Raw genomic sequence first — 115,343 nt, 5'->3', positions numbered from 1 at the left:
AAAATGGATAAATATCCAGTGATTTTTTGCGAGTCGCTTCGCAAAGAGCAACATTGTCGATAGCATATTAGTCAACTAAACGCTAGGGTAGATATCAATCATTAATCAAGAATGCGATACAAATGAAAACACGTATGAATTCGCGGTGCAGTGCGGGCGAAGTGCTGATAAAGTATCGTAATATATCCCAATAACACAAGGAACGTACAAATGAGCCTTCATGTTTCATTTCGCCATACTGACATTGATATCCCAGAATTAATCCTGAATGGCAGTGCACTCAGCGATGCTGGATTTACCGCGAATGAGTTATTTCATATCTCCCAATTTTCCAATGGAATCATCATCTCTCTTATTGATCCCAATGCAGATCTGGCGAGTTTGATCAACGAAGTGGAAACTAATCCATATGAAGGGATCGACAATATCCGCGAAAATGGTGAACTTTATATTGCAGGAGATTGGCTGACAATCAGTAACTTAGTAGAACAACCCATTAATATTGAGATGGAACCCGGCAAAATTATTCTTAAACCTAAGTTGATGGAAATGCTGGCTTAAAACCATTGTCATTAAAAAATTACCTTCTATCAATTAGCCGGAAATATTAAGAAGAATTCCGGCTTTTAATATTTCTACACGAATATTTCAGGCCATCTTACCCAGAACCTCATTTCAAATTCCATCAGCCTATTTGCCACCTGCTAAGTCAATGAAATTGCCTGTAACATACGATGATTCATCAGACAGCAGCCACGCAATGGCCTGAGCAATTTCTTCCGGCCGCCCACCCCGTTTCATGGGCAAAGAATCTTTGATTCGATCAACCCTTTCAGGTTCTCCACCATCTGCATGTATTTCGGTATAAATGAACCCAGGACGCACGGCATTTACCCTAATCCCTTGTGCAGCCACTTCTTGCGCCAAGCCAATTGTCATCGTATCAACGGCACCTTTCGATGCTGCATAATCAACATATTCATGAGGAGAACCCAGTCTGGCAGCAGCGGATGAAACATTAACAATCACCCCGCCTTTCCCACCATGACGAAAAGCCATTCTCTTGACCGCTTCACGGGCACAGAGAAAAGCCCCTGTGACATTAATTGCGAAGATTTCACTTAGCCGTTCTGCCGTCAACTGTTCGATGGTGGCCTGAGGTTTTAAAATTCCGGCATTGTTCACTAATCCAGAAATATAACCTAGCTCTTTTTCTGTCCGCTGGAACAAGGCCACCACTTGTTTTTCATCCGCTATATCCACCTGAACCGCAATTGCTGACTGCCCCAGGGAACGGATCATCTCCACGACCTCATAGGCTTCATCTTCACGGCTACGATAGCCAACGCAGATATGGTGCCCTAGTTTTGCCAGACAACATGCCGTGGCTTTACCAATACCACGGGATCCTCCTGTAATGATCGTCACCTTTTGCTCAATGCCATTCACCGCCATTCTCCCCATTTTTCGTGTTATTTTTTCACATCAAAACCTTGAATGTATACTAATTGAGTCGTACCAACCTGACGTTCAAACGATGGGATAGGCATTTGATTCCGTATTCATCAGGCAGTTTTAATATTAATTTGTTTTGTTTATATTTTTCAAATAGGTAAATTACCAGTCAAAAACCTTGCAGACTAAATACATTAATTACCTATAAAAGAGATTAACTAATTAAAAATAAACATATAAACCTAATATCACACATATATAATTATTTGTTCTTAAAAGAAAACATAAACCGCCCGTATATAAAAATATAAATATTCCCTATGTCAAATTTGCAATCATAACATTCAAAACTATACTCCAAACTGCAAGAGTATATTTCGGGTTGTAAGGACTCTAATCAGAGGACATATATGATGAAAAGCTTGAAGTTATCAGTTGCAGCATTACTGGTGTTGTTTTCAAGTGCCGCACTTGCAGCGCCTGCGGTATCAACCTCAGCCGAAACTGCGTCAAAAACAGCAACGGCAGTAGAACATAATGTGAAAGCAGCTAAAAATAAAGTTAACTCACCAGAAAAGAAAGTCACCAAAAAAGCAAAAAGCCAAAAAGCTGCTAAGAAGAAAAATAAATCTGTGAAAAAAGGTGCCAATACGGCTCTTTGTAAAGACGGAACTTATAGCAAGAGTAAATCTCGTAAAGGAGCATGCTCTCGTCACGGCGGAGTTTCTAAGTGGCTGTAATATTTCGTTGATTTTCCATCATGCACAATTAGGGAGCCGAAGCTCCCTAATTCTTTTCTGATAATCATCGCGTTTTTTAACCAGATATAATGGTATGTTTTAGATATTCTCATTTACTCCATTTTTAGTCATAAAAGCGGAGTAACGAACCATTTATAATATGACGCTATTATTCAGATATAAAATTGGGTATTTCACTTGATTTCAGCGAATAAGTAATTGGTTTATCCGCATCAAGATCAAAGTCATTAAAAGAAATACAACTTAATACCGGATAGGTATAAGAACTCACCCATAATTATAGATAAACATTAAATAACCAATACTATCCACCAGATAAAATCATAATAATCATTACACTTATTTACCATACAACGTAAAAAATATAGATATTTGTCAGTAGGGTGCTAATATTCGTTACAGAAACGAAACTTATGAATGACGAATAACAGTAGCCAGATATTGTTTGCTCTGCTAATATTCGTTTGTTTTTTATCCAGAGTAATAAAACGAGGAGAAGCAAATGCCCTCTCGAACGATGAGGACAACTGCGGTCTTCGCTTTCTTTATCTCATTAGTCTTTACCGGTCTGAGCTATGCCTCGACCAGTACCTCAAAAAAGGAAGAGTATTCTCACAATGGCATTCAGACAAACTTGCCTGATTTGCGAAAATACCCTTCAGGTACACCCCGGAAGAAAGCGTTTTTAAATGTTGTTGTCCCTGTAATTGACAAGCATAATCAAAAGATTATGCAGGATCGTAAATGGCTCCTGTCATATCAGAAAACACGTAACTGGTCTGTACAGGATATCAATCGATTAAAAAAGATCTGCATGGATTACAAAATGACCTGCAACTCACCAAGACAGGTCAGTTGGAATCAACTACTCAGCCGGGTTGATATTATACCGACCCATTTTGTCGCCACTCAGGCAGCAGCGGAATCCGGCTGGGGAACGTCAGAGCTTGCCCAGAAAAACAATAACTTGTTTGGTATGCGCTGTAGCTCTTGTGGTAAAACGAAAGGAAAAGTCAAAGGTTATTCTGTTTACCATACCATTGATGATTCTGTCGTTGCCTATATGAAAAACCTGAACACGCACCGTGCCTATGAGTCACTGCGTTCTTCGCGTGCAAACCAAAGGACAGCGCAGAAGCCACTGAATACCAGCAAACTTATCGATAACCTTAATGGTTATTCCGAACTGGGTGCTGGCTACAATCGCTATCTGCATCAGGTATTTAATGTCAATAAGCAGTTGATTTCACAGGTACAGGAATTCTCTATCCAATAATCATACGGATAAATAAACAAAAAGGCCAGGGAATAGCCAGTACAATAATCTCTCAATAATCCATTTTGTATTAATTGCAAAGTGGATTCTTTTTTTATCAGCCTCTCCTATATTACCTATTGTAAACATAGATAAATTCCATACTATAATGTGCCCCACAATTATATACCTTCTCCCAACGATAAATGGTTAGCCAGAGCCTAATATGAATTTTTTTTCTTTTGAGTTTCTTGGATCGTTTGTTATTCTGCTTGTTGTCTATTGGCTTTTGCAGAAGGCCCCCAAGCTACAGAATGGCTTATTAATTTTAGTTAGTTATTTATTTGTATTCTCTTTTTCAGCAAACTTCGCCTACATTTTATTCACCTATACCCTATTTATTTATCTCTTGGCGAATATTCTCAGTCGTTATTTATCCAACAAAGTCATATTCACTCTGCTGACATTCGGTATTCTCGGCTGTTTTATTGCCTTCAAATATTACTCTTTCTTCCAAGAAGCTATTCAGCAATCATTAGCCAATATTGGCATTACCGTAGATCTGCCTGTACTGGAATTACTGATGCCATTAGGGCTGTCATTCTATGCTTTCCATTCGGTCAGTTATGTTGTATCCGTATGCAAGAAGGAACTGCCTCCCGCTCCACTGCCCGATGTCATTTTGTATCTTTGCTTTTTTCCCAGTATCGTCGCCGGGCCAATTAATCGGGCCAAAGATTTTCTGCCACAAATTCAGGCAGTATCCAGAGTGATGCTGGAGCCTTTAAGAGCACTGCTATTGATCGCACTCGCTATCGCAAAACTCTTTTTACTCAGTGCAACGCTCTCTGAGAACTTTGTTAATTCCGTTTTTGAAGATCCAACCAGCTATCATGCCGGGCAAATTCTCGTGGCAATTTATGCTTACGCCTGGAATATCTATTTTAACTTTTCCGGTTATACCGATCTTGTCACTGGTATCGCCCTGCTATTAGGTTTCAACGTCCCACGCAATTTCGATGCCCCTTATCTTGCCGAGAATTTACAGGTGTTTTGGCGACGCTGGCATATCAGCCTGTCAACGTTCATCCGTGATTATGTCTACATTCCACTGGGTGGTAACAAAAAAGGCACATTCCACAAGAATCTGAATATGTTCACAGCCATGGTGATTTCGGGTCTATGGCACGGTGCCGGTCTCAGTTTTATTCTCTGGGGAGCGATTCATGGCTTAGGATTAATTCTGCAAAATATTAAAAATGCCCTGTTCCCCACGGCGAAAAAAAATAACGAATTACAAGCAAGGAATCCGATTTCATTATTTTTATCCCGCGTGGTGACATTCCATTTTGTCTGCTTTGCGTGGGTCTTTTTCCGTAGCCCAACGTTTAATGATGCGTTAGCTGTGTTAAATCAATTGTTCTCCGGGGATATCTTCACAGCACTGTTATCCAGCAGCACGCTATTAATGGCTTTTTGGGGATTCTTTATTATCTATCCGTGGTTGGTGAATCTCAGAAATAAAATTGAAAAAAATCATAACCTGATTTCCTGGGTTTATTATCCGATTCCCTTAGCCTTGATCCTTACTTTGGTATTTATATTGTCACCTTCTGGAATGCCAGGATTTATCTATGCCAATTTCTGAATTTATATCTAATCTTAAAAAAGTCGGACAAGTGATTTGTGTCGTTTCCGTAACCAGTCTGTTGCTCATCTGGCTGAATCAAAGTTCGTTGGAAAACTTCTGGCAGCAGAAATATCACCGCAATAGCCCTTGGGCATCTCTCAAGGGTGAGCCATTGTGGGATTTAGGTAATAATATTCAGCAAGGCTCACTTGCTGCTAGTGAGACATTCATGGCATATGCAGCAGGTAAATATCAAGATAATCACACACAAGCCATGAATAGTGACGGCACCCGAGCCGTATTTCCTCCCGATTTTCAAGTCGGCCTGCGCTTTCTTGAAGGTTATGTACATCCTATCGAGAATCTCTCTTTCGCATTTCCGGCATTACTGCAAAAGGATATTAAACTCGTTCAGACACCCTGGCTCCAAAATAGCCGGGGACAAAACCCTGTCATTGAAATTGTCCAGAAGACTCACGTTAATCTCGGCGTAAAAGATAAGGTGCTCTTTGCCGGTGATTCAATGATGCAGGGCGTTGCTCCGCATTTGAAACGTCGTCTTTATCAGGAATATGGTATTTCCAGCATTAACTTGAGCAAGCAAAGTACCGGATTATCTTATCCCGGGTTCTTTGACTGGCCGAAAACCATTAGCAATGCCCTGAGGGATAACCCTGATATTAAATTGGTCGTCATGTTTTTAGGCCCTAATGACCCTTGGGATATGCCAACAAAACGTGGAGGCCCTTATTTGAAATTCGCCAGTGAAGATTGGGAAAACCTTTATCGTCAACGAATTGAAGCTATCTTGCATGATGCCCGCCAGCATCAGGTAAATATCATCTGGGTTGGCCCACCTAATATGCGCCAGAAAAAACTCTCCAACAGCATGATTTACCTTAATAAATTGTATCAGACTGAGGTAACGAAAATGGGGGAAATCTATATTGCCGCTAATGATATGTTCAAATATAAGTCAGATAATTATTCAGATTATATTGGTGATGGCAGCAGTACGATAAAACTTCGGAGTGGCGATGGTATTCATTTCAGTTTGAATGGGCAACAAACCATCTCTAACTATCTATTTTCATTGATTACATTTAGTCAGGAGCCAGTTAAAGAAGATGCAACCATTTAGAATATTCCGTGGGTTTTATCGGATAATGGGGGCAGGGCTGGTTATTGCGCTCGCTACGAGCCTGTCATCATGCCACGATAAAAAACCCAAGCCCTCACCGGAAAACCAAATCACGCAGACGTACCGCCAACAACAACTGACGGATTTTGGTGATCCCAATTTCACACGACTGGCGAATAAACTGCGTTACAGCGATACTCGCCAACTTCATTTTGTACAATTGGGAGACTCACACACTGCCGCCGACTTTTTTACGGGCAAGCTGCGCAATTTATTACAGAATCGCTATGGCGATGCCGGACCGGGTTTTGTTCCTCCAATGAGCATTCCCGGACAGCGTAACGCCATAGTAAAATTTACTGAGGATAAAACGGGCTGGTGGCTTTCAAGCAGCCGTAAGGATAATCGGGCAGATTATCCACTGGGTGGGTTTATCGCCATCCCGGAAAGTCCCAACAGCACAATACGGCTAGATTTATCCCCTGCCAGACGTGATCAATATTGGATAAGCGCCCTCTATCAATCTCATGAAGCGGCTCAAATCAAGGCCAAACTTGCTTCAATGCGAGCATGGGATTTACCTGCAACAAACAGCGAATGGCGTTTCTCACCAGAAAAGAGCGTCACGTTTCCAATCTCGCTCTACCCGCAGGATACACAATTGAAAATCGGCGGCTGGCTGATAAAACGCCAAAGCCCCGGCATCATGTTATCGGCATTAGGCATTAATGGTGCCACCATTAATATGTTGGATAGATGGCAACCTCAATGGATCAATACATTGGCTCAAATGAAGCCGGATTTGGTACTTCTCTCTTACGGCACCAATGAAGCCTTTAATGATTCTCTGGATCTGGTTGCTTATCAGAACGAGCTGACATCCAAAATCAAAGAGATCCGCAAAACAATACCGCAGGCCGTTATCCTGCTGATTGGACCAAATGATTCATTGAAAAATAAAACTGCGGCAAGCTGTAGTGAACAGCAACCTGCGCTACTCAACGGCGTTATTCAAGTTCAGCAAGCCGTTGCCAAAAAACAGCACACCCTGTTCTGGGATTGGCGGGAATATATGGGCGGGCCATGTTCGATTATAGGCTGGGAACAGCAAAATCTTGCACGCCCTGATTATGTTCACCTTTCCGCTGCCGGTTATGAACGCAGCGCTGAGGCGCTTTATAAGCAGTTTATTGGTTTGGTTGAAAGATAAAACGTTCCCTATGGTTTACGTACAAGTCGAAAGAGTCTTTAAACGATACTTTTAAAGGTGCTATACTGAATAAAATTTCAACAAGGAGAGCTATATGTCATATCAAATTCTGACAACAACAGCAGCCAGTATTACCGATTTGAAACGCAATCCAATGGGAACAGTGGCTGATGGTGAAGGTGGTGCTGTTGCCATCCTAAACCGCAATGAACCTGCATTCTATTGTGTTCCTCCGGAGCTTTACGCGTATTATCTGGAACTTGCGGAAGATGCCGAATTAAATCATATTGCAGACGAACGCATGAAAGCCCCTGAATTCGTAAGCGTCAATCTCGATGACTTATAGTCTCAAATTTGAAAAACGGGCGCTAAAAGAATGGGGAAAACTGGGGCATCCCATTCGTGAACAGTTCAAAAAGAAATTGGCCGAACGTTTAGAAAATCCCCATGTTCCTGCGGCCAGATTGAGTGGTCGCAGCAATCGCTACAAAATCAAATTACGTTCTTCTGGCTATCGATTAGTATACGAAGTCAATGACAACGTGATTGTTTTATTAGTGATTGCTATTGGTAAACGAACAGGGAATGAGGTTTATTTAGCGGCTGACAAACGCGGATAACACTGGAACAGAGTAAAAACGGCACCTTAATCCATCATAAGGTGCCGTCAGAAATAGCTAAAAAAAACGTCAACGCATTACAGCATGACGAAATAGATCATGCCAACAACTGCGCCGGTTGTGCCGAGAATAGTTTCCATCATCGTCCACGTTTTCAAGGTCTGAGATTCTGTCGCGCCGGTAAATTTACCGAATAGCCAGAAGCCGGAATCATTCACATGGCTAAAAATCAAAGAACCACCAGCAATACATACTGACAACGCCGCCATTTGTGCACCGGAATACCCCAATTCACCAATCACTGGCATCACTAATCCTACTGTAGTCAAACACGCCACAGTGGCCGAACCCTGGATCACACGCACCGCACCCGCCAGAATAAAACACGCTAACGCGATTGGCAGACCCGCACCAATCAACGCATTCCCCAATGCAGGCCCAACGCCGGAATCCACCAGAATTTGTTTGAACACACCACCCGCACCTGTCACCAGCAAGATAATCCCCGCAGGTTGAATCGCAGCGGAACAGACATCCATCACTTTGTCTTTACTCATGCCCCGACGAATTGCCAGACCATAAATCGCCACCAAACAGGCAATCAAAATAGCGGTAAAAGGATGCCCTATGAATTCCAGCCATTGGTATAGCGTAGATTGCTGATCAACAAAACGCGCACCGATGGTTTTCAAACCCACCAATATCAGAGGGAACAACACCAGCGCCAGACTGAAACCAAAGGAAGGCATTTGGCTTTTGCCAATGCTCGGCGTGCTCAGATCTTTGGGTAAATCCAGTGTGACATATTTGCTGATAAAATTACCGTATATCGGGCCAGCCAGTAACATACCGGGGATCGCAGCGCTCAGGCCAATCAGGATCATCCAACCAAAATCTGCTCCCATTTGGGAAGCCAGCAGCATAGGCGTTGGGCCCGGCACCAAAAACGCAGCAGCGGCGGCTACACCAGCAAACAGAGGAAGCGCCAGTCTCACCACATTACCATTAGTACGACGGGCAACAGCAAACACCACACCAATCAACAGAACGACCGCCACATCAAAAAACAGCGGCAATGCACAGATAAGCCCGGCAATACCCAATGCGTAATTTGCCCGCTTTTCACCAAAACTACCTAGCAGTTTTACCGCTATCTGGTCGAGCGCTCCTGTTTCATGCAGGATCTTGCCAAACATCGCGCCCAATGCCACAACAACAGCGAGGAACCCCAACGTGCCCGCCATGCCGTTTTGCATGGTCTGGGTGATTTTTTCCAATGGCATCCCGGAAAAAATTCCCGCTCCCATTGAAACCAGCATCAGGGCAATAAAAGCGTGCATTCTGGCTTTCATCACCAGAAATAATAATAGAAGAACAGAGCCGACGGCCGTCATGACCAGAGTTAATGTACTCATGAATGTCCCTTGCTAATACGGTCAGTAGTTTTTATTGTGCGCTCGATAGATTGCATGGTGTTTTTGATCACGTCATCAAGAGCAGGTTTGATATCAATATGATGGACATCTGTCTCATCTCTGGTCGGCTCTTCCAGGGTTTCAAATTGTGAAATTAACATTTGTGGCTTGAAGAAATGTCCTTTGCGTGCTTTCAGGCGGCTTTCGATTAAATCAAAATCCCCTTTCATATAGAGGAATGACAGATTTTTGTTGCCATCACGCAGCATATCCCGATAGCTTTTTTTCAAGGCAGAGCACACAAGCAAGGAGACATGATTAGTACGCTGCATAGCAAAAATAGCGTCGTTGAGTGCCTTCAACCACGGCTGACGATCATCATCATTCAGGGCATGGCCTTGTGCCATTTTCATAATATTGGCGCGAGGGTGAAGAAAATCCCCATCCAGAAACGCAGCACCCAGTTCACGGGCAATACCGTTGGCAACCGCAGACTTACCGCTGCCGGATACCCCCATCAAGACAAAAACATGGTTTCGCTGTTGGGTATCGCTCATATCAAACTCCTTTATGCAGATCTTACTGCCTGGATCTCTGTGACTTACCTGCAAAATGTTACCGGTAACTATTACCGATAACATTAACAGTAGCTCAGGATGGGGAGCAATCAATCAGGATCGTCAAAAAAGGAAAATGTGAGGCTTATCGCAATTGAAGATGGAAAAACAACGTCTTAAGCTACAAAAATTAAACACTTTCACCCAATGAAAGCGTAAATCCAACATCAATCAGCGTTTGTTCCGGCTGCTTCCCCTTCAAACGAACGAGCAGGGCTTCTGCCGCCTTGCGTCCCATCAAATCACGGGGAGTCAGGACACTGGCAAGTTTTGGTGTCATTACCTGACCAATATCATGACCATGAAAACCGGCTACAGCAATTTCTTCCGGTACTTTGATTCCCTGACGCTGGCACTCGAAAATCGCCCCAATAGCAATATCATCATTCGTACAAAACAAACCATCAACTTCAGGGTATTTCTGGCAGGTTTCCTGCAAAAGCTCCGCCCCCAAAGAATAGGATGAACTGACTGGCGTCATGACTTTTCTTGGCTGAAGCCCTGCACTTCGCATCGCCGCTTCAAACCCCTGCAAACGGATCAGCGTCCGCTCATCCTGCCGGGCACCGAGGTAAACCACGTTCTGGCAACCACGTTCAAGCATTGCCAGCGTCATCTGACTCGCCGCTTCAAAATTGTCGATTCCCACCGCAATATCAAGGCAAGGCGATACGCTGTCCATTAATTCCACCACGGGAATACCCGCTGTTTGCAGCACTTTCAACGTCTTGGGAGTATGCGTGCGTTCTGCCAGAATCAGGCCATCAATATTATAAGAAAGCAGGGAAAGTAAACGCTCTTCTTCTTTCTGGGCAGAGTACCCATAGTGGGCAAGCATGGCCTGATATCCATTGCGGTCTGTCACATGCTCGATCCCACGGATAACTTCGGCAAAAACTTGATTAGTCAATGAAGGAAGCAAAACGCCTATCGCACGGCTGGTGGAATTGGAAAGGATATCCGGCACACGATTGGGAATGTAACCCAGTTGATCCACTGCTTTGGCGATTCGTTTTCCCAATGCTTCAGAAACCTGATCCGGATTACGTAAAAAGCGGCTAACCGTCATTTTGGTGACCCCAACGAGGTCTGCAACATCTTGTAAAACTGGGCGTTTTTTCTTCATTTTCAATGTAATGCAATCAGTTATTGATACGTACAGATGGATAGGTACAGATGAATAGTTCGCGGTTTTAACACATTTATATACCATTACAATACGCTTTTTAGCGAAAAATGCTGGTGCACTCTCACTCATTTATCAATGGCTTCTCAAACTGTGATGCTTTACATGCGCTTGAGTGAATCCCGATAAATAATCTGAGGCGAAAATATGGGATGTTGCGTGTCAGGTTCAAGCAATAGGCGCGTGGCAAAACGCGCCATATCAGTGATAGGAAAATGGACACTGGTTAACGCAGGGTGAATAAATGCCGCCCGTTCACCGCTGTCATAACAAATGATGGAAATATCCTCAGGAACACTCAAACCTTGCTCCGTAATCGCCAACAATCCGCCAAGGGCCATTTCTTCACTACAGAAAAACAGAGCATCAGGCCGTGATGTTGCCAAAATCGCGCGGATTTGCCGATAACCACTTTGCAAATCATACTCTCCTTCCAGACACGCGATCGGTTGTAATCCTGCGTCCTGTATAGCATCCAAAAACCCCTGACGACGCTGTAGGCTTGGATAACGCATCAAAGGGCCACTGACACAAGCTATGCGGGTATGCCCGTATTCAAGTAACGTTTGGGTTGCAAGGTAACCGGCCCTATGATGATCAAAGGCAACACAGCGCTGCTCCAATCCGGATACCAACCGATCCAACAACACAAACGCATGTCCGCCGTGTGCAAGCCGCCGCAATTTATCATCGCTGATAGCACGTACATGCAGGATTAATCCATTACAACGCAGGCTATGCAGATAGGTGATGGCCTGCCATTCATTCTCTGCACTATTTCTTCCCTGCGTAACCAAAAGCTGCTTACCGTGTAATTCGGCTTCCGTCTGGATGCTATCCATCAAAGCGCCGAAAAAGCCGCCACGATAGGAAGTGGTCACTAACCCCAACGTATTACTCTGACTGGATGCCAATTCACGCGCTGCCAGATTGGGACTGTAACCCAACGCCACAATGGCATTTTCTACTTTGGCGCGCGTTGTCGCCCTCACATTTTTATCACCATTGACAACCCGTGATACCGTGGCGCGGGAAACGCCTGAGTAAGCGGCCACATCTTCCAGTGTTACCATGCTTTTTCCTTGTGATCCCAATGAATTAATGCCTGTTCTATTGGAACTGTGGCAAATACATGCGATTGATATCCAATACTTCATTCAATAATGACGAATCCAATGCAACATCTGCAATCAATGGATGCGTCACCAACGCCAACAGAGCGGCTTTGCGATCGCCATGAACCGCGGCTTCAATCGCCAAACGCTCAAAGGTTTTTACTTGCTGTGTCAGCGCCAGCATACTATCCGGCAACTGACCAAATACCAGAGGGTGTGCTCCTTGGGCATCAACAACACAGTTGGTTTCAATCACCGCATCATCCGGCAGGCCATTAATGGCACCACGATTCATCGTATTCACAACCAACTGTGTCCCGAGATTATTGTGGATTGCAGAGATCAATTCCAATGCAACTTCAGAATAGAAAGATCCCCCGCGGAAACTTAATTGCTCCGGTTTGTGATCCAGCGTTGGATCAGCATATAACCCGAATAACTCCCGCTCTACCTGCATGACTTGCTCCGCCCGTGTGCCCTTGCTGGCTGCCGCTTCCTTCTCTTCCTGCAACATTTTGCCAGTCTGATAAAAATAACGGTGATAAGGACACGGGATCGCCCCCAACGCCCGTAAAAACTCCGGCGGCCAAGGTTCTTCCCTGATATTGTTCATCGTCAATTCTGCACCGCTACACAGCAACTCCAGTACCCGCTCTGTTTCATCTTTCCCCTTCACCAATACCTGATGCACCCAGACCATATGGTTAAGGCCTGCGAAACGCAACTGCACATCCTGATAAGGATGCTGCAACATATTGGCGATCATATGGTGCATGGAGATCGGCACATTACACAACCCGATGATCCTGGCTCTGCTATAGCGGGACACCGCTTCTGTCACTATTCCCGCCGGATTGGTAAAATTGATGATCCACGCATCCGGTGCAAGATGTTCGACTTTACGTGCAATCTCCAACAAAACAGGAATGGTGCGCAATGCCTTGGCAAATCCACCAACACCCGTTGTTTCTTGCCCAAGCAGGCCATATTTCAACCCCAGACGCTCATCAGCAGCACGGGCAGAAAGCTGACCAACCCGCAGTTGAGTGAGAACAAAACTGGCCCCGCTGATCGCCTCATCCAGCGAATAATGCACACTCACTGCAACGTGCTGCAAACCATGCCGATCCAGCATACGGCGTGTCAATCCTGCAATGATCTCCACCTTCTGCCGTCCTGCTTCCACATCCACCAATGCCAGTTCAAACAGTGGGATCATTTGCCTGCGTTGAATAATCCCTTCCACCAATTCTGGTGTGTAACTACTGCCACCGCCAATCACTGCAATTTTGATCGGTTTCATATAAACCTCTTTTTATACCGTCTGACGATCGGGAACTGGCAAGCGCTGATAAAGATCGATCATGTTGTCAGCAAGATCTTGAATCACCATCGCGTTCATCAAATGATCCTGAGCATGAACCGTGATCAAATTGATGGGTAATTTTCCGCACCCTTCATCCAGTCCAATCAGTTTTGTCTGGATAAGATGAGCTGCGCGAGTCTCCTGCCGGGACTCCTTCATCAACACCTCGGCTTGTTGAAAGTTGCCTTCCTTCGCCTGCTGCAACGCCATTAATGCACTACTGCGTGCACTGCCTGCATGAACCAATAACCCGATAATTTGCTGCTCAAAATCCTGCTGTTCCAAATCAATAGACACGCGTCGCTCCTCCTGAAGTTATGGTGTTGCCTCAGCTAAATCTTTTGCTTGCTGCTCTTGTGCCAAAAGCTGTTTTTCATACACCTTGAAGAAGGGATACCAAATCAGCAAATCGATCACCATCAACACCCCGACCAGCACAATCGCGCGATAATCCCAGGCAGCAGAAATCAGCGCACCAATCGGGGCTGGCGCAGTCCACGGAGCAATGGCAATCATCTTTTGCACTAAATCCAGTTGCAGTGCGCCATAGGCCAGCACCGCATTCACCAGCGGCACAATCAGCAGTGGGATCAATAAAGTGGGATTCATCACAACCGGAGAACCAAATAGCAGCGGCTCATTAATATTGAACATGGCTGGCACAACGCTCAGTTTGCCAATAGTTTTCAGATGAATTGAGCGGCTGCGCAGATAAAGAAACGCCAATACCAAAGTTGAACCTGAACCGCCGATACAGACATAAAAAGACCAATAAGGCGCGGTTAAAATCTGCGTGGTTGCCATTCCCTGAGTCATCAACGCGGCATTAGCAGCAATATTGGTCATAAAGATCGGATTAAGCAGCCCGGTGACAATATTGTCGCCATGAATGCCCGCGAACCATAGCAAATTAGCAACCAACACTAACAACATCACCGCGGGCAACGTATCCCCGACAGCAATCAGTGGCTGGAATACCTGCATGACTGCCGCGGGCAACAACAGATCAAACTCACTTTGCAACAACAAACTGATGGGATAAACCGTCAACAGAATACCAATAACGGGATACAACAGTTCAAAAGATCGGGCAATGGCAGGTGGAACCTGAGAAGGCATACGGATGGTGATATTGTATTTCTTAAGTAATCGAATCAACTCTACCGACCAAATTGCACAGATCAGCGCAGTGAATACCCCTGCCCCGCCCAGAAAATCGAGCGGCATTTTATTTTCAACCTGTGGCGCCGCTGCCAACAAAAACGCCATCAAAGACAGCAAAGCAGAAGTCAATCCATCCAACCCATAAGACTTTGCCAGACTATAGGCCGTGCCAATGGAGACAAAAATACTCATCAATCCCATTGTCATAAAGAAAGGCATTGTAATGGTTGCCCAATGGGTTTTGGCGAACGCTAACCAAGCCTGACCAAAAGAAGATGAAGTTTGCGCATCAAAAGGCGGATTTGCCACAATCAACATAATACTGCCGATAATCAGGAAAGGCATTGCTGAGATAAAACCATCACGTATCGCAATAATATGCCGCTGGCTACCGATTTTGCCTGCAATGGGCGCGATATGGCTTTCTACAATGCGTGTCATTGAAGCATAAATATTCATGGAGCCGCTCCATTTGATGAAAGTTTATTCCAGCAGGCTTAAGGCATGATCCAACACCTTATCACCCCGAAGCGCGCCATAGTCCAACATATCAATCAAACTGATGGGTTTACCGGCTGGCTCAGCCAGTGCAGTAAAACGGGCAAGCTCATACCGAATTTGCGGCCCAAGTAAAATCACATCGGCTTCATGAATGCACGCTTCCAGCTCCAGCGCTGGCACGGCCTTGATAGCCACATCCAACTGCCGTTTTTCAGCTTCCGACTGCATACGCTGCACCAACATGCTGGTAGACATCCCCGCTGCACAACACAATAGAATGGTTTTCATGATCTTGTTCTCTTTATTATTATCTCGTTATTATTTGCCCACATTGGTAATGAGAGCGCTCTCATTTAAGTTAAGGCTAACAGGTTATTTTGCGATTACTGCGATAAAAGTCTCATAATTTGATAAGAAACCATTAAGAGTGTGGATAAAATGCGAGCTGCATTACAAATGGTAAATAAGGAAAAAAGATAAGGGAGAATTGGACTGATTTATAGGCTGAAAAAGTGGTAGAATTTTTCCACTCTAAAAAATACTTATAAAACATATGGGCATAATTAGGGGTGTTCCCCGTGGGTACGGGGATAAACCGACGTTAATGCCATTGGCTGACCGCTCACCCCTGTGTTCCCCGTGGGTACGGGGATAAACCGTCCGATAGACCGACTGTGAAAACTCAATCTGAGTGTTCCCCGTGGGTACGGGGATAAACCGCACGTTCTCTGAGGTCTTGTCTGTCTTTACCTGTGTTCCCCGTGGGTACGGGGATAAACCGCCAGACTGGAAAATCTGGCTGAAAATTTGGTGGTGTTCCCCGTGGGTACGGGGATAAACCGGCAGGAAAAGAATTTAACAAAAAGCTAGATGAGTGTTCCCCGTGGGTACGGGGATAAACCTGCAAAGGCATCACGCGCTTCTTGCCAACTGACGTGTTCCCCGTGGGTACGGGGATAAACCGTCAATCTGTCTGATGCTGCTAATTGTACCAAAGTGTTCCTCGTGGGTACGGGGATAAACCGGCAATGGAGGAACTGAGTCGTGATGGAGATGCGTGTTCCTCGTGGGTACGGGGATAAACCGGTCGATTTAGGTATCATTGACGATCCGATTAAGTGTTCCCCGTGGGTACGGGGATAAACCGAAAACACAGCAGGAACTGGGCGGATTACCGTCGTGTTCCCCGTAGGTACGGGGATAAACCGTAGAAGAAATAAGATTAAGCGAAGAATTTACTGTGTTCCCCGTAGGTACGGGGATAAACCGTGGCGGAACTGATGCCGGAAACCATAGCCCCTGTGTTCCCCGTAGGTACGGGGATAAACCGAGCGTGGAGCATGTATTAATTACAAATGTGAAGTGTTCCCCGTAGGTACGGGGATAAACCGACCGGGGTTTATTTTTTATTAATTAATGATGTGTGTTCCCCGTGGGTACGGGGATAAACCGCATTGCCAATAATAGCACCTATACTTTTTTAGGTGTTCCCCGTGGGTACGGGGATAAACCGTTGTTATTTTCATTTTTATTATTTTTTCGTTCCCCGTAAATACGGGGATAAATACTGATGTTAAATAACAAACCCATACACTATATAGAGATAAATAATTAATAGTTCTCATATTTGTCTCTACTAGGAAATATTTTTTGGATGTTGTTTTTTTATTTTTTTTAATTTTAAAAATTTGAATCATCAAAAATACCAGCTAACATTAGAGTAACTAGAAAATTTTTTCATACGAGGTTAACAATGAAACGCTATTCAAGTAAACAAAAACGCACTATTCAGGAAAAAATGCTATTACTGAACATCAGCATTTCTTCCCTGGCTGAATCAGAAGGGATTTCTAGGAATACTCTGAATCGATGGCTAGAAGACGCATTATTTTCAATAATAAAAAAATACCCACAAAAAATTAGAAAACTAGAGCAAGCTTTAGCTTATAAAGAAAAAACCCTATCAGATAAAAACATTCAGGGCTTATTACAAGTGACCATGACTATAAATAGAGACACCGAAACCTAAATAGTCTAACTATAGGATTCTCATCATTATCTGTCCATATACGATTCTGTGATCAATATTCCACATAGTAAAAAATCCTAGTGCCAGAACGATAGAATATGAGGTAACCTATCAAAATCAGTCATTAACTCAAAATATTTAACTACCTTTTTAATTAGAACGCTATTTTTAACATAGGAAAACCCTTTGAGCACTAACACCACAACAGAAACAATATACTGGAATCGCATGGTACCAGAACTGACTGTGACTGATTTTCCTGTTTCACTTGATTTCTATCAGAGAATATTGGGCTTCGAAATATTAATTCAGCGAGAAGATCCCGATTTTGTTTATTTAGGCTTAGACAAGGCACAATTAATGCTGGAGGCATTTCATAACAGTGGCTGGAATACGGGAGAACTCAGCAAGCCTTTAGGGCGTGGTATTAATTTGCAAATTGAAGTCGACGATATCACACCAATTTTGATAAGTCTGGAAACTAACGGAATCACGCTTTTTCGCCCACTGAAAGATAACTATTACTATATAGGCGATACGCAAGTCTGTCAGAGAGAGTTTCTTGTTCAAGATCCAGATGGTTATTTACTTCGTTTCAGTCAATATATCGGAAACAAAGAAGATCAATAACAATTCATTAACGGAGCACGGTTATTATTTTATTTCACCGTGAAAAAAAATGCCCGAATTAATCACTATTTTTGGCTACCTCACGCGATATTGGGGCAAAGCCAAAAAGAATCCCTATTCTGACGAAGGCTACCACCTTCTGGCTTATCACTGTCTGGATGTTGCCGCAGTAGGCCAGTTATTATTGGCACCACAAAAAAAGCTCACGCAAGATCTCGCAGAGTTTTTGGAATTATCAGCAGAATCATTACAGAATCTATTTTCGTTTTTTCTGGTACTACACGATATCGGTAAGTTTGCCTCTGCATTCCAGCAATTATATTCTCAGGAAGGTACTGACCTCATTAAGCCTGATCAGTATAAACCTTACGATTCCCGATATTTCAGGCATGATCAACTAGGATTATTTTTCTGGAAAAAAATTCAGGATGAAGTTCTGTTTGCTTTGGTGGGAAATGACAACCTGCAACCCAGAGAAAAAGACCGTGCCCAAGATACGTTGATGGTTTTAATGCAGTGTATGCTCGGCCATCATGGTAAACCCATTGATGATGGTAATTGTAAAGGTATTATCGATTTTACTGAACATCAAAATATTGTCGATGCAACAGCATTTGCCCATGATCTGCTTAAACTTTTTCAACCTCGTGTGCCACTGGAAAAACTGCTGTCAAAAGAGTGGCAACAAAAACTGAAACAAGTAAGCTGGCAACTTGCCGGTATTGTCGTGTTGGCAGACTGGATAGGCTCCGATTGTTATCATTTTCGTTATCAAACCAAAGCCTTTCCACTGGCAGAATATTGGCAAATGACCCAAAAACAGGCTCAAATTGTCCTGGATGATATTGATATCCTGAATACCCCGCTGATATCTCCGTATACCTCTATCCAAGATTATTATCAATTCCCTCCCACCCCATTACAAAAATGGGCTGAGGAAGTCCCGCTTGATGATTCCCCACAACTTTTTATTCTGGAAGATGTAACGGGAGCAGGAAAAACAGAAGCCGCCCTTGCCCTGACTCATCGTCTAATGCAGACCGGGGCGGCAGACGGTTTCTATTTTGGCCTGCCGACAATGGCAACCTCCAATGCCATGTTTAGCCGAATCGCCAAACATTACCCCCGTATGTTCAACGCCAAAAATGGCAAACTACCCAGCCTCGTGCTTGCTCACGGCGCAAGCGGGATGAATGATAATTTCCGTGACATCATCCTGACTTCTGAACACAACGACAGTGATTACACCAGAGACGATATCACCGCGACAGCGCAGTGCCATCAATGGCTGGCAGACTCTAACAAAAGGGCATTAATGGCATCGGTAGGTGTAGGCACTATCGATCAGGCATTGCTTGCTATTTTGCCGAGAAAATATCAGTCACTTCGGTTAATTGGACTAAACCGTAAGGTATTGATCTTCGATGAGGTACATGCCGCGGATGATTATATGTTTGCGTTGCTGGGAAATCTGCTGAGCCTGCATCTGCATCAAGGGGGTTCTGTGATATTGCTGACCGCCACTCTCTCCTTAAAACAGCGCCAACGGTTGGTGGATATCTGGTTATCTGCCAGCGGAATGCCTTCACAAAAGTTGCAGGAAACCGCTTTTCCACTGGCAACACAAGTCACGTTAGATCCAGAAAATCCCATTATTGAAACGCCATTGCGCAGTCGGCCGGATGTCTGCCGTACTGTCATGGTAAAAACAGTGAACCATCTGGATGAATGCGTAAAAATCGCCCTGAATGCCGCTAAAAATGGGCAATGTGTGGTTTGGGTTCGTAACTCTGTGGACGATGCACTCCATGCTTTCCAACTCATCACATCGCAAATGGAGACGCCGGAAAATTGTTCGCTATTTCACAGCCGATTTATTTTGTATGACCGGAAAATCATAGAAAACCGTGTACTGGGAACATTTGGTCAAAAAAGCACACAAAAGGATCGACAAGGGAAAATTCTGATTACAACGCAGGTTTTTCAGGAAAGTCTTGATGCCGATACGGATGTGATGATCTCAGATATCTGTCCAATCGACGACCTGATTCAACGAGTCGGCCGCCTGCATCGCCATACCCGCAATGCACATGGTGAATACCAGAAAGGTATTACCGACAGTCGCACTGCCCCTGAATTATACCTCCACTCACCAGAATGGGACGATCACCCCGAAGCCGATTGGCTGAGCAAAGATTTCCGCAATACCCAATATGTTTATCGTTCAGCCGGACGTTTATGGCTTGGCTTGCGTGAACTACTGCGCTTAGGAGCTATTCGTATGCCTGCCGAGGCACGAACGTTGATTGAATCGGTTTACGGTGAAGACGCTGATGAGCAAATCCCAGAAGCACTCAAATACAAGGATGATGAAGCAATCGCTGAAGGACGGAGCAAAGACGCCATCGCACGATCACAAGCCCTGCAATGGCAACACTATGAATACAGTAAACGCAGTGCAGGCGGCTGGTATGACGATGACAGAGATATCAATACCCGATTTAGCGACGTCGAAACGGTGAACGTGCTGCTCGTTAAACTGACCGAAGCAGGAGAATTAATACCGTGGATAGAAGATGAAAAGTTCCCCGTTCAACTCAGCACGATCAAACTCCCCAAAAACAAATCTGCCGATAAGTTGCAACCCATACCAGAATCGCTTTCTCAGGCGGTGGAGCAGTTACAGAACAGATTCAAGTCCGCCAAATACCTGCAAATCTGGCTGCCGGAGAGTGATCCTCATTTTACTTACGATCCCAACATGGGTTTTTATGAACCCCTTAAGCAGGAGGCGTAATGAACCTCGTTAAAGATACATGGCTGACTTTTAGAATGAGAAATGGCAGAGAGGAAAAACTGCCACTGGCGGCAATCTGCGATCCCGCCGTTGTCGATTTCGCCCTGCCGCGGGCAGATTTTCAGGGAGCCGCTTATCAACTGGCGATAGGCTTGCTGCAAACGGTTTTTGCTCCCGAAGATAAATACGAATGGCATGATTTTTATGAAAAAGCCCCGACACAGGCAGATTTGCAAACCGCTTTTAATCGGGTGGAACATGCCTTCAATCTGACAGGCAATGGCCCGCTGTTTATGCAGGATTTTGATTCTCTGGATGGCGCAAAATCAACGGAAATTTCAGGATTACTGATCGAAGCACCGGGGGCAAATACACTCAGGCTCAATACTGACCATTTTATTAAACGCGGCCAATGTGAAGTGATTTCCCCTGAAATAGCGGCCATTGCCCTATTCACTTTACAGATTAATGCCCCTGCCGGCGGTGTCGGGTATCGCGTCGGGTTACGGGGTGGTGGCCCACTGACGACTTTGATTCAACCGCAGGAATTGGATGCTCCACTATGGCAAAAGCTCTGGCTCAATGTCATTAATCGGGATCATTGGCGCTACCCTGACCCTGATCTCAATAGTTCAGATGTTTTTCCGTGGCTAGGTAAAACCCATACCAGCCAAAAAACAGGTACAGAAATTTATGCGCATAATGTGCATGCACTGCATATGTATTGGGCAATGCCACGGCGGATCCGTCTGGAAGTAGAGGAAAAACCCGTCATTTGCCAATTAACGGGGCTGGCAACCGAGCAATCCGTTTCGGGTTATCGCACTCAAAACTATGGGAACAATTATGCCGGCACATGGAACCACCCCTTAACGCCCTATCGATGGAACCCGAAAAAACCGAACGAAGATCGTCTTTCTATCAAAGGGCAACCCGGTGGTATCACCTATAAGATCTGGGATAGCCTGACTTTTTCCGATGATGGAAATGGGCAACAGGCCGCTCAGGTTGTCGACCATTTTAACCAGCTCAATGATTATTTTGCGGATGAACAGAGTTCCACCCCACGATTATGGGTTTTTGGCTATGACATGGACAATATGAAGGCCCGCGGTTGGTATTCCACCACGTTGCCTTTGTTTTCCATGCCGATTGAAAAGAAAGACGCTATTTTCCGGCGAATTAAAACACTACAAAATCTCTCAATCTATGCGCTGACTCAGTGCCGTACCCAAATCAAAAGTGCGTGGTTCAATCGCCCGAATGAAATAAAAGGCGATATGTCGTTTATTGATGCCATTTTCTATCAACGCACCCAAGCTACCTTCTTTAAAGCTGCGCAACAAATTATCAGAAGCCGGCACAAAGCGTCTGCTTTATCCACCAAAGAGGCCAAAATCTGGCTCCATCAGCTCAAAAATACCTGCTTTGATCTCTTTGATGAATTCGTGCTGTCAGAAGATATTTCCCCCAAAAACCTGCCTAAGAAAATCGAGGCGCGGCAAATTCTGACCAAGTGGCTAATGGGTTCCAAAGATATCAAATCATTTATGGCAGAACACGATATAGAAACCCAATCATCCAAGAATAAGAAAAAGGAGGTTATCAATGAATAATCTAAGCAAAAGCCGCTTAATGCGTTGGTGGGAAAGCATGTTCTTATCAGCCTCAGAATTGCAAGAAAAAAAGATCCCCCCTGCGCCTACACTCTACAAAGCACAACTCAAGCGTTGTCAGGATATTGATGATGTAACGTTAACTGAGGGTTTTCGGGCACTCTGGTTCAGTTTGCTTGAAAAGGATTCCGAAGGAAGCAATAGCGAAGAAAATGAACAAAAAAACATAACAATATGGGCAATGATTGCCGTCACTCTGGTGTATGTAAAAGTGAATACCACCACCAATCTGGCCACTGCCGCAGGCACAAAAACAGAAAATGACAAATCCGTTGTCAGTGCACTCCGTTTTGCTCAATTGCAGGCCACCAAAACCCCCGATGAATTCATTATGCGTTTGCGGCGCATTCTGCAACAACTCAACGGCCAGGTTTCCGTGCTATCCCTCGCCAATGATATTGAACAGTGGATGGAGGAACACCACCAGTCAAGACCGCATCGGGCCAACAAACGCCTCAGTGTGCGATGGGCTATGGATTACTACAAGGCCGCGAAATAAAAAGCCGCTAAATCACCCAAATGACTTTTCATCCAGAATCTCTTTTCATCTATAAGGAATTTTAAATGAGCCAGTTTATTCAACTACATCTGTTAACTTCCTACCCGCCTGCCAACCTGAACCGCGACGATCTTGGACGCCCTAAAACTGCCAGAATGGGGGGAGCGGAGAGATTAAGAATTAGTTCCCAGAGTTTGAAGCGTCACTGGCGAGTCTCTGATCTGTTTCAGGCTGCCCTCGCAGACCATCTTGGTTTTCGCACCAAACGTTTTGGATACCAGGTGTATCAACGCTTGCTTAATGGGGGCGTTAAAGAGAAGCAAGCGGCTGAATGGGCTACCGCTATCGCTGAGGTTTTCGGCAAAAATAAAAAAGATGAACCTCTGGAAATCGAACAACTGGCTCATATCAGCCCGACAGAAAAAGAAGCGACTTTTGCACTGGCCGATAAACTTATCACCGAAAATCGCGCGCCAACCAAAGAAGAGTTGATGCTACTGAGCAAAGAAAAAATAGCTGTGGATATTGCCATGTTTGGCCGCATGCTGGCGTCCAGCCCTGCCTACAGTGTGGAAGCCGCCTGTCAGGTTGCCCATGCTATCAGCGTTCATAGTGTCACCGTAGAAGATGACTATTTTACTGCTGTCGATGATCTCAATGGTGGTAAAAGTAATTCCGGTTCAGCGCATATTGGCGAAGCGGGCTTTGGGGCTGCCCTGTTCTACAGCTATATCTGCATCAACAAATCTTTATTAATAGAAAATCTGGCAGGCAATGAAGCGCTGGCGAATAAAGCGATTGCCGCCCTGACAGAAGCCGCTGTTAAAGTTGCGCCATCCGGCAAACAAAACAGTTTCGGCTCCCGCGCTTATGCCAGTTATGTGTTGGCGGAAAAGGGAGAGTATCAGCCTCGTTCCCTTTCTGTTGCGTTTTTAAAGCCTATTTATGGTGAAGATCAGGCAACCGATGCCATCACGGCATTGGAAGAACAGAAGGATAACTTCGATAACGTTTATGGCGCTTGCGCTGACACCCGCTATAGCATCAATGCCATCACGGGTGAAGGTCGTTTTACTGAGCTGGTTCGGTTCGTCACTGAGTAAGAAAGGGGCCAATATGAAGAATTATCTGGTCTTTCGCTTATACGGTGTACTTTCCAGTTGGGGCGTGGAAGCGGTCGGTGAAAGCCGGCCAACAGGCATTTATCCCACCCGTTCGGCTATTTTAGGGCTATTAGGTGCTGCACTGGGTATCCGGCGGGATGATGAATCCCGGCTTGCAGCATTGCAACAAAGTGTCAGAATCGCCATCAAACAGAGCGTTTCCGGTTCATTAATGCGGGATTACCATACAGCCCAGGTTCCCTCTCAAGAGAAAAAACAGACGCACCTGACCCGCAAAAGTGAGTTGAATGATAAATCTAAATTAAACACGGTACTGTCTTCACGAGATTATCGCACCGACGGTATGTGGGTTATCGCCATTTCATTGACTGAACAGGCCACTCTCACACTTTCCAACTTGCAAGATGCGCTGAAGAAACCCGTCTTTACGCTCAGTCTTGGGCGAAAATCCTGCCCGCTGGCTCTTCCAATGATGCCGCTACTGGCAGAATATCCGTCATTAAAATCCGCGCTTGATACCCCCTTTCCTCCCTTGACCCAATCAGAGAAAGCCGACCGCTATTGGCTGGGTTATCACGATGTGGTGAGCTACTTCTGGGAGGGAGATAAAAACGAGATCGAAATTCCTGATACCACAATACTGACTCATCAGCTCTGGGATGAGCCGCTATCACGCAGTCGCTGGCAATTTACACAGCGCACAATACATCAGGTATCAGTAATGGAGGGGACAAAAATGGGAGAAACAAATGTATCTGTCTAAAGTCACTTTGCGACCTTCTGTTTCTCATATACAACCACCGTCGCGACGGACAAAAAATGATGTCTATGCTTCCCACCAACTGTTGTGGCAACTGTTTACAGAGCAGAAAGAGCGCAATTTCCTTTTCAGGGAAGAGACGAATTTGAGCGGCAGGCCGGAGTTTTTGGTGTTATCCACGACCACACCGATAACCCATTCACCGCGCTTCCAGATTCAGACCAAGCCTTTTATGCCTAAGTTACATAACGGGCAAAAACTGGCGTTCAAACTCCGAGTTAATCCCACGGTCTGCCTCACAAATAAAGATTCAGGCAGACAGCGCCGTCATGATGTTTTGATGCACGCCAAACGCCAGGCAAAGGAAGCCGGTATCGGCGCTGATGAGATAGAATCCTTAATGACACAAGCCGCCCAAAACTGGATACAGGATGAGAAACGGCTTACCCAATGGGGTATCCGGTTTGATTTCCCGCCAGATATTGAGCGCTATACCCAACATCGCAGCTTTAAAGCGTCAGGCCAGAAAATGGAATTTTCCAGCGTGGATTTTCAGGGCGTACTCACCTTGTCAGATAGCGCGCTTTTTCTAGAGCAATACCGGAAAGGGTTTGGTAGGGCAAAATCATTTGGGTGTGGGTTAATGCTGATAAGGGCACTGTAACGTAAAGGTATAGTCATGGCATTCATTCCATTAAAACCCATTCCCATCAAAGACAGAAACTCAATGATCTTTATCGGAATGGGGCGTATTGACGTCAAAGATAATGCGTTCGTTGTGATCGATGAAGTCAACGGTGAACGCATGCACATTCCCGTCGGCTCCATCGCCTGCATTATGTTGGAGCCGGGCACTCGTATCAGCCATGCCGCAGTGAAACTGGCCTCAACAACCGGGACATTACTCATTTGGGTAGGAGAGGCGGGTGTCAGGCTCTATTCCGTCGGACAGCCGGGCGGTGCCCGTTCAGACCGATTACTTTATCAGGCAAAGCTGGCGCTGGATGAAGAGTTACGGCTAAAAGTTGTCCGCAAAATGTTTGAATTGCGCTTCGGTGAACCGGCTCCCCAAAAGCGGAATGTTGAACAGCTCAGAGGAATTGAGGGAGCCAGAGTCAGGAAGATCTATCAAATATTGGCAAAACAATATGGTGTAAAGTGGAACGGGCGCAACTACGATCATACGGATTGGGATAAAGGCGACCTCATCAATCGCTGTATCAGCGCAGCCACTTCTTGTCTGTATGGCGTAACCGAAGCCGCAATTCTGGCGGCTGGCTATGCTCCCGCCATTGGTTTTTTACATACAGGCAAACCCTTATCCTTTGTTTATGATATTGCGGATATTTTGAAGTTTGACACTGTCGTTCCCATTGCTTTTAAAGTTGCTGCGACGAATAGCATCGCGCCTGACAGGCAAGTCAGAATTGCCTGCCGCGAGAAATTCAGAACAGACAGAATCCTGAAACGTCTTATTCCATTAATTGAAGAAGTCCTTGCCGCGGGCGAAATATCGCCACCACCCCCTCCTGCTGATGCACAACCTCCCGCTATTCCCGAACCGATATCCATTGGTGATATTGGGCACAGGAGCCAATAACTATGAGTATGACGGTTGTTGTAACGGAGGCCGTTCCCCCACGATTACGAGGGCGTTTAGCCATTTGGTTACTGGAGATACGAGCCGGAGTTTATGTCGGGGATATCTCTCATAAGATTAGGGAGATGATTTGGGAACAAATCACTGAACTCACCGAAGATGGCAATGCCGTTATGGCTTGGCAAACGAATACTGAATCTGGATTTGATTTTCAGACAATAGGGGAAAACAGAAGGGAACCGATAGATTTTGATGGCCTGCGTTTAGTGAAATTTAAACCGCTTTCTGAGGATTAATTTAGAGGGATTAAAAGGCTATACAAAATGGTAGAATTTCCGTTTCTGATAAAGTTGTTCAAAAATATATTGTTATATTTAGGTGTTCCCCGTAAGTGCGGGGATAAACCGAGGTTCATGCCTCACGACTCATCCGCATCTGTGTGTTCCCCGTAAGTGCGGGGATAAACCGAATCTTGGATGTTTACGCCACTGAGTGATTAAGTGTTCCCCGTAAGTGCGGGGATAAACCGTTCATTTTCGATTTCCTAATTATTTTGCGTTTGTGTTCCCCGTAAGTGCGGGGATAAACCGCCAGAAAACGATTTGATGATAGGCTACATCATGTGTTCCCCGTAAGTGCGGGGATAAACCGGAGCACAACGATGATCAAACTCAGCAAAGAACGTGTTCCCCGTAAGTGCGGGGATAATCCGGGTATCTGAGGGCCTGTATTGAGTGCGCTGGTGTGTTCCCCGTAAATACGGGGATAAACTACTTACCAAAAAATCACACAACCGGAAACAGAATATAATGCGTTGAAAAACAAACTTAATCAGATTGTTGGTAATTCCGAAAAAATATGAGACAAAATTTTTTTAGGCAATGGGATTACTATGGACCTATAGGAAAATATAAAAATAAAACTTAATTTATCAATTAACCAACAATTGCCGTTTATCTTCACGCAGGGCATTCTCCGCCAGCATTTTAAACTCTTTCACTGTCCAATATTGTTTTGGGACAGGCAGGTTTTTCATCTCATTGGTTGACCATAACTGAAATTCAGCCAGTTTATCCAACGAAAAATGCTGATAGTGCTCAGGTAAAGAGAGACGTAACGCAAAGTTTTCTTTACCTGAAGGCATGAGTGGATAACGATTATCGTGGGTATCATAATTGCGGTGCAGCACTAAAAATTTTTCAGGAACGCGTTGATAACTGTTCCACCATAAGCCATCTACGCTATCAAACATCTCTTTTGTGCCTGACTTGGGATAAGCGCCCAGTTCATACAGAGTCGTCGGCAAGATACTTGCCATTGAGGTTGAAAACTGAGCCACAGAGGAAGCATGGCCTTCCAGAATCAGCGTTAGTGCCAGCCGTGCGCCTAACAGATTCGAATAGAGATCTTCCGGGGAAAAAGCCGAAATACTTTCTGAAAATCCCGGAACGGATTGATAGCCATACCATTGCGCGATTTCATGCCAGACTGCGAGTTGAAAAGCAAGTTTGGCCGCTAAATAGACGCTCAGGGTATAACGTTCAGCGGGATCTTCTGGCGGCGTAAAAGCAAAAAAGTGGATTTTACGCGCCGCAAGTTCATTATCCAGAGTTAATTCCCGTTCTTGTCCAAGATGGGCATAAATCTGGCTGAACAAATAGAGAGTATAGTCTGCGGTATCCCTGACATGGGAAATATCAATAAATCCGCCCTTATGTGTATAGAGCAGGCCAACCTTTTCATTGCTTACGCCTAACAACGCAGCACTGGCACCGATAACACTGTCATTGTAGTGATGCTCACCCAATTTTTCAGCTTCAACTATATTGTCGATGTCGTAAAAAGGAATGGGAATATTCCACAATTGGGCTTTAAGGTTATAACCAAAAACACAGCAGGCTCTCAAGCCTTCCGGCGGTTTAATCGGCGCTAATGCCGGCCAATCTTCCTGTGATTGTTCATCGGTATCGCTGGTAAGAACAGGTTTTACAGGCTCAACAGGTTGAGGGTTACTTTGGCATGCTATCAGCAGAAAACTGAGGCACAGTGTCATTAACAATCTCAAAACGCTTCCCCAACCTGAAAGTAGAACCCTGTACTGTCCTTACCGACACCAAAATCTAATCTGACATTCATACGTGGCTTAAACTCGAAACGATAACCAATACCCACGGAAGGCAGCCAGTGTTTGGTTCCTAATTTGGAAGGCGTATCTCCTAATGTCCCGGTTCCTATCCAGCCGACCACACCATGACGCCAGTCAAGCTTGTGCCTTAACTCCAGTTGTGTCGCAAAGATATTATTGTCACGATAACGGCCTTCATAATATCCACGCATTCGCTGACCATTGCCGAGCAGCGACAACTGGTTCCACGGCACATCACCTGCGCTGAAACGGGCATAATTATCAAAAGCCAGCACTGTCTTTTCAGATAACTGGTGATAGGTCGAGAACTGAAACTGTGTGGTATGGAAACGGTGATCGCCTCCCAACTCCGGGGAAAAATAGGTATAAATGATCTCAAACGCCTGCCCGTGCTGAGCATTGGGCAAAAAATCCCGCGTATCATAACTGAAGTAGGCACTTACACCAGAACTCATCACAGAACGGCCACCAACGGACTGATCAAAATACCGTTTTGCACCGCTATCTGGATTACTGGCATTGACGGATGAGAAATGCCAGCCTAATCCCATATAAGTGGCGTCAGTGACGCGATAGAGGAAGCGGGGACGAATATCAAATTCCTGAGAATGGTATTTCTCTTTATTACCGTTACTCTTACCGGCGCTATAGCCTTTGCCCCAATAGTAAGTCGGGGTGTTATTCAGCGTACCGGAAACAAATAACCGCCATTGATCGCTGGCAAGAAAATTGTAATTGGTAAAGTTCAGGCCAAATGCGCCGGTAGAGGAACCAAAACCGCTAAGCCCCAGAGAGGAAATCTGGCTGATATCGTCTGAGCTATCAGGGCGATACAAACCGACTACGGCAACACCAATTCCCATCCCCATTTCAGGGGTATAAAAAGGGCCGGGCAATACGCCCCAGTCGATTTTTTTGCGGGCATCAAAATGGTTGCTGCCCCCTAATTCGTTTAACCAACCATCAATTTTCTGCCGATCAGGCAAGATATCAGCGTGTGCTGATGAAACAGTAAAAGTAAGCAGGCTGGAAACAACCAGCCTTTTGAGTGTTACGAGGCCAAACATTAAAAGCGGAACTCACCAGAAATAAAGAAGCTGTTTCGGTTGCCGAAACCGACTTCTGACAGGATATTGAAATTACGGGTGATTTCGACGCGTGCACCAACAGTATTGTTCCATTTATGGGCAAGATGTTGTTCGACGTCGAATTTGATGTCTGTCATAGGCTTAATATGCTCAAATAATGCAAGCTCTGGTGGTAAATTAAGTCCACTCACATCGCCTTTAAAGCGTTGGGTAATATCCTGATACATAGCCCCGATCCAGACTTGAACCTTGGTATTTCCTTGTCCAGCTATTAAAGGTGAGAAAACAAATTCATAACCAACCCTTGGAGTAATAACTAGCGCACTAATATCTCCATCCAAAATATCCAGATTGGTACGGGTATAGTTAGCGTCTAATGTGGCAAAAAATTGGTTATAACCACCAGCAAGGGTTGCACCACCACCAAACGTTTTTCCTTTGAAACTCAGTTCAAAAGGTAGATTTTCCCACGCAGGTTCCCCCGGTAAAGACATTGGTAAATAAATGCTGTCCAGATTAGTTTTTGAAGTACCTTTGGTTTTACCATAAACACCATAGATGTTTAAGAAAGGTAACACCCAAGAATCCAATTTCAGCATATGAGTTTCGCTTCTTTCTCGGGTATCACCAGCATTAACAATAGTCTGGCTTTCCCAAGTCTTAAATAGTGGATTAGTAAATTGAAATTTAATACTATCCACCACAATATTTTGCCGCATATTCATATAACTGTAACTAGCACCAAACGGCTCAGGCAAATCATAGCCTTTTGCTCGTGCAGCATCGCCCCAAATTGGCAGAATACGAGATTCAGATTTGGCAGAGTGGGATAAGCTACCATCACTATTCGTTTTCGCAACGCCAGATTCTGACATGGTTAATGAGAAAAGTGGGCGATCACTATCAGCATAGCTGTATGAGGTTGCAAGACACAGAGTAGCGGCTAACAATTTTCTGGTGTTAGTTAAGTTCATAAGTAAACACGCGTCCTATTTTTGATAGTTAATTGTCTACAAAACAAACAATTAAGGATGGAAAGCCGCGTAGGTTATCATAAGTGTTTTTGACAAGCATTAACGAATTATGCTTGTCGATGGTATATCGCAAAATTCAGAATATTCGTTCGTTTTACCACCAAATTAAATGCGTTTTCTCCTCCTTATATCTTAATAAAACTAATCATTTAATATGAAGATAATTCCAAATATTAATTTTTTATTTTCGGTATATTTCAGTTGATTAAAATAATATGGACTACAGAAAATTTTTTATTCCTATTTATATACTGACTAAAGCAAAATAAATCACTATGACGATATTACTGATAAAACTTCTCTGGTATGTAGTGATTTTGTTTAATGAATAGTTATTTTTATGTGTTCTTATGTATAAGAAGTTAGCGTTATCCCTGTAATTATGGGGAGCACTTATTAGATGAGATCACAAAGACTCAATGAATGAGTGTGTAAAAAATTGGGATAAAATTCGTTCAAGTTTATAGAGGATTGGCAGGAAAAAATAGAAGGATAAATTTGTCTATTTTATAAGCTAGAAAAATGGTAGAATTTTCCATCTCTAAAAAGTATTTATAAAACAGATGGCTATATTTAGAGTGTTCCCCGTGGATACGGGGATAAACCGCCGTTATTCAAAACAATAGAAACAGTAAGGGTGTGTTCCCCGTGGATACGGGGATAAACCGGTAATAAAACGCCTCGAATGTAGATACCGCTGGTGTTCCCCGTGGATACGGGGATAAACCGAATGCCTGACGAGTTAAAGGAAGCTCTGACCGGTGTTCCCCGTGGATACGGGGATAAACCGTGGTGATGCGTCAGGAATGCGATGTGATCGCACGTGTTCCCCGTGGATACGGGGATAAACCGTTGTACTGGCAGGCACAACACACGGGCGGAGCGTGTTCCCCGTGGATACGGGGATAAACCGCTGACTGGACTATCTCAGAAATGGCTGGTGCAGTGTTCCCCGTGGATACGGGGATAAACCGTAAAAACACGCTTAGGGTATCGGTATAACGTGGTGTTCCCCGTGGATACGGGGATAAACCGCGACTACAGCAACGTGTTACCGCGATTATGCGGTGTTCCCCGTGGATACGGGGATAAACCGACGGCGCCACGTATTGCCGCAGCAACCTGATCGTGTTCCCCGTGGATACGGGGATAAACCGCCTTATTCACAAACTTCTTAAACAGCTTAATGGTGTTCCCCGTGGATACGGGGATAAACCGCCTGTTTTGTATCATACGCTGAATACAAATCAGTGTTCCCCGTGGATACGGGGATAAACCGCCTGTTTTGTATCATACGCTGAATACAAATCAGTGTTCCCCGTGGATACGGGGATAAACCGCCTGTTTTGTATCATACGCTGAATACAAATCAGTGTTCCCCGTGGATACGGGGATAAACCGCCTGTTTTGTATCATACGCTGAATACAAATCAGTGTTCCCCGTGGATACGGGGATAAACCGCCTGTTTTGTATCATACGCTGAATACAAATCAGTGTTCCCCGTGGATACGGGGATAAACCGCCTGTTTTGTATCATACGCTGAATACAAATCAGTGTTCCCCGTGGATACGGGGATAAACCACGCGCAACAAAGCCCTGCATCCACTCTGGGGCGTGTTCCCCGTGGATACGGGGATAAACCGTATAATTCTCGTTGGTCAGTCTGACATGTTTCGTGTTCCCCGTGGATACGGGGATAAACCGATCGTCAGAAAGATCCATTTCCACATATTTTGGTGTTCCCCGTGGATACGGGGATAAACCGCGAAATTGTAGTTCGCATACACTGCCATAAAAGTGTTCCCCGTGGATACGGGGATAAACCCATTACCACACCACAATCTTATTGTATGTGGCCGTGTTCCCCGTGGATACGGGGATAAACCTGCATACCCGACAACCCCGGCAGGCACGTGTTCCCCGTGGATACGGGGATAAACCGGCTGATGTGAGTTTAGTGACGTGCATAATTACGTGTTCCCCGTGGATACGGGGATAAACCGAAATGCGGATTGAGGTTACCGAACTGGCTCAGGTGTTCCCCGTGGATACGGGGATAAACCGTGATTGGGCATTACCGGCAATCGCTGGCATTAGTGTTCCCCGTGGATACGGGGATAAACCGCATTACCCAGATATCACGAATGACATGTTTGTGTGTTCCCCGTGGATACGGGGATAAACCGATACTTTTATAGTATCAAATATCACCATTATAGTGTTCCCCGTGGATACGGGGATAAACCGTGACAGTGCAGTTTGAGTTAAGTCGGATTGAAGTGTTCCCCGTGGATACGGGGATAAACCGTCCTCATTGGAGAGGTCATAGTAGATACCGGGGTGTTCCCCGTGGATACGGGGATAAACCGTAATATTTGCTGCTGCTGAACAGCGCCTAGCTGTGTTCCCCGTGGGTACGGGGATAAACCGCCCTGCAACCGCTCACACTCAACGGGCGTTAAGTGTTCCCCGTAGGTACGGGGATAAACCGTGAAATGGATATATTATCGTCTATCATTTTCTGTGTTCCCAGTGGGTACGGGGATAAACCGCCCCTCTGCCTACGGATGGGGCGCATTTACTGCGTGTTCCCCGTAGGTACGGGGATAAACCGATATCCGTTCCCAATCTGGCTGGATAATCACGGAGTTCCCCCGTAAATACGGGGATAACCCACTGTCGGGACTGGTTACTTACCTAATTCTCCCAATGCCCTACGTATTGGCGTATGCCGCTTAATCAGCTCTTGCAATACCTCTTTCAATAACTGACTCTTGCCATTGCCCAATGGCTCCAGCACACTTTTTTCATGGGATTCTGCTTCAGACAATAAGCTTTCTACCACTTGCAGACCTGCCTCTGTCAAATGTACCAAAGTGACGCGACGATCACCGCCACCGTTGGAAAAACGTGCTACGTACCCCTGCAATTCCAAACGCTGTAAAACGCGGGTAATGGTCGGTTGTTTACTGACCGTTTTTTGGGCCAAAAGGCTGATGCCGACCGGGCCACTTCCCGCCAACGTCGATAACACCCGCCATTCCAACACTGACAATCCCTGCGCTTCAACGGTATCATGAAATTCAGAGGAAACTAGCATCCATGCCTGCCCAAGCAAGGCAGGCAAGTAATTGTCAACAAACACTTTTGCATCTGGCATAAGTTGAACAACCCTTTTTATCTCAGGAGGTTTTTTGTTTTCCGATTCTAAAAGGTTCATCCATGAAAAACACGCCCACGACCGTGATTCAATCAATATTTTCCTGATAACAGTGAGCCAAATCTCGGAACGTATGTATCCAACCCAAGCTGTTTCAATATCATGTAGGTTGTCGCCACAGATGAGGAAATAACAGGCAATCCAATACGATCTTCGATCAGTGGCACCGAGGCTAGGGAAGGCATTTGTACGCAGGCAGAGGCCACCATCACATCTACATTGCTGTTGAGCCGTTTGGTAATTTCCAACGGTGCAAGGGGATCTTGTCGTCCGACATCAAGGTTATCGGGGATCTCCAATGAGATGCTATCAATAACTTCAATTCCCTCGCTCTCAATGTAATCAATAACCAGTTGAGTCAATGGCTTCATGTAAGGCGTCAATATTGAGATCCGTTTCGCTCCCAAAGCATGTAATCCATCCACCAGCGCCCCTGCACTGGTCACAACCGGAGCCGGATAACCGTTCTCTAATGTCCGCAAGTGAAGGCGTTTTTCAGAGATTCGGTGATATCCTTTACCCATGCTCATAATCGCCACCAAACAGGCATACCCTAGCACATCCACCGCAGCATCCGATAATTCAAGCGCACAGCGATCGCTATCCGCATCCATTGCCGCCAGCTCTTCTTTTGTGACGTTTTTCATTCTCATCCGACTGGCATGAAAGGTAAAACGCTCAGGGTTAACCGCTTCACGAGAACGCAGAATGGCCGGAATTTCCGTTTCCATTGTCGTATTTGAAGAAGGCACAATCTGCCCAACCCGAAAATAACGCTTCTCGTTCATGGCAGGTTCTCCTGTGAAGGATCCACCCAATCGGCATAGGTATTCAGATCAGTCTGCTCCAAAGGTAGATCTGTAAACTGGATCGGATTCATCGGGCGGCGGTTTACTTTGAGATCAAAAATATCAAACCGGTTGTAATGCCCCGTTATATCATGCATCTGACGAGGCTGGATGCAGCGATTCAGATCGATATCGGCATAGACAATCCCTTCTTCATCAATCAGGGAATCCCCCATCACACGGCCATCAGGCCCGATAATTCCCGTAAACGCACTATTAGGGCGTGCCAACAGTTCTTCGGCTTCAGGATGAGTGGCTGTCATCGCTTTTACGATTTCTTGTGAGATAGTGGAACAAGAAACGATGGTAAAAACTTTCCCTTCAAAGCAATGGGCTGCCGCCCGTAAGCGGATCGCCTCAGCCATATCATAATCCGGAGGTGCAACAGGCAAGGCAATATAGCTGGCAACGTGTACTAACTCTCCCTGAGACAATAAAGCAAAACGCGCCAATGTGTTGGTATTCTCTCCGCAAGCCAGCGTACCTAATGGGCCAATGCGGGTATCATGTACTTTTAGCGAAGAGGCGTCTCCGTTCGCCCACGTTAGTTTCTCTGCCCATGTCGGCACCAGTTTTCGATGGCGTCCCAAAATGTGGCCTTCATCAGAAATAGTCACCAATGTGTTATAGAGCGTCGCGATACCATTAGGGCTACGCTCATTCACGCCGACCACAACATTGATGTGATGGCGTGCCGCAGCCAGTGCGATTTTATGGATCTCCGGCCCCGGTACTTCAATGGCAGATTTGCACAGCTTTTCAAACCACGGGCTGCCCTGAACAGGGTTCATGACCCAGTTCCAATAAGGATAACCAGAAACAAATACCTCAGGAAAAGCCACCAGAGCAGCGCCATTGTCGGCGGCTTCACGGATCAGCCGACAAACAAGCTCAACCGTCGCTTCCGTATCCAGAAAGATGGGTGCAGCTTGTACCGCAGCCGCCTTGAATTTAGGGAGATTCAGCATATCAGGCTCCTGTATTTCCGTTCTTACACGGCGATAACGGAATGACGCAAATCACCAATCTTTTCAAGATGTGCTTCAACAACATCCCCCGGCCATAGCCACTCTTGTGGGTTGCGCCCTGCCCCGACACCTTCCGGGGTTCCTGTCGCGATAATATCCCCCGGTTCCAATGTGATGCCCTTGCTGATATCTGCAATCAGGGTGTTGACCTTGAATAACATATGGCGCGTATTGGAATCCTGTTTGGTGACTCCGTTAACTTTTAGGTTAAGCGCGAGATTTTGGGGATCGGGGATTTCATCCGCGGTAACAATGCAAGGGCCAAAAGGTGCATAAGTATCTTGCCCCTTGGAATAAATCCATTGTCCGGCGCGGCGACAATCACGGGCACTCATATCGATGATCAAGCTATAGCCGAATACATATTTCAGCGCTTCCGCTTCCGATACTCCCTTGGCGTGCGTTCCGATAATCACTGCCAGTTCCACTTCCCAATCCAATTGTTGGGTGATTTCACTGTTGTGTTCAATTGCATCACCCGGGCCAATTACCGTGGTTGGCGGCTTCGAAAAAATGACGGGTTCTTTTGGCAGATCTTTTGCCGTATCCAGAGTCCGGCTGGATTCAGCCACATGTTCAACATAATTCAGGCCAATACCAAAGATGTTTTTCCGTGGACGAGGAATCGGTGCCAGTATTTTCACATTCTGCAATGGCAGGGCCACGCCCACTGGCCATAAGCCTTTAAATGAGTCCAGCAACGCCGTTGCACTGCTCACGGCCAATGGGCCTAAATCGATAAAATCCAGCATGTTATCCGGCAATACGTTACCCACACAGGCTGCTAACTTTGCTAAATCCACCACATGGTTATCCGCAATTGCCCCTAATCGTGTGGCAGCCGTCACTTCAGTACGGTAAGTGATTAAACGCATCTTGATTTATCCTCCCACTCGTTGGTGCCCATCGTTATCAATCAGGGCTTCTTCATAATACAAGTGCAATACTTGTATGACCGGCAGGTCACTAAAACAGAACAAGCAAGCATCTTCTGTTTGTGAACTATTCACATGTTCGTGGAATGCCCATGAAGGAACGCAGAAAATATCCCGCTCCTGCCAATCGAACCGTTGGCCATCAATCACGGAATAACCCTGTCCTTTCGCTACCTGATAGATGAAACTGCCGGTATGCCGATGTGCTTTGCCAACGAAGCCCGGCCTTAACAACTGCATACTGGCACCGAGAGTCGGCATGACATGACCCCCTGTCAGCGGATTGGTGTAGTACATCAGAATGTCATCAAAAGGGGAACCTTCTGCAACACGGGCATAACGTTGCAAGGCCTCATAAGTTGCTCCCCATTGATATCTGAACAGCGGAGAATATGGCTTATTCCAACCGACATTTTGGGGACGCAAGGCTGGTGCTCCCCAAAGCCCAATAGAGGAATCCAGCGGTTCAGTCACAGCCTGACGTAAGTCAGGGTGTACCTTATAAAAACCTGCTTCCAGCACATTGACCAGCGGCATATCCAGACCGTCCTGCCAGATACACTGTGAACCATCAGAATCAACGCCGTGTTCGTGCCATGTCCCAGTGGGGGTTAAGACGAAATCATTCGCTTCCAGCAACATTTTCTGCCCATCGACAATAGTATAAGCGCCGTGTCCTTCCATGATGAAACGCAGGGCGGAAGAAGAGTGGGCATGGGCCGATGCGGCTTCGCCCGGTCGCATTGTCTGAAGACCGGAATAGAGCAACCCCACAGCGGAAGATAAACCTGATTTTTCAGAATTGTTCAGATAAACCACACGACGTCCCGCTTTTTCCGGTGTGACCAAATCAGCGGATTTAAGGACGAGTTCACGCAGGTCACAATAGCGCCACAGTACCGGAACCGACGCTGATTTCGGTTGCCACGGTTCAATTTTATTGGCGATTGTCCAGAGTGCCCCTGTCTTGTAAGTTTCCAACTCCTTGTAATACGCCAACAGTTCAGGACTATCAGCGACATTAGCACGGCCAGCAATATCTTCCCGGTATTGATCATGGGATTGAATATTTTCTTTTTGAGACATGGGATATCTCCTGTACGGATAAAGTCGAAAGTGACGGCAATTTGAAATTTATCGGGTATATCTCTGAGTTAACTAATGCTCCAATTGCCTTTTTCTATAATTTACTCTTCGCTATAAATTGCTCTTTGCCGTAAAGATAGGGTTTCGGCCAATCAATATTCCAGCCGTATCTGGCGCATTCATGTAGCAGCCAGGCAGCATTGGATAAGAATGGGCGTGATAAGGCACAGAGATCGGCGCGACCAGAAGCAATAATGCCGTTGATTTGATCTGCATCTGTAATCGCACCGACAGCAATAACCGGCACTTTGCCCTCATTACGAAGGCGATCAGCCATTGGGGTCTGGTACATTCTCCCGTAAATGGGCCGCTGTTCAGCGGAAACCTCACCTGTGGAGCAATCCACCATATCCACCCCCGCTTCACGAAAATATTGAGCAATCACGACCGCTTCATCAACGCTCGTTCCTCCCTCAACCCAATCGGTGGCAGAGATACGCACAGATATTGGTAATTCAGCAGGCCAGATCTCACGCACCGCCTTAAAAACAGCCAACGGGAAACGCAGCCGATTTTCCAGTGAACCCCCATATTCATCATCACGCTGATTAGTGAGCGGTGAAATAAAGCTGGAGAGTAAATAGCCATGGGCAGCCTGAATTTCCAGCCAGTCAAAACCCGCGTCAATAGCACGGCGCGTCGCCGCGACAAACTGTTCAATGATTTCACTCATCTGTGCTTTAGTGATAGCGGCAGGCACTTGTGAAACACCGGGAAGATAAGGGATGGCTGATGCCGAAACCAAGGGCCAGTTACCCTCAGACAAAGGATGATCGGATTGTTCCCATCCCAGTTGCGTTGATCCCCGGCGTCCTGCATGTCCCAGTTGGATCCCTATCAGGGCATCTGTGTTCTGATGAACAAAATCAGTGATCGTCTTCCATGCCTGTGCCTGTTGTTCATTCCACAACCCTGTGCAAGCGGGTGTTACGCGCGCCTGTGGTGAAATTGCTGTCATTTCAGCGATCACCAAACCCGCTCCCCCTAATGCCCGGCTACCCAGGTGAATCTGATGGAATTGCCCCGGCACACCATCCACTGCGTTATACAACAACGTAGGAGAAACGACGACGCGATTTTTCAGGATCACACCTCGTACTTTATAAGGTGTCAGCAACGGCGGGACTAAGGGAAATTCGTGATTAAGCTGTTGGGTAAACCAACGTTCATAATTTTCTAACCATGCTTTATCCCTTAATCGCAGGTTTTCATGGGAAATACGTTGTGAGCGGGTCAATAATGAATAAGCAAATTGTTCGGGTGGCAGACTTTTATAACGCGCCACATTTTCGAACCATTCCGTTGAGTTGCGCGCTGCGTTCTGGATCTTCAGCACTTCCACACTGCGTACTTTCTGATAATGTGACAAACCCGCAGGTAAATTCCCTTGATGGGCTTTCAGGCTGTTCGCCAGTTCAATCGCATCTTCCAGTGCCAGTTTCGTACCGGAACCAATGGAGAAATGGGCGGTATGGGCCGCATCCCCCATTAACACGATCGGGACATGTTTGCCGCTGTTCTCCTCCGGTTTGATCCAATGCACCCAATGAGTGCAAATAACCCGGGGAAAGCGTATCCAAATGGCCGCCCCACGCAAATGTGCCGCATTAGAAATTAATTCATGCCCATCCAACCACTGCGCGAATATCTTTTCACAGTATGCGATGCCCTCTTCCTGTGACATTTTGTCGATACCCGCAGCCAGCCACGCCTCTTCCGTCGTCTCAACAATAAAAGTCGATAGTCCTTCCTGAAATTGATAAGCGTGAACCTGAAACCAACCATGTTCTGTTTCGACAAACAGAAACGTAAAAGCATCAAATATCTTTCGGGTTCCTAGCCAGACAAAACGGCAATGGCGTTGGTCGATATCCGGCACAAACACTTCCGCGTAACGGGTACGGATCTGACTATTGATCCCATCAGAAGCAATCAGTAAATCTGCATGATATTGGCGGGCGATTTCCTGTTCATCTTCAACCTGAGTTTCGAATACTAATTCAACACCTAATTCCTGACAGCGATCTTGCAGAATATTCAGTAACCTTTTACGACCAATGCCAATAAATCCATGGCCGCCACTGCGGTTTAGTGTTCCTCTGAAGTAGATATCAATATCGTCCCAACGGCAGAATTCCCCGCCAATTGTTCTGGCTGAAACGGGATCGGCCATATTCAGGTTTTCCAGCGTTGCATCCGAAAACACAACACCCCAACCAAAAGTGTCATACGGGCGATTGCGCTCGATCACCACGACACGATTATCAGGATTTTGCAGCTTCATCAGCAGGCCGAAATATAATCCTGCCGGGCCACCGCCAATGCAGACTATATTTATGCTTTTGTTATTTATACTTTCGTTATTTATACCTTCGTTTATAGCTTTTATGCTCATGCTTCCTCTCCTGTCACACGATGCCCGTCACACAATGCCTGTCACGATACGATTACCCACGCGATTGGCCCGGTTAGGATATAAATTGGTTAAGGCATCTGTTCAGTTAACGCATAGTAAATCTCATCAGGTATGGGGATGGCCTGATGGGTATCCAGTGAAGTCGTGACGTAAGTCTGAGTAACACTCATCCGCAATTCTCCGCTTTTACTGATACAACGTTGCCGCAATTTCAATGATCTTTTGCCGATTTTCTCAACATTTAATTCCAGCCAGACCTGATCCCCTATTCTGCTGACAGCTTTAAATTCCGCCTCTAAATGAACCGTTGGCAGGCCAAAGCGATATTTAGCAATGTAATTGGCATACCCCATTGGTGTTAATTCATCGAACCAATCTTCCAGCAAGTTGTTGAACATCACGAAATACTGAGGATAAAAAACGATTCCCGCAGGATCACATTCAGCAAACCGGATTTTATGCGGTTGTATAAACCTGAGCAGGCTCATTGCAAATTCCTCCTTAATACCGTTATTTCAATAAACTGTGTTGTTTCAATATCGTATTGCTTCAATATAAAGAGAGTCGTTGTTGGCATTCGCGTAATCGGTTGCCATGTTCATCCGCCAACGCAGCTTCACGCAGTTGCCGCAAACTGGCAGGAGACAGGTGATTCAGATGCTGATCAACAATGTCCATCAGGGTTTGGAAATTGCGCAGTCCGCGGATGTAGGTATCACCATATCCTTTAATTAATCGCTGACATTGTGCAATTTCCAAAGCCAGCCCCGGATCGCGTTTTGCGGTTACCACTATTCGCTGTAACCAGCTTTCAATGCGTTTTGTTTCATGCTGAAAACGCAGGGTATGACGGCGCATTCGACGCCAACTCGCCAACGTATAAAACAGCAGGTATCCCCAAATTGAACTCGTAGTAATCACACGGCCACGACTGAGTAATTTCGCCAGCATTCGCTTAACGAAATGGGAACGAGACAACCAGCGACCAACACTGGCAGGTAAGGTATCGCATACTTCTTCCACTCTGGGATGCAGAAATTCATTGATCTCAACCAGTTGATCGTCACGTGCCTTTACGTCCTTACGAACCCGCTCGAACCGACTGGCACGGATCTTCAGATCTGCCACCCGAATGGTATCTTCATAAGCCATCCACAGCGCCAGATGACGGGCGGTTTCGTGCAATAATTGTTCATCATGCCTGATTGCCTGATTGATCAAATGTCGCAACCGATCGAGATACAAACTGGCATAAGCCGGATCTTGATAATCCATCAATCGTCTGATCCCTTCGATAGCAATATCTTGGATACAAGAAGGCAATTCTTGCCGGATACGCAGCAAAAGGTTATTCACGCTATTATTCTGTTGTACAGCAACCTGTTGATCAGACAGGTTACGTTTGAAAACGCGCTGACAGGAAGAATGTATTTTTTTGCGCATACTGGGCTTTGATGCGGTTTTTTTTCCTGTATTCAGCTCCGCAAACCTTTCCTCTGACTGTACCCGACTCATTCCCAGTCTAAAGGCTTGTAGACTCGGTTTTATTCCTACGCCCCCCTTGATGATCGCCTTCTCAAACTGGACGCGATTAAACGGCAGGATTTCCGTACCACAGAGTGCGCCAAATAACACTGCACTGATTACGCTGCCGCTCTTCTCAGCCATCAGCGCCATATCAAAATGAATAAAACGCAAAGCTGCCTGACGGGATTGCTGGATCAACACTCCGCTATCCACACGTCCATCCCCCATCGCTGATTTTTCCTCTATTGAGTACACCCGATGGCTCGAAGCAATCAACGTCGTGCGATCCGGCGTCACAAAACCGCGTTGAACCGCACGTGCGGCTTCCATCAATTCAGAAGCCAGCACGATATCCACATCACCCGCCGTTGGCATCAGCGCCAATACGGGAGCCGATATGTCAGGATCATCCGCGCCGGGAAACAGCTCGACATAGTAGATCGTTGCCCCGGTTCGCTGTGCTACGCCGGGTACTGAAGTTGTCTGAGCAAAATAGCCATTTTCTTCGCCCAAATTGACGATCCAATCAGCCAGTACGCCTCCCCCTTCTCCTCCCATCGCCAGGATCGCAATTTTGATCGGTTGAGCAAGCGGTACTTGATTAGATGAACCAGTGGATAATTTCATCAACATAATCCCCCTAAAAATCATATTGCTTACGACGTTTCACATCACGACGTTGCAAATAACCGATGATCCCTTTGCGAATACGATAAATCAGCCGCTCCCGGCGATCGGGATTGATAATGATCCGAGCCTTGAAGAAGGAGGGACATAACACCGCGGCATGGGAAACCTCACCGCACAACCCGCAACCCACACAACTGTTCAAAACCGTCGCCACCGGATCGGTGCGCAGCGGATCTGGGTTCGGTTTAATCGATAAAGAAGGACAGCCAGATAAGCGAATACAGGAGTGATCTCCGGTACAGGTATCAGGATCAATACCAAAACGTTCCCGGACGATCCTTTTTCCCACAGCAAGCGCATTCTTGACCTTTTTCTTCTCGCGGCGCTGCTTATTTAACATGCACTCACTCTGCGCAATCACGACTTTTGGCCCTTTTTCGCCCGTTGTCAGGGCATCACGCAAGGTATGAGTCATGGTTTTAAGATCATAAGTACGCTTGATCGTGCGCACCCATTTCACACCAACACCTTTGACGGCATTTTCAATTTCATGGCCTGTACTGCGAATGGAATTCAATGCAGTTGAGGATAAAATATCCTGTCCGCCTGTCGCGGAGGTGTAGCTGTTATCGACAATAATGGTGAGATTGTCACTGCGATTAAAAACACTATTGGCAATGCCGCTCGTCAGGCCATTGTGCCAAAACCCACCATCCCCCATCACCGAAACCACCCGTTTATGCTTTACCGGCGTATTCAGCGCTGCTGCGCTTGCTGTCCCTAATCCATAGCCCATCGTGGTATTGCCCAGATTAAAGGGAGGCAGAATGGCAAACAGATGACAACCAATATCAGCACTGACATGATGTGGCCCCAATTCCCGCTCTATCAGCTTCATCGCCGTAAAGATCGGGCGTTCCGGACAGCCCGTGCAAAATCCGGGGGGACGGGCATGGACGGCATTTTCCAGTGAATCTTCCGATACCGCATCTGTGCCATAAAGCTCATCATCAACCGATAAATTAACAGCAGGAATACGTACCTGACAGGCCGCCACCGGAACTTCGGTTTCAATCTTGCCGTAACGTTCAAGGAAAGCACGCAGCCCCGCCAACACCGTCGCCGTGTTATACTCTCCCGCCATTGGCAACAAATCCTTGCCATGCAGCCGGGTAGTCATGTCATGCTGACACAAAATATTAGCAACATTCTGCTCAACAAAATTGGGCTGACCTTCTTCCAGCACCAAAATCGCCTGCTTACCCTGACAAAAGCGCTCAAACTCTTCATCGATCAGCGGATAAGCCACATTCATCACATACAGCGGAATTTGGCTCTTTCCGAAAACATCTGCCAGCCCAAGTAAGTTCAGGGCGCGGATCACGGTGTTATAGCACCCACCTTGCAGAACAAGGCCAATATCCTGAGCATCTTCGGCAAAAAACTCATTCAATCCGTGCTGTTGAATAAAACGCACCGCAGCAGGCCAGCGATCCTGTACTTTCTCTTTCTCATGCAAAAAACTGGCGGGAGGCAGAACAATGCGGCTGAGGTCACGCGTCGGGTTTTCCAGTGCATCTTTGATCATAAAAGCTGGCGTGCGATTGTCTTCACAGACAAACCGGCCGTGCATATGACAAGCACGAATGCGCATCTGCAACATCACTGGTGTATGGCTGGCTTCCGACAATGCAAACCCCATCTTCACAGCCTGCACAATTGAAGGGAGATTAGGGCGTGGATCGAGCAACCAGAGTTGAGATTTCATCGCAAAAGCATGGCTGCGCTCCTGCATGATAGAGGAACCCTCGCCATAATCTTCCCCGACAATAATCAACGCACCGCCAAGAACACCGCCCGATGCCAAATTCGCCAGTGCATCCGAGGCAACATTCGTACCAACAGTGGCCTTAAACGTAACAGCCCCCCGCATTGGATAGTTAACGGAGGCCGCGAGGGTCGCAGCCGCAGTAGCTTCACTGGCACTGTTTTCAAAACGAATGCCATACTCAGACAAAATATCCTGCGCATCTGCCAGCACATCCATCAGATGGGAAATCGGCGCTCCCTGATAGCCCGCCACATAGGCAACACCCGATTCCAGTAGTGCTTTTGTCACGGCAAGTATGCCTTCGCCGCTGAAAACTTCGCCCTGTCCCAGACGTAATTTTTTCACTTCTTCGACAAATGATCGCTCAGCCATACTCACCTCACATATTCACCTCATCGTGTTTTTCTTCCTTACGTCTTTTCGCTATGTCTTCTATGTAATTCGGATGTCAGTTAATGGTCAATACATGATTTGTCATGTATTTGTGATTTATGCAGTGATTGGATAAAGCTCGCAGTAAAACGGAAAAGTTATCAATAAACACAGGCAAAAGCGGGATGATCAGGGGCAATGACCGTCGTTAACAATAAATTACAGTCGATAACAATAAATAGTGCCATCCATAAATATATTCATAATCATATATATTTCATTTAAGTAAAATGTGGATACTGTGAGTGGAAACAACCAGTTTGTTATTTATTTTATTACTTGTAACCATTCGATAAATATCCCGAATCATCGCAATCGAAACATCACAACAGAGAATAAACACATTATTGGCGGGATATCTCACACAATCATAATAATCATGTTATTGACTGGAGGTATCTGAAATGACGAGCAGCTCGTGGCCTCACGGTTATTCTGAATCTAAAAGCGCTGAATCAAGATATACAGATTCAAAATGCTCAGATCCCAAATATGCTGTGTCAAAAATTGAGTCACACCTCAATTCCCCAAAACATTTGCTTTTTTCATCTAATGATCTTGATGAAGTCAAATCTATGGTTGGAAGAGTCATGCAGCCCCATCAGTTGAAGATACTGGGTCACAGCCAAAAACTGAATGCCAGAATGCACTACATTCCACTCGGGGATCTTTCTATAAGCCGGCTGTGTTACAGTGCCAACGTTGAAATCAATCCGGGAGAACTGGATAGCTTCTTTCTTGTCCAGATGCCGCTGACGGGTTGTGCCTGCATTGAGAGTGGCGAACAACACTTGGATTCAACACCGAATATTGCTTCTGTTCTTAGCCCCAACCAACAGACGTCCATGCGCTGGAGTACTGACAACGACCAGTTTATGGTCAGGATTTCCCGCTCTCTGCTGGAAAGAACCCTTGTCGGGCAATTGGGGCATCCGCTGGAGCAACCGCTGATATTTGAACTGGGTTTTGAGTGGCAACGCTGTCAGGCATGGCGCTGTCTGATGCCTTATCTTCTGGAATGTACCACCCAAGTGCCCGATATTTTGCAACACAAACTGATTACCAGCCAAATCGAGCAATTGCTTTCCGTGACATTGCTATCCACACATCAACATAACTACAGTGAATCTTCGGCGAATCGTCGGTGTACCATTCGTCCACGACATGTACGTAAGGTACAGGAATATTTACAGGCTCATGCTCACGAACCCATTACGGTAGAACAGCTCGCCCAAATAGCCGGGGTCAGCCTGCGCAGCCTCTATTCCGGCTTCAAAGAATTTCTGGACATCAGCCCGATGCAATATTTACGCAACTTACGCATGGAGCATGTCCGCACAGAACTGCTGGCAGGAGAAGCCGCCAGCGTTACGGGAATTGCTCTGCGTTGGGGATTCGCCCATATGGGACGCTTTAGTGCGGAATATAAAGCCCGCTATGGAGAAACACCGAGTGAGAGCCTGAAACGTGAGTGAAGGTAGTGACGGAAAAAACAAATGGATAGATGAAATAAGATTTGATATTAAACACAAAGGAGAAAATAAATATGAAACGTTGGTTCCCGGAATAATTCTTGAGTTAAATACCTTAATGGTGAAATGGAATAGAATACAAACTCAGCCGATGACTATAAAATTCAAGGAAGCATTGTTCCCAATAAATAATAATGGGGAATTTATAGTTTTTTCTGACAATATCAGGAACCGAGATAAAAATATCAAGATTCCCTTTAAGGAATACAACCATAGCAGCAACACAAGATGTTTTCTGTTATCATTCATAAGAAAACTTTATCATGAAACAAAAACCATTAACGTGATAAAGAACACCCGCCAGAAATATTGACTACATATTTAAAAAGGATATCAGGTATGAATCTTCAGGCAGGACAAAATATCGTTTTATCTCAAACCTCTCTTCGACTCACTCTCTCTTACCCAACAACGCCTTCTTTTCGTAGTGAAGTAGATGCCTCTGCTTTTCTATTGAATGCCAATGGAAAAGTCAGGGGAGATAGTGATTTCTATTTTTACAATAATCGTGCAGCCGCAGATAACAGCCTGGTTTTAGAGACCTCTCACCAAAACAGTATTATCGCCGTAGACCTGACAAAAATAGCGGCTGATGTGAATAAAATCGCTATCACATTGGTGATCGACGGCCCGGATTCTGTCGCCAATCTTCAACAGTTGAAATTTGAAGCAAAAAATATTGCAGACTTCACCATGTCAACTGCGGGCAGAACGGAAAAGGCCATGATTATTGCAGAGATTTATCGGCATTCCGGCAACTGGAAGCTCCGGGCTCTTGGGCAAGGTTTCAATGGCGGGCTGGAGCCTCTGGCGGTGAATTTTGGTGTGGATATAGAGCAACCCGCTTCTTCAAATCCACCTCCCGTCTCAACTATCAGCCTTGAGAAAAAGCTACAGGATAAAGCACCGCGCCTTGTAAACCTTGCCAAGAATGCCACTGTCAGTCTGAATAAGCACAAGCTGCAATCGGTCAAGGCGCGTGTTGCTTTTGTTCTTGACGCATCAGGATCAATGCACTCTGAATTCAAAAAGGGGCATGTGCAGGCGGTTCTGGATCGTATTGCGGTACTGGCGGTGCAGTTTGATGATGACGGCTCGATGGATGTCTGGGGATTTGCTTCGAAACACAAGAAATACCGGGACGTCACCCTTGATAACCTTGATGGCTATATTCATACCATACAGACCGCTATAAAAGGCTCCAGATGGGAAATCCTTCCCGGCCTCGGCGGTACAAACAATGAACCGCCAGTGATGGAAGAGGTTATCGACTTTTTTAAAGACAGTGACCTGCCTGTCTATACTCAACAAACTTGAAGATGCATGATTAAAAATTCATATGATACTGATTTTATAGAATAAACAATCATAACAAGCCTTCATTTTGAAGTTAAATTGGTATATGTTGTGTTTATTACGGATGGTGGGATTAGTAAAACCCGCCAAATTAAGGATGCCATCCGACGTTCAGCGAATTATCCTATTTTTTGGAAGTTTGTTGGTCTGGGTGGTTCAAGTTACGGGATATTGAAAGATCTCGATAATTTTACCGATCGTCGTCTGGATAACACCCATTTCTTCGAGATAGACAATTTTGCAACGGTAAAAGAAGATGTGCTGTACGATCTGTTGTTGGAAGAGTTTAGAGACTGGTACGACGCCGCTATTGCTGAACGTATTCTGTAGTTATAAATAGGTAGTTATGAATAATATGAGTGCCCCAAATAAGGGGCACATAGTTTATAGGTATTTATCCGCGTGAATTTATCCCAAAATGTCATAAAGCCTCTTAATTTCCTTTTTCCATATATCCTGACTTTTCGGCTTCTGATGCTTCGGTCTCCGCGCCAAATCCTCTGCCAGATTTTTCTCTAATATCACAATGCGTTGAAGAATGTCCTCTTCATTTGCTAATACCTCTGGCTCATTATGAGTGATTTCCTTAGCCTTAATCTCTTCTTTTAGAGAGGGGATCACTTTTTCATTCAGGAACTGATAATATCCATCACTGGACGTCACTTCTTCCAGTTTGCCATTTTTTATCAGCAAAAAGCGGTTGGCGATGTTGTCGATAAATGCCCGATCGTGCGAGGTAATTAATATTGTCATCTCGTTATTAATTAACTCACTTTCCAATTCCATTTTGCCGAAAATATCCAAGTGGTTAGTGGGTTCGTCGAGAATCAAGAAATTATGTTTATTTAATTTCAATATTAAAAACATCAGCCTTGAACGTTCACCACCGCTCAATCTTCCTACTAGTTTAGTAAAATCCGCATATTCAAACCCTGCCGAAATTAATTGTTGTTTACAGGTGATATCATCAATTTTTGGTGCATTATTTCTTACCGCATCAAATATCGATTCAGTCAGTGGGATTTTTTCCAATTCCTGATCGAGATAGCCCAGATTACATTGCGGTGAGAAGGTAATATTTTCGGTATCATAGGCTGAATTATCCAACCCGCCATCATGTGCACTTCTCGCCTTTTTATAAGCTTCAACCAGAGAATGAATCAGGGTGGATTTCCCCACTCCGTTATCACCTAACAGAGCGATTCTGTCTCCCGGACGAATATACAAGCCATTGATGGAAAATAACGGGTTAAACGCTTCATTTTTTCGATAGCCAATCCACTTTTCCCCAATTTGCAGCATATGTTTGGATTTGATCATATCGGCATCCAGCGACAACCGATAAGTTTCCCCTTCGGTTATTTTCGTTTTGCCTTGCTCAAGTTTTTCAACCCGTTTCTCCATCGATTTGGCTTTTCTGGTGAGTTTGGGGTTATCGTAAATTTTTCCCCACTGTGCCAAACGCTTTGCACTTTCCTGTATGCGACGAATATTCTTTTCTTCTGCTTTTAAGCGCAAAGCATCCGCTTCATCTCTTTCCTGTAAAGCAGAAAATGCCTGACTAAACGGCAGGGAAAAAGCAGTGAGTTGTTGATCACGCAAAAAAATCGTCTGGTTGGTGACATTATCCAAAAAGTTTCGGTCATGGGAAACAATAATAAAGGCGCTTTTCAGGCTGTTATTAAAGAAGTCCTCAAAGAATTTCAAGGTATTTGAGTCCAGGTGGTTACTGGGTTCGTCAAATAAAATAATATCCGGTTCCACCACCGCACTCATGGCAAACATCAGTTTCGTCTTTTGTCCACCACTGAGATCAACCACTTTAGTCGTAAAATCAGCATCCTGAAAACCAAAACCATACAGCATGGATATTGCTTTATAGTCACCATATTCATCAACTTGCCTGACTTTTTGAGAAATAGACTCAAGTAAGGTCATTTCAAGTAATGCCTCGTCAATAAACTGAGAAACCATTTCCAGCCTCAAACCATTGGCGTATTCAATGAGTCCATCATCCGGTTTTTCAATGCCCGCCAATAGCTTAAGTAAATGCGTTTTTCCCGTACCGTTATAGCCAACTAATGCAATCCTGTCGTTTTCTTTGATGGTTATGGAGAGATTATTAAATAATGGCTTTGCATTAATGCTAAATTTGACCTTATTACAATGAATCAGTGTTGACATTTATTATGTCCCCATCGTAAAAATCTTCATTAATCTTAGGGTGATGCTTTTTCAAACAAAACTTATATATTTAAAGGGAAATCAGGTCAAGTTATTAACTGATAATAGAGAAAATAGTAACAATACATTAAGTACCTAAGTATGATTATTAGCATTGTTAACTAACTGATAAAAATAAACGCTACTCAGATTAATGAGTAGCGTTCTTATTTCTTTCCATATTATTTGGTCATCCTATATGAATTGGTATTTTGAGTCCCTTAACTTTAATCCGTAAAAAATGCTATATCACGATAAAAATAAACGCATATTAAAATGGAATCGCCGCTTTTAAGAAAAATTGCGAACCCGCCGGGCGGTTATTCACTGCAAGGTCTTTTTGCCATTTCAGCGCGACCAGCCAACCTTTCCCATTGGCATAACGGATAGAAGGACCAAAACCAAACGCGCTTGCTTTACCTTGTGCTGAATTTGGTCCGCTGTCGTTGGTGATTTGCTGGAAAACATAACCTCCCACCCCTGCCACCAGCCCATTGCCAAATCCCCAACCCAACGCATAATCCGCATGGATCGCCTGACCAGAAGTAGTTTTGGTCTCTTTATTGCTGGAGTTGACGTCATACATCACTTTCAAATCGGCATTGATGCCATTAGCAGGAAAATAACTCACCGCCCAGACAGGCCGAATCGTCCAGTAATTTTTTCCCAAGCTGGAAGGATCATTGCGATCATAGTGACCTGTTGGGATGTTGACGTCCAACCCAATGACATAGCCTAAATCAGGAGCGGGATGATAACCCAAGGCAGGACCAAAGGTGATATCTCCTATTCCTTTGCTGTTGTTGTGCCTGCCGGCAGCGTCAGTGGTCACATCCAGTAACGGTACGATGGTATGGTAGGCCAGTTGACCACCCAAAACCTGTCTTCCCGTCACCCAAACCAATCTGGGTGCCAGAAGATTCACATTCACTTTGAAACCCGGTACAGGGATCAAACTACCGTTATTTCCCCTAAGCTTGTTGTAGTGAATATTGCCACCATAAAACAGCGCATGAATACCCGGAGGCGGTAAAGCACCAGCCAAATAATTATCCAAGCCATCAGGATAAGTGCCCACACCGCCACCTTCTGCCGCCATTACCGAAGTGCTTATCAGTGATAAAGATAAAGTCAGTGATAAAGCCGCGGCACAAACAAGATCTCTAAGTTTTATCGCCATACAACTCTCCTCTCTGTAAGAGATGAATCAATAATGAGTAAATTGAGTGGCTAATTTGCTCAGCGCCGCGCAAGCCGGCGGGCAACAAGATAGCCGGAAATCCCGCTTAATCCGGGGCCGGGATGAGTTGAAGCCCCGATGTGAAAAACATTACTGACAGGAGTTTGATGCGCCTTTGCGCCTTGTGAAGCAGCAAACGGACGCAGACAGAAAAATTGGTCGGGTGAGCAAATACCTGAATAGGGATCGCCGCCTACCAAGTTACAGTTCAATGCCTGCAAATCCATTGGAGAGTAGGATTTACGCCCCACAATGGAGGATGAAAAACCGGGCATCACCGTTTCCAAACGAGCCTGTACGCGATCCGCAACCGCTTCGCGAACGGCTTCATTCCATCTGCCATCAGCGGGAATTGGAATCTCACCCAAAACATCGCCTTTCAAGTGTGTCGGCAATTCCTGCATTTGAATCCACAAAATCCAACCGCCGTTTGGCGCACGAGAAGGATCAAGGACCGTTGGCTGCCCTATGCTCAATGTAGGATGCCCCGGCAGATAACCGTTATTCGCCTGTGCCACGGACAGACAGACCTGTTCCATGCTCTCCGTCAGATGGATAAGCGGCACATGGCGCAATTCCGGCTCACACCACGGCGGCGGCGCGTTCAAGGCAAAGTGAATCTGCATTCCACCCCGCCCATAACGATAGTTCCGCGCCCGTTGCAGAACATTTTCAGGCATGTTATCCAACAGATGACCATAAAGCTGTTGAGGGGTTACATTACAAACTACCGCTTCACTTGCGTGATAAACGTTTCCCATGACTATCACGCCAGAGGCATAACACTTTTTCCCTCTTCTGTGGGTGATGATGCGATCAACGTGAGCATGGGTAATCAGTTGACCGCCATGCTGCTCAATGATCGCCTTAAGTGCTTCCACAATGCGAATACTGCCACCTTTCACCACAGGCATGCCTCCCGCAACCACCGCAGCGAAAGTAAGCTTGCCAATCAGGGCTGAGCTGGCATCATCCGGCCCCAATCCCGTATGCAGTACCCACGGTGCAATCAAAGCACGGCTGAAATCGGACTGTAATTCACGCTCAGCCCAACGCCGGAAAGTTTCCAGCGAGTTGCCGGCAAACTCTGCCAGCCCATCAATGCCACGTTTCCGCCACTCAGAGAACAGCAATTTCAGCATTCCTAAACCATAAGGATTCTGCCCCAACAGGCCAAAGACCAGCGCGGCATCATCATGGAGGATTTGCTGTGCCATGCGATTTAATGCCGCGCCATCTCCCATCGAAATTTCATCAAGCCGCAAGGCAGCAGCCAGGACATCCCGTTTCAAGGCAATTCCCTTGCCATTCGGTTGTACCAATCCGGTTGAATAATCACTTTGTATAAATTCCAGCCCCGCCTTTTCCAAAGCGGGTTTGAGCACTTGATAAGCAGGACTGCTCAAAAACAACGGATACCAGCAAGAGAGCACATCATGGATATAACCGGGAAAAAGTTCTTCCGTGCGAATGCAACCCCCCAGTACCGCATTCCGTTCCAGTACCAGGACGGATTTACCCCAGAGTGCCAACAAGGCCGCACAGACCAGAGAATTTATCCCACTGCCAACGATAATCACTTGTGGCTTTGATACTGTCATGACTCTCCTCCGTAAAGGGATTCGACCAGAGCCAGAACACGCAGCGGGCTTCCCGAACCACCTTCAATTTTGAGAGGAGCGGCAATAATGACTGCGCCCGTTGGTGGCAGCAAATCGAGATTTTTCAGGCACTGCAAGCCGTATTTATTCGCCCCGTGCATCAAGGTATGGCAAGGATAAGCCACCGGCCATGCGTAGGATTGTCCGGCATCTGTATTGATGGTTTCGACCCCGAATCCCCTGATATCACGCACATGGATCAACCACTCTACAGCCTCTCGGCTCGGCCCCGGCGTGTGAGCCCCGTCATCGTGCATATTGAGGAAACGAATTGGATCATCTGCCCGCTTAGACCAATCCGTTCTGAACAGTAACCATGCACCCGCAGGAATACGCCCGTACCGCCCTTCCCAGGACTGTAAGAACTCAACCGTCAGCAGCCAGTCGGGGTTTTGTGCCACTTGCCTGCTGGCATCTACTACCACCGCTGGTGCGACAAAGTTATGCAAAGGAATGGTATCAACCGTGTTATCGGGATGATCTTTACCGCTGATCCAATGTATCGGGGCATCAAAATGCGTTCCGGTATGTTCACCACAACTGAAATTGTTCCAATACCAAGCCGGGCCATTCTCGTCATAGTGAGAAATACGCTCTGACTTGAATGACCAGACTTGCCCGAACTGTTCAGGTAACTGCAAGGCCGGAAAATGAGGAGTCAATGTTTGAGTGAGGTCGATAATCTTCACATTCCCCTGATTTAATGCCGTGACAAACACACGTAATGGACTTTTCATTAATAATGTTCTCCTGAATGTTTTCCCAACAAAAGAATGTACTGACAAAAAACAACAGAATGATTTTTTTCATATTTCCCGAACATCATGCAGTACAGTAAACATACCGCTATGAAAAACCAGTGGCTTACCTTCAATGCTGGCAATACGCTTCACATGACCAATCATCAGCAAATGATCCCCCAGATGCGTTTGTTGATGATTGGCACAAACCAAGGTCGCTATCGCCCCTCCAATCGAGGGAACTCCTTCCGGTGTTTCCTGTACGGGAATATCCCGGAATTTGTTTTCAACCCTCGGATTGGCAAAACGCAAAGCCAGCTCTTGATGCTCACATCCAAGAATGCTGATCGTGAAATATTCACAATCACGGAAGACGGGCAGATTGGGGGAGTGATTGACCAGACTCCAGAGTACCAGCGGCGGCTCTAATGAAAGTGAAGCAAATGAGTTGATGGTCAATCCCACATTGCGCCCGTCAGCAGTACGTGTCGCAACAATGGCAACGCCTGTCGGATAATGCCCCAAAAGTGTGCGCAACGCCCTTGCTTCAAATTCAGTTGCCCCCCATTCGGCATCAGGCAACGGTATCTGACTGCTCAAGATATTCAAAGTCATGACAAGTTCCCCGCTCAAGCTCTGGTTTTTTCAACCATCTGTGAATGAATGTATTCTTCACAGGCGTGATTGTCTTTCCACCACGGAAACAACACGGGAGGATGATCGAAAGCATTGGCAAGCGTGCTGGCAAGTGCCGGCAATTGTTGGGCGGCTGCCAATAAATGTAAAATATGTGGCTCTGGCGGAATAAGCAGGCTATTGGTCCATTCCACAACATGATGACCATATTTCCAGAACTGTTCGAAGGTGTCGTTCATCCATTCTGCCGTAAAGGGTTTGTCACCATGAGCAAGAATGGCCTCGTAATATACCTTGCAGGCTTTGGTCGCATTATTGGAGCCTTGTCCGGTCAGCGGATCGTTTGTGACGACCGCATCCCCCAAGCCAAAAACCTGACGACCAGAAGGCAGTGTTAATACCGGCTTGCGCACCACTGGCGCAAAGCACCCCGCCAGAGTACCATTTTCATCGGTAAGCTCCACCTGCTGACAACGCTCAGCTTCCCACGGCATAAAAGTCTTGAGGATTTGCTTGCTGTAGGCCAGATGCTCTTGTGGCGTTCTGACCTCTCGCCAGCCATCCATTACCCCTCCGGGAATGCCTTCAAAAACCATGATGTCACAGGGACCATTCAGCGTCAGGGCAGGAAAAACAAAATACTCTCCCACCCCCGGAATCAGGTTAAAAGAAACACGGGAATATTCAGGCGTTGGCAGCATGCCATTGACATAAGTCAATGCCAGTGCGCGTTGGGGGGCATCAAAAGGAGAACGTGAAGCGTCACGCTCCAGTAATTTCACAATATCTCCCTTTCCTCCCGCCAGAATAACCAGCTCATGACGGGCAGCCAATTGTTCCAGTTCAATGATCCCCACATCGTTGATTTCCAGATTACCGCCACGGGCAGCGAACTGTTCCATCCAGAATGGCATCTTGATACGTTGATCGACCGCTTGCGCGTATTTGTCCAGCCGGGCACTCCATGCAATCGCCTTCTCATTAGGAATTTCAGGATGGGGAACGGTAAAACCGATGCCTTCAACGGGCGGGCACTGTTTTTCCCACTGATTCAATCCTAAATCACGTTCAAATTGTAAAGAGGAATCGAACATACATTGACTCGACATGACCCGACCATTGCGAACATCATCGGGAGTGTGATTGGTAACAACAGTCACCTGATAGCCCTTGTTCAGCAGACCAAGGGCCAAAGGCAGTCCAGCTTGACCACCTCCTACGATAGCTATACGGCGCATAATATTTTCCTCTTTCATTTTTTTTTTCGGATTTCGGAACTCAAGTGATTTCGTCCCGCTATGCCAATTGTCTGGGATGCTTATTCCGCCCAACTATTCCGCCAAACGTGGAATGGCGGGTTTTGCCTGCTCCGGCCCCATTGCTGAATAGCCGCCATCAACAGCGTAATCCGCCCCTGTCACAAAACTGGCTGAATCAGACAGGAGGAAGGCCACGACTTGAGCGATTTCTTCGGGATCGCCCACACGACCAAGCAAGTGATAATCGGCGGCAACAGCATCGGTTTTCTGGCGATTGCCCTGAGTCAGCTCATCCATGACGCGTGACCACGTCCAACCCGGTGAAACGGAATTAACACGGATGCGATCGGCGGCATAATCCATTGCCATATTGCGGGTGACTTGTAATAAAGTGGCTTTTGAGGCGGGGTATAACCAACGACCAGTCTGGGCAATAGAGGAGGAGATACTGGTGAAATTAACAATGGCTCCACCGCCTGCGGCAATAAGATAAGGACGCACAAACTGAGCCGCCCTGACAGCACTGACCACATTAGTATTCAAGGCTGTCAGCCATGTTTCACGGTCGGCATTGGCGCCGCCATCCAGATAAGTTGCTGCAAGATTGACGAGATAATCCAGACGGTCGTAATAAGCAACGACTTCATGTACTCCCTGAGAGAGTTGTTTGTCGTCAGTAATATCAACATGCCAGAAACGGATGGATTCGGGTTGGAGGCTGGCGGCATTTTTCCCGCCTTCCTGATCAATATCAAAAATCGCGACCTTAATCCCATATTCACTCAATACTCTGGCAACGGCTGTACCTATTTTGGTGGCTCCACCAGTGACAATAGCGACTTTATCGTTTAAGCCCTTCATGAGTGCTCCCCTTTTGCCGTATATGCCCACCATGACTTTTGCCCATAATCAATCATTGCTCTGGGCTTAATGGCAGACGAATACGTAATGCGATATGTAATTAGGGAGTCATCATTACGTGAAATATAAAGGTTCAAGTAGCCGCTATATGCAGAAAAGATCCATTCAGTGCAGGTATGTCATAAATATTTTAAAAAGGAGAAAATTCAGAAAAAGAGTGAATTTATTATTCGGTAATAGCCAAAAATGGTTTAACACTCCTTCAAATCAGATAGGTTTTTACTCTAAAAAAACGCATAGAACATATTAATCCACCCCATAAAAATAAGGCGCATTCAGTAATATTGAAAAGCGCCTTGCTTTTGTGTGTGCCTGAATTATTTTTTAGCCAAGATTGTTACTTAAAACCGATATCCTACACCGATATTAAACCCATTGATGTTATGACGTTCATCATAATCTTTTATTGATGATCCTTCGTAGCCAGCATAAAGGCTGAGGTTTTGTATTGGGTTAACCTCTACGCCGGCACCATAAGCCAGATTGGTCGATTTTCTATTCAACTTTCCGCTATGACGATAATCTTGTTTGATTCCTTTCTCAACGAAATTAAAAGTTGCATCAACTTTTGAATGTGAAAAGCCCAATAAACCATATACACTCACATAATCATTAATACGATAAGCAGGCCCTGCCATAAATGAATAATATTTCATATCAATATTATCTTTCCCAGAATAATTCACGCCATTGTAATGACCACCTTTATCACCTTTCATATAAGTAAATGAACCAACAATACTGACAGGAGAATCCATCTCGTAACGATAGTGAAGGTTTACCCCACGAATATTCTTAAAATTTTGAACCTTACTTTGTGCGTAACCTACAGCAACAGTATTAGAATCCGCATAAGTCAATGAACCATACATAAAACCGGATACGGCTAAAGTCGCAAGAAACGCTTTTTTCATCATCATAATTAATAATTACCCTTTATGTTTATTAACTATTTAAAGTATAGATAGTTTTTGCGGGATGCTTAGGTAAAATGCAATGAATTTGAAAAGATAGAATTATTGACGATGGAGAGTAATCATTACTTATAGAAATTACACCTTCAAAAAACAAGTGAACCTTTATTTCAAATGGGTATCAAATTGATATCTAAACATTTATTTTTGATATTGATCCATTACATTATCTTTTTGTAAATTAGACACAATTTTTCTTCCGGCTCAATAAGTTAACAATAATATTTAACATTATCATTCTGTTTATATTTTCAAAATAAAATCACTTTCTTACTACCTGTAATATCAAAACAATTTCATCCTGCAATTCACTAAAGGAAATGACAATGAAATTAGAAACTCTATCCATCCATGCCGGCTACTCACCTGATCCCACCACCAAATCCGTTGCGGTTCCAATTTATCAAACAACTTCTTATGCCTTTGATGATTCCCAACACGGTGCTGACCTGTTTGATTTGAAAATTGAAGGCAACATTTACACCCGCATCATGAATCCGACCAATGATGTACTGGAAAAACGTGTCGCCGCTTTAGAAGGAGGAGTTGGTGCGCTTGCAGTTGCTTCTGGCATGGCGGCAATCACTTACGCTATCCAAACGATTGCCAGTCTGGGAGATAACATTGTCTCCGTAGCGAAATTGTATGGTGGAACTTATAACCTGATGGCGCACAATTTCCCAAGGATTGGGATCGAAACACGTTTCGTTGATCATAACGATCTCACAACCATTGAAGCGATGATTGACGAAAAAACCAAGGCGGTCTTTTGCGAAGCCATCACCAACCCAAGCGGGAATATCGTTGACATCCAGGCATTGGCAGATATTGCCCATCGGCATGGAGTTCCTCTTATTGTCGATAATACTGTCGCAACACCTTATTTATGCCGCCCGTTTGAACATGGCGCAGATATCATTATCCACTCCCTGACCAAATATATCGGAGGCCACGGAACCTCTATCGGCGGAATGATTGTCGATTCAGGCAAGTTCCCTTGGACGGAACATCAGGATCGCTTTGCGATTTTGAATACTCCGGATCCGTCATACCACGGAATAAACTATACCGAACATTTTGGTGCCGCAGCTTTTATCGCTCGCTGTCGTGTCGGGCAACTGCGTAGCACTGGCGCAGCATTATCTCCTTTTAATGCTTTCTTGATTTTACAGGGCCTTGAAACATTGGCTCTTCGTATGGAACGCCATACTGAAAATGCCCTGACAATTGCGCAGTACCTGGAACAACATCCTCAAGTTTCTTGGGTTAAATATGCGGGCTTGCCGTCACATCCTGAGCATGATTTGGCTATCCGTTATATGAATGGGAAGCCTGCTGCCATTCTATCCTTCGGCATCAAAGGCGGGGAAAAAGCAGGTGTACGCTTTATTGATGCCCTGCAACTGATTGTACGTTTGGTCAATATTGGTGATGCCAAATCACTGGCTTGTCATCCAGCATCCACAACTCACCGTCAATTGAATGATGAAGAAATGGAAAAAGCAGGCGTGTCTCGCGATCTGATTCGCCTATCCATCGGTATCGAACACAGCGATGACATTATTGCCGATCTTGCACAAGCTCTGGATGCAGCAAAATAATTTTCAACATTATTTATTGATTCAATAATAAATCATCGATATCAATATTTATTGATATCGATGAGATGACACTCAACAAGAGAATGAGTTACTTTCAGACAAGCTATTCCATTCAATAAAACATCAGGCCTTAAACGTGATCCACGGCCGAACTCTTGCCACAGACTGAATTAACCCTGCTTGTTCCTGAATTTCAATTATTGGTGTAATTGGCTTATAAGCTTCGGGAGCCTCTTCACGCAGACGTTCACTCTTCAATGTAATGCACTGCCACGGCAATCGGCTATTCTTTTGGATATCAGGCAATTTACCGCGCATTTCCTGACGTCGTACCGAACGCCCTGCGCCATGTGAACACGACCATAACCAGTCTGAATTACCTTTTCCCATCACCAGATAGGAATAATCCCCCATCGAACCGGGAATTAACGCCAATTCACCTGCCCGCGCTGGTGTTGCTCCTTTTCGGTGAAGATTCATTCCCTGCTCAGGAAAAATAATATTATGCGAAAGATCCACTATCAGCCGGCTTTTATCCTGCGTAAATACCTTCCGCCACGCCGAACGAACCAGCTCAGTCAGAACAATACGGTTTGCCCATGCGTAACGCGCTGCGACTCCCATCGCTAATAAATATTCCTGAGCATGCTCTGCCGTCAAACCAAACAGACCAGAGGCCGGATACTTTTCCGTAGCGGGCCAAAGCCCCCTCGCCTTATCTGCCCAACGCTGACCAACGTAAAAACCCACATCACGTGAACCAGTGTGAATCATCATCAATACATCATCTTTACGCAGGCCTGCCGCATAAGCGGCGTGCCTATCCAGGATAGTATCGACAATTTGCAATTCAACGAAGTGGTTGCCTGAACCAACAGTGCCTAAACTGGCCGGGCGAATAATTTCCCGTTGCTCAAAAAAAGCTTCTGGAGCATACCGGCTATGCGCCTTTACCGCTTGTGTACTCAATATGGCACTTAATTCGGTATACATTCGGTTGAAATCGGCTTGCTGCCAAATTCCCTGTTGAGGCAGTTCCTGTAACCATGTTTCCAGACCTTCATCAAACAAGGCACTGAATGATTTTGGTGTCACAGGTACGTCACGTTGATCCAGTAATAAGGTGTTTTTTAGCTGCTGAATCAATGCTGATTTTTGGCTATTCGCTTCTTCATAGTTCATCCCCGTTGTCAGCAGACGCATACCACAATTGATATCAGTGCCAATCGCGGCAGGGATCACCAGATTTTCCGTCGCGGCCACAATACTGCCAACTGGTGCTGTCGAACCCGGATGAAAATCCGGCGTCGCTCTGGCCCGACAAACCTTAGCGTCACTGCCGGGCACGCGCACCGCAGCCAGATCCAACAATTGCTGTACGGCCTTTTCTTCCAATGGCAAAGATTCGGGTAACAGAACTTCGGCTTCAATTTGGTTTCTATGGAAACGATAAATATTATTTTCGTAATGAGATTCGATTCCCTGACGGGACAGACGTTTTTGTAAACGATTAAATGCAGACATGTTAGCTACCTAGAAAAACAAAAAATCGCTTCTTCCTTTTTGATGGGGAAGAAGTGTTGTTTTTCCTGCAGCAGCACAAATTCAGGAAGGTTTAGGGGCGCCATTCTAGCCATGAAGATTGGGGTTGTAAAGGAAACAATTTGTTCGAATATTACACTTACGTACTTATTATGGTATATGTACCATAATAAGTACGTAAGCATTATGAGGTAATGACCATGAATGTTATGAGCTATTCAGCATTTCGAACTCATTTAGACAGTACCCTAGATAAAGTGAACGATGATCATCAGCCAATCATGATCACTCCTCAGAGTGGTAAACCAACGGTTGTACTCAGTTTGGAAGATTTTCGAGCTTATGAAGAGACTGCCTATTTGATGGCAAGCCTTAAAAATGCAGCTCGCTTAAACCAAGCTATTACAGAAGTGGAAAGCGCTAAAACCCTCGAAAAAGGCTTATAAAAACGCGCAATCGACTACCTCCGGTACGATTGCGCTGTGACAGGTAAGCAGTCTATTAGCCCCCAACTATCCCTTTTTCCTGATAATCCGCCGGCGTTTATTAAACAGATCCGGCGATATTGCCTGTGACACACACAGCCATTCAATTTTATTAACATCGGCTCCCTGTTTGGCGAAATAGTCCGTCAAGGCGGACCGGCATTGTTGAAGGATCGCCATATCACAGTCTCCTTCCAAGCGCAGTAATAAATCCGTCTGTGTCAGCCGATAATCACTCGTCAACGGTAAGGTATTGGCAATCATCCGCGAACAAGGATCGGCAAAAATACTCACAGTTCCGCCATCATGTGCTGGCAAAATCAACTGATCATCGCTGCGACCTTCAATACGCTCTATCGCTAATGCCGGATTGCCACAAGGGCACGGGGTTTTCTTCGCCACCAAAATATCATCAAGCTGATAGCGCACAATAGGTTGAGTTTCCCGCGTAAAATCCGTGATGATCGGGTTAAAACGTGATTCATCGATCCATTTCGGCTCAATATGAAGAAATTCTTCATTAAGATGCAGCGTTCCCTGTGAGCAGGTACACGCCAGAAAACCTTCCGTTGCCTGATAAACTTCGCCCACTTCCCGAAATACATTCTCTAATAATTGGCGATCTTGTGGTTCCAGCACTTCTGCCGCCGAAATCACTTTCGTTGGCGATAATGACACCTCTCCTTGCTGGATCTTCAATGCCAGCGCCCGCAAAACCTGAGCTGGTGCAACAACGATAGTAGGCTGGTATTCCACCAGCGCCTGCACCTGCTGATTAAAGTCAGCGAACAAATCAAAAAAACGGAAAGATATCCAACGATTCTGTACACTATCGTAAAGGTTATTTCCCGCCCGTAAAAACAGTGCGACGCGTTCGCCGTGAAATAAACCGTTTGGCAGCATTTTGGCAAGCATCGTCCCCGCCCAAATGCTCCGTTCTTTAGGACTGATAACAAAAATACCCCGCTGTCCTGACGTCCCCGACGACATCCCGACACTGAATTTACCGACTGTCGGCTTGAAGTCACGTGATTGTTCACTCAACCGTGCGCACTCCAACAGTTCATCACGCTTGAGACCCGCCGTATTCATCTGGTCAAAGTTCTCCATCATGATGGCTTTATTCATCAACGGATATTCCGCCAACGGTAAATCGCCATACGAGGCAAAATAGGGGCTTTTCGTCAGTACATTGCGCCGAAATGCCGCTAATTCTCTCGATTGATGCTGTTCAAGCTGCTGGCGGCTGGAAAATTTCCACTGTTTTCTGGCACGCCAATAGTACCAAAGCGTTTTGAGTATCATTCCAAATCTCCCTCATGACATAGCTGGATAGGAACCTGCTTTTGGTCAATCTGGTGCAGCTTATTTAACGTCTCATAATAGGCGCGGCTATCATCCATAATGATATTCGCCAACCGTGCCGGCCCACGCAATTCACGATAGTTACTCGGTGACCATGCCGCATCGCCCGCCAACACGATCCAGCCTTGTTCAGTCAATACACAGAGGCCAAGATGCCCCGCCGCATGACCGGGCAGCGGTACAATAAACATCTGTTTTTGACTATCCGGCACAGCATACCCTTCACCCAATACCGCCAATTCTTCTGGCAACGGACAAGCTTCAAACCCTTCATAAAAACTGACTCTGGATTCAAAATCCTCAGGAATTAATCCCCGTACAAACGCCCTTTTCAGCGCAGCGATACCCCGTAAATTGCGTGTCTGCTGCCAGCCTTCTCCCGAACAGATAAATTTGGACTGAGGAAAATCCCGCAATCCAGCAATATGGTCACCATGAAAATGAGAAATGATGATGCCATCAATATCATGGGGTTGAATGCCTTCCTCTTTCAGTTGCATCACCAACGAATCTCTGGTGTCAAAATAGACTGGCGTGACAGTGCGATAAAACCGAATAATCCCACTGCGGGTATGATCGTAAAAATGGCTGGCATATCCGGTATCAAGCAGCCAGCGCTTGTCATTGCACTCCAACAACCACGCGTGGGCAGGAAACTTACATACTCGAAGACTTGCACCTTTTAGCGCCACACAGCCGGGATGGGTACAATATCCCACTTCAAAAACACGCATCTTAACCATTTTAACCCGCCTGCTTGTCTATCTGTTTCAACCAATTGGCTGTTAAATGAATGCCTTCCTCCATGGTATAAACCGGTTCATAGCCCAGTTCTTCCCGTGCTTTTGAATTATCCAGCGTCATAGAGTAATAAGCCGCGCCAATACCGTAACGCGTCAATAACGGCTCTTTCCGGGTGAGCATCGCAATACCTTCCAACACCGCCGCAAACCCATACAAAAGTGAATAAGGCAATGATTTAATCCGATAACCAAACTTCATCTCGTCAAATAACTGCCCTAATGTTTTTGCCAATGGCTGTGGCTGTTGATTGGTAATGTTATATATCGCCCCACTTTGCAATCCTTCCCGATGCGTCGCCAATGACATCGCATGGACGACATTCATGACATAAGTGAGATCCAGGGCATTCTTCCCGCCCGCAGGCAAGACCATGACTCCCTTGCTGGCCTTAACTTGTGCCATCAAGCGTGGCAACAATACTCTGTCATGTGGGCCAAATAACCCACGAGGACGCAGAATAATATACGTCGTCTCAGGATAACGGCGCATCAGTTGGAGTACGCATTCCTCAGCCAAGAATTTCGTTCGGGCATAATCATTTGCGAAACGCTGGCTACGTTGATTTTCAGTTATGTGCTGTTGGTGCGAGAAATTGAAATAGACGGCAGGGGTGGAAATATGAACAAACCGCCGGATACCACATATTCCCGCCGCTTGTGCCAACATAGATGTTGCGGTCAAATTGATGCGTTCAAATTCATCAGGATCGCCCCAGGGAGAGGATTTCGCGGCACAATGCCAGACCGCATCACAATCTGCCATCAACTCAATGGCCTCATCCACGGTTAAGGTTTCCAATTCGGCACAGCGAAACTCCGCGCCCAACTGGGTTAATACCTCTCCCGCCCGCTGATCACGTCCGGTTGCCACAACTGACTCCCCATGTGCTAACAGGTAATCAACGGCATTACGTCCTAAGCCACTTGTTGCACCAGTTACAAGAATTTTCATGGTTTCAGAATCATCTCACTGAGTGAAAGCCCGGCCGCCGTACCAAGCAACATCACATAATCACGACCATAATAACGATCCGTCATAATAGCTTCATGTAACGCAGTGGGAATCGATGCCGCGACCTGATTGCCACGATAACGATAGATATTCACAAATCTCTCATCTTTGATATTCAGCCGCTTACGGATATGTTCCAATCCCAAATGACTGGCTTGATGGGGGATCACGGTATCAATATCGGACATCTTAAGGTCAGCCCTCGCCAATACGCGCTCTGTAAAACCTTCAATTAATGAAACGGTCAGTTTAAACAGTGGCCGACCCTGCATCTGGAACAGAAAATCCTTATCTTCCATGCCCGTACGGAGATTTTTACGGGTTCCTCCAGCGCGGATTTCACATAATTCAAGGCCTTCTGGATAAGTTTCATGTTTATAAGTAACAATCCCGCTTTTTCCATCCCCTCTTTCAACGATCATACAAGCCGCGCCATCACCAAAAATCAATGAAGATTCTTGATGTGACCAATCAATACCACGGGAAGCCATCTCCGCAGAAACAATTGCAATACGTTGATACTGTTTAGTTGCCAATAACCCTGCTGCAATATCCAAAGCGGAAACAAAACTAACGCAGCTTGCATTAATATCAAAACAGGCGGTTCCTGCCTTTAATTGACTCTCTTTCAAAATATGCGCGGCAGAATAAGGCAAAGCCTGAATAGGTATTGCGGAAGCCGAAATCAATAAATCGATCGAATCCGGCGAAATTTGGTGTGTTTGTAAAGTATTATGCAATGCCTCTACCGCCAATTTAGCCGGAGAGGCTTCATAATCAGCATGATAACGATATTCAATTCCCGAATGCTTTTGTACAAACCCGGTCGGTTTATTTAATTTCAGATCTAAATCGGATGAATACACCTTATGCTCAGGCAAAGCAGTTCCAGAGGCAATGATCTTTAATGGGATCAATTCGTTTGAGTTTTTCATTTTTTTATTACTTCCGAATGTTAATTTTTTGTTTGAATATATTGTCAGAATATGAAATGAATTCTGCGTATAGGGATTAAATCAATTTAGTATTTATCAGATAGCGGATTAAACAGGAAGTAGATATTTATGATACATCATATTACTAAATTGAAATATCGATTACAGGTACATGAAAAATAAAAAGTTTTATCAATTAACCATTTCAATGCCATAAAATTTTTTTAATAAAGAAGACATATCATGAGGTTTGATCATGGAATTTGTTGTATCTATGTAACGTAAAAATTAACGTTATCTTACAAGTAAACTTAATTGATTTAATCATTAAAAATAGTCATTTTTTGTTTTTATTTCATAAATAAATTACTTATATATAGGCATGATATAAATACTGTACAAGTATTAATCCAATGTTTTTACTTGTTCTTAAACAAAAGAAAATAATCAATTCACCAGCACATATATCTTTTGAAAATAAAAATACCCAGTTTAATCCTCTGAATTAATAGCAGACTATTTAGAGGAATAATCCACTAAATAAAATGCTATTTTGTTTTTATTTCATTTTTCCAGACTCTGCTTTCATAAAACCAGAGCTCATTTGTTATCAACTACCTGCCCAATTTAGGGAATAAGACACTATGAAGTTCTCCATTTGCTGGCTCACTTACAATCAGAACGAACTACGACCGAACGCAAGATAAGCTGGCACAAAATACCAACAATCACTGCCGTTAATACTCCCGCCATCAGGTCGATAAATAGATGTCGCCGTAATTGAATGATAGAAAAAACGATCAACACGCCCCACATTAACCATAACAACCGCCTGACCTTTTGCTCCTTTTGCCAAAGAACATATACAGATAATACAGTCAGTGAAGCATGTAGCGAAGGCAAACAATTTTGTGCTGAATCTATCGTGATCAAGTAAGCCAGCACACGATCTGCGATTTTGTCACCCACAATAAGCGGATAATCGAGAGTCGTGGGATAAAGCAAATAGATCAAGCCAGAAAACAGAGCACATCCCTGCATAGCGAACATCAACCAACGCACACGGGATAGCGGACAAAACAGGTAAGCCAAGGGTATCAACAAGAAAAAAGAGAGATAGAGCCAGACGCCATTAGAAGAAAACGCGATCCACTGATCAATAACAGAAAGCGGTAATATTGTTGCTTGATCGTAACCTTTCATCTGATAACTCGCTGTCAATTGGTAAACACCCCCAACCATCCCCCATCCCAATAAACAGCACAATAGGCGGTATCCTAACCGTTCAATGCGCCAGTTCATCCTGACCTCCTGATCTTTTGACAATTTTTATTATCCGATCCAATTATCACGTCAGTTACAAACCTATTGATGACGTCAAAGCTTCCTACTCTACCCATTACTTTTTTCCATAATGATACAGGCGGCACTATCACTGAAAATAAAAATCTCAGAATAAAGACGCTATGAGGATAGGGTTAGTGTAATCTATTATTTATCAGATAATTGATGGAACAGAAAGAAGATATTTATTGAGTTAAGGCTATTTAAAGTCAAATAGTAAATTTTGAAAACAGAGCATTTTATGAAATTAATATCAATTAAATTAAGATTATTATGGATAAAAATATGGTGTATGCAGAGATGATTGTCATGATGGAGTCATCCTTCAACCTAAAAAACTCTTTTTAATATTTACTTGCGTAACTTTATTAATTTTAATAAATATATTTTATAAAGCAATTATTAATAGCCATTGTTATTACTTGAGTATACCCATCGTCATTGAAGATGCTTGATGTTCCATTCAAATCAGATCATGCTAGCTACCATAAGAATTCCATAGACTACCACCAACTAATCTTTTCAAAAAAACATAATAAAATCAGTAAAATAAATTTTAAAATCCATAAAAAGTAACTGTTATCATAATAGATTTTCTTGAGAAGAAAGCACAATCACACCATGTAATATACCAAAGGTAACTAACTCCATTATGTATAACGGATATAAAACTAATATTTTGAATAAATAGATATTATTTTATTTTTACAATATAATTTTCTATAATTAAAATTATATTATAACTTGCATTAAGTTATTCTCGCATTAGAGTGATAAGAAATACATTAATTATGAATGAATCTGATAGTAAAAATCTAGGGAAAACTCTTTCAATTAATGAAATTATTTTTTTATATCGTCTATCTTTTTGACTATGTTATTGGGGCTATTATCTGACTTTATCGGATTTTGGTGGGCATGGTATACAGTAATCATTCTAAATATTTCCGTACTCTCTATTATCATATTCTCAAAAGATATATAGCAAGTAAGATATTCTTATCAAAAATTATTCAATTCAGAACCAACACCTTGCCCTCCCCCACTTTTGCGAGCATGATCGCAATACCTTTACCCATTAATCAAACAGCTTACATGCCTACAATCAAAGAACTACAAGTTGCAATCTCAAACCTTTCTATATGGCGTAAGGGAGATCAACGTGCACCACATAAGCCATTATTGTTGTTGTACGTGCTCTCTCAATATCAGAAAGGCCATGAACAACTGTTTGATTATGGGGAGGAGATCCACCAGCCATTACTGGAATTACTCAATAACTTTGGTCCAAGACGTAAAAGCCACGATCCTTCCTTACCCTTCTGGCGATTACGCGGCGATGGATTTTGGGAATTGCAGAATGCCGAGCTTTGCACACCACAAACTGGCAGCAGGCAACCGCCAAGACGTGAGCTGATTGAATTCGGCGTTAAGGCCGGTTTCGACCAATCAAGCTATAAGTTATTGCGCAGTAAACCCGCTACCATCGATAAACTGGCACAACAAATCCTCAGTGAACATTTCCCTGGCAGCATACAGGAACTGCTCGCCAATCAATTGGATTTCTCTTTAAGTGATGTCCGTAAAAAACGTGATCCGCATTTTCGGCGGCAAATATTACGTGCCTATAACTACGAGTGTGCTATATGTGGTTACAACCTGCGGCATGACAGTACTCCCGTTGGGCTGGAGGCGGCACATATCAAATGGAAACAACACGGTGGGCCATGTACCGTAAATAACGGGCTGGCCTTATGTTCACTGCACCATTCCGCATTCGATATGGGTTCAATCAGTATCGACAATAATATGAATTTACTGGTTTCAGAAAGTATTAATGGCGGCCGAATGGTTAAGCAGCTTTTTTGGAGTTTTGCAAAACAACCTATATTACTTCCCCAAAACAAAGACTATTATCCGTTGGAAAATTTCATCACCTGGCATCGTAATCAGGTTTTTAAAGAATAACCTGCAAATATATTAAAAAGGGGAGCCAAAGCTCCCCCAATAATTCAACTGAATGTCAGATCACTGACCTGCTTTCAATTTCTGGAAATACTCTTCATACAGGATATTGGCATTGCCAACATCATTCTGCCATTCCCCTTTCTGGATCACAGCTTCATCGGGATACAAAGATTTATCTTCTGCCATTGCTTTCGACAGTAATTTTTTCGCACCCAAGTTCGGAGTTGGATAACCAATTTTCTTGGCAACCTGTGCCGCAATTTCTGGACGTAACAAGAAATCAATCAACTTCATTGCACCATCGATATTCTTGGCATTCGCCGGAATAGCCAGACTATCCATCCAGAAAATCCCGCCTTCTTTCGGCCAGATAATATCAACAGGTGTGCCAGCCTGACGCGCAACATAAGCAGAGCCAGTCCACATCATGCCGATATCAACCTCACCTTCCATAAATGGATTGGCTGGGTTATCAGAGTTAAATGCCAGTACGTTTGGCATCAATTTTCTCAGTTCCTGATAAGCAGCTTCAATCTCTTTTGGATCGGTAGTATTACCGGAATATCCCAATTTCAACAGCGCCATTTGGAAGACTTCGCGCGCATCGTCAGTCAGTACTAAGCTGCTTTTGTACTCTGGCTTCCAAAAATCAGCCCAGGAAGAAATAGTCTTAGGATCAATATTATCGCTGTTGACGCCAATCGCCGTTGCGCCCCAAATATAAGGAATCGAATAATCGTTATTCGGGTCAAAAGACTTATGCAGCAAGTTAGGATCAAGATGATGGAAGTTGCTCAATTTACTTGTATCGATTTTTTGCAACATCCCTTCTTTACTCATCTTTGAGACAAAGTAAGTGGATGGAACCACTAAATCGTAAGCGCCGTCTTTATAGGTTTTCAGCTTGGTATACATGCTCTCATTGGATTCATAGGTGGAATAAATCACCTTAATCCCAGTTTCTTTAGTGAACTGGTTGAGCAAACCCGGCGGAACATATTCAGTCCAGTTGTAGAAATACAGCGTCTTGCCATCATTAGCAGAAGCGGTATTCACCAAACCCATGCTTAATGCCATCATCCCAGCGGCTAACAGATAAAACCACTTTTTCATGTCATGCTTTCCACGCAGTCAGTGCGTTAGTATCGTATATAGGTTCAACATGAACCTACCCCCCAAAAAAAGCTATTATAAAAGCCGCATTTTATAGGGTAAAGCCGCTTGTTAGCTTATAGGATTACGCATTGTACGATTTGTAAGAATTAATTGTACGATATTATAATCGAGCGCATATTACACACAAAATAACGGAGTGAAAGTTTATGACGATCCAGAATGAGTTGAATTAACAGTAAAAACGGCCAGAGGTTAACCCTTATTGACGTTTATTCAAATTGCTTAACTATGGGGCAAGGGGGAAAACAGGGACAAAAAATAAGAAAAGCGTGGCCAACCTGCAACCACGCTGCATAGAGAAGCTTAGGATTTACTGGTGCGATCACGCATCACAAATTGGCTAATCAATACCAGAACCAACGACATAATTAACAAAATCGTTGCTAATGCGTTAACTTCCGGCGAAACCCCGACTTTGACCATGGAATAGATCTTCAGTGGCAGGATTTCATAACTTGGCCCTGTTACAAATGAGGAAACGACCACATCATCCATCGACAAGGTAAAGCTCAGTAACCAACTTGCCATCACTGCCGGCATCGCCAATGGCAGGATAATTTTACGCAGGATAGTCAGTTCACCTGCCCCCAAATCGCGCGCCGCCTCCAGCATTTTGACATCGAAATCTTTCAGGCGGGAATAAACCGTCACAACCACAAACGGCAGGCAGAAAGTGATGTGCGAAAACAGCAGTGACCAGAATCCAAGTGAGATGCCGAGCAGCATAAACAGCACCAGTAATGAAATCGCCATCACGATATCCGGTGACATCATCACGACAAACAACATACCGCCAACAAACTTTTTGCCACGGAACGAGTAACGATACAGGGCAACCGCAGTCAGGGAACCAATCAGCGTGGCAAACGTGGCGGATGCTACCGCCATCGTCAGGGAGTGGCCTGCCGCTTGTAGCAGGCTGTCATTGGAGAACAGCAGGCTATACCACTCAGTGGTAAAACCCTGCCAGTTAATGCCAAAGCGTGACTGGTTAAACGAACTTACCAGCAGAATAATAATCGGGATATACAGGTAAGCATAAACGATGGTCATGAAGCCACCGCGCAACAGGCGTCCGATCATTCCAGTTCTACCTTCTTGTTCAGCAGCTTAGCCGCCCGATAGTAAACCAACAACATCAGCCCCATCACCAGCGTCAGACAGATGCTGGTCGCCGCCCCAAACGGCCAATCGCGGATATTGAGAAACTGGCTCTTAATCACGTTACCGATCAGCAAATTTTTCGCCCCGCCCATCAAGTCAGCCACGTAGAACAGCCCCATCGCAGGCAGCAGTACCAGCAGACAACCCGCAATAATCCCCGGCATCGTCAGTGGTACGATAATGCGGATAAAGGTCTGTAACTTACCCGCCCCTAAATCGCGCGCCGCTTCCAGACAGGAATTATCCAGCTTCTCAATGCTGGAATAGAGCGGCATCACCATAAACGGCAGCAAGATATAAACCAGCCCCAACACAACCGCTTCAGGGGTATACATAATGCGCAGCGGCTTATCGATAATCCCCACCCACAGCAGAAAATCATTCAAATAGCCACGGGTACTGAGGAACATCTTCAAGCCATAAATACGGATTAACGAGTTCGTCCAGAACGGTACAATCAGCAAAAACAGCATGAGCGGACGCAGTTTCTTCGGCATTCGTGCCAGAAAAAAAGCGAACGGATAACCAATCACCAGACAGCACAACGTCGCCACAATTGCCATATTCAGCGAATGTAGCAACACTTCGGCATACAGCGGATCGAACAACCGGGTGTAGTTATCCAGTGAAAATACCATCTGTACCAGATTGGCATCATCACGGGTGAGGAAGCTGGTTCCGATGATCATCAGGTTCGGCAGAAAGACGAACAGCATCAACCACGATACCACGCCCGTAATGACGACATTCTGGAATAGTTTACGCGTCTTCTTCATCGACCAGCACAACCTCCCAGCTTTCTACCCAAGTGACGGCAATCTTCTGGTTCAGGGAATGGTCAACATCAGGATCGTCTTCATTAAAGAATTCGCTCACCATAACCATTTTACCATTTTCCATTTCGACCACAGAATCCAGCGTCATGCCCTTGTAGTTACGTTCACGGACATAACCAATCAAACCCGATACTTGCTCACCGTTATTGATCTCTTCCACACGCAGATCTTCCGGGCGCAGCAACACTTTCAGCGTTTGCCCGACCGTCACTGGCAGTGCGGTGAAAATATCACATTCGTGGCCTTCGACATTGGTGCGTATCCGTTGTTCATCAATACGATGCAACACTTCGGCATCAAAGATATTGATTTCGCCGATAAAACGGGCAACAAACAGGTTTTTCGGCTCTTCATAAATCTCACGCGGAGAACCATCCTGTTCGATCCGTCCGTCACGCATCACCACGATACGGTCTGACATGACCAGCGCTTCTTCCTGATCATGGGTAACGAAGATAAAGGTAATACCGAGCTTGCGCTGAAGCGCTTTCAGCTCATTTTGCATCTGTTTGCGCAATTTGTAATCGAGTGCGGACAGTGATTCATCCAACAGCAAGACCTTGGGTTTATTCACAACCGCACGGGCAATTGCCACACGCTGCTGCTGACCACCGGAAAGCTGAGCGGGTTTACGCTGGGCAAACTCTTCAAGCTGAACCATGCGCAATGCTTCCTCAACACGCGGAGCAATCTCTTTTTCCGGTGTTTTCTGCATTCGAAGGCCAAAAGCGACGTTTTCAAATACGGTCATATGGGGGAACAGGGCATAACTTTGGAAGACCGTATTAACGTGACGGTGCTCGGCCGGGATATCGGTAATATCCAGCCCTTCCAGTAAAATCTTGCCGCAGTCCGCATCTTCCAGCCCGGCAATCAGACGGAGTACTGTGGTTTTGCCACAACCGGATGGCCCAAGAATGGTCAGGAACTCGCCATCATTGATTGTCAGATCGAGCTGTGAAATAACTTGTTTGTCGTCGAAGCCCTTACTTAAGGCTTTCAATTCAACAAGTGGTGTCAGAGAGGTATTCTCAGTCATTTATGCTATCATCTATCCCTTGGAATAATGCAGATAGAACCGCCACGGGAAAAGACTGTGTTAGCTAGCAGGAAGCATCATTTCTCCGCTAAAGCTCAAAGCCAGTGGCGCCGGTTGAAATTACGAAGCGCGCATAATAAACGCAGTAAGCCCAAATTGAAAGCCGAAACAATGACAATATGTCATTTTTTATTACTATTTTATAAATGATAACAGCGCACCTTATTTTGCTCCGAATATTACCAGATTGAAATAGTTTTATGTCGAATATTTTTGAATTGGAAAAATATTGTTTTTTCAATAAATTCAGTCAGGTATTCAAAGCAAACCCTATCACCATCAACGCCCTGCTCGCCGAGCCATCCAACAGATTCAAGTGTTCATGCCCTTGTTGTGGTATTCTGGCTCTCTTTTTATACTGGCAATCATTGGGATCTATTAATTTATTAACATTGCAATTGCATTACTGAAACTATTGGCAATGTCTCAAAAAGATAAAGATTCAGGAATACTATATTCACGTGATCAATTGTTGGCAGCTCGGTGAATTAATAAATGATTAGGAAAAAATGCCTGATATTTAAATTGAGCATACGGAAACTATTAAATATTATTTAAGTGATATTTAATCGTATTTACGAACAAAAGAATTTGATAAAAAAGTCAATTTTTGCCAACTTATTGCCAAATATCACCTGAACGGGATAAATTAGATGTAACAAACTATCGTGAATGCAATACTCAAAATATCTATAGAGTGATTGATTCTTATGAGTCTTAAGATGCCGTTGTTACCCATGTTATTCTTCATCCAAAATAAGATATACAGGTATTGCTGTTTAATCGGATTATTACTTACTAAAACAGGTGCTGTTTACCTTTAATAGTAATTTATCTCATCACCATTCTTTACGGTATTGATGTGAGTTGTAGATTTCTTGTTCAAGTATTTTCTGGCATAAATAATTACTAATACGATTCACGCTATAACAATACTAGGAAAAAACAGCCAGTTAGCAGAAAAATAAGAATCATAGGATAGATAAGAAGTTTTATAGTGAATTAATTATCAATGAGTTAGTGAAAGCTTTTACCAAAACTAAACACTTCCTATCAATAGTACAAACTCTAACAAAATGACATCAGCATACTCGTACTAACATTATAATTGTGTAATTGCTAATCGGACTGAGTACGTTATTGCGCACAGAAGGCAAACAGCCCTAGTATTCTCGATCAAATCAACGATAATGTACCGCTTGCAATGGCTAGCGCTACAAGGTCTTTTGGTTGTATAAAAAGAGCGTCTCAAATGACACTAAAAGAAAATCAAATCGAACAAAAATTAATCCAAAAATTATCCGAACTTAAATATACCTATCGCCGTGATATCCGTGATCGTGAGTCTCTTGAGCAGAATTTTCGTAAAAAATTCGAAGCGCTCAACAGAGTTGAGCTGACCGATTCGGAATTTGCCCGCTTACGCGATGAGATTGTCAATGCAGAGGTGTTCACCGCAGCCAAAACCTTGCGTGAACGTAATACCTTTATTCGGGAGGATGGCACACCACTACAATACACTTTGGTTAACATCAAAGATTGGTGTAAAAACGAATTCGAAGTTATCAATCAACTGCGCATCAATACCGATAATAGCTACCACCGTTATGACGTAATGATACTTATCAACGGTGTACCCGTAGTGCAAATTGAGCTGAAAACACTCCATATCAGCCCGCGCCGTGCTATGCAGCAAATCGTTGATTATAAAAATGATCCTGGCAACGGTTACACCAATACATTGCTCTGTTTTATGCAGTTATTTATTGTCAGCAATGAATGCAATACTTACTACTTTGCTAATAACCATACTCAGCACTTCGGCTTTAATGCTGACGAACGTTTTTTGCCTATCTATCAACTCGCAGATGAAAACAATAACAAAATTGTCCACTTACACGACTTTGCCGACAAATTCCTAGCCAAATGTACCTTAGGACAAATGATCAGCCGCTACATGGTATTAGTGGTAAGTGAACAAAAGCTGATGATTATGCGCCCGTACCAAATTTATGCGGTAAAAGCCATAGTCGATTGTATTCATCAAAACAGAGGTAATGGTTACATCTGGCACACCACAGGTAGCGGGAAGACACTGACATCTTTTAAGACATCTACACTACTCAAAGACAATCCTGATATTGAAAAATGCCTATTTGTAGTCGACCGTAAGGATCTTGATCGCCAAACCCGTGAAGAATTTAATAAATTTCAAGAGGGCTGTGTAGAAGAAAACACCAATACCGAAACATTGGTGCAGCGCATGCTATCAGCAGATTATGCCGATAAAGTGATTGTTACAACCATCCAAAAATTAGGTTTAGCACTGGACGAAAATAGTAAGCAAAACAAAAAAAGTAGACAAAAGGGGCAACTCACCTATAAAGAACGCTTAAAACCTCTACGTGACAAACGCATCGTCTTTATTTTTGACGAATGTCACCGTTCACAATTTGGAGACAACCACCAAGCTATTAAAACGTTCTTTCCCAATGCCCAGTTATTTGGTTTTACCGGTACGCCAATTTTTGAAGACAACGCTATCTACAAAAAAATAGATGGCACCGAAGCATCTTATAAAACTACGGAAGATATTTTCGAAAAAGAGCTGCACTCTTACACCATAACTAACGCCATTGATGATAGGAATGTGCTGCGCTTCCACATTGACTATTTCAAACCAGAAAGTCGTACCAAACCCAAAGCTAGTGATACCTTATCGCAACGAGCAGTAGTCGAAGCCATATTAAAAAAACACGATACGGCGACCAATTCACGCCGATTTAATGCGATCTTAGCGACTGCGTCTATCAATAATGCCATTGAATACTGCAAATTGTTTAAAGAAGCACAAGAACAAAAAAAGGTAGAAGATGACAGCTATCAACCGCTGAACATAGCTTGTGTCTTTTCACCTCCGGCAGAAGGCAACAAAGACGTACAACAAATTCAAGAAGACTTGCCACAGGAAAAAGCGGATAACGAACAAGATCCGGATGAAAAGAAACAGGCGCTTAAAACCATCATTGCCGACTACAACAAACAGTACGGAGCCAACCATAGTATTAATGAGTTTGATCTGTACTATCAGGATGTGCAGGATCGCATTAAATTCCAACAATATTCCAATCAGGATTATCCACATAAAAACAAAATCGACATTGTTATTGTGGTCGATATGCTGCTTACTGGCTTTGATTCTAAGTACCTTAATACCCTGTATGTAGACAAAAATCTCAAATATCACAGTTTGATTCAAGCCTTCTCGCGCACCAATCGTGTACTTAACGACACAAAACCTTATGGCAATGTGTTGGATTTTCGTTGTCAGGAAGATGCGGTAAATGAAGCCATTGCTCTGTTTTCTGGCAAAGATAATAACCGTGCCAAAGAAATCTGGTTGGTTGATCCTGCCCCTAAAGTTATTGGCAAACTGGAAAAAGCGCTCAAAAAACTCGATACATTTATGCGATCTCAGGGATTACCTTGTGTACCTGAGCAAGTCGCTAATATTAAAGGTGACAATGCACGTGGAGAATTTATTAACCTGTTTAAGGAAGTACAGCGCCTGAAAACCCAGCTTGATCAATATACTGACCTAAGTGAAGAACAAAGCCAAGACATTGAACAGTTGTTGCCCGAAGACACTCTACGCGCTTTTAAAGGGATATATCTGGAAACAGCTCAACGCCTGAGAGCGCGACAAGACAAAGGAAAAGATGCAAACGATACAGTTCAACAACTGGATTTTGAGTTTGTACTTTTTGCATCAGCAGTGATCGATTACGACTACATCATGGGGTTAATCGCCAAATACACCCAAAAAACAGATAAACAAAAAATGACTCGCGAGCAGCTTATCAACTTGCTCAGTTCCAGTGCTAATTTGATGGATGAGCGAGAAGACATCATCGCATATATTAATAGCCTAAAAGTGGATAAGGGATTAAGTGAAAAAGAAATTCGTGAAGGCTATCAAGCCTTTAAAGATGCCAAATCAGCAAATGCTTTGGCTGAAATAGCTAACAAACATGGTTTGGAATATCAAGCCTTGCAATTCTTTGTAGATAGTATTATGAACCGTATGATTTTTGATGGTGAACAATTGAGTGATTTATTAGCTCCGTTAGATCTGGGCTGGAAAGCCAGAACTCAAAAAGAACTGGCACTAATGGAAGATTTAGTACCAATGTTAAAAAAACTAGCCCAAGGGCGAGAGGTTTCGGGGTTAGCGGCGTATGAGTAGGCAAGCAAAAAAAGCACTTGTGCCTGAGAGACGTTTTCCTGAATTTAAGGATGCAGAAAAATGGACAAAAAAATCACTGGACAATCTACTTAAGATTGGAAGCGGAAAAGATTACAAACATCTATCCACAGGTGATATACCTGTTTACGGTTCTGGTGGCTACATGCTATCAGTGAATGATTATTTGTATGATGGGGAAAGCGCCTGCATTGGAAGAAAAGGAACGATAAATAACCCGCTGTTTCTTACTGGAAAATTTTGGACCGTTGATACACTCTTCTATACACACTTTTTCAAGGATTGTTTGCCAAAATTTATTTATTCAATATTTCAAAACATTAATTGGCTCGATCACAACGAAGCAGGCGGGATCCCAAGTTTATCGAAAACAACCATCGGAAAAATAGAAGTATTTGTACCAAAACTTGAAGAACAACAAAAAATTGCTGATTGCCTTTCATCCATTGACGAAGTAATCATTGCACAAACCCAAAAGCTTGACGCACTCAAAAACCATAAAAAAGGCTTGATGCAGCAGTTATTTCCGGCTGAAGGTGAAACTGTGCCTAAACTACGTTTTCCTGAATTTCGATATGCGGATAAATGGTCCGAACAGCAATTTGGTGAAATCTGTAAATTTGTGAGAGGTCCATTTGGAGGCGCTCTCAAAAAAGATATTTTTGTCAAAAATGGCTACGCAGTTTATGAACAATCGCATGCTATTCATCAACATTTTGATTCCTTCAGATATTACATTACAGAAGAAAAGTACAATGAACTGAAAAGATTTTTAGTACTCCCAAATGACATAATCATGAGTTGTTCTGGTACTATGGGGAAATTTGCAACAATCCCCCAAGATTATAAAAAAGGAATTATTAATCAAGCGCTTTTAAAATTAACTGTTCATAAAGGACAAGACCATAGATTTATAAAACTAACTTTAGAATTATCAAATAATCAAGAAAAACTGTTATCTCAGTCCGCCGGTGGAGCAATCAAAAATGTAGTTTCTGTTGGGCAGATAAAAGAAATGATTTTATATATCCCCAATTTGAGAGAACAACAAAAAATCGCCGATTGCCTTTCATCCATCGACGAGCTAATCACAGTACAAACCCAAAAACTTGATTCACTGAAAAATCATAAAAAAGGTCTTATGCAGCAATTATTCCCCTCCATTAATGAGGAGAAAAAATGAGCAACAAACCCAGAATTAATAAATATAACAATATGAGAAAATTGGTGACTCGGTTGCGCGACGATTTGCGAGACACCAATAACGGCGGTGCTAACTTTGTTTTGCTTTACGCTTACAATGGCACTGGAAAAACCCGCCTTTCTATGGAGTTTAAAGACGCCGGTAAACGAAAAAAGGGAGTTGATAGAGATACCCTGTATTTTAATGCCTATACCGAGGACTTATTTTATTGGGACAACGATTTAAGCAACAATACTGAACGCGTGCTTAAGATCAACTCAGACTCCAATTTCTTTAATGGGTTTAAAGAACTGGCGCTCGAAGAAAGGATCTTTTCTTATCTGGAGCGGTATGCTGAATTTGACTTCAAAATCGATTATGAAAAATGGACAATCACTTTTTTAAATGGTGATAGTAGTCATATTAAAGTATCACGCGGGGAAGAAAATATTTTCATCTGGTGTATTTTTCTGGCTATTTGTGAATTAACTATTGATGGTGCAGAAGCTTACAACTGGGTTAAATATTTTTATATTGATGATCCAATCTCCTCATTGGATGATAATAATGCAATCGCTGTTGCAAGTGATTTAGCACAACTGCTAAAACGTGGAACCCAGCGGGTGAAAACGGTGATTTCATCACACCATAGCCTATTTTTTAATGTAATGTGTAACGAACTGAAGAAAACATCGCATAAAGCCTATTTCTTACATCGTCGCAACGATTCAAATGACTATACTTTACGTGCAACCGATGACACACCTTTTTTTCATCATGTTGCCATGCTTAGTGAGTTACAGAAAGCATTAGAATCAGGCCAACTCTATACCCACCATTTCAATATGCTACGTAGTATTTTAGAAAAAACGGCAACCTTTTTTGGCTTCAAAGATTTTTCTGTCTGTATTCATGGAATTGAAGATGAAGTATTATACGCTCGTGCACTAAACTTGCTTAGTCATGGCAAATACTCGGCCTACGATCCGAAAGAAATGGGTGAAGACACCAAAAAACTTTTCAAAAATATTTTAAGCGCTTTTCTGGAACGTTATCAATTTGATTTACCAGAGATGAGTACCGAAACAACTAAATAAGTGAAGCAACCATGACTCAACAAGAACTCAATAGACTAGGTAAAACACTCTGGGATATCGCAGATAAATTACGTGGTGCCATGAATGCCGATGACTTTCGTGACTATATGTTATCGTTTCTTTTCTTACGTTATTTGTCAGATAACTATGAAACAGCGGCTAAAAAAGAGTTAGGAGCTGATTATCCTGAACTTCCACCTGATGCCGTGCTCACATCTGATGATGAACAAGCACTTAAGAAGAAAAGAAGAACGCCTTTAGATATTTGGTATGAAAATAATCCTAAGGATATCAATGAATTTGAAAAGCAAATGCGCCGCAAAGTGCATTATGTTATCGAACCTCAATACCTATGGAGCAACATTGCCGAATTAGCAAGAACTCAACATAATGATTTATTAGATACTTTAGGGGATGGCTTTAAGTATATTGAAAATCAATCCTTTGAAAGTACGTTTAAAGGACTCTTCTCAGAGATTAACCTTAGCTCCGACAAACTGGGTAAAGATTACACTACCCGTAATGATAAACTTTGTGCAGTTATTTCCGCAATTGCTAAAGGTATTGCTCAATTTTCTACTGATAGTGATATCTTGGGTGATGCCTATGAATACTTAATTGGTGAATTTGCTGCAAATAGTGGTAAAAAAGCGGGTGAATTTTATACTCCACAACCATTGTCAACGATAATATCCAAGATCGTTACTCTCGACAGCCAAAAACCAGCTACCGGCCCCAAAAAAAAACTCAACAAAGTACTGGATTTCGCCTGTGGCTCTGGTTCCTTACTACTGAACGTGCGTAAACAACTCGGCCCACATGGTATTGGCAGAATTTACGGGCAAGAGAAAAATATTACTACCTACAACTTAGCTCGCATGAATATGCTGCTACATGGCGTGAAAGATTCAGAATTTGAAATTTTCCATGGCGATTCACTACTGAACGATTGGGATATTCTGAATGAAATGAACCCTGCCAAAAAGCTGGAATTCGATGCTATAGTAGCGAATCCTCCCTTCAGCTATCGCTGGGAACCAAAAGAGGAACTTGGCAAAAACTTCCGTTTTAAAAATTACGGTCTGGCTCCTAAATCCGCGGCAGATTTTGCTTTCCTACTGCATGGATTTCACTTTCTAAGTGATGAAGGCACCATGGCTATTATTCTACCTCATGGCGTATTGTTCCGTGGAGGGGCTGAAGAACGCATCCGTACCAAGCTGTTAAAAGATGGCAATATCGACACGGTAATAGGTTTACCAGCCAACTTATTTTTCTCAACTGGTATTCCGGTTTGTATTCTCGTGCTGAAAAAGTGCAAAAAACCAGATGATGTATTATTCATCAATGCCAGTGAATACTTTGAAAAAGGTAAACGCCAAAACCGCTTACTACCAGAGCACATCGATAAAATTGTCGAAACATACCGGTTCCGCGAGGAAGAAGATCGTTATTCCCGCCGTGTATCAATGGATGAAATTGAGAAAAACGATTACAACTTGAATATTTCTCGCTACGTAAGTACTGCCAAACCAGAAGAAAAAATTGATTTGCTAGCCGTACATGCAGAATTAACCGAATTGGAAAAAAAGGCTGCTAAGGCAACAGAAACACATAATCAATTCTTAAAAGAACTTGGTTTACCACCAATATTCTGACTCTAATTAAACCGCCGCTGATATCTCTATATTTTTGAATAATGACATTCTGTGGCGGTTTATTTTTTTGGGGGCATACACAATGTGTAGAGTTTGGGTTTGTTGGAGCAACACATAACTCCATCACAGCAAGCCTACCAACTCCACCGCCTCCCTCACCAATTCACCAACCTTCTTCCACTCCTTATCTCGAATCAACTGTGGGCTGACCATCCAGGAGCCACCACATGCAACAATTTGTGGAATAGCAAGATAATCGTGAATGTTCTTAACACTGATCCCACCTGTTGGCATAACTTGTAACTGTGGGTACGGTGCAAGTAATGCTTTAATCATCGTAATTCCACCCGATGGTTCAGCAGGGAAGAATTTGACAAAATCGATGCCTAATTCCAGCGCTTGTTCGATCGTGCTGGCGTTATTTACGCCGGGAATGATAGGGATGCCGATTTGCTGGCACGCTTGTACGGTGTTTGGGTTAAGTCCCGGTGAGACGACAAATTCTGCCCCTGCTACTTTTGCCTGACGAGCGTGTTCACGATGAAGCACGGTACCTGCACCGATTAGCATATCTGGCCGCTCAGCTTTCAGCAGGCTAATCGCTTCGGCGGCGCTCTTGGTACGAAATGTGATTTCAGCCACAGGCAGGCCGTTGTCTGCTAATGCGTGACCAAGAGGAATGATATCTCTGGCCTCTTCAATGGCTATCACAGGCACGATTTTAATCTGACGCAGACGTATCATCATCTCTTGCATTTTTATTCCCTCCGATTTCGTTCGAATTAAAAAAACGTGCGGTAACCCCTTGTGTCGCAGCCTGCGGGATAATCGCCCCTTTATGCTGGATCACAACCCCTGCGAGCTGATGCCCCATTAATGCTGAATCATGAACAGATTTCCCATTTAACAGCCCCGCGATAAAACCCGCATTAAAAGCATCACCTGCCGAAGTGGTATCAACGACAGGTGTAACAGGTTGAGTCTTAATATGTTGTGTGGCATTGCAACCGCTTAAGTCACGATAAAAACAGCCCCGTTTACCCGCTTTGATAATGGCTTGTTTAACCCCCATTCTTTTCAGGCGATGAAAACTTTCCTCAGTTGAAGTATCTCCCCAGAGACGCGCTTCATCATCGTCAGTGACTAATGCAATATCCGTGATGGCATACATTTGCTGATAACACTCACGGGCTTGCGTTTTATTTCCCCATAAGGCCGGACGATAATTACTGTCAAAGAAAATCACTTTCCCTTCAGAAGATAACTGTTTCAAATCAATGAGCAGCAATTGGCGATCATTTTCAGGCAAAATAGCCAAACTGATCCCGCTGAGACAGAGCACATCCATGTTCTGCAATTGCTGGCGCAATATGGGGTAATCAGAATGCTGCAAGAGATAACGCGCCGCCGAGTTATTGCGCCAGTAAAGAAACGTGCGTTCACCTTTTTCATTGAGTTGGATCAGGTATAAACCGGGCTGATGTGCGCTATCACGTAACACTAACGAAGTATTAATGCCCTCTTGCTGCCAGCGTGAGATCATGCCTTCACTCAAGGGATCCGTTCCCATTGCCGTGACGAAATGGACATCAAGCATATCGCCTCCAGCGCGAGCCAGATAGACCGCACTGTTCAGCACATCACCGCCATAGCTTTGTGTCATGGCACCAAATGGGATGCCATTTAGCTCAATCATACATTCGCCAATCAGGGCAATTTTCCGCATCTGCATCCTTTAATCCTTCACGACCTGAAAATAACGTTCAGCATTATTGAAGCAGATATCTTGAACTATCTGTCCCAACATTTTTTCATCATGGGGAATTTCGCCATTTTCGACCCAATTCCCCAATATATTGCAGAGAATGCGACGAAAATATTCATGTCGGGTGTAAGATAAAAAACTGCGTGAATCTGTCAGCATACCGACAAACTGGCTTAATAAGCCTAACTGAGAGAGTTGTTCTAATTGGCGCTGCATGCCATCTTTTTGATCGTTAAACCACCAGCCCGATCCAAATTGGATTTTTCCCCCGATACTTTTCCCATCTTGTGCAAGGATCCCGCCCTGAAAATTGCCAATCATGGTCGCGATCACTTCATTATCGCGGGGGTTTAAGCAATAGAGAATGGTTTTCGGTAATTCGTCTGTTTTATCCATCTCATCCAGCAAGCGTGATAATGGGTAAGCGATAGGATTATCCCCAATGGAATCAAAGCCGCTGTCCGACCCTAACAGATTAAACATACGCGTGTTGTTATTGCGCAAAGCGCCAATATGTATTTGCATGACCCAGCCGCGTGTCGCGTACTGCTTCCCTAACCAAACCAGCACCGCTGTCGTGAATTGTGCTATTTCTAATTCGCTGAGTAATTGCCCTTGTCTGCGCTTTTGCAAAATGATGTCTAACACTTTTTCGTCAGGGATTGGCGCATAACGCAACTGTTCAATTCCATGATCCGATGCCACACAGCCGTGATCCTGAAAGTGTTTAAGGCGACGCTCTAACGCCTGCAATAAATCAGCAAAACACCCGATAGAGACATCTGCAACTTCTCCTAATCGTTCAAGATAGTCACAAAAACCCGGCAACTCAATTTTGAAGACGTTGTCTGGACGCCAGCTTGGTAATACTTTGATGGTAAAGTCTTTATCTTTGGCAATCTGTTGATGATATTCGAGAGAATCAATGGGATCATCCGTTGTTCCAACCATTCGTACCTGCATTTGCTGCATAATGCCACGGGCAGAAAATTCAGGCTGAGAGAGTCTCTCGTTCGCCTCGTGCCAGAGAGCCTCTGCGGTGTCAGGCCCAAATAATTTTCCGCTAATGCCAAATGGGCGTCGCAATTCCAGATGTGTCCAGTGATAAAGCGGATTGCCGATCGTCAGAGGAACCGTTTTCGCCCATGCGAGGTATTTTTCATAATCACTGCTTTCAGTGCCGGTAATCAGCGCCTCTTCAATCCCTGCCGCACGCATCGCCCGCCATTTATAATGATCGCCCTCCAACCAGATTTGACCAAGGTTATGAAAACGGCGGTTTTGCGCAATCTCTTTTGGATTGAGATGACAGTGATAATCATAAATAGGCATCAACGCCGCATAATCATGATAAAGGCTGCGGGCAACGTCATTATTTAACAGGAAATCTTCACACATAAAGGTTTTCATCATGTTTTCCTCATGGCCTAAAGAGTCGCAACCGCTTGGCGTGCGCCAACATTCAGTAGGTTCTGGTAAGCCTTGGTTACGTTATCGACAAAGTCACGGTTTTTTACCAATTCCTTACCAAAGATCGATTCAATTGCCAGTAGCTCTTTCACCACCTCTTCCGCCACAGCAACAGAATGACCATATTTGGCAAAAATCGCCGCAAAAGCCGCTTTTAATGGATCACGCACATCAATGGGTTGGCCTTGTTCATCCACGCCACTGATATAACGCATCCAACCCGCCACACCGAGCGCTAAATGACGATAATCACTTCCCTGCACAAGGTGCCATTCAATGGAATCAAGCATACGTTGTGGCAATTTCTGGCTGCCATCCATCGCAATTTGCCATGTCTGATGTTTTAACGCTGGATTAGCGAACCGTTCGATCAGGTTATCCGCATAAGCGACTAAGTCGGTATCTTCTGGCATCGATAGGGTTGGGGCTTGTTCATTCAGCATCAGTGCGTACACTGCCTGACGATAATCAGCATTTGTCATCGTATCGGAAATATGCGCATAACCGCCTAAATAGCCCAGGTAGGCCAGAAATGAATGAGCGCCATTTAACATGCGCAATTTCATCATTTCAAATGGCACCACATCGTCCACAAATTGCGCACCGGCCAGATCCCAATCTGGACGCCCATTGACAAAGTTATCTTCAATCACCCATTGACGAAAAGGTTCGCAGGCAATAGCACAAGGATCTTCAACGCCCAGATGTTGGGCAATTTCAGTTAACGTTTCTGGTGTGGCTGCCGGCACAATACGATCCACCATCGTACAGGGAAATGTCACTTGGTTTTCTATCCATTGTGCCAATTTTTCGTCCTGCAAACGCGCCAGACCCAATACGGCTTCACGGGCAACATGCCCATTTTCCCGAACGTTATCGCACGACAAAATCGTCACCGCAGGTAGGCTTCGTTCAAAACGCAATTTTAATGCCGCAGTAATGTACCCGATGGCTGATCTTGGCACAGTAGGATTGGCAATATCTTTAATAATCAATTCATTATTGGTGTCTAAATGCCCTGTCGCGGCATCGGTACAATAGCCTTTTTCGGTGATGGTCAAAGAGATGATGGCGACATCCGGATGCGCCATTTTTTCAATAATTGCCTGAACACCATCAATTAATGGGTGCATCCCTTCTTTCATCGAACCAATAATTTTTAATGTGACCTCCTCTCCCCCTTTCTCTGCAACGTGATAGCGCATGGACTGTTTTTTCAGATTTTCAATCAGTGAAGTATCGTTTAGCATCAGATTAACTTCACAAAATCCCCAATCACTGTCTGTTTGTTCTAATACATGATGCGTATAAAGTGCCTGATGCGCCCGATGAAACGCACCGCAGCCTAAATGCACCATACGGGAAGTCAAACGTTCGGTTGTCCAGCGAGGGTATTGGACAGACGTTATCGCACTGACAAGATTTTTTTTCATAATCGACTCACAAATAAGTGGCAATGAGTGACATTCATTCACTCCCCTGTAGGGTTCAAGGCCAGAAATTATTTTGGGAAAAATGCACGATGAATACCCAACTCAAGGCCACGAATTTCAGCCAGCCCTTTCAGGCGGCCAATTGCTGAATAGCCGGGGTTCGTTTTCTTTTTTAAATCATCAAGTATTTGATGACCATGATCAGGCCGCATTGGAATCAGGTGATTTTCACCCGCTACCAATCGGCGATGTTCTTCTTCTGCGACCGCTTTGATCACTTCATACATATCCACATCACCGGCAAGATGTGCCGCTTCGTGGAACGTGGAGGGGTTTTCTTCCCGTAGGGTTGAGCGCAAATGGAGGAAATAGATACGGGAGCCAAATGATTTGATCATCTGCACCAAATCATTATCCGCGCGCACGCCATAAGATCCGGTGCACATCGTATAGCCATTGGCATTGCTGTCTATCGTTTCGGCTATCCAACGCATATCCTCTATGGTAGAAACAATGTGTGGCAAGCCTAAGATCTCACGCGGGGGATCATCAGGATGAACGGCCATTTTGATACCGATTTCTTCCGCAACCGGAATGATCTTTTTCAGAAAATAAGCAAAGTGCTCACGCAACTTGGCCTTATCAATCCCTGTATAACGTGTTAGGTGTTGGCGAAATTGTTCTAAGGTATAACCTTCCTCTGCACCGGGGAGACCAGCGATGATCGTGCTTGTCAGTTTTTGTTTTTCTTCTTCGGTCATTGAGGCGAAGCGTGATTGTGCCTGCACAATTTCAGCATCGGAATACGCTTTTTCTGCACCACGGCGTTGCAAGATGTGGATATCAAAGACAGCAAATTCGATTTGATCAAAACGCAGCGCTTTTGAGCCATCAGGTAATTCATATTCGAGATCAGTGCGAGTCCAATCCAGAACAGGCATGAAGTTGTAGCATATTGTTTTAATCCCGCAGGCAGCGAGGTTACGTAAGGTTTGTTGATAGTTTTCGATCCATCGTTCGTACTCCCCGGTATGCGTTTTGATATCTTCATGAACGGGAACGCTTTCTACAACTGTCCACTCAAGTTGATTATCTTCAATCAGCGCCTTACGCTGTTCTATCTCTTCGATAGGCCAGATTCCGCCATTGGGAATATGGTGCAACGCCGTCACAATTCCTGTTGCTCCTGCCTGACGGATATCCGCTAATGAAACGGGATCTTCAGGCCCATACCAACGCCAAGTTTGTTTCATAATTCCCCCTATAACTAATTCAAGACTAATTCAGGTAACCATAAACTCAATTGCGGCAGATATGTCACCAGTGCCAGCGCCGAGATCAGCGCGATATACATTGGTAACAGTGGCTTCAATACCTTATCAATACTCACATCCCCCACAGAGCAACCCACAAATAAAGCGCTGCCTACGGGAGGTGTACAAATCCCAATTGCCAGATTAAACGTCATGATGATGCCAAAATGAACAGGATCGATACCCATGCTCATCGCAACGGGTAAGAAAATAGGCGTGAAGATCAAAATGGCAGGTGTCATATCCATAAAGATCCCCACTATCAGCAGGATGATATTAATGACCAGCAGGATGGTCAGTGGATTATCAGAAACCGCCATCAACGCATCCGCAATCAAATATGGCAGATCAGCATTGGCCATCGCCCAGGACATGCCCATTGATACGCCAATCAACAGTAAAACAATCGATGTAGTAACGGCAGAATCAAGAATAATTTTGGGCAGTTGTTTGAAATTCACTTCACGATAAATCACTACTGCGAGAATAAAACTGTAGAGAACGGCAATGGCTGAAGCTTCTGTCGCCGTGAAGATCCCCGCAATAATTCCGCCCATAATCACCACAATGAGCATTAATGACGGTATTGCTTTCCACGCTGTATCAAAAAATTCGCTCCATGTTGGCCGAGGTGCAACAGGATAGCGCTTCCTCTTGGCAATAATGGCAGACACAATCATGAGTGAAATCCCCATAATAATGCCAGGGATATAACCCGCTAAGAACAAGGCAGCAACAGATGTCCCCCCCGAAACCAACGAGTACACAATCAAGGTATTGCTAGGTGGGATCAGTAAACCAGAAGGACAAGAAGCGATATTCACAGCAGCAGACAACTCAGGATCGTATCCTTCTTTTCTCTGCATCGGCGCCATTGTCCCCCCGACCGCAGCAGCAGATGCCACTGCCGAGCCTGAAATTGCCCCGAAAAGCATGTTCGCCATAATATTGACGTGCATTAATGATCCCGGCAAACGGCCGCCAATCACTTTAGCCAGATTGATCAAACGCGTAGCAATCCCGCCTTGGTTCATAATATTTCCTGCCAGGATAAAGAACGGGATCGCCAATAAAGAGAAGTTATCTACTCCCGCAGCCATACGTTGTGCAACAACCGTGATCGCAGATCCCAACGGCAATGTCATCGTAATAGCAACTAATGAAGAGAAGCCGATTGCAAAAGAAATAGGGACACTCAATACCAGTAATATTACAAATGTGCCAAAGAGTGCGGCAATGACATACCAATCCATACTCTAACCCCTTATCTCCACAAATTAATGACTCTCAGACACAACTGGTGGTTGACCAGAAAAATGCTGAAGAATCGAGATCACATCAACGAGCGCATAGAAAATCATCAATATTCCGCTGATAGGCAAACATAAATAGATGTATCCCATCTTCCAACCTAATACAGGTGTGATTTGACCATTTTCCAGTGTCGATGAAACAAGAAGGCTGCCACCATAAAGCAGCACAATGGAAGAAAATGAAATAATTACTGCCTGAATAATCAGACCGACAATACTTTTCTTTACTCCTGTTAATTTCATCATCAACAGATCGATAGCAAGGTGACGATGTTGCCCGGTTGTATATGCAGCGCCAATCATTGCGATCCACATAAACAGATAACGCGCTAATTCATCAGTCTCAATGCTTGGTGCATCTAAGACATAGCGCGAAATTACCTGCCACGACACACATAAAACCAGAAAGACCAGCAGGCAGATGGTAAAAAATGCCAAACTTTTATTGGTCATCGTTACAAGGTTTTTCATTTATCCGATTCCTGTCATTTTGGTTTACCAATTAAAGTCCACACAGACATCAGAATCTATACTGATCGTACTAAAAACATTGAAATAAGTAGTTGAAAGAGGGTGAGATAGATCACAAACTCAAAAGGTCAACCAATAATGCCGTTTTTTGCGATTCAGATCGACCAATTGGATTTTACCCTTTGCCCAATAAGTGAGATCTGATTATGGTTTGTCCGCAGAAGAAAATAACAAAAACCTACACTCATCTCTGGAGAACCAAACATGCGGAACAACAAACGACAGGTTTTAGGTATAGTCGGCATAGCAGCAGGCGTAATGTTTATGTTGGGAACATCTCAGGCTTTCGCCGTGACAACGTTAAAACTCAGCCATAACCAGAACCGAGACCATGCTGTTCATAAAGCCATGACCCAGTTTGCTGACGAAGTGAAAGAAAAAACCAACGGGGAAGTCCGTATTCGCATCTACTCTGATTCTCAATTGGGCAACCAACGTGAATCCATCGAATTGATGCAGAACGGTGCCCTGGATATTGCTAAATCCAATGCGGCAGAATTAGAAGCCTTCTCCCCGGCTTATTCCATTTTTAACCTGCCCTATTTATTCCGCGATAAAGGGCACTATCAACAAGTCATCAATAGCGATATCGGTAAAGAAATCCTCAGTTCAAGCCAAAACATGGGATTTATTGGTCTCACTTATTATGATGCGGGCGCCCGCAGTTTTTATGCGAAAAAACCGATTAGAACGCCAGAAGATCTAAAAAGCTTGAAAATTCGCGTACAACCCAGTCCAACGGCAATTGCGATGGTGAAAGGATTGGAAGGAAACCCAACGCCATTAGCTTATGGTGAACTCTATACCGCATTGCAACAGGGCGTTGTGGACGCGGCTGAAAACAACATTACTTCTTTTACGCTAAGCCGCCATGGTGAAGTGACAAAATTCTTTTCGCTGGATGAACATACGATGATCCCTGATGTCCTGTTAATCTCGAACAATTCATTGAATAAATTAACCACTGAGCAGCAAGAGATTGTGAAAAAAGCGGCTCTGAACTCCTCAAAATACATGATTCAACTTTGGGAAAAATCAGAAAAGGAAGAGCGTGCTAAAGCAGAAAAACAAGGCGTTGAGTTTGTTGTCGTGGATAAAACCCTCTTTCAAGACGCAGTTAAACCCATGTATGACGATATTGCTAAAACCCAACCGGAATTATTCGAAATGGTAAATCGAGTGCGTAAAATAGAATAATTTTCTCTCAAAACCACCTATTGTAACAAGAATAGGTGGTTATATTTCTGGCATCGATGCCTTAGAATAACATCATTTTTAGTCGTTTCATTTAAGTATATTATCTTACGGCGGCATTAAATGATGAACTTTGCAGACTCCAAGCGCCCCTATCATGAAGTAGCCCAATCATTACGTCAGATGATTGTAGATATGGATTATTATCCCGGTGATCGTCTACCGACAGAACGTGAAATTGCAGAAAAATTCGGCGTTTCGCGCACTCTTATTCGTGAAGCGTTAATTGTACTGGAATTGGAAAACCTCATTGAAGTACGCAAAAGCTCAGGTATTTATCTCACCCGCCTGCCATGCTCTGATTCAAGCGATACGACTATCAATGCCGCAGGGCCTTTTGAGTTATTACAAGCGCGCCAATTATTGGAAAGTAATATCGCTGAGTTTGCGGCACTCCAGGTGACTCCGGTCGATATTGCCAATATGCGCAACGCATTGGAAAAAGAGAAAAATGATCTGATTTCGGGAGAAAGTGAATCCGGTGATAGAGAGTTTCATCTAGCCATCGCGCAGGCAACGCATAACAGTATGTTAGTCGAATTGCTTAAGCAGTCTTGGGCGTGGCGTGAGAATAATCCTATGTGGGTGAAGTTACATAGCCGGATTACCAATACCGACTATCGTAAAGCGTGGTTGAGTGATCATCAGGCTATTTTAGCGGCTATGATCAAAAAAGATCCCGCAGCGGCGAAGCAAACGATGTGGCAACATTTAGAAAATGTGAAACAGAGTTTGCTTGAACTATCAGATGTGGATGACCCTAATTTTGATGGGTATTTGTTTGAGTCTTATCCGGTGGGGATTGGGAAGTGAGTTTTTGACGCTGAGCTGGCTGAAAATCTCAAGACATTGGAAGATCTGAGCCAGCTTTTCCGCTTCTTTAAAAAACTGACCGTTTTGAAACCACCTTTAAGGCTGAATTCTTTAGCTACCTCAAGGCATTACCTTTTTTTGGATATATGTTAAATCAATGTATTAGGCTCTGACTAACGCCAGATGATGTAGGTGACTTAAATCAACATGCTTCTTGGCCTCTTGCAAACTGTAATTTGCTTGTATTTTTAACCATGTTTCCGGTGTGTTAGCCATTCTCATTAGTGATAATCCTCCAAATTAAGAATTTCAGCATCACCATCGATGAATTTAAATGTGATGCGCCAATTGCCTGATACCTTGATTGACCAGATATCTTTACGATTTCCTTTTAGTCCAAAACTAACCCTTCAATTGGTAAATAACTTCCCTAAACCCAAATATTGAACATAGTTATGTATATTATATTTTTTCTTTCTACAACAAAAAATAGTCAAACAACTTAGCAATACTTGTATTTCATTTTATTATTTTTCCTGTCATGGTAACTGTTATATTTCCTGATTTTTTTTACTTATCTGAATATTTACACTTTTTACTTTTTGATTTTTATCATTAACAAGTTGCATTGAAATCCAAATAACCAAGATCGCCATCACCATTTCATAAAATAACCTAAAACTTCACTTTACATTCTAACTCTTTGACAATACATTCCAAAAAATACAGATAATTGACATTATCTATCATAATAAAACAAATAATTAATAGCTATAAAATAAGTGGGCAATAAAAATCATATTAGTTCGCTTTATTACTAAGATTAAATTATTTCGGTAAGAATTCGATTTAAAAAAATTACTTGGCTCATTAAATAATGAAAATAACATGAATTCATTTGATGTTATTTTTTTACTTAAAAGCTGAATCGTTTCAATTAATTATAGAAAGGTAAACATCAATGTTTCATCTATTATTACAAGATATCCATCTGGCAGCACATGCTACCGATAAAGAAAGTGCTATTCGCCAAGTCGCCACAGCTCTCACTGCGGCAGGGTATGCCAGTAAAGAGTACGCTGAAGGAATGCTGGAACGTGAAACACACTCTTCAACCTATCTGGGTAATGGTATTGCCATCCCACATGGCACCCATACAACCCGCAACAACGTACTGAGAACCGGCGTACAAGTGATGCAATTTCCGAATGGAATCGATTGGGGCGATAACCAAACCGTCCACCTTGTTATCGGTATTGCGGCAAAATCCGACGAACACCTTAATCTGCTGCATCAGTTGATCCCGATCATTCGTGATGAAAACCGCGCCAGCCGGATGGCAAAAACCACCGATGTAAATGAACTCTATCGTTTATTAATGAACACCACCTCCTATCTGCTGGATAACTCTACACTCACGTTGGATATTGACGCACATGACCTGACAACCTTGCAGGCAATAAACATCTCTCGGCTACAACAAGCCAACGCAGTGAATGCAAAATTTATTGCCGATGTCTTTACCAAGCCACCAATACATCTTGGCCAAAGTATCTGGCTCAGTGACAGTTCGCAGGGCAATTTGCATAATGCAATTGCTATCTCCCGCCCCAAAACTCCTTTTACTGTTGATAAACAACCCGTTGGATTGTTATTAACCATCGCTTGCGCAGACGATCAACTGCACGGTTTTCTAGATAATCTCAGCACCCTGCTGCAACAAGGTAAAGGTGAGTGCCTGTTACGTGCCAAAAATAGCACAGCCATCGTAGACCTATTGACAATGGATGTACTACAAGAAACGATACTGCCTCAAAAAAACGCACTGACCGCGGATTTTATCCTACCTAATAAACATGGCCTGCATACCCGCCCCAGCGCACTTCTGGTTAATACCATCAAACAATTCCATAGCCAAATCACCATCACCTATCTTGATGGAAATAACATTCCCGTTGATGGGAGTAAGCTGATGCAAGTTGCAGGCTTAGGCGTTAAACAAGGTGAACGAATTCGCTTTACTGCGATCGGCTCCGATGCCAAAGACGCCTTGCTCGCTATTGAATCCCTTATTAACAAAAACATGGGCGAGGAAATGGCATGAACAAAAAAGTCGCGACCATCACTCTGAACCCTGCTTATGATCTGATTGGACGGGTTGAAAACATCAAAACCGGCGAAGTCAATCTCATCCAGACCACGGGATTATATCCGGCCGGCAAAGGCATCAACGTTGGCAAAATCCTCAAAGTACTCGGTATCGACGTCACCGTAGGTGGTTTTCTGGGCAAAGAGAACCAGAGCACCTTTCAAAAAAACTTGGCAGAAATAGGCATCGTCAATCGATTTCAGGTTGTAGAGGGACGAACACGCACCAACGTCAAACTGACTGAACAGAATGGCTTGGTTACTGATTTCAACTTTTCAGGATTCAGCGTCAGCAAAGAAGAGTGGCAACGTTTCGCCAAAGATTCCATCCAGTGGCTGAGTGAATTCAATATGGTGTGCGTGAGCGGCAGCCTGCCAGCTGGCGTAGAACTGGATGACTTCACTGAATGGATGCAACGCCTACGCGAAACCTGTATGTGCGTGATATTTGATAGCAGTCGAGAAGCCCTGACTGCCGGGCTCAAGGCTCAACCGTGGTTGGTCAAACCCAACCGCCGCGAACTGGAGATCTGGGCGGGGCGGCCTTTACCGACATTCGAAGATATCATCACTGCCGCCCATCAACTGCGTGCCACGGAGATCTCGCACGTTGTCGTTTCATTGGGTGAAGAAGGCGCGGTTCTGGTCAACTCAACGGGAGTATGGCTCGCTAAACCACCGCATTGCGAAATCGTCAGCACCGTTGGCGCAGGTGATGCAATGGTCGGCGGACTGATTTACGGCCTGATGATGGGGCAAGACAGTGAGCACACATTGCGCCTTGCTACCGCCATCTCCGCTATGACTGTCAGCCAAAGCAACATTGGGAATATCGACCGCCAACAACTCGCCCGACTAATGGCAAGAGTCGAACTGACTGCGTTAACCCCTTATCCATCGAAAAACAGCAATAAGAAGAGAACATCATGAAAACACTCATTATCAGCAACGATAAACAGGGACAGGCACGCGCTTACCTCGCTAAGCATATATTGGAAAATACAGCCGTCAGACATGGCCTTTCTCTTGTTGCCAACGTGGACAATGCCGAACTGGTGATCATTATCGGTGAATCTGCACCAACCTCATTTAACCTGCAAGGCAAAAAAACCTTCACAGGCCCTGCCGAACAAGCGATCCGTGAACCAGAAGCATTTATCCATCATGCCAAAACAAAAGCCAATATTTACCAACAGCAAAATATCGTCAGCACGGATCAACAAAACCCCGTCAATATCATCGCTATCACCGCCTGTCCGACAGGTGTTGCCCATACATTTATGGCAGCCAAAGCGCTGGAGACCGAAGCCCAAAACCGTGGCTGGCAGATCAAAGTAGAAACCCGTGGCTCCGTGGGAACCAACAACGCTATTACCGACGCAGAAATTGCAGCAGCGGATTTGGTGATTGTAGCGGCAGATATTGATGTCGATCTCTCGCCATTCTCTGGCAAACGCCTCTATCGTACCTCCACTGGTGCAGCCTTGAAAAGAACCGCTCAGGAACTGGATAACGCATTGACCGAAGCAGAGATTTACACTGCCACAGGCAGCACTTCTGCCTCCAACGCGTTCAATCCATCCACCAATAAAAAACAGGAAAGCACCAGCATCTATCAACATTTGATGACCGGAGTATCCTACATGCTGCCGATGGTTGTCGCAGGCGGATTGTGCATCGCACTGTCATTTGTATTCGGCATTGATGCCTTCAAAGAACCCGGCACATTGGCATCAGCTCTCATGCAAATTGGCGGTGGCTCCGCACTTGCTTTAATGGTACCCGTACTTGCGGGTTATATCGCCTATTCCATCACCGGACGCACTGGATTAGCGCCCGGACTTATTGGTGGTATGCTCGCCGTCAGCACTGGCGCAGGATTTCTTGGTGGTATTATCGCAGGCTTCCTTGCGGGCTACGTTGCCAAACTCCTGACAACCAAACTGCATCTACCGCAAAGCATGGAGGCGTTAAAACCGATTTTAATCATCCCATTGGTCGCGGCGTTAGTCACCGGATTAACCATGATTTATGTCGTGGGTAAACCCGTAGCCACAATTATGGAATGGCTGACCCACTGGCTGGAATCAATGGGAACCACCAACGCGGTGATCCTTGGCATGATTCTTGGCGGCATGATGTGTACGGATATGGGCGGTCCGGTTAACAAAGCAGCATATGCGTTTGGCGTCGGGTTGTTAAGTGCACAGACCTATGGACCAATGGCGGCAATTATGGCTGCGGGGATGGTTCCACCATTAGCAATGTGGCTGGCAACAATGATTGCGCGGAGTAAGTTTGAGCAAAGTGAGCGCGAAGGTGGAAAAGCGGCACTGGTATTGGGGCTGTGTTTTATTACCGAAGGGGCGATTCCATTTGCGGCGAAAGATCCTGTTAGGGTACTGCCAAGTTGTATTCTAGGTGGTGCAGTGACGGGGGCGCTTTCTATGTACTTTGGTGTGCAACTAATGGCACCACATGGTGGGTTGTTTGTATTATTAATTCCGGGAGCGATTACGCCTGTATTGACTTATTTGGGCGCTATTTTGGTTGGTGCAATGCTAGCGGGTGGAGTTTATGGGGTGGTAAAGAGAAAGGAGGTTGGGGTAGTTAGTTGAGGTTTTTTATTTGGGAGGGGTTGCGGTTATTTGCAACTCCGACCTTGTTTAGTATTTTGTGTAATCGCCATTTTCGTTTAAACATGACCGTCCAGACGGTCACTAAATTCAATCATAAAACGACTCATCGCGAGTGGTAATTCCCCTGGCGTACAGGGCCAGTATCTGGCTGTCCATGCCCGTAATCCGCGTTTGATTTTTCCTGATGATTTGGGGTTCAAAGGTACTTTCACGATCGCAGGGAATTTGCAGTGCCAGTTCGCCTTCTTCAGTCAGTAGCGTTTTAGCGGAGTAGCCATTGCGGGTATTCGGGAGTTTTGAGATTTTATGATCTCATTACAAATTTTCTTTTTTATTTGTTAAGTTAATATCTTATTATTTAAATTGAGATTTATGGACTAACGGGAACATTCGTGCAAAAACTTGCGGTTTGAAATTTTAATTCCTCTATGCTGAGTAATTTTTTTGCAAAAACGGTGAGTTATGAGAATCATGAGTGATGCTTTTCACTATGCTTTATTCAGGAATTACAATTATCAGAACTCATTCTCGAAATTATGTTCCCGATTGCTTACTATGAGCGTTTTGATAATAAAAACAATACAGTAGTATTGTAGCCCCACAAACTTTCACACGTTGCTATATTATTGTGTCATGTGACGCCAATAACAAGATGAAACCGCAAGTTTTTGCACGAATGTTCCCGCTAGTCCAACCCTTATTATTAATTATCGCCTCCTTTTCCACCATGACCGGCAGTACTACCAATACCTCCTGCATTTCCACCTGCACCACCATCACCACCTTTACCTTTGCCTCCGTCTCCACCATGTCCAGCAGAGCTGCCAATACCACCTGCACTTCCACCATCACCACCCTTTCCTCCATCCCCGCCATTTTTTCCAGCTTGACCATCTCCCCCTTTCCCTCCATTTCCAGCTTTACTGCCAATACCACCGGCATTTCCACCATCGCCACCATTCCCCCCACCGATACCTTTACCTCCTTTTCCTCCTTTACCTCCTTTTCCCCATAACCCCCCATCTACTCCATCAGCCCCATTAATCTCATTAGTTTCATTATCCTTATTAGTTTTATTATCCTTATTAGTTTTATTATTCTTATTTATCTTATTGCATTTGTTTTTATTATCAATTTTATTATTTTCATTAACTAAAAGCTGTTTATTATTCTGAGATAATAATACTATTGATGAACTGCGTGCATAAGAGATAGATATCATAAATATCATCGATATTAGTGATACTCTAGTTAATATTTCTTTTTTTTTCATATATTAACTCCTTAAAATTTATTTTTTCAGATAATAAAAAACCTCAATCCTTTAAGATATGGTAATGATATTCATTTTTATATCATTCTTTTCTATATCTACCAGATTAAATATTACACTGTAACTATTTTTATTTCTACTTTTCTTATTTGTCAATTAATTTTTCAATATAGAATAAATCGAGTTATTTATAAAAATATATTGTGACTACCAAATAATTGTTTTTCGTCCATTTTGTCACCTATTTTAGTTGATTAGTTAAACATAATCTAAACAGGAAATTACACAAATTTAGAAACAGGGTCAGTCTGTATTCCATTTTATCAAATATCATCCCCATCCAAATAACTCCAAGCAATAGCATATCTAACCAACTCCTCCGTAGCATCAATATACTCTACTTTATTACTATCCCTCTTAAGAATAACCGGTATTTCACTACACCCCATAATAAACCACTCAACACCTATATTTTTAAGCTGATAAATAACAGGTTTTAATAATTGATACGCTCTTTCCTCATTCCCGCTTTTATAAACCAAAATACTTTCCATAATAATCCCCTGTTGAATATCATCAGGAATCACAAAGTTTATATTTTCTTTTTCTAACCGGGATTGATAAAGCCCTGCTTTTATCGTCCCAGTTGTCGCAAGAATCGCAACATTATTAATACCTTCACTGACAATTTTATTACAAGTAATTTCAATCATATTCAGAAAGTGAATTTCTGTGGAAGATTTTAATTCATCATACCAATAATGCGCTGTATTGCATGGCATAATAATACAGCGTGCTCCCGCCGCTTCTAATATTCGCAATGCAGCCAACATCTTATTTAATGGTGATTCCCCACCAGAAAGTATACTTGCCGTTCTGTCAGGAATATCTGGGAAAGAGATCGCAATCACCGGAATATGCTCTTGATCACACGTTGCAGGTGTGTTTTTAATTATTTTTTCCATTGCGTCCAGTGTTGCTGCTGGCCCCATACCACCAAGGATTCCAATTATTTTTTTCATGTACCACCTCCGTAAATAATCGCTATGATGGCACAACAACGATTGTTCGTAATTGCAATATTTCTATGTGTCATGCTGTATTTGCATAAGTCATTTTAGGAAATCCAATCAATAATAAGGTTTAATTCATGCTTAATAATATTGAGTTGAAGTGGTTATATGATGCGGTGATGTTGGAAGAGTTACGAAGTTTTACGCTTGCCGCAGAACGAAGGAATATATCACAATCTTCTTTTAGCCGGCGAATTCAGGCGCTTGAAAATGCGGTCGGCTTTGAAATATTTAATCGTAACTCAAATCCACTACAACTTTCGTTACAAGGAAGAGGATTTATTGTTTATGCCAGGAATCTTCTTGGCGATATAGAATATCAAATCGGTAAAATAAAAGGTGGAAAAATATCTAAATACCGTATTAATATCGCCGCAGCCCATTCGCTGTCTATTTCCCTCTTACCTCAGTTAATTTCTGGTTTCGCAGAGAAGTCGGACAAGGTTTTTAATGTTGAATCCATCAATGTTGATGAAGCGGTCAATAATCTTAAAAACGGCAAAAATGATTTTATTTTGTCTTTCTTTAATGAAGAGCTGATGACGTCACCGTTCCTTCATCATAAGGTGTTGGATGCACAATTATACCTTGTTTCTGGCTGTAAACCTGATGGAAAGCCGTTACATTATCTGGAAAATACGCCCTTACCATTGATGAAATACACCGATGAAAGTTATATGGGGCGTCAGGTAAATCAGTTACTGGAGAAAAATTTCAAAGATCAGTTCACTTATTTTTGTCTTTCATCCATGAGCGAACTGTTGAAACGTATGGTGCTGGAAGGTCACGGCGTCGGCTGGTTGCCGGATTATTCAATCCGTGAGGAACTCAAGAAGCAAAAGCTGTGTTTGTTGGCGCCAGAGCAAGCTTCGATAAAAATGGGGGTTTTCATTTATCGAACTCACTCCCGCCTTAATCCTTCTTCTGAGCGCTTTTGGCAATATATGAAAACACGATGCACCAATTAACCATTCTTCTATCAAATTAAGAACCTATTAGGATAGACTTAAACTTGCTGTAATCGCTGAGCAGAGTACAGCAAGTCTGTTCAAACTTCTTGGCGCAAGGTTTCGCCTCCCTGCTTTTCTTCCAACTTAGCAATCACGGCTGTGGAAATACTGTTACCGACTACGTTAGTCGCTGTACGTCCCATATCAAGGAATTGATCAATAGCGAGGATGAGTAAGATCCCTGCCTCCGGCAAATGGAACATGGGCAGCGTTGCCGCAACAACGACCACCGAAGCACGTGCGACGCCTGCCATACCTTTACTCGTGATCATCAGCGTCAACATAATCAGGATTTGTTCTGTGACGCTCAGGTCAATATTGTAAGCCTGTGCAATAAAGAGTACCGCAAAAGATTGGTACATCATTGAACCGTCCAGATTAAAGGAATAGCCCAACGGTAATACAAAACTGGAGATTTTTTTCGGGACACCAAAACGATCCAGTGCGTTCATGGTCTTGGGATAGGCCGATTCACTGCTTGCGGTCGCAAATGCTAATGTCACCGGTTCCCGAATCAATTTCATCAGTGAAAACATACCATTACCGAGGAAAAAGAACCCGACGGCGGACAAAATAGCCCAGAGTAAGAATAGGCCAAGGTAGAAGAGTCCTATCAGTTTGCCGTAGTCATACAGCAATCCCAAACCCTGAACAGTAACGGCGGAGGCAATAGCAGCAAACACAGCTATCGGCGCAAATGACATCACGTAATCTGTGATACGGAACATGATGCGCCCCAGATCTTCAATCAAGGATACGATCGGGCTTTTTTTCTGGCTATTGTGGCTGATATATGAAAGCGCAGCGCCAAAAAATAGGGAAAAAATCAGGATCTGCAAGATCTCATTATTCGCCATCGCGGAGGCAAAGCTACTCGGGAAAATATGACTGATAAAGGTTTTCAACGAGAACCCGCTGGTGTTAAGGCCAGTATTCACCTCACCTTGCTGTGGGACTGCGACATTAAGACCAACGCCTGGCTGGAATATGTTAGCCATCAGCATGCCAATGCCAAGTGAGATTAACCCCGCGATAACAAACCATGCCATCGCTTTGATGGTGATGCGCCCGACAGAAGATGACCCGCCGATTGACGTAAGCCCGGTAACAATCGTGGCGAATACCAGTGGTGCGATGATCATTTTTATCAAGCGCAAAAATACATCGGTGATGATGTTGATATAGGAGGCAACTTCTTTTGTTTGGCTGGCATCAAGATAATGATGAAATCCCCAACCGGTAATAATCCCCAGTAGAATGGCGATAATGATTTGCTGCATGAGCTTTTGCCTATTCATAATGACCTCTTATTTTTCTATAAATATTGAAGGCAGTTTTGAATAAATATTTACATTTTTTTAACTTTTGATGAAATGCAAATGAAAGATGCAGCATGCAGGAAACGCATTCCTGTACTGGAATTAGGGTTGAAAAGTGATGACGTAAGCTATGCAAAAGCTTGTGGTTTTCAACTCAATTTCGGTTACGAGAATATGGCGTGAATTCACTTGGTGCATGATCATGTTAGTCATGCGTTTTGCCTTCAGATTAAGATTACCTTAAGCTTGTAGTGGCCTGATTTATAAGCCACCACAATCACTTTAATAAAGTTCATCCCGCACAAAGTTTGCCAGCCTGTTTAGCCAGACCTGAAAAAATTGCTTCACTGATATGACTAGGAAAGTCAGGAGATAACTCACCTGCTACTTGGTTGATTACCTTTTCGGTCATATTTCCCATCTCATTCATCAGGTTCTCAGCCAATGATTCAGAAAAACCAACCTGGTGAGCAGTACTCAGAAAATGTCGAGGTTGAATGGTAGCCCAATGATACTGGCGATTTTTACCACGCAAGGCCATTGCCATTTTTGCTTTTTTTTGAGCAAGCCCCTTAGCTCCGAAGATGGGGTAAGCTGACAGAATATCGTAAAAAGGAGTCATGGTATAAGACGAATTAGGTTCGATAAAAACACTGAAATTCTTGCCATGCCCATCTATCGCAGCCAACAGCCAATACAAAATCTGGGACTTAAAAAATGTTTCTCGATCTGTCGTTGAATTTCTGGAGCCAAGTAACAAAGTCATAACATCGGCAATCCCTGGCCCTCCATCTGATTCATATTTGAGAGCCGGGGCGATCCCTAAAGCTTGACACATATCCTCTTGAGGGAGACGCACCAACCAACGATTATCATGGGACCATCGACGGTCAAAACGTTCAACAATTAATACGGTCTTTTCACCAAACGTCGCCAGTTCTGCATTCGCTGCTGGCAAACCAAATGCTTTAGCAAGTTTCAGACATAACCACTCATTTTCGCAACTTTCACTAAGATCAATATTGTTATGTTCAATTCTGCCTATAGGAAGTTTAAATATGTGGCTCGTCGGCGTACTCCCTTGAGGGCGCTGCCAACGGTCTTGATACCATAAAAGGGCTGTTTTCTCTTGCGCACCAGCCAATGAAATTCGGAAATCATCACGACCGTTCATTCCCAAAGGAGCAGTTTGATAGCCTTCAAGCAGTTCGGCTATTGCATTTTCATCTAGAGGCTCTGCATGTACTTCATCAACAGGAGGTATCTGACGACCTTCCTCATAGAGCTGGATAGCACCAACGCAGTCTCTTCCAACACTGGCTAAGAGATCGAATGGGTGCTTGCTGGTTACCTGAAATCTGGCCTGCATGCGCGCGATAATTTCGCTGGAATCTGGTAGCAAGTTATCGAAAAAATTAAATACCGCCTGACCTACATGCTTCTGGCTACTGAGAGGCAAAGAAAGTGATATTGCACGAGCGCCAGGCTCTTTCAGCCACTCATCTTTGTATTGGAAAGACATAGCCCCTTTTTTATCACGAAACAGAATGCCGACTTCCAATCCATTCAATGCAACGATCAATTTGTCCATTTACCACTCCCTTGTCCATCCGCTACCTGACTTTGTGGAAGCATTACGCTCCGTAATTTGCAGCTCCAGATTCAGTGAAGAGAGTAACTTAAACAAGGTTTCCAGCTTACTTTTCTCTGGGTTGTTCTCAAACCCGGAGACGGTGGCTTGTTTCATTCCAACCCGGTCAGCCGTTTCTTTTTGGGTCAGACGCATTTTTTTACGTTGATCCCGAATAGCTACAGCAAGTGTTTTTGGTGATGTGATTTTCATAAATATCCCTTCAAGAGGCTAAAACAGAAATATCCCCTAAAGGGGATAAATTCATTTTATACCCTGTAGAGGATAAAATCAAAATACACCGACAAACCACCCGTCAGTCCCTTTAATGGAAATGACTACAACACTGGGTAAATCCCCGGCCCAATCGGCAATCCGGCAAAATACCATCCTAGCAGCAGCAGTATCCAGACTGCATAAAACACAAAAGGATAAGGAAGGATTAACGTGTAATAAGTGCCTAATTTTGCATCTTGATAATAGCGCTGTAGAAATCCCAAAAAGAGTGGCAGAAAAGGGGACAACGGTGCTAAAGGTAATACCGCGGAATCAGAAATACGGAAGATAATTTGTGCAAAAGCAGGGTGAAAGCCAAGCAAGACAAACATCGGTACAAAAATAGGGGCCAGAATCGACCAAATAGCAGAGCCACTCGCGATAAACATACACAGGAAAGAAGATAAGAACATTAATCCGATGAAAGCGGGAACACCGGTCATTCCCAACGTTTCCAGTATATCAGTCAGCCCTATTGCCATAAATTTACCCATGTTGCTCCAGTTAAAGAAAGCAACAAATTGGGACAGAGGAAAGACCATGATAATAAAGCCTGCCATGCTTTTCATGGGATCAACAAGCAGCTCAGGAATATCATTGGGCTTTTTTATCTGTTTTGTGGAAACACCATATGTAATCGAAACGACGAAGAAAAACAAAATGATAACCGGCACAATCCCTTTTATAAATGGCGATGGAATGATTGATCCAGTCTGTGGATCACGCAGTAATCCATTTTCAGGAACGACCAGCAGCGCTGTAATACCGATGAAAACCAGCGCTGACAAACCACTCATCAGCAATCCACGATTTTGTTGTGACGTGAGTTTTTCCAGCTTGTCATTATGACTGCCGTTCCATGCAGGAAGACGCGGTTCAACAAATTTATCCGTTAAGATAGCCCCGGCAATCGTCAGTACAATCACGGAGGTTGCCATAAAATACCAGTTATCAATGACACTGACTTGTAAGTTGGGATCGAGTATTTTAGCCGCTTCGGTACTGATACCCGATAGCAGAACATCGGTAGTGACAATCAATAAATTCGCGGTAAATCCTGACGCAACACCCGCAATAGCAGCCAGTAAGCCAGCAACGGGATGGCGGCCAACTGCAATAAAGATCAACGCCCCTAACGGCGGCATGATAACAAGCGCCGCATCCGATGAAATATGGCTGAAAAAGGCGATAAATAGCACCATATAGCTGGCATAACGCTTATTAATGCCAGACGCCATTTTATACATCAGGGCTTGCAACAGGCCGACTTTTTCTGCAAGCCCCGCGCCAATGACTAACGCCAATATTGCGCCAAGTGGTGTAAATCCACTGAAATTTTTAACAATATTCGGCAAAATCCACTGCAATCCTTCAGCGCCAAGTAAGTTTTTAACTCTGACGAGCTCTCCATTTGTCGGATTTTTTACAACCAAATCAAACCAAGAAAAAATAGCCGTCGCTATCATTAAAACAGCGGTTAAATAGACGAATAAAACAAAAGGATTGGGTATTTTATTTCCAACTTTTTCGATCCAACCAAGAATACGTCCTGGGCTCTTATTGGCAGGGATAGTTGCTTCACTCATGGTTTTTTCCTTCGTGTGTTTGCTGTCGTTATTATTTTTTAATCATGTCGTTCCGAAATCAGGCAGATGAAGTGCAATAGTGGCCAAGGTTTTCACAGCGGTTTTCATCACGTTCTCATCAAAGTCAAACCGTTCATTATGATGACCGGCACTGAGCTCTGTACCGAAAATGAGGTAAGTAGCTTGACCCCCCTTCGCTTTAACTCGTTCCATAAAATAGGTCGCATCTTCCGAACCTGCGGGTTGTTGGAGGCTTTTGGCAACAGAGGAAAGTTCTGGGATATTTTTCTGAGTTTGTTGATAAATGAAATCGACCCACGCCGGGCTAGGCAGGCTACTTTGCGCGGCTCCCATTAGCTTTAGTTCATATTCAACACCCTGCATTTTGGCAGCGCCTTCAATAATGCTGAGGGCTTGATGGTAGATGAATTCATTGATCTCGTTGGTTTTTCCACGAGTCTCTATTTTCATTAATGCGTAGTCAGGAATAACGTTACGGCCAATGCCCGCCTGTAACACTCCGACATTAATGCGTGAGCTGCCTTCGCTGTGGCGAGGAATGGCATGCAATCCCAGTGCTGCCTGAGCGGCGGCTAATAAGGCATTTCTACCCTCTTCTGGTTTCGCGCCAGAATGGGCAGAAACACCACGATAGGTAACATCAATTTTGGTAGTGGCAAGAAAGTTATCACAACCGCAGACTAATTCCCCGTGAGGCACACCAAGGCCAAGATGGATAGCAATAAAGAAATCAACATCATCGACGACGCCCGCTTCCACCATGGATTTTGCACCCCGGGTTCCTTCTTCCGCAGGTTGAAAAATCAGTTTAATTTTTCCGGTCAGGTGGCTTTGGTGTTTTTTCAATATATGTGCGAGGCCTAAGCCGATTGCTGTGTGACCATCGTGACCACAGGCATGCATCATGTGTGCGTTGCAAGAGGAAAAGCCTTCAGCATAAGGACGATGGACATGAGTTTGCTCCTCATTCAGATCAAGGGCATCCATATCAACCCGAAAAGCCAGTGTTGGCCCGGGTTTTCCTGTATCGAGTGTCGCAACAATGCCTGTGAATCCACCCGAAAAGTGAGGAAGCCACTCAATCAAAGCGCCCTGCTTAACCGCACGCTGTTCCTGCTCCTGTAATTCCTGAGCTGAAGGTAACCCCATTCTGGCTTCTGCCTTGATAACCTCTTTTCCCATTTTCAGGCTATAACCCAAACGATGTAGTTCATCTGCCACAATCGTTGCTGTCCTGAATTCGAACCAGCCGGATTCGGCAAAATGGTGGAAATCGCGACGCCAATTTTGTAATTGTTCAGTAACTTGCTGAATAGATTCGCTTAGTAAAATACCCATAATAATGCTCTCTTTTATTCCCCATTTTTCAATTTGCTGTTTTGTTGGCTATATTCAGTTACATCATTATTTATGTGATCGAAGATTCATTTCTTTACTACGACGTGGAAATTTGAAATTTATTAGATATAGTTATCGAACAGGATGGAATCTATTTGGTTTATTTCACACATATTAGTTTGAGTTAATAGATTGAATTATTTTTATTTTAATCATTCCCCTTACTAAGAATAATAATCAAAAAATATTCATTAACACTTTCGTCCATAACCACATTATTTCTATTTTAGAATGTAGACAATAAATTCAATTAAAATAAGATACAATTAACTTTACCTATATAAGTAAAAGTTATCGTAAGAGAGAAAAATGGCGACACCAATAAAACTTAATCAACTACGTGCTTTTGTTGAAATCAACCGTCATGGCAGTATCAGGGCTGCCAGTCGGTTTTTATCACTCTCGCAGCCTGCCTTAACTAAATCGATTCGGGAATTGGAAGATTCACTTGGTGCAAAATTATTTATACGCAGTAACCAAGGTATTTATTTAACAGAGTGCGGAACAGGTTTTTTACAACGTGCCAGTTTGATACTTGAGGAACTTCGCATTGCACAGGAAGATATTCAGCAACAAATAGGCTTAATTGGGGGAGTGGTCAATATTGGAGTTGCCGGCAGTATTGCACGTACCATTATGCCGAAAGTGATCACACAATTTCATCGTAATTACCCAACAGTAAATTTAAGAGTTGTTGAGGGACAGTTATTAACTATGCTGCCTCAACTCAGACGAGGAGAATTGGATTTTACTGTCAATACCTATTATCCCGGCAGTTTGGATGCAGAATTGAACTTCGAAAAGCTGATGGAAAAAGAATACAAAGTGATAGTACGAAAAGGGCATCCAAAAGCGAATGCAACCTCTTTAGAAGAATTGGCTGATTGCAATTGGACAATGCCAACACCTAAAGACACTTATTATCGTAGATTATTTGAGACATTCTCATCACTGCATCATCCACCGGTCTTTAGTGTTACCTGTGAAACATTGATGTCGTGCATGAGTTTAGCCGCCGAAAGTGATTTCTTAACGATTGTGGCGGTAGATGTGGTTGATGAGGCTTTATTTGATCAGCAATTTGTGGCGTTAAACCTTAATGAACAGCTTCCGTTTGCCACTTTTGGTCTTATTCAACGAAAAGATACCAAACTCACTCCCGCCGGGGAATATTTAGCAAGGCTTTTTCGGATGTATTGTCGGGGTTGAATTTTGAAAGTATTTTATTAACGAGTTATAACCATTTAATGTACTATTCCCTACAATTAACACTCGCTTAAATTGAGAGAGGATTTTAATTTTTACATAAGCATGGATTTATGTTGAAGTACCACAATTATAAGCAGCCATCACACCTTAAAGGCGATAATTTACATTTAAACACTCCCACCTTTCACCAATAAAAAAAGAATCTTCTGGTGAAGACAGAAAAAAACATTTCCCATGATAAACATTTTCTTTATCTTAATATAAATACATTAGACTATTTTAATTAACTAAACTTCTCTAATTAACTTATGTCACATCATACCAAACTGATCAATACAGTCATATCTTTCAGTCGTCACGAGTAAACCAACTTAAATCATAATTGGGTATAACTCTTTATAATTAATGTAATTTATCTCTAATTCAGGTTCTATCATTGTAGAAAAACACGACACCACGCAAGAAAATATATAACCATCCACTGATTGGAAAATAATATTTCATTATATAATTACAAAATATTTTTAATTGATTTATTCATGAAATTATATCGTTAAAAGAAAACTTATTGACAACTTTACGCTAGATAGCAGCAGATCCTATCAATTCCTAATACCGCCAATAAGCAACAAGATTTTCAAATTTCACAAAAAAATATTGATCTCGCCAATTTTATGATCAAAATTCAATCAACATGGTTTCTGATCATAATGGGATATGATGGTGAATGAATGATATAAACGATGAAATGATCAAAGTTGCTCAATATCTTCGAATGTCAACTGAACATCAAAAGTATTCTATCGAAAACCAATCAGCTTACATTCAACGGTATGCTGAACAGCACAATATGGTTATTATCCGCACCTATGATGATTCAGGAAAAAGCGGAGTAACACTATCTGGCCGCAATGCTTTCAAAAGACTCATTGCGGATGTAACCAATAACAGGATAGAGATAACTGCAATCCTAATTTATGATGTCAGTCGCTTTGGACGGTTTCCTGATCCTGATGAGGCAGCTCATTATAGTTACATCCTAAAAACACATAATGTTAAAATAATTTATTGTGCGGAATCCTTGTCAGATGATCATCCTGAAATAAATATTCTGGCTTTACCTATTCTGAGATATGGAGCAGCATCCTATAGCAAGAATTTATCAGAAAAAGTTTTTTCTGGTCAGGCCAATCTTATAAAACGAGGCTATCACCAAGGTGGAATGGCTGGATATGGGCTCAGAAGACAACTAATCGATGAAAAACACGAACCAAAACTCATTCTTGAATATGGACAGAGAAAAAGCATCCAAACAGACAGAGTTGTCTTAATACCTGGACCAATACATGAAATAAATATCGTAAATGAAATATATGATTCATTTATTTTCAAGAATTACCCTGAATATCTTATCGCTACACAACTAAACCAGAGAGGAGTACCAGCCGAAAATAATAGCACATGGACCAGAGGTAAAATCCATCAAATACTGACAAATGAAAAGTATATCGGTAATAATGTTTATAATAAAACCTCTTTCAAGCTTAAACAAAAGTTTGTCAAAAATCCAATAAATGAATGGATCAGGTGTGATGGTGCATTTGAAGCTATAGTTTCTAGAGAGAAATTTATTTTAGCTAAACAAATAATTCAAAATAGGAGCAAACATTTAACAAATGAAGATCTACTCAATTATCTTAAGAAGAAGCTCAAGGAAAAAGGGAAATTGAGTGGTTTTATAATAGATGAAGATGAGACTAGCCCTTCAAGCTCTGTGTTCAGAGCTAGATTTGGAGGATTAATAAGAGCTTACTATTTAATTGGATATAAACCTGAACATGATTACTCATTTATTCAAGTAAATGCAACCTTAAGAGAAAAGCTGAAAATTATAGTGAGTGATTTTTTAGAATCAATCAAGTCAAAAAATTGCATCATTCGCAAACTTGATAACTCATTGCTAGATATTAATGATGAATTATCAATTTCATTGGTAATTTCACGTTGCATAAAAACAAAAACAGGAAAATTAAAATGGAAAGTAAGATTTGAGAATAAATTAGAACCAGAAATAACCATTATAATAAGAATGGATAGTAATAACCAGAACCCCACTGATTATTATATATTCCCAAGTTTAGATATTATTTATGAAGAGTTTGTAATAAAAGAGAAAAATCCACTTTTTCTTGAACTTTATAGATACGATAACTTAGATGTATTCTTTGAAATAGTAGCCAGACAAGAAATAACGGAGTATATATGACAGATGAAAACCTTCCAAACAACAATCATATTGAAATGATCGATATTTCTTTAATTAAAATATCCAATCCAAGACAACGTAACAAAGCCATACATCAAGAAATTCAAGATAACATTAATCTTAGTGGCTTACGTAAGCCAATAATAGTAAGAAAAATCAAGGATAAAAAGTACAAATATTCCTTAATATGCGGACAAGGTAGAATGGAAGCCATATATAACCTAAATAGTACTCATGTCCCTGCTATAATTAAAGATGTTAATGAGGAAGATGGATACATTATGAGCCTTAGCGAAAATGTAGCCAGAAGAAAACCAAGAGCAACTGAGTTATATGAAAGAATTAGGGACATGAAAAATAACGGAATATGTGATAATGATATTGCCTCTACTATTGGTTATTCTTCAAGTTGGGTTAGGAGTGTTATTCTACTATTAGAAAAAGGAGAGCAAAAACTATTAACTGCTGTTGAACGAGGCCAAATCCCTATTTCTCTTGCTGTTAAATTCGCCAGATCCGATGATAAACATAATCAAAATTTACTTATAGATGCCTATAATAGCGGTTCAATCACTAATAAAAACATAGCAGCAATAAATAAAATACTGGAAATAAGGAGCCAAGGAAATAAGGGCAGCACAAGCCATGACTATTTATACCATAAAAATTCCCAAAAGATAAGCACCCAAGAATTGCTATCTATATACCAAAAAAATGTCGAAGAACATAGGCTACTTCAAGCTAAATCTGAATATGTCATGGAAAATTTAATATTAGCCAAACAAATTCTTAGTGAACTTATTTTAGAACCGTCATTTAATGAAATATTATCCAAAGAAGAATTAACCAGCATTCCATCTATAATTATTGATACCGCTCAACCTTATAAGGATTAATTTATGCTTAAATTATGTTTTGACGATAATCTTATTGATATACCTATAGATAAAATGGCAGCCAGCAAGTCTTTGCCTGAGAATGTAAAGATCAGTATAAAATACAATCAAATAAAATCATCTATAAAAGAAATTGGATTGATAGAACCAATTATCATTTACTTTGATAATGAAGGAAAGAGTATAAAAATTTTAGATGGTCACCTTCGAGTTGAAGCGATGAAGGATCTAGGAATAGAAAAAGCCAGTTGTATTGTGTCTACTATTAATGACTCTTATACGCCCAATAAACATGTAAATCACTTAACTGTAATTGAAGAGCAGAAAATGCTACAAAAGGCTGTAGCATCAGGAGTTTCCATAGAAAAATTGAGTGTAGCATTAAATATATCACAGGAAGCTCTTAAAAATCGCTTTAGAATAACACAGGGAATAGATTCAGAAGTAACATCATTGTTATCAGATAAACAAATACCTATAGCAAGTTTGAATATATTGAAAAAAATGCTACCGTTAAGGCAAGTAGAATCAGCTAATATGATGATAAGTATTAATAATTTCTCAGCAAAATTTGCATTAAATTTACTTCATGCTACTCCAGAATCTCTATTAAAAAATACCACTATAAAAAAAGACAAATCAGATATCCAAAAAAATCTCATAAGACTTGAAAAAGAAATGGCATTAGTTCAAACAGAAACTAAAAAACACGAAGAACACTATGGAGCCAACACACTTAAATTAGTTATTATAAAATCCCACGTCACAAAGCTATTAAACAATCCTAAGATATTACATTGGCTTCTTGAGCATAAACCTGATTACTTAAATTTGCTGAAAAAAATTTCAGATCTAGATTCCCTAACTGAGCATATAGAGTAGAACAACCCCCTGTCACATTGGAACATTGCTTGTATGTAGTGGTATCGTACACTTAGCAATTCTTTCCTTTTTTACACTCAGGTATAAACATGGCAGGAGATGAGTTACTGAAATAGCTACCAAGAGAGTTCCCATTCATCAAACTGCTTTTTAATTTCTTTAATCGATGAGAGTTTGATCTTCGGTATAGTCAATTGTTTAAACAATACCGCATAACGTTTTCTGCTTTTTGGTATGACAACAGAAATATGATGGATCATTTTCCATTTGATAGTGTCCTTATTACCCTCCAGAGCACCATAGCGACGATTACGTTGGAATAGGGTTCTATTTGCATAACGTAACAGGCTTGATGGAGTCGAAACGTCTAATAAAATTACCCCCGTAGCTCTGGATAAGCGTTGTGGCAGACATCTTCCATAGTTTCCATCTATAACCCAGCTTTCCTTCTGTATTGCCCTATCATGCAATGAGATGAATTCATCTACGGGACGTTCCTGCCAGTCTGTATTGGGTAAATGAAAAAGCAGATCCAGATGAATCACTTTTAAATCACATTTCCTTGAGATCGCATGAGCAAAGGTAGATTTACCACTGTTCGAAGGCCCTATGATACAAATTCTATTTCCTAAATCCGAAAGTTGCATAACATTCTCCAGGAGTTATAGCTCCGCCTTTATCATCAATATAAGAAAGCAAACCTAATCACGTTAATGCGGCTATCAATTTTGCACATGTAAAAATGATGAACATAGTTTGATTATGGAATACAGCATCTATTATGCGCGCACAACACTTTGATATCGGCTTAAAAAATTGCCTGATGAACAGTGTAATGAATTACAGCGTTGGCTAAAAGTGCTGATAGCCCGTAGCAGTGTGAATAAAACAGTGGTGGCATTAACCAATAAGAATGCCCGGAGCGCCTGAGCGTTGGTTAACCAACAATCAATTTATATCCCTCGATAAGGGGCGATGTTAATTCAATCATGTCGTTGAAGTCCACAAGTAGATGTACTGACAGGTAGTACCGACTCTCTGTGAGCCTGGCAAGTGCATTAGTCTGTCAAAGACTGTTTCAATAGTGAGGGCAGAGAGTGCGGATTTTCATCAGGGCTCTTTGAAGCCTAATATATGTTTGCGACTACTTTTATCAGAAAAATTTGTCACCTACTTGAATATGAGTCGGTGTCCATATATGCACTTAAATAGCAATATAGAAACACCCTTCTAAGGTAATTTTTAGTTTAAGGAACTTTCATCGCTAGACTGAGGTTTATGTGTCCGACGATATCTGCCTCCAAAAGTGTGCAGATGTATCGCAATACTAGCAAATTCAATGGTGGTACAGAAATATTAAAAACCGGGCCAAAAATACATGAATTTATGTTTTTTTTAACTAATTCTATCGTTATTGGTGTATCATTACCAAAAAATTGGTTTAATTTTATCATGAGGCGGTAAAATGATTAACTTAACTAATGATATATTCATTGACGTCGTCAGTGATGCTCTGTCTGGAAAGCGGGACAGTCTTGTCATGCGACTACGCATGGTGACAAAAAAGCTCAAAAAAGAGTCACCAGAATTAGCAACAAAATTAGAAAGCCTACTTATGCAAACTAGCGGAGCGTATGCTGTAGAAAGAGCCCAACCGGTTATCCCTAGAGTAACCCCCGTAGATGCAGATACAAGGCAAAAATTGTTAGTTGAAACATATCCTGTAATTCTAGATGTTGAACCTGTTTGGCCAACAAGCACAACGTTAGCTCTAAATCGTTTTGTAATAGAATGGGAAATGAAAGAACTCTTACATAAGGAGGGTCTACATCCATCCCGCTCCCTTTTAATGGGCGGACCTCCTGGAGTAGGTAAAACTTTGGCTGCAAAATGGTTAGCCAGTAAACTAAATATGCCCTTACTGACTCTTGACCTTGCGAGTGTGATGAGCAGTTATCTTGGTAAGACAGGAAATAACATAAGGTCCGTACTTAACTATGCCTCATCTTTCCCATGTATATTATTACTTGACGAGTTCGATGCTATTGCCAAAAAAAGAGATGACGCTACAGATGTCGGTGAGCTTAAAAGACTTGTTACCGTTCTTTTACAATCTATCGATGAATGGCCCAATACATCTATTCTCATAGCAGCAACTAATCATGCTGAACTTTTGGATACTGCTGCATGGAGAAGATTTGATAGGGTTATAAACTTTGAATACCCTACTAATGATTTAATTCTGCGTTATCTTATATCAAAAGAAATTGCAGAAAGTTTAGCACATTATATTTCGTCAAGATTAGGTGAAATATCTTATGCTGTGATTGAAAAATCCATCAATCAAGCGAAGAGGAATTCCATTATAGAGCAGGTATCTTTAAGCTCAGCTCTAATAGACGAATTACTGAGCAATACATCATTGGAAAATGTCATAAAAACGATGCTTGATGAGGGTGTTTCCCAAAGAAAAATTTCGTCAGACTTAGGAATACCAAGATCGCAAATTAGAAAAATCATTAAGGTAGAGGATGAAGGTAATGAATAATAAGAATATGCTTTTGGGTTACGGAGAAACACTGACGGGTAATGTAAAAATAAAAAAAGGTGGTGGAGGGAAAAATAAACCCTATACCTATAATGAAAATAAGCCAGTAATAATGCGTGAGTTAGCATCACTAATCAGTGAAATTGAAAACGTACCAGCCTCCGCACTACCAGATGGTAAAGCAGTAGCAAAATTCGTGCTTCATCCAACCTTTCTGGCTAAAAGTTATTTTCCGGTAGGATTATTTAACAAATTCTCTCTTGCAAGTGTAGGTAGTAAGTCTGTCAGAATTAAGCCTCGTAAAGACATAAAGAAAAAAGGTAGAAAAGATGAGTATACAACGGCTTGTATCTACGTTTCAGGGAAAACTGAAAATTTTCAATCATTTTTGCGTGCATTAAACGATGATACTTTAAATAAAAGCCAAAAAGATGATTTCATCACACTCGAAAGTGTTTCAATGTTTAAGCCCACTGATAAAATTAAGTCTTTAAAAGGTGAGGATGAAAGAAGTATTGAAGTAGCCTTACATACCCCAGATGAAAATTCAGCTGTAGTTGACGCTTTTGTTATATTTGCTTTACAACAAGGGGCCTCCGTTGATAAAAAAAGATGCATAAAAGTCAAAGGATTAACCTTTATGCCTATTAAAGCCAATAAAAAAATAGCTTATGAAATAGCAAATTTTTCTTTTTTAAGGGCGCTTAGAGATCTCCCAGAACTAAGAGTTAGTGAGCCAGTAATTAGACGTTCTGTGAGTTCCCCTTCTAGTTTTGAATTACCATCAGAAGGAGCAATCAACCCAAGTTTAAAGGTAGCAATATTTGACGGAGGAATAAGTATTGACGATTTTAGTCAGTGGGTAACTGAGTACTCCTTTAACAAAAATGAAAAAACAAGTGCCCAACTTCTCTCACATGGACAAGATGTGACATCTACGCTTCTCTTTGGCGTTATGGATTCAGGTGCTGTAAAACTAAACGCTCCTTACTGTAATATTGATCATTACAGAGTCTTAGACTCGAACATAAATAATGCTGATATTGATCTTTTTGATGTTCTAATCAGAATAAAGAGTGTGCTTGACACACAACACTACGATTACATTAACTTAAGCTTGGGGCCAAGGCTGCCTGTTGATGATGATGATGTTCATGTCTGGACTTCAACACTTGAGGAAGCTCTCTCAGCAGGGAATACTTTATGCACAGTTGCTGTTGGAAATGATGGTCATTTGCCAGCAAGTCTTAATAGGATTCAACCACCTGCCGATTTAGTCAATGGTTTATCTGTAGGTGCAGCAACATCTCTTTCAGAAAACTGGGAAAGGTGCCATTATAGCTGTGTTGGCCCCGGTAGAAGTCCAGGATTCGTGAAACCAGATGGTGTTGCTTTTGGCGGAAATTCAGAAGAGCCTTTCAAGATATTCAGCCCCATGAATAATGGATTGGCAAGTACCGCAGGCACTAGCTTTGCCGCTCCACTAGCATTGAGACAAGCAATCGCCTTAAGTTCATCTTTACAATATAATATTACACCTCTCACTGCTAAGGCTCTTTTAATTCATCATGCTGAAAACAGCAATCATGAACGTTCAGAAGTTGGCTGGGGTAGATTTCCGCACAATATTTCAGATGTTATTTATTGTGACGACAATGAAGTGAAAGTCATTTATCAAGGTGTGCTCAAACCTTCTCAACATATGCGAGCATTCATTCCTTATCCTGATGAACCAACTACAGGCAGTGTATATCTTCGAGCAACATTTTGCTTTTCTAGCCCAGTAGACGCAGAACACCCATTAAATTACACTCGAAGTGGTTTAGAGGTTACTATGAGGAGGGGTATATCTGATACAACAAAAGGCTTAACATTCCCGCTTTTTAACTTAAAAAATATTTATGCAGACGAAAATGAACAAAGAGGTGATGGTCATAAGTGGGAAACAACATTGAGAAGTGAGCACACATTCAAACAAGATGAACTTACTACTCCATGCTTTGATATTATTTATTATGGTCGCGACTGTGGGATGCCAGTTGATGTTTCTGAACTTGACGACTTACCTTATGTTTTAATTGTTACTTTATCTGCTGGGGAAATGCCAGATTTATATAATAATATACGACAGAAATATCAGACATTACAGCCTATACAGGTACAGCAACAAGTAATTCTACATGCTTAATAAAAGAGATATGGATAATCCTTTGGTTATCCATATACTTAGTAGAAATAAAAGTAAGTTAATAAGATAAATTATCTGCATTACTGTTATAATCAATAACCCGATAACCCGATTTTCCACCTGTTCTTATGAAATCGAAGATAACACTTTCTGAGCCTGAACGAATTACATTGCAACAACT

Annotated in this window: 94 protein-coding genes, 3 pseudogenes and 3 CRISPR repeat arrays; of the genes and pseudogenes, 41 read left to right on the top strand and 56 right to left on the bottom strand. The window is 43.4% G+C overall.

Going from position 1 to position 115,343, the window contains the following annotated elements:
* The first annotated feature begins 210 nt into the window (after positions 1-210).
* A complete protein-coding gene (locus Xenpb_RS00485) occupies positions 211-561 on the top strand; it encodes a SymE family type I addiction module toxin (protein ID WP_187652607.1) in 351 nt (116 codons plus the stop codon).
* Between the two features lie 129 nt (positions 562-690).
* Here Xenpb_RS00485 and Xenpb_RS00480 read toward each other — a convergent pair whose 3' ends face one another.
* Positions 691-1,440, bottom strand: a complete 750-nt coding sequence (locus tag Xenpb_RS00480) for an SDR family oxidoreductase (protein WP_368666790.1) — start codon at positions 1,438-1,440, stop codon at positions 691-693.
* Between the two features lie 425 nt (positions 1,441-1,865).
* Between Xenpb_RS00480 and Xenpb_RS00475 the strand changes: the two genes are divergently transcribed.
* The 7 genes from Xenpb_RS00475 to Xenpb_RS00445 all read left to right on the top strand — a co-directional run bounded on the left by Xenpb_RS00475 (position 1,866) and on the right by Xenpb_RS00445 (position 8,072).
* Positions 1,866-2,195 carry a DUF3761 domain-containing protein gene (locus Xenpb_RS00475; protein WP_255522976.1) on the top strand — a complete coding sequence of 110 codons (330 nt, stop codon included), beginning with the start codon at positions 1,866-1,868 and terminating at the stop codon, positions 2,193-2,195.
* Positions 2,196-2,718: 523 nt separating this feature from the next.
* Positions 2,719-3,492, top strand: a complete 774-nt coding sequence (locus Xenpb_RS00470) for a protein bax (RefSeq protein ID WP_187652605.1) — start codon at positions 2,719-2,721, stop codon at positions 3,490-3,492.
* A gap of 205 nt (positions 3,493-3,697) precedes the next feature.
* Positions 3,698-5,119, top strand: coding sequence for an MBOAT family protein (locus Xenpb_RS00465; protein ID WP_187652604.1), 1,422 nt, complete (start codon positions 3,698-3,700; stop codon positions 5,117-5,119).
* Positions 5,106-6,242: an SGNH family hydrolase gene (locus tag Xenpb_RS00460; RefSeq protein WP_187652603.1), complete on the top strand. Its 1,137-nt coding sequence runs from the start codon at positions 5,106-5,108 to the stop codon at positions 6,240-6,242. Before Xenpb_RS00465 ends, Xenpb_RS00460 begins: the two co-directional genes overlap by 14 nt.
* Positions 6,229-7,452 (top strand): SGNH/GDSL hydrolase family protein, encoded by a 1,224-nt coding sequence (locus tag Xenpb_RS00455; RefSeq protein ID WP_187652602.1) that lies wholly within the window; start codon positions 6,229-6,231, stop codon positions 7,450-7,452. Before Xenpb_RS00460 ends, Xenpb_RS00455 begins: the two co-directional genes overlap by 14 nt.
* A 94-nt stretch (positions 7,453-7,546) precedes the next feature.
* Positions 7,547-7,798, top strand: a complete 252-nt coding sequence (locus Xenpb_RS00450) for a type II toxin-antitoxin system Phd/YefM family antitoxin (RefSeq protein WP_187652601.1) — start codon at positions 7,547-7,549, stop codon at positions 7,796-7,798.
* A complete protein-coding gene (locus tag Xenpb_RS00445) occupies positions 7,788-8,072 on the top strand; it encodes a type II toxin-antitoxin system RelE/ParE family toxin (protein ID WP_187652600.1) in 285 nt (94 codons plus the stop codon). Before Xenpb_RS00450 ends, Xenpb_RS00445 begins: the two co-directional genes overlap by 11 nt.
* A 77-nt stretch (positions 8,073-8,149) precedes the next feature.
* Here the strand turns inward: Xenpb_RS00445 and gntU are convergent, their stop codons facing one another.
* The 8 genes from gntU to Xenpb_RS00405 form a co-directional block, all read right to left on the bottom strand.
* Positions 8,150-9,487: a gluconate transporter gene (gene gntU / locus Xenpb_RS00440; protein WP_187652599.1), complete on the bottom strand. Its 1,338-nt coding sequence runs from the start codon at positions 9,485-9,487 to the stop codon at positions 8,150-8,152.
* Positions 9,484-10,044, bottom strand: a complete 561-nt coding sequence (gene gntK, locus Xenpb_RS00435; RefSeq protein WP_187652598.1) for a gluconokinase — start codon at positions 10,042-10,044, stop codon at positions 9,484-9,486. Before gntK ends, gntU begins: the two co-directional genes overlap by 4 nt.
* A 190-nt stretch (positions 10,045-10,234) precedes the next feature.
* Positions 10,235-11,230, bottom strand: a complete 996-nt coding sequence (gene gntR / locus Xenpb_RS00430) for a gluconate operon transcriptional repressor GntR (protein WP_187652832.1) — start codon at positions 11,228-11,230, stop codon at positions 10,235-10,237.
* A gap of 161 nt (positions 11,231-11,391) precedes the next feature.
* A complete protein-coding gene (locus Xenpb_RS00425; RefSeq protein ID WP_187652597.1) occupies positions 11,392-12,363 on the bottom strand; it encodes a LacI family DNA-binding transcriptional regulator in 972 nt (323 codons plus the stop codon).
* 37 nt (positions 12,364-12,400) lie between these two features.
* On the bottom strand, positions 12,401-13,708 hold the full coding sequence (locus Xenpb_RS00420; RefSeq protein ID WP_187652596.1) for a 6-phospho-beta-glucosidase: 1,308 nt from the start codon (positions 13,706-13,708) through the stop codon (positions 12,401-12,403).
* A 12-nt stretch (positions 13,709-13,720) separates the two neighbouring features.
* Positions 13,721-14,068 carry a PTS lactose/cellobiose transporter subunit IIA gene (locus Xenpb_RS00415; RefSeq protein WP_187652595.1) on the bottom strand — a complete coding sequence of 116 codons (348 nt, stop codon included), beginning with the start codon at positions 14,066-14,068 and terminating at the stop codon, positions 13,721-13,723.
* An 18-nt stretch (positions 14,069-14,086) separates the two neighbouring features.
* The gene (locus tag Xenpb_RS00410) at positions 14,087-15,394 is read right to left on the bottom strand and encodes a PTS sugar transporter subunit IIC (RefSeq protein ID WP_187652594.1); all 1,308 of its coding nucleotides are present in this window, start codon (positions 15,392-15,394) and stop codon (positions 14,087-14,089) included.
* Between the two features lie 24 nt (positions 15,395-15,418).
* On the bottom strand, positions 15,419-15,724 hold the full coding sequence (locus tag Xenpb_RS00405; protein ID WP_099112511.1) for a PTS sugar transporter subunit IIB: 306 nt from the start codon (positions 15,722-15,724) through the stop codon (positions 15,419-15,421).
* Positions 15,725-16,005: 281 nt separating this feature from the next.
* Positions 16,006-17,004: a CRISPR direct-repeat array (repeat unit 29 nt; unit sequence GTGTTCCCCGTGGGTACGGGGATAAACCG).
* A 185-nt stretch (positions 17,005-17,189) separates the two neighbouring features.
* On the opposite strand from Xenpb_RS00405, the gene Xenpb_RS00400 reads away from it, so the two are divergent.
* The 10 genes from Xenpb_RS00400 (at position 17,190) to cas2e (ending at position 26,847) form a co-directional block, all read left to right on the top strand.
* Positions 17,190-17,465 carry a hypothetical protein gene (locus tag Xenpb_RS00400; RefSeq protein WP_187652593.1) on the top strand — a complete coding sequence of 92 codons (276 nt, stop codon included), beginning with the start codon at positions 17,190-17,192 and terminating at the stop codon, positions 17,463-17,465.
* A gap of 228 nt (positions 17,466-17,693) precedes the next feature.
* A complete protein-coding gene (locus Xenpb_RS00395) occupies positions 17,694-18,095 on the top strand; it encodes a VOC family protein (RefSeq protein WP_187652831.1) in 402 nt (133 codons plus the stop codon).
* Positions 18,096-18,144: 49 nt separating this feature from the next.
* Positions 18,145-20,892 (top strand): CRISPR-associated helicase Cas3', encoded by a 2,748-nt coding sequence (gene cas3 / locus Xenpb_RS00390; protein ID WP_187652592.1) that lies wholly within the window; start codon positions 18,145-18,147, stop codon positions 20,890-20,892.
* The gene (gene casA, locus Xenpb_RS00385; protein ID WP_187652591.1) at positions 20,892-22,508 is read left to right on the top strand and encodes a type I-E CRISPR-associated protein Cse1/CasA; all 1,617 of its coding nucleotides are present in this window, start codon (positions 20,892-20,894) and stop codon (positions 22,506-22,508) included. The genes cas3 and casA overlap by 1 nt, the downstream gene beginning before the upstream one ends.
* The gene (gene casB, locus Xenpb_RS00380) at positions 22,501-23,067 is read left to right on the top strand and encodes a type I-E CRISPR-associated protein Cse2/CasB (RefSeq protein WP_187652590.1); all 567 of its coding nucleotides are present in this window, start codon (positions 22,501-22,503) and stop codon (positions 23,065-23,067) included. Before casA ends, casB begins: the two co-directional genes overlap by 8 nt.
* A 65-nt stretch (positions 23,068-23,132) precedes the next feature.
* Positions 23,133-24,170 (top strand): type I-E CRISPR-associated protein Cas7/Cse4/CasC, encoded by a 1,038-nt coding sequence (cas7e, locus tag Xenpb_RS00375; protein ID WP_187652589.1) that lies wholly within the window; start codon positions 23,133-23,135, stop codon positions 24,168-24,170.
* Positions 24,171-24,183: 13 nt separating this feature from the next.
* Positions 24,184-24,954, top strand: coding sequence for a type I-E CRISPR-associated protein Cas5/CasD (gene cas5e, locus Xenpb_RS00370; protein ID WP_187652588.1), 771 nt, complete (start codon positions 24,184-24,186; stop codon positions 24,952-24,954).
* Positions 24,941-25,615, top strand: coding sequence for a type I-E CRISPR-associated protein Cas6/Cse3/CasE (cas6e, locus tag Xenpb_RS00365; protein WP_187652587.1), 675 nt, complete (start codon positions 24,941-24,943; stop codon positions 25,613-25,615). The genes cas5e and cas6e overlap by 14 nt, the downstream gene beginning before the upstream one ends.
* Positions 25,616-25,630: 15 nt before the next feature.
* Complete coding sequence (gene cas1e / locus Xenpb_RS00360) at positions 25,631-26,551, top strand: type I-E CRISPR-associated endonuclease Cas1e (RefSeq protein ID WP_187652586.1); 921 nt, start codon at positions 25,631-25,633, stop codon at positions 26,549-26,551.
* A gap of 2 nt (positions 26,552-26,553) precedes the next feature.
* The gene (cas2e, locus tag Xenpb_RS00355) at positions 26,554-26,847 is read left to right on the top strand and encodes a type I-E CRISPR-associated endoribonuclease Cas2e (RefSeq protein WP_187652585.1); all 294 of its coding nucleotides are present in this window, start codon (positions 26,554-26,556) and stop codon (positions 26,845-26,847) included.
* A gap of 82 nt (positions 26,848-26,929) precedes the next feature.
* A CRISPR array of direct repeats spans positions 26,930-27,324; the repeat unit is 29 nt; unit sequence GTGTTCCCCGTAAGTGCGGGGATAAACCG.
* Between the two features lie 158 nt (positions 27,325-27,482).
* Here the strand turns inward: cas2e and Xenpb_RS00350 are convergent.
* The 12 genes from Xenpb_RS00350 to Xenpb_RS00295 all read right to left on the bottom strand — a co-directional run bounded on the left by Xenpb_RS00350 (position 27,483) and on the right by Xenpb_RS00295 (position 44,774).
* Positions 27,483-28,604 carry a DUF4056 domain-containing protein gene (locus tag Xenpb_RS00350; RefSeq protein ID WP_187652830.1) on the bottom strand — a complete coding sequence of 374 codons (1,122 nt, stop codon included), beginning with the start codon at positions 28,602-28,604 and terminating at the stop codon, positions 27,483-27,485.
* A gap of 8 nt (positions 28,605-28,612) precedes the next feature.
* Positions 28,613-29,764 (bottom strand): BamA/TamA family outer membrane protein, encoded by a 1,152-nt coding sequence (locus Xenpb_RS00345; protein WP_187652584.1) that lies wholly within the window; start codon positions 29,762-29,764, stop codon positions 28,613-28,615.
* Positions 29,764-30,759, bottom strand: a complete 996-nt coding sequence (locus Xenpb_RS00340) for a hypothetical protein (protein ID WP_187652583.1) — start codon at positions 30,757-30,759, stop codon at positions 29,764-29,766. The genes Xenpb_RS00345 and Xenpb_RS00340 overlap by 1 nt, the downstream gene beginning before the upstream one ends.
* Before the next feature lie 638 nt (positions 30,760-31,397).
* Positions 31,398-33,497: direct repeats of the CRISPR family, unit length 29 nt; unit sequence GTGTTCCCCGTGGATACGGGGATAAACCG.
* A gap of 13 nt (positions 33,498-33,510) precedes the next feature.
* Positions 33,511-33,981 carry a MarR family winged helix-turn-helix transcriptional regulator gene (locus tag Xenpb_RS00335; protein WP_187652582.1) on the bottom strand — a complete coding sequence of 157 codons (471 nt, stop codon included), beginning with the start codon at positions 33,979-33,981 and terminating at the stop codon, positions 33,511-33,513.
* A gap of 92 nt (positions 33,982-34,073) precedes the next feature.
* Positions 34,074-34,829 (bottom strand): Asp/Glu racemase, encoded by a 756-nt coding sequence (locus Xenpb_RS00330; protein ID WP_304952529.1) that lies wholly within the window; start codon positions 34,827-34,829, stop codon positions 34,074-34,076.
* The gene (locus Xenpb_RS00325) at positions 34,826-35,857 is read right to left on the bottom strand and encodes a carbon-nitrogen hydrolase family protein (RefSeq protein ID WP_187652581.1); all 1,032 of its coding nucleotides are present in this window, start codon (positions 35,855-35,857) and stop codon (positions 34,826-34,828) included. Before Xenpb_RS00325 ends, Xenpb_RS00330 begins: the two co-directional genes overlap by 4 nt.
* 23 nt (positions 35,858-35,880) lie before the next feature.
* Positions 35,881-36,792 carry a fumarylacetoacetate hydrolase family protein gene (locus Xenpb_RS00320; protein ID WP_187652580.1) on the bottom strand — a complete coding sequence of 304 codons (912 nt, stop codon included), beginning with the start codon at positions 36,790-36,792 and terminating at the stop codon, positions 35,881-35,883.
* 6 nt (positions 36,793-36,798) lie between these two features.
* The gene (locus Xenpb_RS00315) at positions 36,799-37,938 is read right to left on the bottom strand and encodes a cupin domain-containing protein (RefSeq protein ID WP_187652579.1); all 1,140 of its coding nucleotides are present in this window, start codon (positions 37,936-37,938) and stop codon (positions 36,799-36,801) included.
* Between the two features lie 94 nt (positions 37,939-38,032).
* Positions 38,033-40,393 carry a bifunctional salicylyl-CoA 5-hydroxylase/oxidoreductase gene (locus Xenpb_RS00310; RefSeq protein ID WP_222942828.1) on the bottom strand — a complete coding sequence of 787 codons (2,361 nt, stop codon included), beginning with the start codon at positions 40,391-40,393 and terminating at the stop codon, positions 38,033-38,035.
* An 89-nt stretch (positions 40,394-40,482) separates the two neighbouring features.
* Positions 40,483-40,902: a thioesterase family protein gene (locus tag Xenpb_RS00305; RefSeq protein WP_187652578.1), complete on the bottom strand. Its 420-nt coding sequence runs from the start codon at positions 40,900-40,902 to the stop codon at positions 40,483-40,485.
* Between the two features lie 61 nt (positions 40,903-40,963).
* The gene (locus Xenpb_RS00300; RefSeq protein ID WP_187652577.1) at positions 40,964-42,568 is read right to left on the bottom strand and encodes an indolepyruvate oxidoreductase subunit beta family protein; all 1,605 of its coding nucleotides are present in this window, start codon (positions 42,566-42,568) and stop codon (positions 40,964-40,966) included.
* 13 nt (positions 42,569-42,581) lie between these two features.
* The gene (locus tag Xenpb_RS00295; RefSeq protein ID WP_187652576.1) at positions 42,582-44,774 is read right to left on the bottom strand and encodes an indolepyruvate ferredoxin oxidoreductase subunit alpha; all 2,193 of its coding nucleotides are present in this window, start codon (positions 44,772-44,774) and stop codon (positions 42,582-42,584) included.
* Positions 44,775-45,409: 635 nt separating this feature from the next.
* Here Xenpb_RS00295 and Xenpb_RS00290 point away from each other — a divergent pair.
* The 3 genes and pseudogenes from Xenpb_RS00290 to Xenpb_RS00280 all read left to right on the top strand — a co-directional run bounded on the left by Xenpb_RS00290 (position 45,410) and on the right by Xenpb_RS00280 (position 48,052).
* Positions 45,410-46,309, top strand: a complete 900-nt coding sequence (locus Xenpb_RS00290; RefSeq protein ID WP_255522973.1) for an AraC family transcriptional regulator — start codon at positions 45,410-45,412, stop codon at positions 46,307-46,309.
* On the top strand, positions 46,302-46,679 hold the full coding sequence (locus Xenpb_RS00285) for a hypothetical protein (RefSeq protein ID WP_187652574.1): 378 nt from the start codon (positions 46,302-46,304) through the stop codon (positions 46,677-46,679). The genes Xenpb_RS00290 and Xenpb_RS00285 overlap by 8 nt, the downstream gene beginning before the upstream one ends.
* A 26-nt stretch (positions 46,680-46,705) precedes the next feature.
* Positions 46,706-48,052, top strand: a pseudogene (locus Xenpb_RS00280) (VWA domain-containing protein).
* A gap of 78 nt (positions 48,053-48,130) precedes the next feature.
* On the opposite strand, the gene Xenpb_RS00270 reads toward Xenpb_RS00280, so the two are convergent.
* The 8 genes from Xenpb_RS00270 to Xenpb_RS00235 all read right to left on the bottom strand — a co-directional run bounded on the left by Xenpb_RS00270 (position 48,131) and on the right by Xenpb_RS00235 (position 57,322).
* Positions 48,131-49,906 carry an ABC-F family ATP-binding cassette domain-containing protein gene (locus Xenpb_RS00270; RefSeq protein ID WP_187652572.1) on the bottom strand — a complete coding sequence of 592 codons (1,776 nt, stop codon included), beginning with the start codon at positions 49,904-49,906 and terminating at the stop codon, positions 48,131-48,133.
* Positions 49,907-50,216: 310 nt separating this feature from the next.
* On the bottom strand, positions 50,217-51,125 hold the full coding sequence (locus tag Xenpb_RS00265) for a transporter (protein ID WP_187652571.1): 909 nt from the start codon (positions 51,123-51,125) through the stop codon (positions 50,217-50,219).
* A gap of 59 nt (positions 51,126-51,184) precedes the next feature.
* Positions 51,185-52,786, bottom strand: a complete 1,602-nt coding sequence (locus Xenpb_RS00260; protein ID WP_187652570.1) for an NAD(P)/FAD-dependent oxidoreductase — start codon at positions 52,784-52,786, stop codon at positions 51,185-51,187.
* Complete coding sequence (locus Xenpb_RS00255) at positions 52,783-53,583, bottom strand: cyclase family protein (protein ID WP_187652569.1); 801 nt, start codon at positions 53,581-53,583, stop codon at positions 52,783-52,785. The genes Xenpb_RS00260 and Xenpb_RS00255 overlap by 4 nt, the downstream gene beginning before the upstream one ends.
* A 69-nt stretch (positions 53,584-53,652) precedes the next feature.
* On the bottom strand, positions 53,653-54,201 hold the full coding sequence (locus Xenpb_RS00250) for a flavin reductase family protein (RefSeq protein WP_187652568.1): 549 nt from the start codon (positions 54,199-54,201) through the stop codon (positions 53,653-53,655).
* Positions 54,202-54,215: 14 nt separating this feature from the next.
* A complete protein-coding gene (locus tag Xenpb_RS00245; protein ID WP_187652567.1) occupies positions 54,216-55,460 on the bottom strand; it encodes a styrene monooxygenase/indole monooxygenase family protein in 1,245 nt (414 codons plus the stop codon).
* A 93-nt stretch (positions 55,461-55,553) separates the two neighbouring features.
* On the bottom strand, positions 55,554-56,342 hold the full coding sequence (locus Xenpb_RS00240; RefSeq protein ID WP_187652566.1) for an SDR family oxidoreductase: 789 nt from the start codon (positions 56,340-56,342) through the stop codon (positions 55,554-55,556).
* Positions 56,343-56,743: 401 nt separating this feature from the next.
* On the bottom strand, positions 56,744-57,322 hold the full coding sequence (locus Xenpb_RS00235) for an Ail/Lom family outer membrane beta-barrel protein (protein ID WP_187652565.1): 579 nt from the start codon (positions 57,320-57,322) through the stop codon (positions 56,744-56,746).
* A gap of 380 nt (positions 57,323-57,702) precedes the next feature.
* On the opposite strand from Xenpb_RS00235, the gene Xenpb_RS00230 reads away from it, so the two are divergent.
* A complete protein-coding gene (locus Xenpb_RS00230) occupies positions 57,703-58,977 on the top strand; it encodes a bifunctional O-acetylhomoserine aminocarboxypropyltransferase/cysteine synthase (protein ID WP_187652564.1) in 1,275 nt (424 codons plus the stop codon).
* 123 nt (positions 58,978-59,100) lie between these two features.
* On the opposite strand, the gene Xenpb_RS00225 is transcribed toward Xenpb_RS00230, so the two are convergent.
* A complete protein-coding gene (locus Xenpb_RS00225; protein WP_187652563.1) occupies positions 59,101-60,501 on the bottom strand; it encodes an RtcB family protein in 1,401 nt (466 codons plus the stop codon).
* A gap of 218 nt (positions 60,502-60,719) precedes the next feature.
* Between Xenpb_RS00225 and Xenpb_RS00220 the strand changes: the two genes are divergently transcribed.
* Entirely contained in the window at positions 60,720-60,965 is a 246-nt protein-coding gene (locus tag Xenpb_RS00220) for a type II toxin-antitoxin system Phd/YefM family antitoxin (RefSeq protein WP_187652562.1), read from the top strand.
* Between the two features lie 66 nt (positions 60,966-61,031).
* Here Xenpb_RS00220 and Xenpb_RS00215 read toward each other — a convergent pair whose 3' ends face one another.
* The 5 genes from Xenpb_RS00215 to Xenpb_RS00195 form a co-directional block, all read right to left on the bottom strand.
* Positions 61,032-62,309 carry a F390 synthetase-related protein gene (locus tag Xenpb_RS00215; protein ID WP_187652561.1) on the bottom strand — a complete coding sequence of 426 codons (1,278 nt, stop codon included), beginning with the start codon at positions 62,307-62,309 and terminating at the stop codon, positions 61,032-61,034.
* A complete protein-coding gene (locus tag Xenpb_RS00210; RefSeq protein WP_187652560.1) occupies positions 62,306-63,112 on the bottom strand; it encodes an MBL fold metallo-hydrolase in 807 nt (268 codons plus the stop codon). Before Xenpb_RS00210 ends, Xenpb_RS00215 begins: the two co-directional genes overlap by 4 nt.
* A gap of 1 nt (position 63,113) precedes the next feature.
* Positions 63,114-64,124, bottom strand: coding sequence for an NAD(P)-dependent oxidoreductase (locus tag Xenpb_RS00205; protein WP_187652559.1), 1,011 nt, complete (start codon positions 64,122-64,124; stop codon positions 63,114-63,116).
* A complete protein-coding gene (locus Xenpb_RS00200) occupies positions 64,121-65,119 on the bottom strand; it encodes a 3-oxoacyl-[acyl-carrier-protein] synthase III C-terminal domain-containing protein (protein ID WP_187652558.1) in 999 nt (332 codons plus the stop codon). The genes Xenpb_RS00205 and Xenpb_RS00200 overlap by 4 nt, the downstream gene beginning before the upstream one ends.
* A gap of 666 nt (positions 65,120-65,785) precedes the next feature.
* A complete protein-coding gene (locus Xenpb_RS00195) occupies positions 65,786-66,421 on the bottom strand; it encodes a phosphatase PAP2 family protein (protein WP_222942827.1) in 636 nt (211 codons plus the stop codon).
* 1,137 nt (positions 66,422-67,558) lie between these two features.
* Between Xenpb_RS00195 and Xenpb_RS00190 the strand changes: the two genes are divergently transcribed.
* On the top strand, positions 67,559-68,431 hold the full coding sequence (locus Xenpb_RS00190) for a phosphorothioated DNA-binding restriction endonuclease (protein ID WP_187652557.1): 873 nt from the start codon (positions 67,559-67,561) through the stop codon (positions 68,429-68,431).
* 60 nt (positions 68,432-68,491) lie between these two features.
* On the opposite strand, the gene potD is transcribed toward Xenpb_RS00190, so the two are convergent.
* The 4 genes from potD to potA form a co-directional block, all read right to left on the bottom strand.
* Entirely contained in the window at positions 68,492-69,544 is a 1,053-nt protein-coding gene (gene potD, locus Xenpb_RS00185; RefSeq protein WP_187652556.1) for a spermidine/putrescine ABC transporter substrate-binding protein PotD, read from the bottom strand.
* Between the two features lie 366 nt (positions 69,545-69,910).
* Positions 69,911-70,690, bottom strand: coding sequence for a spermidine/putrescine ABC transporter permease PotC (gene potC / locus Xenpb_RS00180; protein WP_187652555.1), 780 nt, complete (start codon positions 70,688-70,690; stop codon positions 69,911-69,913).
* The gene (potB, locus tag Xenpb_RS00175) at positions 70,687-71,547 is read right to left on the bottom strand and encodes a spermidine/putrescine ABC transporter permease PotB (protein WP_187652554.1); all 861 of its coding nucleotides are present in this window, start codon (positions 71,545-71,547) and stop codon (positions 70,687-70,689) included. Before potB ends, potC begins: the two co-directional genes overlap by 4 nt.
* Positions 71,531-72,646, bottom strand: a complete 1,116-nt coding sequence (gene potA, locus Xenpb_RS00170; protein WP_187652553.1) for a spermidine/putrescine ABC transporter ATP-binding protein PotA — start codon at positions 72,644-72,646, stop codon at positions 71,531-71,533. Before potA ends, potB begins: the two co-directional genes overlap by 17 nt.
* A gap of 1,312 nt (positions 72,647-73,958) precedes the next feature.
* Here potA and Xenpb_RS00165 point away from each other — a divergent pair.
* The 4 genes from Xenpb_RS00165 to Xenpb_RS00150 are packed head-to-tail and all read left to right on the top strand — an operon-like array spanning position 73,959 to position 80,908.
* On the top strand, positions 73,959-76,952 hold the full coding sequence (locus tag Xenpb_RS00165) for a type I restriction endonuclease subunit R (protein ID WP_187652552.1): 2,994 nt from the start codon (positions 73,959-73,961) through the stop codon (positions 76,950-76,952).
* Complete coding sequence (locus Xenpb_RS00160) at positions 76,945-78,153, top strand: restriction endonuclease subunit S (RefSeq protein ID WP_187652551.1); 1,209 nt, start codon at positions 76,945-76,947, stop codon at positions 78,151-78,153. The genes Xenpb_RS00165 and Xenpb_RS00160 overlap by 8 nt, the downstream gene beginning before the upstream one ends.
* Positions 78,150-79,250 (top strand): AAA family ATPase, encoded by a 1,101-nt coding sequence (locus Xenpb_RS00155; RefSeq protein ID WP_187652550.1) that lies wholly within the window; start codon positions 78,150-78,152, stop codon positions 79,248-79,250. Before Xenpb_RS00160 ends, Xenpb_RS00155 begins: the two co-directional genes overlap by 4 nt.
* Positions 79,251-79,261: 11 nt before the next feature.
* Positions 79,262-80,908, top strand: a complete 1,647-nt coding sequence (locus Xenpb_RS00150; RefSeq protein WP_187652549.1) for a type I restriction-modification system subunit M — start codon at positions 79,262-79,264, stop codon at positions 80,906-80,908.
* 123 nt (positions 80,909-81,031) lie between these two features.
* On the opposite strand, the gene Xenpb_RS00145 is transcribed toward Xenpb_RS00150, so the two are convergent.
* The 7 genes from Xenpb_RS00145 to Xenpb_RS00115 all read right to left on the bottom strand — a co-directional run bounded on the left by Xenpb_RS00145 (position 81,032) and on the right by Xenpb_RS00115 (position 88,673).
* Positions 81,032-81,664 (bottom strand): bifunctional 4-hydroxy-2-oxoglutarate aldolase/2-dehydro-3-deoxy-phosphogluconate aldolase, encoded by a 633-nt coding sequence (locus tag Xenpb_RS00145; protein WP_187652548.1) that lies wholly within the window; start codon positions 81,662-81,664, stop codon positions 81,032-81,034.
* Positions 81,630-82,640, bottom strand: coding sequence for a sugar kinase (locus Xenpb_RS00140; RefSeq protein WP_222942826.1), 1,011 nt, complete (start codon positions 82,638-82,640; stop codon positions 81,630-81,632). The genes Xenpb_RS00145 and Xenpb_RS00140 overlap by 35 nt, the downstream gene beginning before the upstream one ends.
* A gap of 3 nt (positions 82,641-82,643) precedes the next feature.
* Positions 82,644-84,083 carry a glucuronate isomerase gene (uxaC, locus tag Xenpb_RS00135; RefSeq protein WP_187652825.1) on the bottom strand — a complete coding sequence of 480 codons (1,440 nt, stop codon included), beginning with the start codon at positions 84,081-84,083 and terminating at the stop codon, positions 82,644-82,646.
* A 17-nt stretch (positions 84,084-84,100) separates the two neighbouring features.
* Positions 84,101-85,576 (bottom strand): fructuronate reductase, encoded by a 1,476-nt coding sequence (locus tag Xenpb_RS00130; protein WP_187652547.1) that lies wholly within the window; start codon positions 85,574-85,576, stop codon positions 84,101-84,103.
* 68 nt (positions 85,577-85,644) lie between these two features.
* Positions 85,645-86,829: a mannonate dehydratase gene (uxuA, locus tag Xenpb_RS00125; RefSeq protein WP_187652546.1), complete on the bottom strand. Its 1,185-nt coding sequence runs from the start codon at positions 86,827-86,829 to the stop codon at positions 85,645-85,647.
* A 14-nt stretch (positions 86,830-86,843) separates the two neighbouring features.
* Positions 86,844-88,142 carry a TRAP transporter large permease gene (locus tag Xenpb_RS00120; RefSeq protein ID WP_187652545.1) on the bottom strand — a complete coding sequence of 433 codons (1,299 nt, stop codon included), beginning with the start codon at positions 88,140-88,142 and terminating at the stop codon, positions 86,844-86,846.
* A 24-nt stretch (positions 88,143-88,166) separates the two neighbouring features.
* Positions 88,167-88,673, bottom strand: a complete 507-nt coding sequence (locus tag Xenpb_RS00115; RefSeq protein WP_187652544.1) for a TRAP transporter small permease — start codon at positions 88,671-88,673, stop codon at positions 88,167-88,169.
* 264 nt (positions 88,674-88,937) lie between these two features.
* Between Xenpb_RS00115 and Xenpb_RS00110 the strand changes: the two genes are divergently transcribed.
* Positions 88,938-89,930: a TRAP transporter substrate-binding protein gene (locus tag Xenpb_RS00110; RefSeq protein WP_187652543.1), complete on the top strand. Its 993-nt coding sequence runs from the start codon at positions 88,938-88,940 to the stop codon at positions 89,928-89,930.
* Positions 89,931-90,050: 120 nt separating this feature from the next.
* The gene (locus tag Xenpb_RS00105) at positions 90,051-90,800 is read left to right on the top strand and encodes an FCD domain-containing protein (RefSeq protein ID WP_187652542.1); all 750 of its coding nucleotides are present in this window, start codon (positions 90,051-90,053) and stop codon (positions 90,798-90,800) included.
* A 281-nt stretch (positions 90,801-91,081) separates the two neighbouring features.
* Here the strand turns inward: Xenpb_RS00105 and Xenpb_RS00100 are convergent.
* Positions 91,082-91,195: pseudogene (locus Xenpb_RS00100) on the bottom strand (type II toxin-antitoxin system RelE/ParE family toxin); the annotation flags it as partial.
* A 566-nt stretch (positions 91,196-91,761) separates the two neighbouring features.
* On the opposite strand from Xenpb_RS00100, the gene fruB reads away from it, so the two are divergent.
* The 3 genes from fruB to fruA are packed head-to-tail and all read left to right on the top strand — an operon-like array spanning position 91,762 to position 95,566.
* Positions 91,762-92,904 carry a fused PTS fructose transporter subunit IIA/HPr protein gene (gene fruB, locus Xenpb_RS00095; RefSeq protein WP_187652541.1) on the top strand — a complete coding sequence of 381 codons (1,143 nt, stop codon included), beginning with the start codon at positions 91,762-91,764 and terminating at the stop codon, positions 92,902-92,904.
* Positions 92,901-93,878 carry a 1-phosphofructokinase gene (fruK, locus tag Xenpb_RS00090; RefSeq protein ID WP_187652540.1) on the top strand — a complete coding sequence of 326 codons (978 nt, stop codon included), beginning with the start codon at positions 92,901-92,903 and terminating at the stop codon, positions 93,876-93,878. The genes fruB and fruK overlap by 4 nt, the downstream gene beginning before the upstream one ends.
* Positions 93,875-95,566, top strand: coding sequence for a PTS fructose transporter subunit IIBC (fruA, locus tag Xenpb_RS00085; protein ID WP_187652539.1), 1,692 nt, complete (start codon positions 93,875-93,877; stop codon positions 95,564-95,566). Before fruK ends, fruA begins: the two co-directional genes overlap by 4 nt.
* A 126-nt stretch (positions 95,567-95,692) precedes the next feature.
* On the opposite strand, the pseudogene Xenpb_RS00080 reads toward fruA, so the two are convergent.
* The 3 genes and pseudogenes from Xenpb_RS00080 to Xenpb_RS00070 form a co-directional block, all read right to left on the bottom strand.
* Positions 95,693-95,875, bottom strand: a pseudogene (locus Xenpb_RS00080) (transposase); the annotation flags it as partial.
* A gap of 415 nt (positions 95,876-96,290) precedes the next feature.
* A complete protein-coding gene (locus Xenpb_RS00075) occupies positions 96,291-96,860 on the bottom strand; it encodes a hypothetical protein (protein WP_187652538.1) in 570 nt (189 codons plus the stop codon).
* Positions 96,861-97,183: 323 nt separating this feature from the next.
* The gene (locus tag Xenpb_RS00070) at positions 97,184-97,882 is read right to left on the bottom strand and encodes an aspartate/glutamate racemase family protein (RefSeq protein WP_187652537.1); all 699 of its coding nucleotides are present in this window, start codon (positions 97,880-97,882) and stop codon (positions 97,184-97,186) included.
* A gap of 128 nt (positions 97,883-98,010) precedes the next feature.
* Here Xenpb_RS00070 and Xenpb_RS00065 point away from each other — a divergent pair, with 128 nt between their 5' ends.
* Positions 98,011-98,901 carry a LysR substrate-binding domain-containing protein gene (locus Xenpb_RS00065; RefSeq protein WP_187652536.1) on the top strand — a complete coding sequence of 297 codons (891 nt, stop codon included), beginning with the start codon at positions 98,011-98,013 and terminating at the stop codon, positions 98,899-98,901.
* 80 nt (positions 98,902-98,981) lie between these two features.
* Here the strand turns inward: Xenpb_RS00065 and Xenpb_RS00060 are convergent, their stop codons facing one another.
* The gene (locus tag Xenpb_RS00060; RefSeq protein WP_187652535.1) at positions 98,982-100,241 is read right to left on the bottom strand and encodes a dicarboxylate/amino acid:cation symporter; all 1,260 of its coding nucleotides are present in this window, start codon (positions 100,239-100,241) and stop codon (positions 98,982-98,984) included.
* A gap of 81 nt (positions 100,242-100,322) precedes the next feature.
* On the opposite strand from Xenpb_RS00060, the gene Xenpb_RS19790 reads away from it, so the two are divergent.
* A complete protein-coding gene (locus Xenpb_RS19790) occupies positions 100,323-100,445 on the top strand; it encodes a hypothetical protein (RefSeq protein ID WP_255522971.1) in 123 nt (40 codons plus the stop codon).
* Positions 100,446-100,554: 109 nt separating this feature from the next.
* On the opposite strand, the gene Xenpb_RS00055 is transcribed toward Xenpb_RS19790, so the two are convergent.
* From Xenpb_RS00055 to Xenpb_RS00040, 4 genes are all read right to left on the bottom strand, one after another.
* Complete coding sequence (locus Xenpb_RS00055) at positions 100,555-101,853, bottom strand: type II toxin-antitoxin system HipA family toxin (protein ID WP_187652534.1); 1,299 nt, start codon at positions 101,851-101,853, stop codon at positions 100,555-100,557.
* Positions 101,854-102,105 (bottom strand): helix-turn-helix domain-containing protein, encoded by a 252-nt coding sequence (locus tag Xenpb_RS00050; RefSeq protein WP_187652533.1) that lies wholly within the window; start codon positions 102,103-102,105, stop codon positions 101,854-101,856.
* A 125-nt stretch (positions 102,106-102,230) separates the two neighbouring features.
* On the bottom strand, positions 102,231-103,754 hold the full coding sequence (abgT, locus tag Xenpb_RS00045; protein WP_187652532.1) for a p-aminobenzoyl-glutamate transporter: 1,524 nt from the start codon (positions 103,752-103,754) through the stop codon (positions 102,231-102,233).
* Positions 103,755-103,796: 42 nt separating this feature from the next.
* The gene (locus Xenpb_RS00040) at positions 103,797-105,113 is read right to left on the bottom strand and encodes a M20 family metallo-hydrolase (protein WP_187652531.1); all 1,317 of its coding nucleotides are present in this window, start codon (positions 105,111-105,113) and stop codon (positions 103,797-103,799) included.
* 369 nt (positions 105,114-105,482) lie between these two features.
* Here Xenpb_RS00040 and Xenpb_RS00035 point away from each other — a divergent pair, with 369 nt between their 5' ends.
* The 4 genes from Xenpb_RS00035 to Xenpb_RS00020 all read left to right on the top strand — a co-directional run bounded on the left by Xenpb_RS00035 (position 105,483) and on the right by Xenpb_RS00020 (position 110,426).
* Positions 105,483-106,382 (top strand): LysR family transcriptional regulator, encoded by a 900-nt coding sequence (locus Xenpb_RS00035; protein WP_187652530.1) that lies wholly within the window; start codon positions 105,483-105,485, stop codon positions 106,380-106,382.
* Between the two features lie 727 nt (positions 106,383-107,109).
* Positions 107,110-108,648, top strand: coding sequence for a recombinase family protein (locus tag Xenpb_RS00030; protein WP_187652529.1), 1,539 nt, complete (start codon positions 107,110-107,112; stop codon positions 108,646-108,648).
* A complete protein-coding gene (locus Xenpb_RS00025) occupies positions 108,645-109,544 on the top strand; it encodes a ParB/RepB/Spo0J family partition protein (protein WP_187652528.1) in 900 nt (299 codons plus the stop codon). The genes Xenpb_RS00030 and Xenpb_RS00025 overlap by 4 nt, the downstream gene beginning before the upstream one ends.
* A gap of 3 nt (positions 109,545-109,547) precedes the next feature.
* A complete protein-coding gene (locus Xenpb_RS00020) occupies positions 109,548-110,426 on the top strand; it encodes a plasmid partitioning protein RepB C-terminal domain-containing protein (RefSeq protein ID WP_187652527.1) in 879 nt (292 codons plus the stop codon).
* A gap of 116 nt (positions 110,427-110,542) precedes the next feature.
* On the opposite strand, the gene Xenpb_RS00015 is transcribed toward Xenpb_RS00020, so the two are convergent.
* On the bottom strand, positions 110,543-111,073 hold the full coding sequence (locus Xenpb_RS00015) for an AAA family ATPase (RefSeq protein ID WP_187652526.1): 531 nt from the start codon (positions 111,071-111,073) through the stop codon (positions 110,543-110,545).
* Between the two features lie 818 nt (positions 111,074-111,891).
* Here Xenpb_RS00015 and Xenpb_RS00010 point away from each other — a divergent pair.
* Positions 111,892-112,974: an AAA family ATPase gene (locus Xenpb_RS00010; RefSeq protein WP_187652525.1), complete on the top strand. Its 1,083-nt coding sequence runs from the start codon at positions 111,892-111,894 to the stop codon at positions 112,972-112,974.
* Complete coding sequence (locus Xenpb_RS00005) at positions 112,967-115,162, top strand: S8 family peptidase (RefSeq protein ID WP_187652524.1); 2,196 nt, start codon at positions 112,967-112,969, stop codon at positions 115,160-115,162. The genes Xenpb_RS00010 and Xenpb_RS00005 overlap by 8 nt, the downstream gene beginning before the upstream one ends.
* Positions 115,163-115,343 lie beyond the last annotated feature (181 nt).

This window comes from Xenorhabdus sp. PB62.4, assembly GCF_014467285.1.
Lineage (GTDB): Bacteria > Pseudomonadota > Gammaproteobacteria > Enterobacterales > Enterobacteriaceae > Xenorhabdus.
Note: the sequence above shows the minus strand (reverse complement) of the source record. Positions and strands in the feature narration are given on the sequence as shown.

Excerpts from the sequence above, each read along its gene's own strand:
- Xenpb_RS00425 (WP_187652597.1), bottom strand. The coding sequence starts at position 12,363 with ATGGTAACACTGGAAGATGTGGCCGCTTACTCAGGCGTTTCCCGCGCC.
- Xenpb_RS00215 (WP_187652561.1), bottom strand. The coding sequence starts at position 62,309 with ATGATACTCAAAACGCTTTGGTACTATTGGCGTGCCAGAAAACAGTGG.
- Xenpb_RS00460 (WP_187652603.1), top strand. The coding sequence starts at position 5,106 with ATGCCAATTTCTGAATTTATATCTAATCTTAAAAAAGTCGGACAAGTG.
- Xenpb_RS00260 (WP_187652570.1), bottom strand. The coding sequence starts at position 52,786 with ATGACAGTATCAAAGCCACAAGTGATTATCGTTGGCAGTGGGATAAAT.
- Xenpb_RS00485 (WP_187652607.1), top strand. The coding sequence starts at position 211 with ATGAGCCTTCATGTTTCATTTCGCCATACTGACATTGATATCCCAGAA.
- Xenpb_RS00020 (WP_187652527.1), top strand. The coding sequence starts at position 109,548 with ATGCTTAAATTATGTTTTGACGATAATCTTATTGATATACCTATAGAT.
- Xenpb_RS00140 (WP_222942826.1), bottom strand. The coding sequence starts at position 82,640 with ATGCAGATGCGGAAAATTGCCCTGATTGGCGAATGTATGATTGAGCTA.
- uxuA (WP_187652546.1), bottom strand. The coding sequence starts at position 86,829 with ATGAAACAAACTTGGCGTTGGTATGGGCCTGAAGATCCCGTTTCATTA.
- Xenpb_RS00445 (WP_187652600.1), top strand. The coding sequence starts at position 7,788 with ATGACTTATAGTCTCAAATTTGAAAAACGGGCGCTAAAAGAATGGGGA.
- Xenpb_RS00465 (WP_187652604.1), top strand. The coding sequence starts at position 3,698 with ATGAATTTTTTTTCTTTTGAGTTTCTTGGATCGTTTGTTATTCTGCTT.
- Xenpb_RS00005 (WP_187652524.1), top strand. The coding sequence starts at position 112,967 with ATGAATAATAAGAATATGCTTTTGGGTTACGGAGAAACACTGACGGGT.
- Xenpb_RS19790 (WP_255522971.1), top strand. The coding sequence starts at position 100,323 with ATGAAAGATGCAGCATGCAGGAAACGCATTCCTGTACTGGAATTAGGG.
- Xenpb_RS00075 (WP_187652538.1), bottom strand. The coding sequence starts at position 96,860 with ATGAAAAAAAAAGAAATATTAACTAGAGTATCACTAATATCGATGATA.
- cas3 (WP_187652592.1), top strand. The coding sequence starts at position 18,145 with ATGCCCGAATTAATCACTATTTTTGGCTACCTCACGCGATATTGGGGC.
- Xenpb_RS00060 (WP_187652535.1), bottom strand. The coding sequence starts at position 100,241 with ATGAATAGGCAAAAGCTCATGCAGCAAATCATTATCGCCATTCTACTG.
- Xenpb_RS00475 (WP_255522976.1), top strand. The coding sequence starts at position 1,866 with ATGATGAAAAGCTTGAAGTTATCAGTTGCAGCATTACTGGTGTTGTTT.
- Xenpb_RS00420 (WP_187652596.1), bottom strand. The coding sequence starts at position 13,708 with ATGAAACCGATCAAAATTGCAGTGATTGGCGGTGGCAGTAGTTACACA.
- Xenpb_RS00240 (WP_187652566.1), bottom strand. The coding sequence starts at position 56,342 with ATGAAGGGCTTAAACGATAAAGTCGCTATTGTCACTGGTGGAGCCACC.
- gntR (WP_187652832.1), bottom strand. The coding sequence starts at position 11,230 with ATGAAGAAAAAACGCCCAGTTTTACAAGATGTTGCAGACCTCGTTGGG.
- Xenpb_RS00030 (WP_187652529.1), top strand. The coding sequence starts at position 107,110 with ATGAATGATATAAACGATGAAATGATCAAAGTTGCTCAATATCTTCGA.
- potA (WP_187652553.1), bottom strand. The coding sequence starts at position 72,646 with ATGACTGAGAATACCTCTCTGACACCACTTGTTGAATTGAAAGCCTTA.
- Xenpb_RS00210 (WP_187652560.1), bottom strand. The coding sequence starts at position 63,112 with ATGGTTAAGATGCGTGTTTTTGAAGTGGGATATTGTACCCATCCCGGC.
- Xenpb_RS00255 (WP_187652569.1), bottom strand. The coding sequence starts at position 53,583 with ATGAAAAGTCCATTACGTGTGTTTGTCACGGCATTAAATCAGGGGAAT.
- Xenpb_RS00270 (WP_187652572.1), bottom strand. The coding sequence starts at position 49,906 with ATGTCAACACTGATTCATTGTAATAAGGTCAAATTTAGCATTAATGCA.
- Xenpb_RS00160 (WP_187652551.1), top strand. The coding sequence starts at position 76,945 with ATGAGTAGGCAAGCAAAAAAAGCACTTGTGCCTGAGAGACGTTTTCCT.
- gntU (WP_187652599.1), bottom strand. The coding sequence starts at position 9,487 with ATGAGTACATTAACTCTGGTCATGACGGCCGTCGGCTCTGTTCTTCTA.
- cas7e (WP_187652589.1), top strand. The coding sequence starts at position 23,133 with ATGAGCCAGTTTATTCAACTACATCTGTTAACTTCCTACCCGCCTGCC.
- Xenpb_RS00010 (WP_187652525.1), top strand. The coding sequence starts at position 111,892 with ATGATTAACTTAACTAATGATATATTCATTGACGTCGTCAGTGATGCT.
- Xenpb_RS00230 (WP_187652564.1), top strand. The coding sequence starts at position 57,703 with ATGAAATTAGAAACTCTATCCATCCATGCCGGCTACTCACCTGATCCC.
- Xenpb_RS00165 (WP_187652552.1), top strand. The coding sequence starts at position 73,959 with ATGACACTAAAAGAAAATCAAATCGAACAAAAATTAATCCAAAAATTA.
- cas1e (WP_187652586.1), top strand. The coding sequence starts at position 25,631 with ATGGCATTCATTCCATTAAAACCCATTCCCATCAAAGACAGAAACTCA.
- Xenpb_RS00155 (WP_187652550.1), top strand. The coding sequence starts at position 78,150 with ATGAGCAACAAACCCAGAATTAATAAATATAACAATATGAGAAAATTG.
- abgT (WP_187652532.1), bottom strand. The coding sequence starts at position 103,754 with ATGAGTGAAGCAACTATCCCTGCCAATAAGAGCCCAGGACGTATTCTT.
- Xenpb_RS00150 (WP_187652549.1), top strand. The coding sequence starts at position 79,262 with ATGACTCAACAAGAACTCAATAGACTAGGTAAAACACTCTGGGATATC.
- Xenpb_RS00195 (WP_222942827.1), bottom strand. The coding sequence starts at position 66,421 with ATGAACTGGCGCATTGAACGGTTAGGATACCGCCTATTGTGCTGTTTA.
- Xenpb_RS00400 (WP_187652593.1), top strand. The coding sequence starts at position 17,190 with ATGAAACGCTATTCAAGTAAACAAAAACGCACTATTCAGGAAAAAATG.
- Xenpb_RS00110 (WP_187652543.1), top strand. The coding sequence starts at position 88,938 with ATGCGGAACAACAAACGACAGGTTTTAGGTATAGTCGGCATAGCAGCA.
- Xenpb_RS00065 (WP_187652536.1), top strand. The coding sequence starts at position 98,011 with ATGCTTAATAATATTGAGTTGAAGTGGTTATATGATGCGGTGATGTTG.
- Xenpb_RS00120 (WP_187652545.1), bottom strand. The coding sequence starts at position 88,142 with ATGGATTGGTATGTCATTGCCGCACTCTTTGGCACATTTGTAATATTA.
- Xenpb_RS00470 (WP_187652605.1), top strand. The coding sequence starts at position 2,719 with ATGCCCTCTCGAACGATGAGGACAACTGCGGTCTTCGCTTTCTTTATC.
- casB (WP_187652590.1), top strand. The coding sequence starts at position 22,501 with ATGAATAATCTAAGCAAAAGCCGCTTAATGCGTTGGTGGGAAAGCATG.
- Xenpb_RS00235 (WP_187652565.1), bottom strand. The coding sequence starts at position 57,322 with ATGATGATGAAAAAAGCGTTTCTTGCGACTTTAGCCGTATCCGGTTTT.
- Xenpb_RS00305 (WP_187652578.1), bottom strand. The coding sequence starts at position 40,902 with ATGAGCCTGCTCAGGTTTATACAACCGCATAAAATCCGGTTTGCTGAA.
- potC (WP_187652555.1), bottom strand. The coding sequence starts at position 70,690 with ATGATCGGACGCCTGTTGCGCGGTGGCTTCATGACCATCGTTTATGCT.
- Xenpb_RS00105 (WP_187652542.1), top strand. The coding sequence starts at position 90,051 with ATGATGAACTTTGCAGACTCCAAGCGCCCCTATCATGAAGTAGCCCAA.
- Xenpb_RS00310 (WP_222942828.1), bottom strand. The coding sequence starts at position 40,393 with ATGAGCATAAAAGCTATAAACGAAGGTATAAATAACGAAAGTATAAAT.
- Xenpb_RS00320 (WP_187652580.1), bottom strand. The coding sequence starts at position 36,792 with ATGCGTTTAATCACTTACCGTACTGAAGTGACGGCTGCCACACGATTA.
- Xenpb_RS00115 (WP_187652544.1), bottom strand. The coding sequence starts at position 88,673 with ATGAAAAACCTTGTAACGATGACCAATAAAAGTTTGGCATTTTTTACC.
- Xenpb_RS00225 (WP_187652563.1), bottom strand. The coding sequence starts at position 60,501 with ATGTCTGCATTTAATCGTTTACAAAAACGTCTGTCCCGTCAGGGAATC.
- Xenpb_RS00040 (WP_187652531.1), bottom strand. The coding sequence starts at position 105,113 with ATGGGTATTTTACTAAGCGAATCTATTCAGCAAGTTACTGAACAATTA.
- casA (WP_187652591.1), top strand. The coding sequence starts at position 20,892 with ATGAACCTCGTTAAAGATACATGGCTGACTTTTAGAATGAGAAATGGC.
- Xenpb_RS00325 (WP_187652581.1), bottom strand. The coding sequence starts at position 35,857 with ATGCTGAATCTCCCTAAATTCAAGGCGGCTGCGGTACAAGCTGCACCC.
- Xenpb_RS00200 (WP_187652558.1), bottom strand. The coding sequence starts at position 65,119 with ATGAAAAACTCAAACGAATTGATCCCATTAAAGATCATTGCCTCTGGA.
- Xenpb_RS00335 (WP_187652582.1), bottom strand. The coding sequence starts at position 33,981 with ATGCCAGATGCAAAAGTGTTTGTTGACAATTACTTGCCTGCCTTGCTT.
- Xenpb_RS00070 (WP_187652537.1), bottom strand. The coding sequence starts at position 97,882 with ATGAAAAAAATAATTGGAATCCTTGGTGGTATGGGGCCAGCAGCAACA.
- Xenpb_RS00330 (WP_304952529.1), bottom strand. The coding sequence starts at position 34,829 with ATGAACGAGAAGCGTTATTTTCGGGTTGGGCAGATTGTGCCTTCTTCA.
- Xenpb_RS00205 (WP_187652559.1), bottom strand. The coding sequence starts at position 64,124 with ATGAAAATTCTTGTAACTGGTGCAACAAGTGGCTTAGGACGTAATGCC.
- Xenpb_RS00265 (WP_187652571.1), bottom strand. The coding sequence starts at position 51,125 with ATGGCGATAAAACTTAGAGATCTTGTTTGTGCCGCGGCTTTATCACTG.
- Xenpb_RS00055 (WP_187652534.1), bottom strand. The coding sequence starts at position 101,853 with ATGGACAAATTGATCGTTGCATTGAATGGATTGGAAGTCGGCATTCTG.
- fruB (WP_187652541.1), top strand. The coding sequence starts at position 91,762 with ATGTTTCATCTATTATTACAAGATATCCATCTGGCAGCACATGCTACC.
- Xenpb_RS00405 (WP_099112511.1), bottom strand. The coding sequence starts at position 15,724 with ATGAAAACCATTCTATTGTGTTGTGCAGCGGGGATGTCTACCAGCATG.
- Xenpb_RS00300 (WP_187652577.1), bottom strand. The coding sequence starts at position 42,568 with ATGAAATTATCCACTGGTTCATCTAATCAAGTACCGCTTGCTCAACCG.
- uxaC (WP_187652825.1), bottom strand. The coding sequence starts at position 84,083 with ATGAAAACCTTTATGTGTGAAGATTTCCTGTTAAATAATGACGTTGCC.
- Xenpb_RS00250 (WP_187652568.1), bottom strand. The coding sequence starts at position 54,201 with ATGACTTTGAATATCTTGAGCAGTCAGATACCGTTGCCTGATGCCGAA.
- fruA (WP_187652539.1), top strand. The coding sequence starts at position 93,875 with ATGAAAACACTCATTATCAGCAACGATAAACAGGGACAGGCACGCGCT.
- cas6e (WP_187652587.1), top strand. The coding sequence starts at position 24,941 with ATGTATCTGTCTAAAGTCACTTTGCGACCTTCTGTTTCTCATATACAA.
- Xenpb_RS00050 (WP_187652533.1), bottom strand. The coding sequence starts at position 102,105 with ATGAAAATCACATCACCAAAAACACTTGCTGTAGCTATTCGGGATCAA.
- Xenpb_RS00025 (WP_187652528.1), top strand. The coding sequence starts at position 108,645 with ATGACAGATGAAAACCTTCCAAACAACAATCATATTGAAATGATCGAT.
- Xenpb_RS00450 (WP_187652601.1), top strand. The coding sequence starts at position 7,547 with ATGTCATATCAAATTCTGACAACAACAGCAGCCAGTATTACCGATTTG.
- cas5e (WP_187652588.1), top strand. The coding sequence starts at position 24,184 with ATGAAGAATTATCTGGTCTTTCGCTTATACGGTGTACTTTCCAGTTGG.
- potB (WP_187652554.1), bottom strand. The coding sequence starts at position 71,547 with ATGAAGAAGACGCGTAAACTATTCCAGAATGTCGTCATTACGGGCGTG.
- Xenpb_RS00145 (WP_187652548.1), bottom strand. The coding sequence starts at position 81,664 with ATGCAAGAGATGATGATACGTCTGCGTCAGATTAAAATCGTGCCTGTG.
- Xenpb_RS00290 (WP_255522973.1), top strand. The coding sequence starts at position 45,410 with ATGGTTGGAAGAGTCATGCAGCCCCATCAGTTGAAGATACTGGGTCAC.
- Xenpb_RS00315 (WP_187652579.1), bottom strand. The coding sequence starts at position 37,938 with ATGTCTCAAAAAGAAAATATTCAATCCCATGATCAATACCGGGAAGAT.
- Xenpb_RS00395 (WP_187652831.1), top strand. The coding sequence starts at position 17,694 with ATGGTACCAGAACTGACTGTGACTGATTTTCCTGTTTCACTTGATTTC.
- Xenpb_RS00410 (WP_187652594.1), bottom strand. The coding sequence starts at position 15,394 with ATGAATATTTATGCTTCAATGACACGCATTGTAGAAAGCCATATCGCG.
- Xenpb_RS00245 (WP_187652567.1), bottom strand. The coding sequence starts at position 55,460 with ATGCGCCGTATAGCTATCGTAGGAGGTGGTCAAGCTGGACTGCCTTTG.
- Xenpb_RS00015 (WP_187652526.1), bottom strand. The coding sequence starts at position 111,073 with ATGCAACTTTCGGATTTAGGAAATAGAATTTGTATCATAGGGCCTTCG.
- Xenpb_RS00220 (WP_187652562.1), top strand. The coding sequence starts at position 60,720 with ATGAATGTTATGAGCTATTCAGCATTTCGAACTCATTTAGACAGTACC.
- potD (WP_187652556.1), bottom strand. The coding sequence starts at position 69,544 with ATGAAAAAGTGGTTTTATCTGTTAGCCGCTGGGATGATGGCATTAAGC.
- Xenpb_RS00035 (WP_187652530.1), top strand. The coding sequence starts at position 105,483 with ATGGCGACACCAATAAAACTTAATCAACTACGTGCTTTTGTTGAAATC.
- Xenpb_RS00345 (WP_187652584.1), bottom strand. The coding sequence starts at position 29,764 with ATGTTTGGCCTCGTAACACTCAAAAGGCTGGTTGTTTCCAGCCTGCTT.
- gntK (WP_187652598.1), bottom strand. The coding sequence starts at position 10,044 with ATGAGCGATACCCAACAGCGAAACCATGTTTTTGTCTTGATGGGGGTA.
- fruK (WP_187652540.1), top strand. The coding sequence starts at position 92,901 with ATGAACAAAAAAGTCGCGACCATCACTCTGAACCCTGCTTATGATCTG.
- Xenpb_RS00295 (WP_187652576.1), bottom strand. The coding sequence starts at position 44,774 with ATGGCTGAGCGATCATTTGTCGAAGAAGTGAAAAAATTACGTCTGGGA.
- Xenpb_RS00190 (WP_187652557.1), top strand. The coding sequence starts at position 67,559 with ATGCCTACAATCAAAGAACTACAAGTTGCAATCTCAAACCTTTCTATA.
- Xenpb_RS00340 (WP_187652583.1), bottom strand. The coding sequence starts at position 30,759 with ATGAACTTAACTAACACCAGAAAATTGTTAGCCGCTACTCTGTGTCTT.
- Xenpb_RS00350 (WP_187652830.1), bottom strand. The coding sequence starts at position 28,604 with ATGACACTGTGCCTCAGTTTTCTGCTGATAGCATGCCAAAGTAACCCT.
- cas2e (WP_187652585.1), top strand. The coding sequence starts at position 26,554 with ATGAGTATGACGGTTGTTGTAACGGAGGCCGTTCCCCCACGATTACGA.
- Xenpb_RS00130 (WP_187652547.1), bottom strand. The coding sequence starts at position 85,576 with ATGAAAAAAAATCTTGTCAGTGCGATAACGTCTGTCCAATACCCTCGC.
- Xenpb_RS00455 (WP_187652602.1), top strand. The coding sequence starts at position 6,229 with ATGCAACCATTTAGAATATTCCGTGGGTTTTATCGGATAATGGGGGCA.